Origin of the sequence: Streptomyces sp. NPDC041068, from assembly GCF_040647455.1 — a bacterium.
In the GTDB taxonomy this organism is placed as follows: domain Bacteria; phylum Actinomycetota; class Actinomycetes; order Streptomycetales; family Streptomycetaceae; genus Streptomyces.
In genome coordinates this window covers 1-114,238 of sequence record NZ_JBEZCG010000006.1, presented here as the reverse complement: position 1 = coordinate 114,238, position 114,238 = coordinate 1, and the positions used below count along the sequence as shown (strand labels likewise).

The 114,238-nt window shown below is 72.5% G+C and carries 92 protein-coding genes, 3 tRNA genes and 1 pseudogene; 55 read left to right on the top strand and 41 right to left on the bottom strand.

Annotation, left to right across the window (positions count from 1 at the left end; genetic code table 11):
- Positions 1–110: 110 nt before the first annotated feature.
- Both AB0B50_RS15275 and AB0B50_RS15270 read left to right on the top strand, forming a co-directional pair.
- Positions 111–2,717 carry a M14 family zinc carboxypeptidase gene (locus AB0B50_RS15275; protein ID WP_362330686.1) on the top strand — a complete coding sequence of 869 codons (2,607 nt, stop codon included), beginning with the start codon at positions 111–113 and terminating at the stop codon, positions 2,715–2,717.
- Between the two features lie 127 nt (positions 2,718–2,844).
- Entirely contained in the window at positions 2,845–4,005 is a 1,161-nt protein-coding gene (locus AB0B50_RS15270) for a serine hydrolase domain-containing protein (RefSeq protein WP_362330683.1), read from the top strand.
- 104 nt (positions 4,006–4,109) lie between these two features.
- Here AB0B50_RS15270 and AB0B50_RS15265 read toward each other — a convergent pair whose 3' ends face one another.
- Entirely contained in the window at positions 4,110–4,538 is a 429-nt protein-coding gene (locus tag AB0B50_RS15265) for an organic hydroperoxide resistance protein (RefSeq protein ID WP_362330681.1), read from the bottom strand.
- Between the two features lie 99 nt (positions 4,539–4,637).
- Complete coding sequence (locus AB0B50_RS15260) at positions 4,638–5,669, bottom strand: NADP-dependent oxidoreductase (RefSeq protein ID WP_362330678.1); 1,032 nt, start codon at positions 5,667–5,669, stop codon at positions 4,638–4,640.
- 98 nt (positions 5,670–5,767) lie between these two features.
- Between AB0B50_RS15260 and AB0B50_RS15255 the strand changes: the two genes are divergently transcribed.
- Positions 5,768–6,193 (top strand): MarR family transcriptional regulator, encoded by a 426-nt coding sequence (locus tag AB0B50_RS15255; protein ID WP_362330675.1) that lies wholly within the window; start codon positions 5,768–5,770, stop codon positions 6,191–6,193.
- 138 nt (positions 6,194–6,331) lie between these two features.
- On the opposite strand, the gene AB0B50_RS15250 is transcribed toward AB0B50_RS15255, so the two are convergent.
- The gene (locus AB0B50_RS15250; protein WP_362330673.1) at positions 6,332–7,063 is read right to left on the bottom strand and encodes a hypothetical protein; all 732 of its coding nucleotides are present in this window, start codon (positions 7,061–7,063) and stop codon (positions 6,332–6,334) included.
- Between the two features lie 152 nt (positions 7,064–7,215).
- Between AB0B50_RS15250 and AB0B50_RS15245 the strand changes: the two genes are divergently transcribed.
- Positions 7,216–8,082, top strand: a complete 867-nt coding sequence (locus AB0B50_RS15245) for a YwqG family protein (RefSeq protein WP_362330670.1) — start codon at positions 7,216–7,218, stop codon at positions 8,080–8,082.
- Between the two features lie 36 nt (positions 8,083–8,118).
- Here the strand turns inward: AB0B50_RS15245 and AB0B50_RS15240 are convergent, their stop codons facing one another.
- Together AB0B50_RS15240 and AB0B50_RS15235 are read right to left on the bottom strand one after the other, a co-directional pair.
- Positions 8,119–9,417 (bottom strand): helix-turn-helix domain-containing protein, encoded by a 1,299-nt coding sequence (locus tag AB0B50_RS15240; protein ID WP_362331592.1) that lies wholly within the window; start codon positions 9,415–9,417, stop codon positions 8,119–8,121.
- 180 nt (positions 9,418–9,597) lie between these two features.
- Positions 9,598–9,750, bottom strand: a complete 153-nt coding sequence (locus tag AB0B50_RS15235; protein WP_362330667.1) for a hypothetical protein — start codon at positions 9,748–9,750, stop codon at positions 9,598–9,600.
- Between the two features lie 231 nt (positions 9,751–9,981).
- Between AB0B50_RS15235 and AB0B50_RS15230 the strand changes: the two genes are divergently transcribed.
- The 10 genes from AB0B50_RS15230 (at position 9,982) to AB0B50_RS15185 (ending at position 22,280) form a co-directional block, all read left to right on the top strand.
- A complete protein-coding gene (locus AB0B50_RS15230; RefSeq protein ID WP_362330664.1) occupies positions 9,982–11,016 on the top strand; it encodes a DUF3068 domain-containing protein in 1,035 nt (344 codons plus the stop codon).
- Positions 11,017–11,200: 184 nt separating this feature from the next.
- A complete protein-coding gene (locus AB0B50_RS15225; RefSeq protein ID WP_362330661.1) occupies positions 11,201–12,400 on the top strand; it encodes a glycosyltransferase family 4 protein in 1,200 nt (399 codons plus the stop codon).
- A complete protein-coding gene (locus AB0B50_RS15220; RefSeq protein WP_362330659.1) occupies positions 12,397–13,116 on the top strand; it encodes a class I SAM-dependent methyltransferase in 720 nt (239 codons plus the stop codon). The genes AB0B50_RS15225 and AB0B50_RS15220 overlap by 4 nt, the downstream gene beginning before the upstream one ends.
- Positions 13,113–17,546, top strand: coding sequence for an alpha-(1->3)-arabinofuranosyltransferase (locus AB0B50_RS15215; RefSeq protein ID WP_362330656.1), 4,434 nt, complete (start codon positions 13,113–13,115; stop codon positions 17,544–17,546). Before AB0B50_RS15220 ends, AB0B50_RS15215 begins: the two co-directional genes overlap by 4 nt.
- Positions 17,543–18,973: a condensation protein gene (locus tag AB0B50_RS15210; protein ID WP_362330653.1), complete on the top strand. Its 1,431-nt coding sequence runs from the start codon at positions 17,543–17,545 to the stop codon at positions 18,971–18,973. Before AB0B50_RS15215 ends, AB0B50_RS15210 begins: the two co-directional genes overlap by 4 nt.
- The gene (locus AB0B50_RS15205; RefSeq protein WP_362330650.1) at positions 18,970–19,713 is read left to right on the top strand and encodes a class I SAM-dependent methyltransferase; all 744 of its coding nucleotides are present in this window, start codon (positions 18,970–18,972) and stop codon (positions 19,711–19,713) included. Before AB0B50_RS15210 ends, AB0B50_RS15205 begins: the two co-directional genes overlap by 4 nt.
- A gap of 17 nt (positions 19,714–19,730) precedes the next feature.
- Positions 19,731–20,639, top strand: coding sequence for a hypothetical protein (locus AB0B50_RS15200; protein WP_362331589.1), 909 nt, complete (start codon positions 19,731–19,733; stop codon positions 20,637–20,639).
- Positions 20,636–20,863, top strand: coding sequence for a Trm112 family protein (locus tag AB0B50_RS15195; RefSeq protein ID WP_362330647.1), 228 nt, complete (start codon positions 20,636–20,638; stop codon positions 20,861–20,863). The genes AB0B50_RS15200 and AB0B50_RS15195 overlap by 4 nt, the downstream gene beginning before the upstream one ends.
- A 12-nt stretch (positions 20,864–20,875) precedes the next feature.
- Entirely contained in the window at positions 20,876–21,679 is an 804-nt protein-coding gene (locus tag AB0B50_RS15190; protein WP_362330644.1) for an FkbM family methyltransferase, read from the top strand.
- Positions 21,660–22,280 carry a hypothetical protein gene (locus AB0B50_RS15185; RefSeq protein WP_362330641.1) on the top strand — a complete coding sequence of 207 codons (621 nt, stop codon included), beginning with the start codon at positions 21,660–21,662 and terminating at the stop codon, positions 22,278–22,280. Before AB0B50_RS15190 ends, AB0B50_RS15185 begins: the two co-directional genes overlap by 20 nt.
- A gap of 141 nt (positions 22,281–22,421) precedes the next feature.
- Here the strand turns inward: AB0B50_RS15185 and AB0B50_RS15180 are convergent, their stop codons facing one another.
- Positions 22,422–22,712: a hypothetical protein gene (locus AB0B50_RS15180; protein WP_362330638.1), complete on the bottom strand. Its 291-nt coding sequence runs from the start codon at positions 22,710–22,712 to the stop codon at positions 22,422–22,424.
- 233 nt (positions 22,713–22,945) lie between these two features.
- On the opposite strand from AB0B50_RS15180, the gene AB0B50_RS15175 reads away from it, so the two are divergent.
- The 6 genes from AB0B50_RS15175 to AB0B50_RS15150 all read left to right on the top strand — a co-directional run bounded on the left by AB0B50_RS15175 (position 22,946) and on the right by AB0B50_RS15150 (position 29,038).
- The gene (locus AB0B50_RS15175) at positions 22,946–24,688 is read left to right on the top strand and encodes a protein kinase (RefSeq protein WP_362330635.1); all 1,743 of its coding nucleotides are present in this window, start codon (positions 22,946–22,948) and stop codon (positions 24,686–24,688) included.
- Complete coding sequence (locus AB0B50_RS15170; RefSeq protein ID WP_362330632.1) at positions 24,685–24,987, top strand: S1 RNA-binding domain-containing protein; 303 nt, start codon at positions 24,685–24,687, stop codon at positions 24,985–24,987. The genes AB0B50_RS15175 and AB0B50_RS15170 overlap by 4 nt, the downstream gene beginning before the upstream one ends.
- Before the next feature lie 117 nt (positions 24,988–25,104).
- Positions 25,105–26,010, top strand: a complete 906-nt coding sequence (locus AB0B50_RS15165) for a LysR family transcriptional regulator (protein WP_362330629.1) — start codon at positions 25,105–25,107, stop codon at positions 26,008–26,010.
- Positions 26,011–26,134: 124 nt separating this feature from the next.
- A complete protein-coding gene (locus tag AB0B50_RS15160; protein ID WP_362330626.1) occupies positions 26,135–26,704 on the top strand; it encodes a cysteine dioxygenase family protein in 570 nt (189 codons plus the stop codon).
- Positions 26,704–27,783, top strand: coding sequence for a putative sulfate exporter family transporter (locus AB0B50_RS15155; RefSeq protein ID WP_362330623.1), 1,080 nt, complete (start codon positions 26,704–26,706; stop codon positions 27,781–27,783). The genes AB0B50_RS15160 and AB0B50_RS15155 overlap by 1 nt, the downstream gene beginning before the upstream one ends.
- A 124-nt stretch (positions 27,784–27,907) precedes the next feature.
- Positions 27,908–29,038 carry an epoxide hydrolase family protein gene (locus AB0B50_RS15150; protein WP_362330620.1) on the top strand — a complete coding sequence of 377 codons (1,131 nt, stop codon included), beginning with the start codon at positions 27,908–27,910 and terminating at the stop codon, positions 29,036–29,038.
- Positions 29,039–29,050: 12 nt separating this feature from the next.
- On the opposite strand, the gene AB0B50_RS15145 is transcribed toward AB0B50_RS15150, so the two are convergent.
- From AB0B50_RS15145 to AB0B50_RS15135, 3 genes are all read right to left on the bottom strand, one after another.
- The gene (locus tag AB0B50_RS15145) at positions 29,051–30,112 is read right to left on the bottom strand and encodes an esterase-like activity of phytase family protein (RefSeq protein WP_362330617.1); all 1,062 of its coding nucleotides are present in this window, start codon (positions 30,110–30,112) and stop codon (positions 29,051–29,053) included.
- A 415-nt stretch (positions 30,113–30,527) separates the two neighbouring features.
- Positions 30,528–31,772, bottom strand: a complete 1,245-nt coding sequence (locus AB0B50_RS15140) for an acyltransferase (protein ID WP_362330614.1) — start codon at positions 31,770–31,772, stop codon at positions 30,528–30,530.
- Entirely contained in the window at positions 31,769–34,123 is a 2,355-nt protein-coding gene (locus tag AB0B50_RS15135; RefSeq protein ID WP_362330611.1) for a glycosyltransferase, read from the bottom strand. The genes AB0B50_RS15140 and AB0B50_RS15135 overlap by 4 nt, the downstream gene beginning before the upstream one ends.
- Before the next feature lie 267 nt (positions 34,124–34,390).
- On the opposite strand from AB0B50_RS15135, the gene AB0B50_RS15130 reads away from it, so the two are divergent.
- Entirely contained in the window at positions 34,391–35,860 is a 1,470-nt protein-coding gene (locus AB0B50_RS15130) for an acyl-CoA synthetase (protein ID WP_362330608.1), read from the top strand.
- Between the two features lie 395 nt (positions 35,861–36,255).
- Here the strand turns inward: AB0B50_RS15130 and AB0B50_RS15125 are convergent, their stop codons facing one another.
- A complete protein-coding gene (locus AB0B50_RS15125) occupies positions 36,256–39,942 on the bottom strand; it encodes a S8 family serine peptidase (protein ID WP_362330605.1) in 3,687 nt (1,228 codons plus the stop codon).
- A 245-nt stretch (positions 39,943–40,187) separates the two neighbouring features.
- Between AB0B50_RS15125 and AB0B50_RS15120 the strand changes: the two genes are divergently transcribed.
- From AB0B50_RS15120 to AB0B50_RS15085, 8 genes and pseudogenes are all read left to right on the top strand, one after another.
- Positions 40,188–40,562 carry a CU044_2847 family protein gene (locus AB0B50_RS15120; RefSeq protein WP_362330602.1) on the top strand — a complete coding sequence of 125 codons (375 nt, stop codon included), beginning with the start codon at positions 40,188–40,190 and terminating at the stop codon, positions 40,560–40,562.
- On the top strand, positions 40,559–42,256 hold the full coding sequence (locus tag AB0B50_RS15115) for a trypsin-like peptidase domain-containing protein (RefSeq protein WP_362330599.1): 1,698 nt from the start codon (positions 40,559–40,561) through the stop codon (positions 42,254–42,256). The genes AB0B50_RS15120 and AB0B50_RS15115 overlap by 4 nt, the downstream gene beginning before the upstream one ends.
- A 25-nt stretch (positions 42,257–42,281) precedes the next feature.
- The gene (locus tag AB0B50_RS15110) at positions 42,282–43,298 is read left to right on the top strand and encodes a MoxR family ATPase (RefSeq protein WP_362330596.1); all 1,017 of its coding nucleotides are present in this window, start codon (positions 42,282–42,284) and stop codon (positions 43,296–43,298) included.
- Positions 43,288–47,442, top strand: coding sequence for an SAV_2336 N-terminal domain-related protein (locus AB0B50_RS15105; RefSeq protein ID WP_362330593.1), 4,155 nt, complete (start codon positions 43,288–43,290; stop codon positions 47,440–47,442). Before AB0B50_RS15110 ends, AB0B50_RS15105 begins: the two co-directional genes overlap by 11 nt.
- Before the next feature lie 268 nt (positions 47,443–47,710).
- Entirely contained in the window at positions 47,711–48,748 is a 1,038-nt protein-coding gene (locus AB0B50_RS15100; RefSeq protein ID WP_362330590.1) for a rod shape-determining protein, read from the top strand.
- A gap of 38 nt (positions 48,749–48,786) precedes the next feature.
- Positions 48,787–49,176 (top strand): annotated as a pseudogene (locus tag AB0B50_RS15095) (GAF domain-containing protein); the annotation flags it as partial.
- Between the two features lie 233 nt (positions 49,177–49,409).
- On the top strand, positions 49,410–49,541 hold the full coding sequence (locus AB0B50_RS15090) for a pentapeptide repeat-containing protein (protein ID WP_362331586.1): 132 nt from the start codon (positions 49,410–49,412) through the stop codon (positions 49,539–49,541).
- Positions 49,534–50,436 (top strand): histidine kinase, encoded by a 903-nt coding sequence (locus tag AB0B50_RS15085; RefSeq protein ID WP_362331583.1) that lies wholly within the window; start codon positions 49,534–49,536, stop codon positions 50,434–50,436. Before AB0B50_RS15090 ends, AB0B50_RS15085 begins: the two co-directional genes overlap by 8 nt.
- Positions 50,437–50,551: 115 nt before the next feature.
- Here the strand turns inward: AB0B50_RS15085 and AB0B50_RS15080 are convergent, their stop codons facing one another.
- From AB0B50_RS15080 to AB0B50_RS15055, 6 genes are all read right to left on the bottom strand, one after another.
- The gene (locus AB0B50_RS15080; RefSeq protein WP_362330587.1) at positions 50,552–52,495 is read right to left on the bottom strand and encodes an ABC transporter permease; all 1,944 of its coding nucleotides are present in this window, start codon (positions 52,493–52,495) and stop codon (positions 50,552–50,554) included.
- A gap of 86 nt (positions 52,496–52,581) precedes the next feature.
- Entirely contained in the window at positions 52,582–53,379 is a 798-nt protein-coding gene (gene modA / locus AB0B50_RS15075) for a molybdate ABC transporter substrate-binding protein (protein WP_362330584.1), read from the bottom strand.
- 66 nt (positions 53,380–53,445) lie between these two features.
- Positions 53,446–53,844, bottom strand: coding sequence for a helix-turn-helix transcriptional regulator (locus AB0B50_RS15070; RefSeq protein ID WP_362330582.1), 399 nt, complete (start codon positions 53,842–53,844; stop codon positions 53,446–53,448).
- 255 nt (positions 53,845–54,099) lie between these two features.
- Positions 54,100–54,699 (bottom strand): DUF3618 domain-containing protein, encoded by a 600-nt coding sequence (locus AB0B50_RS15065; protein ID WP_362330579.1) that lies wholly within the window; start codon positions 54,697–54,699, stop codon positions 54,100–54,102.
- Positions 54,675–55,115: a phage holin family protein gene (locus AB0B50_RS15060; RefSeq protein ID WP_362330576.1), complete on the bottom strand. Its 441-nt coding sequence runs from the start codon at positions 55,113–55,115 to the stop codon at positions 54,675–54,677. The genes AB0B50_RS15065 and AB0B50_RS15060 overlap by 25 nt, the downstream gene beginning before the upstream one ends.
- Entirely contained in the window at positions 55,112–55,825 is a 714-nt protein-coding gene (locus AB0B50_RS15055; protein WP_362330574.1) for a hypothetical protein, read from the bottom strand. The genes AB0B50_RS15060 and AB0B50_RS15055 overlap by 4 nt, the downstream gene beginning before the upstream one ends.
- Positions 55,826–56,004: 179 nt before the next feature.
- On the opposite strand from AB0B50_RS15055, the gene AB0B50_RS15050 reads away from it, so the two are divergent.
- The 3 genes from AB0B50_RS15050 (at position 56,005) to AB0B50_RS15040 (ending at position 58,908) form a co-directional block, all read left to right on the top strand.
- Positions 56,005–57,078, top strand: a complete 1,074-nt coding sequence (locus AB0B50_RS15050) for a YihY/virulence factor BrkB family protein (protein ID WP_362330572.1) — start codon at positions 56,005–56,007, stop codon at positions 57,076–57,078.
- The gene (locus AB0B50_RS15045; protein WP_362330569.1) at positions 57,075–58,283 is read left to right on the top strand and encodes a hypothetical protein; all 1,209 of its coding nucleotides are present in this window, start codon (positions 57,075–57,077) and stop codon (positions 58,281–58,283) included. Before AB0B50_RS15050 ends, AB0B50_RS15045 begins: the two co-directional genes overlap by 4 nt.
- A 100-nt stretch (positions 58,284–58,383) precedes the next feature.
- Positions 58,384–58,908 (top strand): hemerythrin domain-containing protein, encoded by a 525-nt coding sequence (locus tag AB0B50_RS15040; RefSeq protein WP_362331580.1) that lies wholly within the window; start codon positions 58,384–58,386, stop codon positions 58,906–58,908.
- A gap of 153 nt (positions 58,909–59,061) precedes the next feature.
- Here the strand turns inward: AB0B50_RS15040 and AB0B50_RS15035 are convergent.
- The 3 genes from AB0B50_RS15035 to AB0B50_RS15025 all read right to left on the bottom strand — a co-directional run bounded on the left by AB0B50_RS15035 (position 59,062) and on the right by AB0B50_RS15025 (position 59,465).
- Positions 59,062–59,138 (bottom strand) — tRNA-Ile (locus AB0B50_RS15035).
- Between the two features lie 176 nt (positions 59,139–59,314).
- Positions 59,315–59,387 (bottom strand) — tRNA-Asn (locus AB0B50_RS15030).
- 5 nt (positions 59,388–59,392) lie between these two features.
- A tRNA-Asn gene (locus AB0B50_RS15025) sits at positions 59,393–59,465 on the bottom strand.
- Between the two features lie 182 nt (positions 59,466–59,647).
- On the opposite strand from AB0B50_RS15025, the gene AB0B50_RS15020 reads away from it, so the two are divergent.
- The 4 genes from AB0B50_RS15020 (at position 59,648) to AB0B50_RS15005 (ending at position 65,287) form a co-directional block, all read left to right on the top strand.
- Complete coding sequence (locus AB0B50_RS15020) at positions 59,648–59,950, top strand: YtxH domain-containing protein (RefSeq protein WP_362330566.1); 303 nt, start codon at positions 59,648–59,650, stop codon at positions 59,948–59,950.
- 75 nt (positions 59,951–60,025) lie between these two features.
- Positions 60,026–61,450: an FGGY family carbohydrate kinase gene (locus tag AB0B50_RS15015; RefSeq protein ID WP_362330563.1), complete on the top strand. Its 1,425-nt coding sequence runs from the start codon at positions 60,026–60,028 to the stop codon at positions 61,448–61,450.
- A 184-nt stretch (positions 61,451–61,634) separates the two neighbouring features.
- Complete coding sequence (locus AB0B50_RS15010; protein WP_362330560.1) at positions 61,635–63,368, top strand: ABC transporter ATP-binding protein; 1,734 nt, start codon at positions 61,635–61,637, stop codon at positions 63,366–63,368.
- Positions 63,368–65,287 (top strand): ABC transporter ATP-binding protein, encoded by a 1,920-nt coding sequence (locus AB0B50_RS15005; RefSeq protein WP_362330557.1) that lies wholly within the window; start codon positions 63,368–63,370, stop codon positions 65,285–65,287. The genes AB0B50_RS15010 and AB0B50_RS15005 overlap by 1 nt, the downstream gene beginning before the upstream one ends.
- A gap of 101 nt (positions 65,288–65,388) precedes the next feature.
- Here AB0B50_RS15005 and AB0B50_RS15000 read toward each other — a convergent pair whose 3' ends face one another.
- From AB0B50_RS15000 to AB0B50_RS14980, 5 genes are all read right to left on the bottom strand, one after another.
- A complete protein-coding gene (locus tag AB0B50_RS15000; protein WP_362330554.1) occupies positions 65,389–66,708 on the bottom strand; it encodes an RNA polymerase sigma factor in 1,320 nt (439 codons plus the stop codon).
- 139 nt (positions 66,709–66,847) lie between these two features.
- Positions 66,848–68,746, bottom strand: a complete 1,899-nt coding sequence (dnaG, locus tag AB0B50_RS14995) for a DNA primase (protein WP_362330551.1) — start codon at positions 68,744–68,746, stop codon at positions 66,848–66,850.
- 43 nt (positions 68,747–68,789) lie between these two features.
- A complete protein-coding gene (locus tag AB0B50_RS14990) occupies positions 68,790–70,052 on the bottom strand; it encodes an FAD-dependent oxidoreductase (protein WP_362330548.1) in 1,263 nt (420 codons plus the stop codon).
- Positions 70,053–70,232: 180 nt separating this feature from the next.
- Positions 70,233–71,543: a deoxyguanosinetriphosphate triphosphohydrolase gene (locus AB0B50_RS14985; protein WP_362330545.1), complete on the bottom strand. Its 1,311-nt coding sequence runs from the start codon at positions 71,541–71,543 to the stop codon at positions 70,233–70,235.
- A 116-nt stretch (positions 71,544–71,659) separates the two neighbouring features.
- The gene (locus tag AB0B50_RS14980; RefSeq protein ID WP_362330542.1) at positions 71,660–72,565 is read right to left on the bottom strand and encodes a sirohydrochlorin chelatase; all 906 of its coding nucleotides are present in this window, start codon (positions 72,563–72,565) and stop codon (positions 71,660–71,662) included.
- 192 nt (positions 72,566–72,757) lie between these two features.
- Between AB0B50_RS14980 and AB0B50_RS14975 the strand changes: the two genes are divergently transcribed.
- Together AB0B50_RS14975 and AB0B50_RS14970 are read left to right on the top strand one after the other, a co-directional pair.
- Entirely contained in the window at positions 72,758–73,501 is a 744-nt protein-coding gene (locus AB0B50_RS14975) for an ElyC/SanA/YdcF family protein (protein WP_362330539.1), read from the top strand.
- A 200-nt stretch (positions 73,502–73,701) separates the two neighbouring features.
- Entirely contained in the window at positions 73,702–75,861 is a 2,160-nt protein-coding gene (locus AB0B50_RS14970; RefSeq protein WP_362330536.1) for a molybdopterin oxidoreductase family protein, read from the top strand.
- Positions 75,862–75,976: 115 nt separating this feature from the next.
- On the opposite strand, the gene AB0B50_RS14965 is transcribed toward AB0B50_RS14970, so the two are convergent.
- Both AB0B50_RS14965 and cutA read right to left on the bottom strand, forming a co-directional pair.
- Positions 75,977–76,435 carry a gamma-glutamylcyclotransferase family protein gene (locus AB0B50_RS14965; protein ID WP_362330533.1) on the bottom strand — a complete coding sequence of 153 codons (459 nt, stop codon included), beginning with the start codon at positions 76,433–76,435 and terminating at the stop codon, positions 75,977–75,979.
- Positions 76,432–76,788, bottom strand: a complete 357-nt coding sequence (gene cutA / locus AB0B50_RS14960) for a divalent-cation tolerance protein CutA (RefSeq protein WP_362330530.1) — start codon at positions 76,786–76,788, stop codon at positions 76,432–76,434. The genes AB0B50_RS14965 and cutA overlap by 4 nt, the downstream gene beginning before the upstream one ends.
- Before the next feature lie 295 nt (positions 76,789–77,083).
- Between cutA and AB0B50_RS14955 the strand changes: the two genes are divergently transcribed.
- Positions 77,084–77,785, top strand: a complete 702-nt coding sequence (locus AB0B50_RS14955; RefSeq protein ID WP_362330527.1) for a hypothetical protein — start codon at positions 77,084–77,086, stop codon at positions 77,783–77,785.
- Positions 77,785–79,125 carry a HAMP domain-containing sensor histidine kinase gene (locus AB0B50_RS14950; protein ID WP_362330524.1) on the top strand — a complete coding sequence of 447 codons (1,341 nt, stop codon included), beginning with the start codon at positions 77,785–77,787 and terminating at the stop codon, positions 79,123–79,125. The genes AB0B50_RS14955 and AB0B50_RS14950 overlap by 1 nt, the downstream gene beginning before the upstream one ends.
- A 34-nt stretch (positions 79,126–79,159) precedes the next feature.
- Here the strand turns inward: AB0B50_RS14950 and AB0B50_RS14945 are convergent, their stop codons facing one another.
- Positions 79,160–79,825 carry an NAD(P)H-dependent oxidoreductase gene (locus tag AB0B50_RS14945; protein WP_362330521.1) on the bottom strand — a complete coding sequence of 222 codons (666 nt, stop codon included), beginning with the start codon at positions 79,823–79,825 and terminating at the stop codon, positions 79,160–79,162.
- A gap of 63 nt (positions 79,826–79,888) precedes the next feature.
- Here AB0B50_RS14945 and soxR point away from each other — a divergent pair, with 63 nt between their 5' ends.
- The 3 genes from soxR (at position 79,889) to AB0B50_RS14930 (ending at position 82,041) form a co-directional block, all read left to right on the top strand.
- On the top strand, positions 79,889–80,491 hold the full coding sequence (gene soxR, locus AB0B50_RS14940) for a redox-sensitive transcriptional activator SoxR (protein WP_362330518.1): 603 nt from the start codon (positions 79,889–79,891) through the stop codon (positions 80,489–80,491).
- Positions 80,492–80,673: 182 nt separating this feature from the next.
- A complete protein-coding gene (locus tag AB0B50_RS14935; RefSeq protein ID WP_362330515.1) occupies positions 80,674–81,225 on the top strand; it encodes a hypothetical protein in 552 nt (183 codons plus the stop codon).
- Between the two features lie 126 nt (positions 81,226–81,351).
- A complete protein-coding gene (locus AB0B50_RS14930) occupies positions 81,352–82,041 on the top strand; it encodes a class F sortase (protein WP_362331577.1) in 690 nt (229 codons plus the stop codon).
- A 19-nt stretch (positions 82,042–82,060) separates the two neighbouring features.
- Here the strand turns inward: AB0B50_RS14930 and AB0B50_RS14925 are convergent, their stop codons facing one another.
- The 3 genes from AB0B50_RS14925 to AB0B50_RS14915 all read right to left on the bottom strand — a co-directional run bounded on the left by AB0B50_RS14925 (position 82,061) and on the right by AB0B50_RS14915 (position 84,775).
- Positions 82,061–82,843, bottom strand: a complete 783-nt coding sequence (locus AB0B50_RS14925; protein WP_362330512.1) for a TSUP family transporter — start codon at positions 82,841–82,843, stop codon at positions 82,061–82,063.
- Positions 82,844–82,926: 83 nt separating this feature from the next.
- Positions 82,927–83,118, bottom strand: coding sequence for a hypothetical protein (locus AB0B50_RS14920; protein ID WP_362330509.1), 192 nt, complete (start codon positions 83,116–83,118; stop codon positions 82,927–82,929).
- A gap of 52 nt (positions 83,119–83,170) precedes the next feature.
- The gene (locus tag AB0B50_RS14915) at positions 83,171–84,775 is read right to left on the bottom strand and encodes a ferredoxin reductase family protein (protein WP_362330507.1); all 1,605 of its coding nucleotides are present in this window, start codon (positions 84,773–84,775) and stop codon (positions 83,171–83,173) included.
- A gap of 281 nt (positions 84,776–85,056) precedes the next feature.
- Between AB0B50_RS14915 and AB0B50_RS14910 the strand changes: the two genes are divergently transcribed.
- From AB0B50_RS14910 to AB0B50_RS14885, 6 genes are all read left to right on the top strand, one after another.
- A complete protein-coding gene (locus tag AB0B50_RS14910; RefSeq protein WP_362330504.1) occupies positions 85,057–86,301 on the top strand; it encodes an FAD-dependent oxidoreductase in 1,245 nt (414 codons plus the stop codon).
- Between the two features lies 1 nt (position 86,302).
- Positions 86,303–88,906: a nitrite reductase large subunit NirB gene (nirB, locus tag AB0B50_RS14905; RefSeq protein ID WP_362330501.1), complete on the top strand. Its 2,604-nt coding sequence runs from the start codon at positions 86,303–86,305 to the stop codon at positions 88,904–88,906.
- Positions 88,903–89,244: a nitrite reductase small subunit NirD gene (gene nirD / locus AB0B50_RS14900; protein WP_362330499.1), complete on the top strand. Its 342-nt coding sequence runs from the start codon at positions 88,903–88,905 to the stop codon at positions 89,242–89,244. Before nirB ends, nirD begins: the two co-directional genes overlap by 4 nt.
- Positions 89,245–89,309: 65 nt before the next feature.
- Positions 89,310–89,894 carry a TetR/AcrR family transcriptional regulator gene (locus AB0B50_RS14895; RefSeq protein WP_362330497.1) on the top strand — a complete coding sequence of 195 codons (585 nt, stop codon included), beginning with the start codon at positions 89,310–89,312 and terminating at the stop codon, positions 89,892–89,894.
- A 162-nt stretch (positions 89,895–90,056) separates the two neighbouring features.
- Positions 90,057–90,836: a glucose 1-dehydrogenase gene (locus AB0B50_RS14890; protein WP_362330495.1), complete on the top strand. Its 780-nt coding sequence runs from the start codon at positions 90,057–90,059 to the stop codon at positions 90,834–90,836.
- 78 nt (positions 90,837–90,914) lie between these two features.
- On the top strand, positions 90,915–91,841 hold the full coding sequence (locus AB0B50_RS14885) for an oxidoreductase (protein ID WP_362330492.1): 927 nt from the start codon (positions 90,915–90,917) through the stop codon (positions 91,839–91,841).
- 117 nt (positions 91,842–91,958) lie between these two features.
- Here AB0B50_RS14885 and AB0B50_RS14880 read toward each other — a convergent pair whose 3' ends face one another.
- Together AB0B50_RS14880 and AB0B50_RS14875 are read right to left on the bottom strand one after the other, a co-directional pair.
- Positions 91,959–92,396: a group III truncated hemoglobin gene (locus AB0B50_RS14880; RefSeq protein ID WP_362330489.1), complete on the bottom strand. Its 438-nt coding sequence runs from the start codon at positions 92,394–92,396 to the stop codon at positions 91,959–91,961.
- 160 nt (positions 92,397–92,556) lie between these two features.
- Entirely contained in the window at positions 92,557–93,204 is a 648-nt protein-coding gene (locus AB0B50_RS14875) for a hypothetical protein (protein ID WP_362330486.1), read from the bottom strand.
- A gap of 236 nt (positions 93,205–93,440) precedes the next feature.
- On the opposite strand from AB0B50_RS14875, the gene AB0B50_RS14870 reads away from it, so the two are divergent.
- Genes AB0B50_RS14870 through AB0B50_RS14860 form a run of 3 tightly spaced genes read left to right on the top strand, consistent with a single transcriptional unit; the run spans position 93,441 to position 96,525 of the window.
- Entirely contained in the window at positions 93,441–94,694 is a 1,254-nt protein-coding gene (locus AB0B50_RS14870; protein ID WP_362330483.1) for a sugar ABC transporter substrate-binding protein, read from the top strand.
- Between the two features lie 8 nt (positions 94,695–94,702).
- Positions 94,703–95,635: a sugar ABC transporter permease gene (locus tag AB0B50_RS14865; protein ID WP_362331574.1), complete on the top strand. Its 933-nt coding sequence runs from the start codon at positions 94,703–94,705 to the stop codon at positions 95,633–95,635.
- 53 nt (positions 95,636–95,688) lie between these two features.
- Entirely contained in the window at positions 95,689–96,525 is an 837-nt protein-coding gene (locus AB0B50_RS14860) for a carbohydrate ABC transporter permease (RefSeq protein ID WP_362331571.1), read from the top strand.
- 15 nt (positions 96,526–96,540) lie between these two features.
- On the opposite strand, the gene AB0B50_RS14855 is transcribed toward AB0B50_RS14860, so the two are convergent.
- The 3 genes from AB0B50_RS14855 to AB0B50_RS14845 are packed head-to-tail and all read right to left on the bottom strand — an operon-like array spanning position 96,541 to position 102,594.
- Complete coding sequence (locus AB0B50_RS14855) at positions 96,541–98,940, bottom strand: discoidin domain-containing protein (RefSeq protein ID WP_362330480.1); 2,400 nt, start codon at positions 98,938–98,940, stop codon at positions 96,541–96,543.
- Positions 98,941–98,992: 52 nt separating this feature from the next.
- A complete protein-coding gene (locus AB0B50_RS14850) occupies positions 98,993–101,014 on the bottom strand; it encodes a glycogen debranching N-terminal domain-containing protein (RefSeq protein ID WP_362330477.1) in 2,022 nt (673 codons plus the stop codon).
- Entirely contained in the window at positions 101,011–102,594 is a 1,584-nt protein-coding gene (locus AB0B50_RS14845) for a hypothetical protein (RefSeq protein WP_362331568.1), read from the bottom strand. The genes AB0B50_RS14850 and AB0B50_RS14845 overlap by 4 nt, the downstream gene beginning before the upstream one ends.
- 290 nt (positions 102,595–102,884) lie before the next feature.
- Here AB0B50_RS14845 and AB0B50_RS14840 point away from each other — a divergent pair, with 290 nt between their 5' ends.
- A complete protein-coding gene (locus AB0B50_RS14840; RefSeq protein ID WP_362330474.1) occupies positions 102,885–104,183 on the top strand; it encodes an ROK family protein in 1,299 nt (432 codons plus the stop codon).
- Positions 104,184–104,610: 427 nt separating this feature from the next.
- Positions 104,611–107,346 carry a pyruvate, phosphate dikinase gene (gene ppdK / locus AB0B50_RS14835; protein WP_362330471.1) on the top strand — a complete coding sequence of 912 codons (2,736 nt, stop codon included), beginning with the start codon at positions 104,611–104,613 and terminating at the stop codon, positions 107,344–107,346.
- 156 nt (positions 107,347–107,502) lie between these two features.
- On the opposite strand, the gene AB0B50_RS14830 is transcribed toward ppdK, so the two are convergent.
- The 6 genes from AB0B50_RS14830 to AB0B50_RS14805 all read right to left on the bottom strand — a co-directional run bounded on the left by AB0B50_RS14830 (position 107,503) and on the right by AB0B50_RS14805 (position 113,269).
- On the bottom strand, positions 107,503–108,057 hold the full coding sequence (locus AB0B50_RS14830; protein ID WP_362330468.1) for a hypothetical protein: 555 nt from the start codon (positions 108,055–108,057) through the stop codon (positions 107,503–107,505).
- A gap of 450 nt (positions 108,058–108,507) precedes the next feature.
- Positions 108,508–109,728, bottom strand: coding sequence for an FAD/NAD(P)-binding oxidoreductase (locus AB0B50_RS14825; RefSeq protein WP_362330465.1), 1,221 nt, complete (start codon positions 109,726–109,728; stop codon positions 108,508–108,510).
- Positions 109,729–109,731: 3 nt separating this feature from the next.
- Complete coding sequence (locus AB0B50_RS14820) at positions 109,732–109,920, bottom strand: ferredoxin (protein ID WP_362331565.1); 189 nt, start codon at positions 109,918–109,920, stop codon at positions 109,732–109,734.
- A 31-nt stretch (positions 109,921–109,951) separates the two neighbouring features.
- A complete protein-coding gene (locus AB0B50_RS14815) occupies positions 109,952–110,809 on the bottom strand; it encodes a fumarylacetoacetate hydrolase family protein (protein WP_362331563.1) in 858 nt (285 codons plus the stop codon).
- Between the two features lie 5 nt (positions 110,810–110,814).
- Complete coding sequence (locus tag AB0B50_RS14810) at positions 110,815–111,741, bottom strand: 3,4-dihydroxyphenylacetate 2,3-dioxygenase (protein WP_362330462.1); 927 nt, start codon at positions 111,739–111,741, stop codon at positions 110,815–110,817.
- On the bottom strand, positions 111,734–113,269 hold the full coding sequence (locus tag AB0B50_RS14805) for an aldehyde dehydrogenase (RefSeq protein ID WP_362330459.1): 1,536 nt from the start codon (positions 113,267–113,269) through the stop codon (positions 111,734–111,736). The genes AB0B50_RS14810 and AB0B50_RS14805 overlap by 8 nt, the downstream gene beginning before the upstream one ends.
- A gap of 156 nt (positions 113,270–113,425) precedes the next feature.
- Between AB0B50_RS14805 and AB0B50_RS14800 the strand changes: the two genes are divergently transcribed.
- Positions 113,426–114,154 (top strand): gamma-glutamyl-gamma-aminobutyrate hydrolase family protein, encoded by a 729-nt coding sequence (locus AB0B50_RS14800; RefSeq protein WP_362330456.1) that lies wholly within the window; start codon positions 113,426–113,428, stop codon positions 114,152–114,154.
- Positions 114,155–114,238: the final 84 nt, after the last annotated feature.

The window sequence follows — 114,238 nt, the reverse complement described above, 5'->3', positions numbered from 1 at the left end:
GACTGTCACAGGTGGCGTGCGCCGGGACGGCACAGGAGGGAAGCAAGGCCCTCTTGTTGAACGGGAGTTGAACCGGTAAGACCTCGCTTACCGATCTTCCGGAGGTACGTATGGGTATATCCCGGCCGAAAAGGCCCGTTCCGCACAGACCCGTTCTGCTCACCGCCACCGCCACGGTCGGCGCGCTGGTCCTCACCGCGCTCGCCCCGGGCAGCGCGACCGCGGACCCGACGCCCCGTCCGGTCACCCGCGAGGGCTCGCCGCTCGGCGCCGACCGGGCCGCCAAGACGCCACAGGCGGCCGCCGAGCGCGCCCTCGGCGACGCGCGGTCCACGGCCCCGGGGCTCGGCGGTGACAAGGGCCGCGGGTACCCGCGCGAGCAGCAGCTCGACGTGCCCCCGGAGAATCCGGCCGACAAGTCGATCAAGCTGGGGCTCACGCCGTACCACGGCATAGCCCCGAAGCTGAACGCCCTGCAGCGCGTCGGCGACCGCGTGAGCGTGGAGATCGCGGGCCGTTCCGCGGGCGGGCACCAGCTCTACCTCGTGACCGTCACCGCCCCCGAGTCCGCGCGCGAGACGGCCCGGCAGACGCGGATGCGGGAGCGAATAGAGAACGACCCCGCGGGAGCCGCGAAGGACGGGGCGATCAAGTCCTCGTACAAGACACCCGTCTTCATCAACAACAACATCCACGGCAACGAGTGGGAGGGCACCGACGCGGCCCTGAAGCTCATCGAGAAGCTGGCGAGCGCGAAGGACGCGAAGAGCAAGGACCTCCTCGCGCACAACCGCCTCTACTTCAACATCACCACCAATCCCGACGGACGCATCGCGGGCACCCGCGCCAACGCCAACGGCTTCGACCTCAACCGCGACTTCATCACCGCCTCGCAGCCCGAGGTCCGCGCCGTCCGGCAGATCGCCATCGCCAAGCAGCCCGCGGTCATGATCGACCTGCACGGCTATGTGAACGGCACGCTGATCGAGCCGACCACTCCCCCGCACGGCGAGAACTACGAGTACGACCTCTTCCTGAAGAACTCCTACGCCAACGCGCTCGGCATGGAGGCCGCCGTCAACGGCCTCGGGTACACGGAGGAGAAGGACGGCGTGAAGCCCGCCGTCATCCCCTTCCGTGACCAGGAGGAGGGCTGGGACGACTGGCCGCCGATCTTCACCCCGCAGTACATGCCCTTCCACGGCGCGGTCGCCACGCACACCATCGAGTTCCCGATGCAGGTGAACAACGACGAGTACGAGTCGCAGCCGGTCGCGGAGCTGCGCCGCAGGGCCAGGATCAACACGGACATCGCGGGCGCCGCGATGCGCGCCACCCTCGACTACACCGACCGTCATCGCACCTCGGTGATCGCCGACCAGATCGAGGTGTTCCGGCGGGGCGCGACCGGCGCGAAGCAGGTGCCGGTGTCGGAGGAGACCGTGCCCGGCGTGCCCGGGATCGGTCCCGAGGACGTGTACACGACCGAGTTCCCGCGTGCGTACGTGATTCCGGCGGGCGGCGCCAAGGGCAGCGGTCGCGACCAGCGCTCGGCGACGGCCGCGGCGCGGCTCGTGGACCATCTGATCGCGGGCGACGTCCGCGTGGAGCGGGCGAGCCACGCCTTCCGGCTCGGCGGGCGGACGTACGCGAAGGGCTCGTACGTCGTCGACATGCACCAGCCCAAGCGGGGCCTGGCCAATGTGATGCTGGCCGACGGGCGCGACATCAGCGACAAGGTGTCGACCATGTACGACATCTCGGGCTGGAGCCTCGGACGGCTGTGGGGCGCGAGCGTGGACGCCGTGAAGGGCGGCGACCTGTCGGGCGTCCACGCGCGTCCGGTGCGGGCCGCCTCTCATGTGGGGTACGTGGCGCCGCGCGGCAATCTGCGGCTGCGGCTCGACGACCCGCGCGAGATCGCCGCGCTCAACTCCCTGCTCGCGGACGGGATCTCGGTACGCCGTGACCGTGACGGCAGCGCGATCGTGCCGTCGTCCGCGCGCCGTGCCGCGGCGAAGGCGGCGAAGAGGTACGACGTCTCCTTCGACGCCACGAAGGCCAAGGGGGGCGCCGCGCTGCACCGCACGCGGGTCGCCGCGGCCGTCACGCCCGGCGAGCTGTTCGCGCTGCGGGAGATGCACTTCGACGTGGTGCCCGTGTCGACCGCGACGCTCAACTCCGGCTTCGACTGGAAGAAGGCGGACGTACTCTTCGTCTCCGCGGGCCTCGACTACACCGAGCTCAACGCCTCGGCGAAGGCCGGCCTCGACCGCTTCCTCGCCGAGGACGGCGGCCTGGTCGGCCGCGGCGCGGGCGGCGCCGCGCTGAACTCCGACGCGAAGCTGATCGCCGCCGAGCCCGTCGAGGGCAACGGCGACGCCAACGGCGTGGTCCGCGTGACCGGTTCGGGCGGCACGATCACCGGCGGCGCCCCGGACCACAGCTTCGTCTACAGCCCCGTGTGGTTCACCGGCCTCGGCTCGGGTGTGCGCGTGGAGCAGCGGTACGGCACCGGCAACCCGCTGGTGTCCGGGCACTGGAGGGCCGCGCAGGACGGCAGCGGCGGGCCGAAGGACGCCGCGGGACAGGCCGCGGTCGTCAGCGGCACGGCCAAGGGCACGGACGTCGTCCTGTTCGGCACCGAGCCGCTCTTCCGCGACCACCCGAAGGGGGTGTTCCCGCAGGTCGGGCGGGCGCTGCTGAGCGTCGGCTGAGGCCGCGCCCGGCATCCCGTCCCGGGCGGGGCGGGATGCCGGGCCGGGGCAGGGCGGGAATGCCGGGCCGGGGTGGGGCGGTTGACCGGAGCACGATCGTCCCGTCGCGCCCTGGAGGCTGTTCAGCATGACCCGTGAGATCCGAGTGCAGGGCACCGTCGTCGAGGGATTCGAGGCGGTGCGCGACGAGTTCACCGCTGTCCTCGCCGGTGAGGAGCCCCACTACGCGGGACAGCTGGCCGCGTACGTCAAGGGCCGCAGGGTCGTCGACCTGTGGGTGGGGCCCGACACCGGGGCCGACACGCTGTACGGCGTGTACTCGTCCACGAAGGGCGCCGCCCACCTCGTCGTCGCCCTGCTCGTCCAGGACGGCGTGCTCGACCTGGACCGTGAAGTCGCCCACTACTGGCCGGAGTTCGCCGCCGAGGGCAAGGGCGCGGTGACCCTGCGCGAGCTGCTCGCACACCGCGCGGGCGTCTCCGGCGCCGACTCCGGCTTCTCCCCCGAGGAACTCGCCGACGACCGGGCGGTCGCCGCGCGCCTGGCGGCACAGCGCCCGTACTGGCGGCCCGGCACCACCTTCGGCTACCACGCCCTGTCCATCGGGGCGCTCGCGGGCGAGGTGGTGTTCCGGGCCACCGGGCGGACGCTTCAGGAGCTGTACGAGGAGCGGGTGCGCGCCCCGTTCGGGCTCGACTTCTACCTCGGCCTGCCCGAGGAGCACGAAGGACGGTTCCACTCGGTCCTGCCGATGGCCCCTACGCCGGAGCAGCAGGCGCTCCTCGCGGCCCTGCCGACCGGGCCGCACACCCTCACCTCCATCGCCTTCAACCGCAACGGAGCACAGCCCACCGACCTGGAGGCGCTGCCCAACTCCCGCCTCGTACGCGCCAAGGGGCCCGCGTCGGTGGGCGGCGTGGCCTCGGCGCGCGGCCTCGCGGGGATGTACGCCGCCGCGACCACCGGGATCGAAGGACGCGAGGCGCTCCTGAAGCCCGACACCCTCGCCGAGTTCGGGCAGATCCAGTCGATCGGGCACGACCTGGTGGCGCGGGCCCACAAGGTGTTCGCGGTCGGCTTCCAGGCCACCGCCGAGGCCTGGTACCCGTTCCTCGGCGCGGGCGCCATCGGGCACAGCGGCGCGGGCGGCTCGCAGGCGTTCGCCGATCCGCGCAGCGGTCTCGCGTACGGGTACGCGCGGCGGCGGTTCGCTTTCCCCGGCGGCCCCGCGGCGGAGAACGAGCGGCTCGCACGGGTGGTGCACGAGGCGGCGCTCGCGACGGGCTGACGTACGGCGCCTTCCACCGACGTACGTCGCCTTGCGACGCGTACGACGAAGGGCCGCACCCCCGCTTCGGGGTGCGGCCCTCGCGTACGCGGAGGCGGGCCGGGTCAGGCGACCGCGAGCTCGACCTTGATGTTGCCGCGCGTGGCGTTCGAGTAGGGGCACACCTGGTGGGCCTTCTCGATCAGGGACTGCGCGGTGGCCGCGTCCACATTCGGGATGGAGGCGGTGATCTCGACCTCCAGGCCGAAGCCACCGGCCTCGTTCTGGCCGATGCCGACCTTGGCGGTCACCGTCGAGCCGGAGATGTCGGCGTTCTCCTTGCGGGCGACGACGCCGAGGGCGCCCTGGAAGCAAGCGCTGTAGCCGGCCGCGAAGAGCTGCTCCGGGTTGGTGCCCGCGCCGCTGCCGCCCATCTCCTTCGGGGGGTTCACGACGACGTCGAGCTTGCCGTCGTCGCTGGCCACGCGGCCGTCGCGGCCGTTCTCGGCGGTGGCGACGGCGGTGTACTTGACGTCGATCTTCTGGATGGACATAACTGCCGGTTCCTCCTGAGATGTGACGTGGCGCGCGCCCACAACCACGAATTGTGGAATCAGGTTATCGGATGCCGGAAGATCGACGACAGGGCCGTCTCAGGCGAGGGAGACGATCATCTTTCCCGTGTTCTCGCCGCGGAGCATGCCGAGGAATGCCTCGACGCCGTTCTCGACGCCCTCGACGACCGTCTCGCGGTACTTGAGCTCGCCGGAGCGCACCCAGGCGCCGACCTCGCGCACGAACTCGGGCTGCAGCGCCTCGTGGTCGCCCACGAGCATGCCCTGCAGCCGCAGGCGCTTGCCGATGACCATGGCGAGGTTGGTCGGGCCCGGGGTCGGCTCGGTGTCGTTGTAGCCGGCGATCATGCCGCAGATGGTGGCGCGGCCGTGCACGTTCATGCGGCTGATGGCGGCCTCCAGGTGCTCACCGCCGACGTTGTCGAAGTAGACGTCGATGCCGCCGGGCGCGGCCTCCTTGAGCTGCTCGACGACGGGCTTCGCGTCCTTGTAGTTGAAGGCCGCGTCGAAGCCGTACTCCTCGACGAGCAGCTTCACCTTGTCGTCCGAGCCCGCCGAGCCGACGACGCGCGAGGCGCCCTTCAGCTTCGCGATCTGGCCGACCTGGCTGCCGACGGCACCGGCCGCACCGGAGACGAAGACGGAGTCGCCCTCCTTGAAGGAGGCCACCTCGAGCAGTCCCGCGTACGCCGTGAGGCCCGTCATGCCGAGCACGCCGAGGTAGGCGGAGAGGGGCGCGGCCTGCGGGTCCACCTTCGTGGCCTGCCGGGCGGGGACGGTGGCGTACTCGCGCCAGCCCCCGAAGTGCAGGACGTGGTCGCCCACCGCGAAGCCCTCGGCGTTCGACGCGACGACCTCGCCGACCGCGCCGCCGTCCATGGGGTTCTCGAGCTGGAACGGCGGGATGTACGACTTCACGTCGTTCATCCGGCCCCGCATGTACGGGTCCACGGAGAAGTGGAGGTTGCGGACCAGGACGTGCCGCTCGGCCGGGGCGGTGACGGGAACCTCGCGCAGGGCGAAGTCCTCCGGGACCGGCCAGCCTTCCGGGCGCCGCACGAGGTGCCATTCACGGCTGACGGAGGGGAGCTGCTCGGGGGTGACGGACATAGGGGCGTCCTCCTGGTGCCTCAGAAATACTTCAGGTTCTGAAACAACCATGCTCCTCAATATTTAAGAATGTCAAGTAAATGGGTAGCCTGGTGACCATGACGAACATCGATCCGCTGACTCTCGAAGTCGTCGAGCTCATCGGCACGGTCGTGGGGCGCTACCACGAGGAGTACGAGGAGGCGGCCGCCGAGCACGCGCTGACCGGGGCGCAGGCCCGTGTCCTCGGGCTGCTCTCGCTCGAACCGATGCCGATGCGGCTCGTGGCGCGGAAGATGAAGTGCGAGCCGTCGAACATCACGGGCATCGTCGACCGCCTGGAGGCGCGCGGCCTCGTCGAGCGGCGGCCCGACCCCGCCGACCGGCGCGTGAAGCTGGCGGCGCCCACGGCCGAGGGCGTCCGGGTCGCCCGGAGCCTGCGGGAATCGCTGAACTTCGCGCGGGAGCCGCTGGCGGAGCTGTCGCGCGAGGAGAGGCTGTCCCTGCGAGGGCTGCTGCGCAGGATGCTGGGTGAGGTGGAGTAGGGGCGGGGCGGTAGAGGCGGGGGGGGGAAGCTCCTTGCCGGCATTCCGTCCGCGGGTACTTCGTGGCTGGTCGCGCAGTTCCCCGCGCCCCTTCGGGACGCGGCCCGACCGTGCGTTACGTGCACCGCCAACCGTCCGTTACGTGCACCACCACAGGAAGCGGTCGCACGTCTCGGTCGGGGACGGCTCGGGAGGCCGGGTCGGCTGTGGCTTCTCCGAGGCGGGTGGGGGTGACGTGGGGCGGGACGGGCCTGGCGAGTCGCCCTGCGGGGCCGACTCGGTGGGGGACGAGGGGCCGGGCCTTTCGTCCGACTCCCCCTCGCCGCCCGCCTCTTCGCTCTCCCGCGCCTTCTTCCCCTCGCGCCCCTTCTCCTTGCCGTCTTTGTCCTTGCCCTTGACCTTGCCCTTGTCCTCGGCCTCGGCCTCGGCCTGCGTCGCGGAGGCCGACGCGGCCGCCTGCTCCGCGGCCGCCGTGCCGTCGGAGGTGCCGCCCTCCGGGTCCTGCGCCTCCTGCGCGGACGGAGTCCGGGCCGCGTCGCCGTCCGGCGCGGCGGCGGCCGTCGGCTCCTCCGACGGGCCCTCCGTGCCCAGTTCGGCGAGGCTCAGGCCGCCCGCCGCGAGCGCGAGGCCCGCGGTGACGAGCAGGATCCTGCGGCGCTTGCGGCGGTGCGCCCTGCGGCCGCGCTCCCTGCGGCGGGAGCGGCCACCGGTGCGCGGGGACTCGTCCTCGTACGCGTCGTCGTACCCGTCGGGCTCCTCCCGCGCGGCGACGGACTGCGCGTACTCCCGGCAGGCTTCGGCCGGGGTACCGCACCCCGGGCAGGCGAGGGCGCCGTTGAGGTGCCTGCGGCACGGGTGGCAGTAGTCCATGAGGCATGGAGGCTAGGTGCACCGCCGGTAACAGCGGAAGCCGCCGCTGTGAAAGTTGTGTGCGGAATCAAAAGCTCCGGCGCGGCGGGCGTTGTCCGTGGCGAAGGGCGTGCACGGCGGGAGTTGTCAGTGGCAGGAGGCATGATCGGGGCATGACGCAGAACCTCTCGGGCGCGCTGCACGCCCTTGCCCACGCCCACCTTCCCTCCGACGCGGCCGAGCAGTGGCTGGGGCTGCTGCGGCCCGGCATCCGGCTCGCCGGGGCCGGCGGAGACGACGCGGTGGTGGGGCAGTTGGGCGGCGAGCCCCGGCTCCCCGCGGACGTGGAATGGCCGGTGTGGGAGGGGTTCGGCCCGCTGTCGTTCGTCGCCTCGGTCGACTGCGCGGCGCTGCCCGCGGACGCGCTGGACATACCGTTCCCCACGAGCGGCACACTGGCCTTCTTCCACTTCGACGGCCAACTGGACGACGGGGACGCCCTGGTGGACGTCGGCGACCCCGAGACATGGGACGGCGCCCGTGTCGTCCACGTGCCCGCGGGGGTTCCCGTCACCGAGCGGGCCACGCCTGCGGGCCTCGACCCCTACCCGCATGTGCCGCTCGCCGCGCGCGTGATCCTGACGGTGGCGGAACCCACGCATCCGCAGATCCAGCGGGTGGTCGCGCCGGAGGGCGAGCTCCTGGAGGAGTACGAACACCCGCTGTGCTCCGCCGAGTTCGCCGACGCCCTGCTCGACTACGACGACGCGGCGGGGCACCAGCTCGGCGGCACCCCGCAGTCCGTGCAGGGCCCGGTCGAACTGGAGGTGGCACGCGCGGCGCTCGGCCCCGGGACGGACTGGCACGATCCCCGCCTCGGGGACGAGATGGACCAGTGGGTGCAGCTGGCCCAGTTCGAGTCGGACGACACGGCGGACATGATGTGGGGCGACACGGGCTGCCTGTACTGGCTGATACGCCCGGCCGACCTGGCCGAACTCCGCTTCGAGCGTGCGCTGTTCACCTGGCAGTGCTACTGACCCGCACCCCCTGGGGGGGGAACGGGCCGGGCCCTGCTACGCCCTGCCCAGCTGCCCCCTCAACCGCCGTGCCCTGAGCACCAGTTCCAGCTCGAAGCGGCGGTCGGGGTCGTCTATCTCGTCGCCCCAGAGATCCCTGATCTGGCGGAGGCGGTAACGGACGGTCTGGGGGTGCACCCCGAGGCGGGCGGCCACCTCGGGGGCGCCGCCGCGCGTCTCCAGCCAGGCCAGGAGGGTCTCGGCGAGGCGGCGCCCGTGGGCGGGGCCGCAGTGGTCCAGGGGCGCGAGGCAGCGGCGGGACAGGTCCTCGATGAGCTCCTCGGGCTGCAGGAGCACCAGGGCCTCGGTGTGCTCGGTGCAGTGCAGCACTTCACCGGAGGGCAGCAGACCGCGCTCCATCAGGCGCACCGCGGCCTCGGCCCAGCGCAGCGACTTGGCGGCGTCGGCGAGGGGCACGGGCGGTCCGATGGCTCCCGACCATCCCGCCATGGCACGGCGCAGGAGCTCGGGGCGTCCGGCCGCGTCGGGGTCGGGCACGACCATGCGGGGCTGTTCGGCCTCCATGTCGAGCAGCACGCCCTGCCCCACGGCCGGGGCGACGGACTCCCTGGCGGGGCGCAACAGGACGCCCACGGCGACGCGTTCGGGCAGCTGCCAGCCGACCCGGGCGGCGCGCTCGCCGAGTCCGTTGCCGAGGGCCCCGGATCCGGAACCGGAGCCGGACGACGATCCCGAGCCGGGCCCTGACGCTGCCGGGCCGCCGCTGCCGGTGTCGGGGCGGCGGTCCGTGAGCAGCAGCTCCATCAACTTCCGCTGCAACCGCAGCCGTTCGCCCGCCTCACGGGCCGCGGCCTCCGCGTATCCGCGTACGGACTGGTCGACGAGCCCGTCCAGGTACTCGAAGCCCGACTCGGCGAGTTCGTACATGGCAGGCGGCGGGATCTCGATCTGCTGGCCGATCTCGGCGAGGCGGCGCCAGGCGAGACGTACCCCGAGGCGGTAGATCGCCTGGAGCGAGTCGAGGCTGCGCCCGTGCAGACCCTCGCCGCGGCCGAACTCCTGGAAGACCTCCAGGTGATAGCGCGGCCGCCCCTCCTGGGACGCCAGTTGCTGGACGAACCCCTCCAGGGCGCGGCGGATCCCGATCAACGCCATCGGCTCGCCCGAGTCGTCGAGCACGACGGGCAGCCCGGGGTACTCGGCGCGGATCTCCCGCAGGATGTCCTGCGCGAGCGCGGGGACCTCCTCCAGGGCGAGGGCGGCGAACTGCCGTACCTGGTGCGGGGGGACGTCGCGCCAGGCGGAGCGGTGGTCGGAGGTCCGGTCGTCGGACATCGCCCGGTCACCAGCCGTCAGGTCGTCGGACATGCGGTCATCAGAAGTCCGGTCGTCGGACAACTGGTCCTCAGACAACCGGCCCTCGGACAACTGGTCCTCGGACAACCGGTCGTCCGACAACCGGTCGTCCGACATCCAGTCGTCAGAGGCCTGCGTACGCGTGGCAGCCACAGTCACTCACTGCCCCCGCGCAGGCGTCTCGTAATGCACCAGCGGTGTATTCGGCTGGTCGGGCGTGGCGTTGAGGAGGGCGACGATGCCGAGCGACGCGCCCACGGCGAGGAGCGCCCCGGCGGCGACGGTGAGTGATGCGGCGAGCAGTCGGTGCATTGCGAGGGTCAGCCTCTCTGTCGGAGGTCGTCCCCACCCCGGTCACGCGGTCCCTGGTCATGGTCGAGCGGCTCTCGCCATGAAGTCGCTGGTCGCACAGTCCACGCCGGCCCCGTCCGGCGAGTGCCCAGTGTCGGCAATGCATTGACACCTCGTCAAGGGTGCGCCTACGGTTCCCGGCCCATACGGCTCGGTAACACTTCTCCCGCCCTCAGCCCAGGAGTGACCCCCATGCGCCGCACGGCTTCTCCGCTCTCGCTGATCCTTCTCGGTCTTGGCGCGTTTCTTCTGGTCCTCGCACCGATGCTGGCCTGGTACGTCGAGCCACGCGCGAAACGCACGCCCGTCGATATCGACATCACCACCGTCTTCAAGGGCAAGGGAAGTTATTTCGACACCGAGAAGATCAAGACGGTCCGCGACCAGAACCTCACCGTCACCCGGCAGGTGCGCGGCGACGTGGCCGACAGCGAGGACAGCGGGCGCGCGGTCTGGGACGTGTCCACGTCCATCGACCCGGACAAGTCGCTGCCCGCGGCCGACCCGCACGACTCGCTCCAGTGGACCCTCGAGCGCTGGGTCACCGACCGGGAGACGAACGCGCCGGTGCACTGCTGCGGCGAGGAGCCGTACTTCGAGGGCGAGGCCTATCTGAAGTTTCCCTTCGACGTGGAGAAGCGGTCCTACCGCTGGTGGGACCCCACGCTGGGCGCCACCGTGCCGCTGACCTACCGGGGCACGAAGAAGATCCAGGGGTACGAGGGACTCCGCTTCACCGGCACCGTGAAGGCGACCAGGACGGGCACGCGTCAGGTGCCGGGACGGCTCGTCGGGCAGCCGAGGAAGAGCCAGGTGATGGCCGACGAGTACTACGCCAACCACGGCGTCGAGCTGGTCGCCGACCAGCGCACCGGCCGGATCATCTACGCCGCGATCGGCCCCCGCAAGACGCTGCGCGCGCCGGGCTCGGACAAGGACGCGACGGTGCTGCTCGACAGCGAGCGGATCGCGTTCACCCCGGCCACGCAGAAGGCCCAGGTCAAGCTCGCAAAGGACGACAACAGCCGTCTGGAACTGGTCGGCGAGACGCTTCCGGTCGGTGCGGCCGCGCTGGGCGGGGTACTCGCGGTGGCGGGAATCGTGCTCGTCGTACGAGGGCGTCGTGACGACGGGGCGAACGGGCGGGGACGGCGCGATGAATCGGCGGAGCCGGGCAGTCCGAATCCTGATACGTCACCGACGGCCCTGCAGCCCACCACGATGTGATGAGACGTCAGCTCCGGAAAGCCCGGAAATTGTCACTTCGGTGAGTAGCCGCGCGGTTCCGGGCGGCGAAAACTGTCCAGCCCCACCCCCGCACAGTCCTCGCACCGCCCCCGCACAGGCCGAGCACAGCACCTCCGCAAGCCAGCCCCCACAGTTCCGCACCCTGAGACGAGTTGGAGCACGCATGCCCCAGCACGTACCGTCCTCGCTGCGCGCGGCCGCCCCACGGCGCGCGGAGCGGCTTCCGGCGCCTCCCCCACAGCCGCGCCGGATCGTCTTCCTCGCCCACCGCGACCTCGGCAATCCGGCCGCGGGCGGCTCCGAACTCCTCGTCGACCGACTCGCCGACGGGCTCAGCAAGCTGGGCCACCAGGTCACTCTGCTGTGCGGAGGACCGGCCGCGTACCGCGACTACCGCGTGGTGTCCGCGGGCGGCGACCTGGGCCACTACCTGCGGGCGCGCTCCGCGTTCGCGCGGCAGGTCGGTGACTGCGACCTGCTCGTCGAGGTCTGCAACGGCATGCCGTACCTGGCGCCGCTGTGGCACCGCGGGCCCACCCTCTGTCTGGTCAACCACGTCCACACCGATCTGTGGGGGATGCGCTTCCAGGGCGCGCTCGCCCCCGCGGCCCGGCTCGGCCGAAGACTTGAGCACTGGGCCCTCTCGGGCGCCCAGCGCGGCAATCTGCTCGTGGCCGTCTCGCCGTCGACGGCCACGGCGCTGCGGGCGATCGGCGTCGAGCGCGAGCGCATCCGGATCGTGCACAACGGCGTCGAGGAGCCGGGCCCGCTGCACCCCCGCTCGGACGAGCCCCTGTTCCTCGCGATGGGCCGGCTCGTCGAGTACAAGCGGATCGATCTGCTGCTGCGGCTGTGGGAGCGCGTCAGACCCGTCACGGGCGGCCGGCTCGTGATCGTGGGCGACGGGCCGGAGCGGCAGCGCCTGGAGCAACTGGCAGGCCCTGGCGTCGAGTTCAGAGGTCATGTCTCCGAGGCCGAGAAGCACCGGCTGCTCTGCGAGGCCTGGATGCTGCTGCATCCGTCGGCCGTGGAGGGCTGGGGGCTCGTCATCACGGAGGCGGCGACGCGTTCGACGCCCTCGATCGGCTTCGACGTCCCCGGCGTCCGTGACTCCATCGAGGACGGCGCGACCGGGCTCCTGGCCCGGGGCGAGAGCTCCTTCGCCGCCGCCTGGTGCACCCTGGCGCTGAGCGCCGAGCGCCGCAGGGCCCTCGGCAAGGCCGCGGGCGAACGGGCCGCGCAGTTCCGCTGGGCCAACACCGTGCGGCAGTTCCAGGCGGTGGCCGCGGAGGCGGTGGCGGCCGAGGCGGTCGCCGCTCACCACGCGCCCCTCGGGGACCCGATGTCCCAGGGGTCTGTGTGAAGGACCCGTCGCTGCGCCGTTCCGCCACCCTCTTCCGGGCCTTCCTGCGCGAGCAGCGGGAGCCCGAGCGCTGCTACACCCTCCTCGCCCGGGACGCCGCCGACCAGGTCGAGGCGTACGTACCGGTGAAGGGCCGCGTCGTCGTCGACATCGGCGGCGGGGGCGGCTACTTCACCGAGGAGTTCCGGCGGCGCGGGGCGCAGAGCTTCCTCTTCGAGCCGGACCCGGCCGAGCTGGGGGCGGGGCCCCCGCAGGGCTCGGTCGTGGCCGACGGCTATCTGCTGCCCCTGGCGGACGGCGTCGCCGACGTCACGTTCTCCTCGAACGTCCTGGAGCACGTGGACGATCCCCAGACGTTCCTGAGCGAGATGGTCCGGGTCACCAGGCCCGGCGGGCTGATGTATGTCTCGTTCACCAACTGGCTCTCCCCCTGGGGCGGTCACGAGTGGGCGCCCTGGCACTACCTGGGCGCCGAGCGCGGCCGCGCCCGCTATGAACGACGTACCGGAAGGGCCGCGAAGCACACGCTCGGCGAGAACCTCTTCGCGCACCACGTCGGGACGACCCTGCGCCAGGTGCGGGCCCGCGACGACGTGACCGTCGTGTCGGCCCGCTCGCGCTACTGGCCGTTTTGGGCCGGGGCGATCACCAAGGTGCCGGGTGTGCGCGAGTTCGCGACCTGGAATCTCCTCCTCATCCTCAGGCGGTGTCCATGACCACGGTCCAGGCCCCACCCCCGGCGGCCGTACGGCCCACGACCGAAGCCCCTGAACCCTCGCGGGGGCCGCGTTCGCGGCGCTGGCTGCTGGGGTTCTGGGCCGTGGTGTTCGTGCTGTTCTGCGCGGTGAAACCGGGGCGGATGACGTTCGACACCAAGCTCGGTGTCGCCGTCGATCCCTGGCAGTTCCTCTCCGACCTGGGCCAGTTGTGGCACGACAGGGGCGGTTTCGGCGGAATCCAGGACCAGTACGTCGGCTATGCGTTCCCGATGCTGCCGTTCTACGGCCTGGCCAAGCTGGTGCAGCTGCCGGTGTGGCTGGCCGAGCGGCTGTGGTTCTCGCTGATCGTGGCGGCGGCCTTCTGGGGCGCCCTGCGCCTGGCCGAGCGCCTGGGCATCGGCAGCCGTCCCAGCCGGCTGCTCGGCGCGGTGGTGTACGCGCTGTGGCCGACGTTCACCGTGGTCGTCGGGTCGACGTCGGCGGCGGCGCTGCCCGGCGCGGTCCTGCCGTGGGTGCTGCTGCCGCTTCTGAACGAGCGGATCAGCGCGCGCCTGGCCGCCTGCCGTTCGGCGCTGATCATTCCGTTCATGGGCGGGGTGAACGCGGCGTCGACGCTGGCCTCACTGCTTCCGGTGGCCCTGTATCTGCTGTCGCGCCCGAACGGCCCGCGCAAGCGGAAGCTGCTCATGTGGTGGGTGCCGGGCGTGATCCTGGCGACCGCGTGGTGGGTCGTACCGCTGCTGATGCTCGGCTTCTACGGCGAGAACTTCCTTCCGTACGTGGAGAATTCGGCCACCACCACCGGCACGATGTCGGCCACCGAGACCTTGCGCGGCGCCGGGAACTGGGTGGCGTACCTGAACTTCGGTGAGGCGTGGCTGCCCGCGGGCTGGACGGTGGCGACGGCCGTCGTGACGATCGTGTGTTCCGCGCTGGCCGCGGGGCTCGGTCTCGCGGGTCTGGCGCGCCGGGACCTGCCGGAGCGGCGCTGGCTGGTGCTCACCGTGCTGTCGGTCGTACTGATCACGCTCGCCGGGTACGGCGGCGCGTTCGGGGCACCCTTCCACGAGACGGTGCAGTCCTGGCTGAACGGCTGGCTCGTGCCGTTCCGCAACATCTACAAGTTCCAGGCGGGGCTCGCCCTCGCGCTGGTATTCGGTCTGATGCACCTGGTGGGCGTGGCGGCGCAGGCGCGCGGCGCGCGGCCGGTGCGCGGCCGCAGGTACGCGCCGCTGATCGCGGCGGTCCTGGTGCTCCCCGGTCTGCTCTGGCCGTATCTCAACGGCTCGATCCTGCAGCCGGGTTCGTTCCAGAAGCTGCCGACGTACTGGCAGACGACGGCCGACTGGCTGGAGAAGTACTCCCCCGACTCGCGCGCCCTGGTCGTCCCCGCGACCGCGCACGGCATCTACACCTGGGGCTCGCCCATCGACCAGCCCCTCGACGTGCTCGCCGACTCGCGGTGGGCGCAGCGCGATTACGTGCCGTTCGGCACGCCGGGCAACCGCCGCGCGATGGACGCGGTGGAGCAGGCACTGATGACCGGCGGTGAAGTGCCGGGCCTGCGGGACTACTTGACGCGTGCGGGGCTCTACTACGTCGTCGTACGCAATGACCTCGACCCGGATCAGGTGGGCCACGTCCCCTCCGCGACCGTGAAGCGCACCCTGGAGGAGTCCGGCTTCCGCCGCGTGACGGGCTTCGGTCCGACGACGACCGACGGGAAGATCCCGAACGACACGCCCATCCAGGTCGAGGGCCTCTACCCGCGCCAGCGCGCGGTGGAGATCTACGCCCCCGGCGAAGGCGCCGAGCGTCCCGGCCAGGCGGGTCTGAAGCCGGTGTCGAACACGGCGGTCGTCAGCGGCGGCCCCGAGTCGCTGCTCCCGCTCTCCGCCGACCCGGCGATGCGGGACCGGCCGACCGTCCTGACGGGCGACAACCACCCGGGCGTCGGGACGCCGGGCCTGGAGGCGGTCGGTGACGGCCTGCGCCGCGCGGACACCCGCTTCGGCCTGGTCAACTCCAATACGTCGTACACGTACGGGCGCGACGAGCGCAACGCCGAGGACGCGCTCCAGGAGCCCGGCAAGAAGCCGCACCAGATCCTGCCGACCAAGGGCGTCGAGCACCAGACGACGGCGGAGCTGCGCGGCGCCAAGAAGGTGTCCGCGTCCTCCTACGGCAACTGGCTCTTCCATCTGCCGCAGTACGACCCGGTGAACGCCTTCGACGGCAACCCGGCGACGGCCTGGGCCGAGGGCAACGCCGGTTCCGCGGACGGCGAGTGGATCAAGGCGGAGTTCAACTCGAAGGTGACGGTGCCCGCCTCCTTCCGTGTCACGCCGCTGCCGCAGGACGGCGTGCGTTCCGCGCCCACGAAGGTGCGCGTGGAGACGGAGCGGGGCGGGGTCACCAGCGATCTGCAGCCGAACGGCATGACGCAGCGGATCAAGGCCCGTGCGGGCGCGTCGAGTTGGATCAAGATCACGATTCTGGACACCCAGACGGCCAAGCCCGGCCTGACGGGTGCGGGCTTCTCGGAGATCAGCATCCCGGACGTACGGATCACCAAGCTCCTCCAGCTGCCGACGGACGCCGAGAAGACCACGGACGCCGAGGCGACCACCTACTCCCTGCACCGCTCCTCCGACCCGAGCGCCCTCTCGCCGGTGAACGCCGAGTCCGGGCTGCACCGCCGCTTCACGACGACGGCCGACGGCGAGTACCAGGTCAAGGCGAGCGCGGTGGCCGTGCCGGGCGCCGAACTGGACGAGCTGCTCTACGAGGTGGCGCCCGAGCAGAGGCAGCAGATCGTGGCGACGGCGGACTCCACGGCCAAGCTGGGCATCGGTCTGTCGCCGCGCAATCTCACGGACGGCGATCTGACGACGGCCTGGATCGCGGGCACCGACAACCGTCCGGTGATCCACCTCAAGTGGCCGGACAAGCAGCCGGTCGGCGAGATCGTGCTGCCGGCGGCGGGCGGCCTTTCCACCCGCCCGGTGAAGATCGAGATCAGCTCGCCGGACGGCGCCGCGACCGCGGGCGTCGACGAGAACGGCAACGCGCGCTTCGCCCCGATCACCACCGACGAGATGGACATCACCATCACGGAGACCGCTCCGCTGACCGTCCACAACCCGGTGGCGGACGACGACCTCCAACTCCCCGTGGGCCTGACCGAGGTCTACGTACCGGCCCTCGACAAGTACCGCACGCCGCGGCCCGACCCCTCGGACCGCTTCTCGCTCCCCTGCGGCCAGGGCCCGACGATGTCGATCGACGGCGAGCTGTACGAGACGAGCGCCAAGGGCAGGGTCCAGGACCTCACCGACCGGCGCCCGATCGAGATCACACTCTGCCAACAGGGCTCGAAGGACACCGCGGTGCGGCTCGACGCGGGCGCGCACAGCGTGGAGACCGGCGACGCGGGCCCGCTCGCCGTCATGGACGCCTCGCTCACCCGCGGCACCCCGGCCGCGCTCGACAGGACCTCGCGCGAGATGGAGATCAAGGACTGGCTGGGCGACCGCCGCGAGGTGACGGTCGGCGCGGGAGCGGCCTCGTACCTGACGACGTACGAGAACGTGAACGACGGCTGGAAGGCGACGCTGAACGGCAAGGAGCTGACCTCGCTGCGGCTCGACGGCTGGCAGCAGGGCTGGCTCGTGCCCAAGGGCGAGGGCGGCACGGTCAAGCTGACCTACGAGCCGTCGCAGATCTACGAGATCGGCCTGATCCTGGCCGGTGTCGGCGTCCTCGCCCTGGTCGGTCTCGTCCTCTTCCGGCGCCGTGAGCCCAACCCGGACGCGGCCGCCCCCGCGCCGCCCGCGCCGGGCCCGGTCCTCGGCACGGTGGCGCTCACGCTGGTGGCGGCGGCCGTCGCGGGCCCGTTCGCTCTCCTGGTTCCCGCCCTCGCCCTGCTGGCCTGGCGCCGCCACGCGCTCCTCGTGCCGATCGCGTTCCTCGCGATGGCGGGAGCGGGCATCGCCGCGGCGACGGGCGCGGGCGGGTCCTTCGAGTCGGACGAGGGGGCGTTCGGTCACACGGCTCAACTCCTCGCCCTGATCGCCCTGTTCGCGGCACTGGTGACGGTGCGGGAGACACCGCCGCGCACCGCGGCTACGTTGGACGACGGCTCGGGCAACCCGCCGCCGCAGCCACCGGCGCAGCCCGCTCCCGACCCCGCGACGCCGTCCCTCGGCCCGGACCGCGACCCGGGCGGCCAGGCGCCCCCGCTGCCGCGCCGCAACCGCGGCGAGAACGGCCCGCCGGGCGCCGCGCCGGAGGCGGGTCACGCGGGCCCGACCGTCTCGGCCCGGGGGCCCGCGGCGGCCCAGCCGGAGCCCGCGCCACCGGGCAGGACCACGGTCCGCTTCCGCCGCAGGCGGACGTTCACGACAGGAGAAGGCACCCAGCGATGACCGCACTGGAACATCCGGCACGGCGCGCGGAAGGACCCGGAAGGCCGCCTGCGCGCGTGCCGTTCCCCGTCGTCGACGAGGTCTCCCGGCACTGCCTCCAGGAGGAGGAGCCGGAGACCGTGCACATCGAGGTGCACCTGCCGGGCACCCCCGACCGGGACCGTCTGAGGGCAGCGTTCACCGAGGCCCTGCGCCGCCACCCCCGCATCCTGATGCGGGAGGCGCGGGGGCCCTGGTACCGGCGCCGCTACGAGTGGGAGCTGACCGAGGACCCGGACGTCGAGGTGGTGACGTTCCCGGCCCCGGAACCGGACGCGCTCAAGCGGGCCCGCGAACGGGCCCTGGCCGAGGCGCCGCCGCTCACGTCCTCGCCGCCGATCCGCCTGGAGGTGGTGGCGGCCGAGACCGCGGCGGCGGATCAGGGCGACGGCAGCGGAAGCGGAAATGGAAGCGGCAAAGGAAGCGGAAGCGGCAGTGTCCTCTTCCTCACCATCAACCACACCGCCCTCGACGGCCCCGCCTGTCTCCGTGTCCTCGCGACCGCGGCCGAGCTGTACGGCGGGAAGGACAACTCCCCCGCCGCGCCCCCGACCCGTACGCCGAGCACACCGAGCACTCCCGGCAAGGGCGCGCAGGAGCCGCCCCCGACCGACGTCCCCTCCGGCTGGTCACCCCCGGCCCGGGTCGCCAAGGGCACCCCTGAACCCTCCCCCGGCAACGGCATGCTGGTCGCGGAGCTGCCCGTGCCGCGCCGCCCCAAGGGCTCCCCGTTCACCGTGAACGACCAACTCATGGTCGCCACCGCGCTGATGATCGCCCACTGGAACCGCGAGCACGGCGCGCGCCCGCGGCCCTTCCGCATCACGATGCCCGTCGACGACCGCCCCCGCGACGCCACCATGCCCATCGGCAACGGCACGCGCCTGGTCGAAGTCCCCTTCGGGGCGGATGAGTTGACGCGCGAGGAATGGACTCCGGAAGCGACCCGTGACCTCCTTCGCCGCACCTCCGACCGCACCCGCGCCCTGAAGTCCCTGGCCAGGCCCCAACTGGGCCACGGAGCAACCTTGTTGACCGCCCCCGTCCTGCCGGTCACCCTCCGCGCGGCCGTCACCCGCGGGCTGCGCAGGGCCGCCGCGCCCTGGACGTCGACGACGCTCCTGAGCAACATCGGCCGTGTCCCGTACGCCCTGGACTTCGGCGAGGCGGGCCGCGCGCACGCGGTGTGGTTCTCCGCGCCCGCCCGGCTCCCGCGCGGTCTGACCGTGACCACGGCGTCGACGGCGGGCCGCCTCCACCTGGCCCTGCGCTGGTCGAAGACGCTGCTCAGCCACGGCGACGGGGCCCACCTGCGCGATCTGTTCGAGCACTACCTGCACGCGACGGAGCACACCGAACCCCACGAAACCCACGAGGGGCCCAAGTGACCACCGCGACGACCACACCCAAGCGACCCACGGGCCTGCGCGACTTCTACGAGGACCCGGCCGTCCCCGTCGCGTCCGGCGACGCCCGCAGCCTGCGCCAGGCCCGCATCCTCGCGGCCGCGCTCGGCCCCGCCACCGCCCGAACCGCGACCGTCCTGGACATCGGCTGCGGCGACGGCACGGCGGCGGCGACCGCGGCCCCGCTCCTCGCGGGCCACCGCGTGATCGGCGTGGACTGGTCGCAGGACGCCCTCAAGCGCGCCCACGCCCGGCTTCCGTACGTCGTACGGGGCGAACTCACCGACGGCGGCCTGCCGTTCGCGGACGGCGCGGCCGACGCCGTGCTGTTCAGCGAGGTCATCGAGCACCTCGTCGACCCGGACAGCGCGCTCGACGAACTCAGAAGGGTCCTCAGGCCAGGGGGGCACCTGATGCTCTCCACGCCCAACCTCGCCGCCTGGTACAACCGCGGCCTGCTCCTGGCCGGCGTGCAGCCCGTCTTCTCCGAGGTGAGCCTGCGCGGCATCCACGGCCGCCCCGGCAAGGAGGTCGTGGGCCATCTGCGGCTCTACACGGCCCGCGCCCTGCGGGAGTTCGTCACGGCCTGCGGCTTCGACGTCGTCCGTCTGTCCGGCGCGCCCTTCCACGGCGTGCCGCGCCCGCTGCGCGCCCTGGACCGGCTGGCCTGCGCCGTGCCGGGCGCGGCCTCGATCCTCCTGCTGCACGCCCGAAGGTCTTGAGCCCCATGTGGTGGGGTGTGGCCGCGGCGCTGGTCGCGAACCTGCTCTACAGCACCGGGTTCGTCCTGGAGAAGCGGGCGTTGACGGCCATGCCGTCGGTGAGCGTCCGCAGCCCCGCGCGGCTGCTGCGGCAGGTGCTCGGCAGCCCGCTGTGGATCGGCGGATCGCTGGCGCTGGCGGGGGGCTTCGCCGCGCAGCTCGTGGTGTACCGCACGCTGCCGATCGCCGCGGCGCAGGGCATCTTCGTGTCGGGCCTGGTCCTCCTGCTGCTCCTGTCCTCGGTGCTGCTCGGTGAGCGGACCTCGGGCCGCGAGCGGTACGCGGTCGGCGCGATCCTGCTCGCGCTGCTCATGGTGGTCCTTTCGCTGAGCGAGGAGAGCGACACGGTCGGCCGCCACGCGCCCGTGGCGCTGGTCCTCGCGGTCTGCCTGCCCTCGCTCGCGGCCGGTGTCTGGCTGTACGGCTCCGCGGAACGCCGCGCGCGGCACCGGCACCGCATGCCGACGGCGGGCGTGGAGTACGGCGTCGCGGTGGGCCTGCTGTACGGGGTGAGCTCGCTGGCGATCAAGGGCGTCTCCAGCCATCTGACGACCGGGGACCTCGGCGGCGCGCTCGTGGACCTGCTGCGCTCGCCGTACCCGTACCTGCTGCTGTTCACGGGCGTGTTCGGCCTGATCATGTCGCAGGCGGCCCTGCAGCGCTGCCGGGCGTCCCTGATCGTCCCGGTGTGCACGACGGTTACCGCGCTGTTCACCGCGGTACTCGGCACGCTGGCGTTCGGCGAGGCGCTGCCGCACGACCCGGTCCGCCTCGCGCTGCGGATCGCGGGCACGCTGCTCGCCGTGTCCGTGCTGCTCGCCATGCCCAAGCATGACGCGAGCGCCCCACAACCACCTTCCCCCACCAAGGAGTTGACGAGCGGATGAACCACGACGACCCGCTGCTGAAGATCCTCGCCTGCCCGCTGGACAAGGGCCCGCTGCACCTGCTGACCCCCGAGGAGCCCTTCGTACCGGAGGAGGCGCTCTACAACCCCCGTCTGCGGCGCCGCTATCCGATCGTCGACGGCATCCCGCAGCTGCTGCCCTCCTCCGGTGAGCAGGTCCCGGAGGACGAGCACGAGCAGTTGCTCAAGCGCATCTCCCCGTGAGAGGGGGCGCGTATGACTTTCGCCGCCCGCGTGGCGCCCTACGTCCCCGACCGTCTGATCGCCACCCTGGCCCGCCTGGTGTATCCGCGCTTCGAGTTGGAGCTCGCGCGCCTCGCCGACCTCTGCCCGCCGGGCTGCGCCACCGCCGTGGACGTCGGCGGCTGGTACGGGCCGTGGTCGCGCCGCCTCGCCTCGCGCGCGCACCGCGTGGTGACCGTCGAGCCGGTGCCGCACCTGGCGCGGCTGCTCGCCTCCAGCACCCCCGGCAACGTACGCGTGATCCAGGCCGCGGCGACGGACCGGCCAGGGACCGCCCGGCTCTGGCTGCCGCCCGGTGACCGCGGGGAGCGGGGCGTCTCCTCGCTGATCCGCCGCGACATCCACGACACGGCCGTCGACGTGCCGTGTCTGACCCTGGACGGGCTCGGCCTGCGGGACGTCCACTTCGTCAAGATCGACGTGGACGGCAACGAACTGCCGGTGCTGCGCGGCGCCGAGGAGCTGATCGGCCGCGACCGCCCGGCGATCTTCATCGAGCTGGAGTCCCGCATCCAGCCGATCGCCCCGATCGTGGAGCTCCTGACCGACCACCACGGCTACCGGGGCTGGGTCCTGCCGTACGACATGTGGCTGCCGCTCGACGCCTTCGACCTGGAGGCGCACCAGGCCTCTGCGGCGTACGTGGTGTCGCAGGGCCTGTTGCGCCGGGTCCTCACGCCGAGACATCCGCGCTACGTCAACTCGGTCCTCTTCCTTCCCGAAGGGCGCCGTCCGGGAGCGTTCGCGGTGCGGGACGATGGGGCGCATGCCCGCTAGTTCCTCCCGTGGCTCCGGCCCGTTCACCGCGCTGGACTTCCAGCTCGTACTGCTGCGCCGGATGGCCGACCACAACCCCGACCTGGTGGAGAACGCCCGTCACGAACTGGGGGTGTCCACCGCCGAGATGCGCGAGTCCAATCGCCGCTGGCAGGCGATGAGCCGCGGGGCCGGGTCCCGGGGCGCCGCCTCCCGCTACCGCTCGGTCCTCGGCACGCCCGAGGTGAGCGAGCGCCGCCCGATCGGCGACCTGGAGTGCGAGGCGCTGCTGTGGCCCGTGCCGCTCTGGCCCGATCTGCGCTTCGAGGTGCTGCTCGCGCCGAACGGCGCCGTGTGGAACGAGTGGCTGGTGCGGGCGCCGGGGGTGCCCGGCCCCGCGCTGCGCACGCTCGACGACCTCACGCCGTGGTCGTGCACGGTGGACGAGGCGGCGCGCGCCTTCGCCCCTGCCCGCCCCATGGAGGGGACGGCACCGACGCGGTGGGGCCTCACGTTCGAGGCTCCGGACGCGGACGGTGAACGGCGGCGCTGCGTCGCGGAGTTCACGTGGGGGCTGTTGCAGCGGGTGGCGTTCCCCGGCGCCGGGGCCACGCCGCACTGAGCGTCGTGGGCCCCGGCGCCTACGGACCTCGGCCTCCACGTCACCGAGGCCCGCGCGGGGTGGGCTGTGCCGCGGGAGCTCCTCTTGCGTACGCCGCCGACTGCGTACGCTCGCCGGGGCGCACGCGGCTTCGGCTCGGGGTCAGAGGATGAAGACGCTCTGCGCGGTCTCCGTGTGGTAGGTCTCGCCGGGGTAGACGAGCCATTCGACCGGGCCCGAGCAGTCCGGGCCCGAGTGGACCTCGGCGATGGCGTCGGTGTGGTTGCCCACCGAGCTCGGGAACCAGTCGACGCTGTAGCAGCCGCTGGGGTTCTCGTAGGCCTGGCCGTTGATGACGAGGACCCCCTCCGCCGCGTACGCCGAGCCCGGCACGGCGAGTGCCAGTGCCGCGGCCGCCGCGAACGCCCCGAGCGCCTTGGCCGTCCTGGTCATGCTGAGTCGCCTCATATGCGTTCCCCTCCACCACGCGGACCGCCCCGTCGCGATCCGCTGAAGTGACCCAAAGTAGCCGATCAGGCACGACACGTGACCAGCGCGCGGAGGCAACTGTCGCACGGTCGCGCGCTGTTCACACTCCCCTCACACTCCCCCCGGATCCGACAGGTCCCCGTGACCTCGATCGGCCCAACTTCGGCGCGGGACAAGGGAGTTCGTATGATGCGGCCATGGCAAGCACGGGGGAACTGATAGCCGGCCGCTACCGCATCGCGGCGCGGCTGGGGCGCGGCGGCATGGGCACGGTGTGGCGGGCGCAGGACGAGCTGCTCGGGCGGGACGTCGCCGTCAAGGAGCTGAACGTCGACGCCGGGCTCTCGCAGCTCGACGCCGAGCGGCAGCGGGAGCGGACGCTGCGCGAGGCACGGTCGGTCGCGCAGGTGAAGCACCCCGGAATCCTCGTGCTGCACGACGTCGTCCGGCACGAGGAGCGGCCCTGGCTGGTGATGGAGCTGATCGACGGCTGCTCGCTCGCCGACCGGATCGCCGCGCGGGGACCGCTGCCGCCCGCGGAGGCGGCCCGGATCGGTCTCGCCCTGCTGGCCGCGCTGCGCGCCGCGCACACCGCCGGGGTGCTGCACCGTGACCTCAAGCCCGCGAACGTACTCCTGGAGTCGGGGACGGACCGGGTGGTGCTCTCCGACTTCGGCATCGCGCAGGTCGCGGGGCAGACCACGCTCACACAGACCGGGGCGTTCGTGGGCTCGCCCGAGTACACCGCGCCCGAGCGGATGTCGGGGCGGCACACGGGTCCCGAGTCCGATCTGTGGTCCCTCGGCGTGCTGCTCTGCGCGGCCGTGGAGGGCGAGTCGCCGTTCCACCGGGACTCGGTGGCCGGGGTGCTGCACGCGGTGGTCGTCGACGAGATCCGCCCGCCTCAGTCCGCGGGACCGCTGCTGCCGGTCGTACGGGGTCTCCTCGAGCGGGATCCGGAGCGGAGGTTCGGCGCGGACGAGGCGGAGCGGGCTCTGCGGGGCTTCCTGGAGGAGGAGCGGCTGCCGACGGTGGCGCACACGCCCTCGCCGCCGGCCGCGGCGCCGCCGCGCGCCGGGCGCGGGTCCGGCGGCGCGGACGACACGGGTGACCCGGTGGTGCTCGGCGCCGCGCCCCGGGCCGGGCGCCGGGAGTCCCGGATGCGGGTGTCCCTGCTCGGCGGTGTCCTCGTCGCGGTGCTCGCGGCGGGCGGGGTGGGCGGCGGGGTGTGGGCGCTGACGCGGGGCGACGGCGGCACGGAGCGGGAGGCGGGCGGCGGGGGTCCGGCGCAGGAGGTGCGGGAGGAGTCGCGCTCGCCCGAGCCGGAGAAGAGCGAGCCGTCCAAGAGCGCGAAGCCGAAGCCACCCAAGGGCAAGGAGAAGGGCGGCACTCCTCCTGCCGAGCGGGGAGACGGCAAGGGCGGCGCGGACGGAACCGACCCCGACGCGGGCAGGACCGCGCCCGCCGACCCCTCGGGCCCCCCGGATTCCGACGGCGGCACGACCCCCACCGGCTACCGCACGGTCACCGACCCGGCGGGCTTCTCCCTTGCCGTCCCCAACGGCTTCACCCGCTCCCCCGAACCGCCCCGCGTCTACTACTACTCGGCGGGCAAACAGTTCCGCGTCGGCATCCACCCCCAGGCCCAGGACCCGGACGGGCCGCTCGCGGTGATGCGGCAGGCACACGAGGACGGCCCGTCGGACTACCCCGGCTACCGCGGCGGCTCGGTCCGCGAGACCACGCACAACGGCAACCCCGCGGCCCTGTGGACCTTCACGTGGGACGGCACGGCGGCGGACGGCGGCCCCCGGGTCACCTACGACCTGAGCTGGAACGAAGGCGGCAAGATGTACGACCTGTGGATCTCGGCCCCCGCCCCCCAACAGACCACGGCGAAACGCCACTTCGACAAGGCACTGGAGTCCTTCACACCGTGACACGCCCGTACGACCTGCCGCACCCGCACGCCGACGACGGCCCCGAGCCCACCCTGGGCGGCCTGACGCGGGGCGACGTCTGCCGCGGCGCCGTGACGGCGCTCACGCACTTCGGGGCCTTCGTGGACGTGAACGGCGCCCAGGGTCTCGTACGCCTCCCCGAGATCTCCCGGAAGCACATCGACCACCCCGGCGAAGTCCTGTGCGTGGGCCAGGAGATCACCGCGAGGGTCCTGCTGGTCGACGCGGACCGGGGGCAGCTCATCCTGTCCCTCAAAGAGTGGGCCCCTTCCCCTTGAGGGACAGGATGAGCTGCCCCAAGAAGAGCTTCTCTCCGAAACGCGGAGCCCAGCCCCTCACAAAAGCCCGACCCCCTCCCTTGTTCGGTCCTCCCAACATCTGCTTATGATTCAGCGGTGTTCGATTCACGGCACATCAAGACCTTCCACGAAGTGGTCCGGGCCGGGTCGTACTCGGCGGCCGCCCGCTCGCTCGGGTATACGCAGCCCGCGATCACCCAGCAGATGAAGGCGCTCGAACGGTCCGTCGGCACCCCGCTGTTCACCCGCGTCGGGCGCCGGATGCGGCTGACGGAGGCCGGCGAGGCGCTGTCGCGGCACGCGGGGATCATCCTCGACGACATCTCCACCGCCCAGCAGCAGATGAACGCGATCACCCGGCTGCGGTCGGGCCGGGTGCGGCTCTGCGCCTTCCCCAGCGCCAACGCCACCCTCATCCCGGAGGCCCTGGCCAAGCTCGCGTCGGGGCATCCGGGGGTGCGCGTGGAGCTCCTGGAGGACGAGCCGCCCGAGTCGCTGCGCCGCGTGGTGCGCGGCGAGTGCGACATCACGCTCGCCTTCACCTACCCCGGCCTGCACGAGGAGGTGCCGGACGAGCTGGTGGAGATCCCGCTCATGGAGGACCAGCTGACCGTGCTCATGCCCTCCGGGCACCCCATGGCGCGCCGCCGCTCGGTCAAGCTCGCCGAGCTGGCGGAGGAGCGGTGGATCGCGGGCTGCCCCCGCTGCCGCGCCAACTTCCTGCACGAGTGCGCCGAGTTGGGCTTCGCGCCGGACATCGCGTTCACCACCGACGACAACCTGGTGGTGCAGAGCCTGGTCGCCGAGGGGCTCGGCGTCGCGATGATGCCGGGCCTCGTCCTGAACTTCCTGTGCCACCGCAAGGTGACAGGACGCGCCCTGGATCCCGCCTCGCGGCGCCAGGTCTCCGCGTACGTCCTCAAGGACCACCTGCGCATACCGGCGACCGCCCTGGTCCTGGACGAACTGAGGACCGTGGCCGCCAACCGCGTCGGCTGCTGACCTCCCTCCGGGAGGGAAGCGGCCCATTCCGGCCACACCCACGCGCCATCCATAAGCAAAAGTTGCGGGGATGCCAAACAACTGTCGTTGGACGTGATGGATCGGGCGGCGCGACGCTGCCGGTATGAGCACTACGACCGCGTACCGGGCCGCCCGGACCACAGAGCGCCTCGACACCCTCGTCGCCGACGTGCGCGAGGCCGTCGGGCGCGGCCTGCCTCCCGACCTGACCGCGTACCTGGTCGGCGAGCGGCTCTCGCCCCACCTGGGCGCCGCCGATCTGCTCACCGCCGAACAGCAGGAGGGCGACCCCGAGCGCTACCGCCAGCACGTCCTGCACGCCGAGGGCGACGGCTCGTTCTCCATCGTGGCGCTGGTCTGGCTGCCGGGGCAGCGGACCTCCGTCCACGACCACGTGTCCTGGTGCGTCACGGGCGTGCACGAGGGCGAGGAGCAGGAGCGGCGCTACCGTCTCGTACCCGCCGCCGAGACCGGCGGAACGGCGCGCCTGATCGCCACCGAGGACGTCGTCAACCCGCAGGGCGCGGTCTGCGGCTTCGCGCCGCCCGGCGACATCCACCGGGTGTGGAACGCCTGCGGGACGCGCGCGATATCCCTCCACATCTACGGCGCGGACATCGCCCGCCTGGGCAGCAGCGTCCGCCGGGTGTACGAGCTGCCGGCCGACCGGTAATGGCGCTGCTCGGAGAACGCGCCAAGTCCCGTACACAGGACATCACTTCGGCGGTCGCGCCGCGCCGCCCCTCGGGCAAGCTGCCGGGCCTCGCGCTCGCCGTCCTCGGTGTCGGCGTCGCCTGGTGCGTGCACCGGCTCGTGCCCGGCGTCCCGATGCTCACGGCCGCCGTGGTGCTCGGCATCGTCGCGGCCCATCTGCCGGGCGCGGCGCACGCGTTCGTGCGGGGTCCCGGCAAGGCGGGCCTGACGTTCGCGGGCAAGCGCCTCATGCGGGTCGGCGTCGTGCTGCTCGGCCTGAAGCTGAGCCTGGACGACGTGCTCGGGCTCGGCTGGGCCTCGGTCGTGATGGTGCTCTGCGTGGTCGCGGTGACCTTCTTCGGCACCTGGTGGCTGGGCCGCCGCATGGGGCTGCGCGGCGACCAGCCGCTGCTCATCGCCACCGGCTACTCGATCTGCGGGGCCTCCGCGATCGGCGCGGTCGGCGAGGTGTCCGAGAGCGACGAGCGGGACACCGCCACCTCGGTGGCCCTGGTGACGCTGTGCGGCACCCTCGCCATCGCCGTACTGCCGCTGCTGCAGGGCCCGTTGGGGCTCAGCGACGCGGAGTTCGGGCGCTGGGTCGGGGCGAGCGTGCACGACGTGGGGCAGGTCGTGGCGACCGCGCAGACCGCGGGCGCGGGGGCGCTCGGCGACGCGGTCCTGGTCAAGCTGATGCGGGTCGCGCTGCTCGCGCCGCTGGTCGCCGCGGTGGCCCTGTCGGTCAGGGCGCGGGCGAGGTCGAGGTCCGGCGCGGGGCGGGCCGCCAGGAGCGCCAAGCGGCCGCCGCTCGTACCGCTGTTCGTCGTCGGCTTCATCGCCATGGTCGCGCTGCGCACCACGGGCTGGCTGCCGGGCGGGGCGATCGACGTGGCGCAGACCGCGCAGGAACTCCTGCTTGCCGCCGCCCTGTTCGGCCTCGGCAGCGCGGTCGACCTGCCGTCCCTGACGCGCACGGGCGGCCGGGTCGCGGCGCTCGGGCTCGTCTCGTGGGTGGTGATCGCGGGCGTCTCGTACGCGGGTGTGCTGCTGACGTATTGAGCGCCCGGCCCACTGAAGCCCCCGGACGGCACTTTCCGACCCGGAGGCCCGGAGACCCGGAGCCCTTGAGCCCTTGAGCCCTTGAGGACACAACCTGTCCTCAAGGGCTCCTACTGTTCAGGGCATGGAGCCGAACACGGACGCCACCGCCGAGACCCACCCCTTCCACCTCGCCGTCCCCCAGGCCGAGTTGGACGACCTCAGGGACCGCCTGGCCCGCACCCGCTGGCCCTCGGAGATCCCGGGCCAGGACTGGAGCCGCGGCACCCCGGTCGCGTACCTGAAGGAGCTGGCGGACCACTGGGCCGACGGCTACGACTGGCGCGCCTGGGAGGCACGGCTGAACGCGCACCCGCAGTTCACCACCGAGATCGACGGCCAGAACATCCACTTCCTGCACGTACGGTCCACGGCTCCCGACGCGCTGCCGCTGCTCCTGACGCACGGCTGGCCCGGCTCGGTCGTGGAGTTCCTGGAGCTGATCGGCCCGCTGTCCCGCGACTTCCACCTGGCGATCCCCTCCCTGCCCGGCTTCGGCTTCTCGGGCCCGACGGCCGAGGCCGGCTGGAACACCACGCGGATCGCCCGCGCGTGGGCGGAGCTGATGCGCAGGCTCGGCTACGACCGGTACGGCGCACAGGGCGGCGACTTCGGCAGCGGCATCACCCGCGCGCTCGGCGCCGTCGACCCGGAACACGTGGTGGCCCTGCACGTGAACGGCGGCACCACCTACCCGAGCGCGACCGAGGACGACCCGACGCTCACCGACCGCGAGCGGGCCAGGGTGCGGCGCAGATACGAGTTCATGCAGGCCGCGGGTGGCTACATCGCGATCCAGTCGACCAGGCCGCAGACCCTCGCGTACGGCCTGACCGACTCCCCCGTGGGTCAACTCGCCTGGATCGTCGACAAGTTCAAGGACATGACGAACCTGGAGAAGGAGGTTCCGCACGAGGCCGTCGACCGTGACGTCCTGCTCACGAACGTCACGATCTACTGGCTGACCGGCACCGCGGGCTCCTCCGCCGCCCTGTACTACGAGGAGGCACAGGCCTGGGGCGAGCAGGAGCCCACCCACGTACCGCTGGGCATCGCCCAGTTCACGGTGCAGGACATCGCGCTGCGGCGCGACGAGGAGAAGACCAACAACGTGGTGCGCTGGCGGGACTACGACCGGGGCGGCCACTTCGCCGCCCTGGAGGTGCCCGACCTGATGCTCACCGAGATCAGGGAGTTCTTCGCGGAGTACCGGTGACGGTCATGCGGGTCACCTGCGCGGCAGCGCGACCCTGAGGTCGTACAGGCGCGTGATCTGCTGCGGGAGTTCGTTGTCGTCGCTCACCAGGAGCAGACGCAGGCGCCCCCGCGCACCGCCGCCCACCACCGCCATCCCCTCGATGTTGTCGATCAGCGGGTTGTTCCCGGGCGGCAGCTTCGAGGGGGCGCCGAGGTCGGGGCAGTCGGAGAGGTCGGCGAGCAGGGTCTTGCGCATCGCGCGCGTTCCCGCGCCGAGGTTCTCCACCGCGCTCACATCCTCGGCGCCGCGCGCGTCGGCCACGTACAGGCGTACGTCGATGAGGAAGTCCGGGGTGAACTGCCGCTCCAGGACGAGGAACCGCCCGTCCCCGGTCGGCGCGAGCTCGACGAGGCCCCTGCCCGGGTCGACCGGGTAGGCGTACTGCCACCCGAGCGTGAACTCACCGCCCCGCGCCCCGCGTTGCCAGGTCTGTACGCGGTTCAGGGGCCGCCCCGCCGCGTCCGTGCCGTCACCCGCCAGCGCCCCCTCCATGCCGGCGACGAGGGTGCGCCCGCCCGGCTGCAGGGCGAGGCTCTCGAAGGTCTGGTTGACCCGGGCGCGCCCGGCGGGGGCGACCCGCAGCGGCTGCGGCACCGGCAGCCGTCCGAGCAGGGCGTTGTCCCGGCCGTATCCGAGAACGGCGGGGCCACGTTCGTCGGTGATCAGGCGGCTGCCGTCGCGGTCGAGGACGAGGCCCTCCGAGTCGAGCGCCGCGCCCGCCTCGTCGGCGAGCGGCACGAACCCGGTGGCGCGCGGCTCCTTGCCGCGTACGTCGATCCGGAAGAGGGCGGCGCGGTCGGACACGGCGCTCACCGAGCCGTCCCGTTCGACGGCGAGCGCGGAGAGGCCGCCCACGAGCCGGCCGTCGACCCGCGTCTTGTCCAGCGCGTCCGAGTAGCGGTCGACGGACACGCGTGGCGAGCAGGCGCCGCCCCCGGAGACCCCCGAGTCCCGCGCGGCGGCCGCCGCGGTCATGCCCGAGGCCAGCAGCGCGGCGCTCGCGGCGATGCTCACAGTTGCCCGAAATGCCATGGCACACCCCCAGGTTGATGGGGCGTCAGTACAGCAGGACAGGGTGAAGATGCGAACAACGAATGCGAACGACTGGGCAGTTGTTCCCTGGAACAGGTGATCGTCGCGCCAGGAATTGCGCGAGGCCCCCGCGATTGACGATGCTTACGGTGCGCAAGCGACGGGCTGCAGACCGTGACTGCGCTCCCGGCCCATGTCCCATACAGGTCCGGGCAGTTGGGCCCGCATGTCGCCGGGTTCCGACCTTCCTGAAAGTCCCACAAGGAGAAGCACCACCATGAACCTCATCACTGACGTCGTCGCCGGTCTCGCCCACTTCCTGGGCTGGCTGGTCTGACGTCCAGGACGTCACCGGCAGCACACAGCGACGCCGTCTCTCCCCGTCCCACGGAGAGGCGGCGTCGCCGTGTCGTGCTCAGCCCGGGTAGAAGTCGCGCGCCTTCCCCTTGCCGTCCTTCGCCCTGCCGAGCAGGCCCGCCGGGTACTCCACGAACCAGTAGCTCGCCGTGCCGACCGCCAGGGCCACCAGGAGCACGACGAGCACCGCGACCGGGAAGCCCGCCTGCGACGACGGCAGCAGCCCCGACGCGTCGAGCCACAGCATCACCGGCTCGTGCCAGATGTAGAGGCTGTAGCTGATCAGCCCCACGGCCGTGACCCAGCGGGCCCTCAACAGGCCGTGCAGGCGCGTCTGTCGGCGCTCCTCGCGCCGGATGCGCAGCGTCGCGTACAGCAGCGCGAACCACAGCACGGCGGCGATCGGGTGGTAGAAGGTGTGCGCGAAGTTCTCCGGATCGGAGGACAGGGACAGCGCGAACAGGCCGCCCAGCGCCGAAGCCGACAAGGCGGTCGCCCACCGCGCCCGCAACCGGCCACGGTCCTCGCCGAGCGCCGTGAGCAGGACCGCGAGGCCCATGCCCGCCGCGAAGCCGCCGAAGCGGGCCTGCGGCCCGAAGTACACCGGCCAGTTCGTGTGCGGCACGCCGAGGACGTAGTGCGCGTACGCGATCCACGCGAGCGGCGCCGCGAAGAGGACCGCACAGCCCGACGCGCACAGGGCGGCCCTCGCCCGGCGTGTGCGCAGCCCGCGGCAGGCACGCACCGCGAGCGGCCCGAGCGCCACGAGCACCAGATAGAAGGCGACCTCCAAGGAGAGCGACCAGGTCGGGCCGAGGGTGTAGAAGATCCGCTCACGGTCGAAGACGTGCGTGAACGTGAGGTGCTCGACCAGGTCGCGCCAGTCCCCCGGCAGCGTCGGGTTCCGCGTCGACCAGACGACCACGACCGCGAGGAAGTACAGCGGCAGGATGCGGATCGCCCGCCGAAAGAGGAACACCTTTCCCGGCCTGACCGCGCCCTCCTTGCCGTCGATGGCCGCGCGCGCGTACGACAGCGTGAGCAGGTACGCCGACATCACGAAGAACAGGTCGATCACTTCGAGGGAGATCAGCGCGCCGACGTAGGGATGGTCGATCGGTGGGTGCGAGCCCGCCGCGTCGTAGGTGCAGTACTGCTGCCAGACGTGGAAGACGACCGTGCTGAGCGCGGCCAGGCCGCGCAGTCCCTGGAGTTCCGGGGCGCGGCCGCGGGCCTGCGGCTGCTCGCGGGCTGCCGGGGCGCGGGGCGGCGCCGTGGTCCCGGGGGCGACGAGCGAGGTCACGAACTCCTCCCGGCACCGGTCGGCCCGGCGGTGGCCGCGCGCGGCGTCACCCGCCACTGGCGGTCACCGAGCACCTCTTTCAGATGGGCGGCCCTTGCCACCATGTTCTTGAAGTGCGTGTAAAAGAACGTCGTCACGAACAGGTAGCGCCAGAACCAGCCCTTGCGCAGGCGCAGTTCGGGCACGGCGAGCCGCCACGCGAACGCCGCCTGCACCAGGCCCGCCGACAGCGTGAGCGCCGCGGCGACGAGGCAGACGGGGACCGCCCAGTCGAGCCGGTCCGCACCGCCTGCCCGCAGGGCGGCGTGCAGCAGGATCGGCAGGATCTGCAGCGTCAGCCACGGCTGGACCTCGCGCCAGCCGAGCAGCACGAACAGGCCCGTCTTCTGGCGGCGCGTGAAGACCGGCGAACGCAGGCCCCGCCACAGGTGCTTGAGGGAGACCTGGAGCCAGCCCTGTGCCCAGCGCGAGCGCTGGTTCCACAGCGGCTTCAGCATCGTGGGGGCGAGCTCGCGCGAGATGAGCGTGCGGTCCATGGCGATGCGGGCACCCTCGTTCAGGGCGCGCATCGTGGAGTCGATGTCCTCGGTGAGCATCGAGCCGTGCATGCGCGTGCGCGCGAGCAGATCGGTGCGCCAGAAGCCGTTGGAGCCGCCGAACACCCCGAAGCCGTACATCCGGGTGCGGCCCGGGTGGCTGACCGCGTAGATCGCCTCGAACTCGACGGCGACCAGACGCGCGACCCACGAGCTCTCGCCGTTGCGGATGACGCAGTGGCCCTGCACCACGTCGTAGCCGTTGGACAGCCAGTCCCAGGCGTGCCGGAAGGCGTCGGGTGCCGGGTGGTGGTCGGCGTCGAAGATGCCGACGAACTCACCGCGCACCCGCGTCACCGCCGCGTTCAGGTTCTGCGCCTTGGAGGTGCTGCCGGCCACGGGAAGGAGCACGAGCCGCGGATCGCGCCGGGCGATGTCCCGCAGGGTCTCCTCGACGGGCAGCGGGTGCGGGGTGTTGTAGGCGAGGACGATCTCCAGGTCGCCCGGGTAGTCCAGGCACAGGAACGACTCGACGGTGTCGACGATCGTCGCCGCCTCGTTCGGCAGGTACGCCGCGATGACCGCGCTCGCCGCCGGGTACGGCGCTCCCGGCGCGGCCGGGCGCTGCTTCGCGTCCAGCGAGTAGAGGCATTCGAGGACGATGAGCAGGGCGGAGGTCACCAGGCCCGCGACGACCACCCAGTAGGCGACCGCGGCCGCGTCCCAGCTCGCCTCGTACGCCTGTTGGTAGAGCAGGAACGGCACGCCCACGCCGAGCGCCAGCATCAGGACCGGGGAGAGCAGCGGCGTCACGGCGGCGAGCAGGGCGCGCGGGCCCGGTCGAGCCCTGCGGTGGCCGTGCGCGGCGGCGGCCCGCATCCACGGCTCGTAGCGCACGGGCCGCAGGTCGCGGTGGCGCAGGGCCTCGTCGGCGGCGTCGCGGGCCTGCTCGGCGGCCTGCGCGGCCGCGCCCCTGCCGGTGCGGGCGGGCAGCGGGGTCCAGCCGACCGCCGGGGTGAGCCGGACGTTCTCGTCGGCCACGACGAACCGCGTGCCGGCCACGGAGGCCGCGAACTCCCGCAGGCTCTTTGCCGCCGCCTCCTCGTCGACGCCGGGCATCAGGACGAGCAGGCGCCCCTCCTCGTCCCAGCCGAGCCGGTCGCAGACATTGCCCGAACGCTCGCCGACCTGGGCGAGCCGCTCGGCGACCTCGCGCCGCACGCGCGGCCCGAGGCGGGTCTCCAAAGCCTCGGCCTCGGCGACGCGGACCACGGCGAGGATGCCGCCGCGCCGTGCCGCGGCGGGGCGTTGGAGTTCGCGGTCGAGCTCGGCCATGAAGTGGGGCGCCGAGTACAGGCCGGTGCGCGGGTCCAGGAGCAGTTGCTCGACGGGGACCGGCACGCGGTGCAGCTTGGCCGCGATGCGGGCGGACAGCTCGTCCGGGTCGGACGCCTGATTCACGCAGTCGTCGGCGCCGTGCCGCAGGAGTTCGGCGACGGTGGCGGGGGCACGCCCGGCGGTGACCATGACCAGCGGCAGGGCCTGGCCCGCCGGGTCGGCGCGGACCTCGCGTATGACGTCGCGGCCGCGGCTGCACCCGTCGGGGCCGTCGTCCAGGGCGACGATCGCATCGGGGGTGGCCTGCCTGACCTGGCGGCGCACGTCGCCGGGGACGGCGTGCGTGACCTCGTGGCCGGTGCGGCGGAGGATGCGGGTGAGCTGTTCCCTGCCGGGGCCCGGGGCGCCGACCGCGAGCACGTGAGGGTGGCCCGTCGACGCGGGGGCGGAGGTGGTGAACTGGTGCGGTACGAGCACCTGTGGAGGGTGGGGCGAGTGGGTCGAGGCATCGGGACGCCTCAGGACATCGGACATGAAGGTGGTCCCATCCTGTTCGGATCGTGGGGGGGAGGACCGGATTACTGGTGTTCAGCTGGGCAATTGATGACCACATCAGCCTCAGCGATCACTGTGACACCGCACCTTCGGCGGCGTAACACTCTCATTACGCACCGGTGCAGAGACTGCACAGGCTGTGCACCGACCGAGCAGACAACACCGAGCAGACAACGAGGAGTACGAGACGTGGAACCCCTCTTCCCGGCCCTGGACGCCGCGCACGGCGAGGCCCTGCGGTTCGGCGACCGTTCGCTGACCTACCCGGAACTGGCCTCGATCGCGGGCTCGTTGGCGGAGCGGCTGCGTGACGCGGGCCGGGTCGCCGTCTGGGCCACGCCGTCCCTGGAGACGGCTGTCGGCGTGGTCGCCGCGCTGCTCGCCGGCGTACCGGCCGTGCCGCTCAACCCGAAGTCGGGCGACTCCGAGCTCACTCACATCCTGCGCGACAGCGCGCCCTCCCTGGTGCTCGTCGAGCCCGGCGCCCAACTGCCGCCCGCACTGGTCGGCTTGGAGCGGCACGAGGTCGACGTACGACAGGACGGCGTCCTGCGCCAGGACGGCGGGGACCACCCCACCGGCACCCCCGGCGAACCGGACCCCGAAACCCCCGCCCTGATCGTCTACACCTCCGGCACCACGGGCCCGCCCAAGGGCGCCGTCGTCCCGCGTCGCGCGATCGCCGCCACGTTGGACGCCCTGGAGGACGCCTGGCAGTGGACCGCCGACGACGTCCTCGTGCACGGCCTGCCGCTCTTCCACGTGCACGGCCTGATCCTCGGCACGCTCGGCCCGCTGCGGCGCGGCGGCTCCGTGCGCCACCTCGGGCGGTTCAGCACCGAAGGCGTGGCCCGCGAGCTCGGCTCCGGGGCGACCATGCTGTTCGGGGTGCCGACGATGTACCACCGGATCGCCGAAGCCCTGCCCGGCGAACCGGAGTTGGCGAAGGCGCTGGCCGGGGCACGGCTCCTGGTCTCCGGCTCGGCGGCGCTGCCGGTCCACGACCACGAGCGCATCGCGGCGGCCACGGGGCGCCGCGTCGTCGAGCGGTACGGCATGACGGAGACGCTCATGAACACCAGCGTGCGGGCGGACGGCGAGGCCCGCGCGGGCACGGTCGGGGTGCCGCTGCCGGGTGTCGACCTGCGCCTGGTCGACGAGGCGGGCACGGAGATCACTGAGCGCGGCCCCGAGGCGGTCGGCGAGATCCAGGTGCGCGGCCCCAACCTCTTCACCCAGTACCTGAACCGCCCCGACGCCACCGCCGAGGCCTTCGCGCCGGGCGGCTGGTTCCGCACCGGCGACATGGCGGTGCGGGACCCCGACGGCTACGTACGCATCGTCGGCCGCAAGGCCACGGACCTCATCAAGAGCGGCGGCTACAAGATCGGCGCGGGCGAGATCGAGAACGCGCTGCTCTCGCACTCCGGGGTACGGGAGGCCGCCGTCACCGGGGAGCCGGACCCCGACCTCGGCGAACGGATCGTGGCATGGATCGTTCCCGCGGACGCCGATGCCCCGCCGCCCGCGGAGGACTTGGCGAACCACGTGGCATCCGCTCTCGCCCCGCACAAGAGGCCGCGGGTGGTGCGGTATCTGGAGGCGCTGCCGCGCAACGACATGGGGAAGATCATGAAACGGGCACTTCCCACAGGCTGAGCCCGACCGAACCACACCTGCCCACTCCGCCCGGCCACCACACAGCCGCCCGACACGGCCACCCGGCCACCCGGCCGCCCGGCCGCCCGGCCGCGGCCTCCGGGCCTGCCCGGCGCGGTTTCCCAGCCCGCCCCGGCGCGGCCTCTCAGCCGTCACGCGGCGCTCTTCAGCCGTGCCGGGCGGACTGCCCTCCAACCCGCCCGACACGACCTCTCGACCCACTCAGCGCGACCTCCCGGCGCGGCCTCCCAGCCCACCCGGCGCTGCCTCTCAACCCATCCGGCGCCATCTCTCAGCCCGTCCGGCGTCTGAGGACATCTTGGTCTTGTCGGGGGTCCAGGGGGCGGAGCCCCCTGGTTCCGGGAAGGGGTGGGATCGGGGAAGAACCCGCAGGCCTACCTCACCCCCACCGCCCTGACGATCTCCTGCGAGACGACCCCGCCCCGGTCATCACTCGCCGAAGCCCGCAGCGACACAGACTTCGCATCGCCCGGCACCTTCAACTCCCCCTCCCAGGCCGCCTTCCTGCCGTCCCGTTCCAGAGCGACCGCCTTCCACGTCTTCCCCTCGTCATACGAGACGGACAACTTCCCGCCCCCGATGACCCCCGTGTCGGGCGCCCCCTTCACATACTCGGAGAAGATCCCGACGTCGACCGTCCGACCACCTCGCACATCACCGGCAAGCGACGTCTCCACATCGAACCCGAGGTTCAGCAACGGCAGGAACGTCTTCTTGTCCTCCGGCGTCTCCTTGGACCGGAAGGTCCACTCCGCGTGCCCCTTGGTCGCGAGCGACCACCGCTCCGCGTCGAGCGTCGTATCCGTCACGACCTTGTACGTCCGCTCCGCGGAATCCGCGTCCCACACGTACACACCCGAACTCTTGCGCCGATCGACGCTCACCCCGTCCACGAAGACCTCGCTGACCTGCGTCATCGAGTCCTCGTTCCAGACGTCGCCGAAGCCCGTGTGATCGGGCCCCGAGTCGCCCCACCCGGGCACGTTGAACTCCAGGTCGTTGCCCCTGCGCTGCTGCCCCCAGCCGAGGCCGGTGCCGAGCCACGGGTGCAGGACCGGCTTGAACCAGTCGAGGTCGGTGTGCCTGCCGCCCTTGTAGGCGACGAGGCCGCTGCGCTCCTCCAGCGCCCCGGGCCCGGTGGACACGGACTCGTGCCACAGCTGACCGGCCCCCGTGGAGACGTACTCCGTGCGCTCGGCCGGGTAGTCGACCTTCTCCTGGAAGCCGATGCCGACGGGGAAGGCGTCGGTGATCGAGTAGCGGTACTCTCCGCCCTTCGCGGGCTTCACCGCATGGAACTTGCTGTCCACCACGGCCAGTTCACGCTTGGAGGGCTCGTACGTGAGGTCCTTGGGCACGGCACCCTTGTGCCCCTCGGAGAGGTCGTACACGTAGGGAGTGTTGAGGGTGCCGGTACTCTCGACCTTCTTCCCTGCCTTCGCCGCCGCGATGAGCCCGGCCCCGTCGGCGGCGTCGACGGTGGCGATCTGCAGCGGCCTCTCGCCGTTGTCGTCCGTGCCGAACCAGGCGTTGAGACGCCCGGCCTGATTGTCCGTCACGAACAGCGCCGCGGCGCCCGCGTCCTGCGCGGCCTGTCCGAGCCGCGCCGGGCTGGCCGCGTCCGTGCGGCGCACCACGACGGCCTTGCCGCGCACGTCCTTGCCCTCGTACGCGCCCGGCGTGCCGTCACCGGCGTCCACCAGCGCCCACTTGTGCCGCCCCTCGGCGATCGTCCCGCCGGGCTGGGCGACGGCCTCGCGCAGGCCCTTCACGTCCACCAGCGGCTTGCCGAGGCGCCACACCGTGCGGTACTCGAAGCTGCCGTCGGTGACCTTCGCGGTGGGCGCGGCGAAGATGCTGTCGTATTTCACGGGGACCTGGACGGCGCCCATCAGATCGGCGCCGCCCGCCTTCCTGTCGTACTCCATGAGGAGCTGCCGGGTCTCGGTGCGCCGGCCGACGTCGGCCTTGATCTCGCGCAGCTTCCGCCCGTCGAGGGTGATCTCGCGGTCCCGGTCGAGCGTGATCTGCGGGTCGGCGAGGAAGCCGAGGCCGAGGGAGTCCTCGCCCTTGCCGCCGCGCACGTCGAGGAAGGTCGACAGGGTGTACGTGCCCGGCTTCATGCGGAGCTTCAGGGTGCCGGAGTCGCCGACCGCGGCAGGGAACGGCTCGGTGCCCTCGGCGAGTTGCTGCACCACGAGGTCGGCGGGGGTCGCCGCGCCGTCCCGGTCCTTCACGCGGACGGTGAGCGTGTACCGCTCCTCCTCCTTGACCAGGCCGAAGGCGGTGTGCGCCACCTTCTTGCCGCCGGCGCTCGCGACGACCGCGCCGCTGGTGTTCCCGACGGGCGCCTTCGCCCCGTCGCCGGTGACGGTGGTCGACGCGGTGCCGTGCGCCGGGACGGTGAGCTCGGCGTCGGCGAGCTTCACGACGCCGTCCGCGCCGCCCTGCGCCGCGAGGCTCAACTTCACGTCCTCATCGGAGGAGTTGGTGTACGTGAGGGTCTTGGTGACCGGCTTGTTGTCGTCGTACGGCCAGCCGTAGAACCCGAGGTCGACGCTGCCGCTCGCGGTGACCTTCGCGTCGATGACATCCGGCACGCCGAGTCGCCCCGCGCCCACCTCATAGGCAGAGGCGTCGAGTTGCTTCGAGCCGGACATCAGGGCGTCCTTGAGCCGGGCGCCGCTCCAGTCGGGGTGCTTCTCGGCGAGCAGCGCGGCGACGCCCGCGACGTGCGGGGTCGCCATCGACGTACCGCTCATCTCGGTGTAGAAGCCCTCGCCGCCGACGAGCCCTGAGCGTGCCGCGAGGATGTCGACGCCGGGCGCCGACAGGTCGGGCTTGAGGGCGTTGTCGCCCGCGCGCGGTCCCCGGCTGGTGAAGTAGGCGGCCTCGTCGGCGGAGTCGACGGCGCCGATCGTCAGCGCGGAGTCGGCGGCGCCGGGCGAGCCGATGGAGGAGGGCGCGCCGGTGTTGCCCGCCGCGACGACGAAGAGGGCGCCGGTCTCCTTGGAGAGGGAGTTCACGGCGGCGGCCATCGGGTCGGTTCCGTCGCTCGCCTCCTGCGAACCGAGGCTCATCGACACGATCTTGGCGTCGATGTCCTTGGCGGCCCACTCCATACCCGCGATGATCTCCGACTCGCTGCCGAAGCCCTCGTCGCTGAGCACCTTGCCGACGGCGAGGGAGGCGCCGGGGGCGACACCCTTCTCCTTCTTCCCCTCCGAGGCGGCGCCGCTGCCGCCGACGGTGGAGGCGACATGGGTGCCGTGGCCGTTGCGGTCGGCGACCTCCTCACCGGGGATGAAGCTCTTGCTCTCGCCGACACGCCCCTTGAGGTCCGGGTGTTCGGCGTCCACGCCGGTGTCGAGGACGGCGACCTTGACGCCCTTGCCGGTGAGCCCGGCCTCCCAGGCCCTGGGGGTGCCGATCTGTTCGTTGCTCTGCGCCATGTCGGCCTCGACGCGCCCGTCGAGCCACACCTTGTCGACGCCGGACCCCTCGTCCTTCACGGACCGCCACAGCGCGCCCGGCTTCTCGGCGGTGACGGCGACGCCGTCGACGCTCTCCAGGGAGCGCACCTTCTCCACGCCGCGGGGCAGCTGCCGCGCGCCCCGGGCCTTCGTGTCGTACGTGACGATGAGAGGAAGCCCGGCCACCGCCCCCCGCTCGCCGTGACCGTGGTCCCCGTAGCCCTGCCTGAGCAGCTCCGTCACGTCGAACAGCCGCTCGTCGAGGGCCCCGGAGCGCAGAAGGGGCCGCGCCTCGTCGGGTACGACGGTGACGTGTCCGCCCGACATCGAGGTCCGCACGGCTCCGCTCGCCCCGGCGGGCCGGTCCACGGTGACGGTCCTGCGGCCGCCGGGGAGCGGGGTGAGCGTGACCTTGTCCCCGGTGATGAGCGTGACGGTACGGGCTGCGTCGGCAGTGCGGGAGGGCGTCTTGTCAGGGGCGGGGGCGGCGGCGGTGGCGGTGGCGCCCTGCCCGGCGGGAAGCAGGGCGAACGCGAGACCGGCGGCGGCCACGAGCGGGGCTCTTCGCCGCGCGGGGGCTCTGGTCATGGAGCTGCCTCTCTTCGTCGGACCCGGGCGGGGGTGTTGCCCGAGTGCTGCGAAGAGTGTCAGGGGCCTTGAGTTGCGGGGGTGTTGACGGGAGGTGGCGGAAAGCCGCCAGGGCACGTATCCGCCAGGAGTCGATGCCGCACCGTGTGGCCGATGGGGCACGGGTACGGATGACATCCCCAAGTACCTTCGGCAACAATGCCGTTGGCAGATGCACGGGATCGACACAGCTCAACGGGGGCGTCATGGATGGCTTGGTGGAGTTCACGACCGACGACGGAGCGCGCGTCGTCGTCGCCGATGTGGACGAAGGCTCCGGCTCCCGCCTCGTCTCCCGCGGCGACGAACCCGCCCTGGCGGCCCGCACGTTCGAGGCGTCCCTCGACGGCGCGCGGGCGGCCGCCGAGTCCGCGCTGCGTGTGTTCCGCGAGGGCAGCCTCCGCCCCGACTCGGTGGAGATCGAGTTCGGGGTGCGGATGTCCGCGGAGGCGGGCGCCGTGATCGTGAAGGGGCAGGCCGAGGGGCACCTCGTGGTGCGTCTCTCCTGGTCGCCCGGCGGTTCGGCCGCCTCCGCCGACCGGCAGGCGCAGTCGAACGGCGCCACCCCGCCCCCCGCATGAGCGGAGCGTCCTGGCACGCCCGCATCGCGTGCGGCCGCGAGATCGGCGCCGGCTTCCTGGTGTCCGAGCGCCAACTCCTCACCTGTGCGCACGTGGTGAAGGACAGCGGCGACACGGCGGTCAGCGTGTCCTTCCCCCACCACAGGGACCTCGGCGCCATCCGGGCCCACGTGCGCGCCCACGGCGGCTGGGGCGAGCGGGACGACGACTCCGGCGACCTCGCCGTGCTGGAGCTGGAGCGGGCCGTTCCGATAGCCCCGGCCCGGTTCGCCGCGCCCGACGACGCCTACGGTCAGCCACGGCCCCGGCTGCTCGCCTACGGCTTCCCCCGGGGATACGACGAGGGGACGCTCGCCGAATACCGTTCCACGGCCGACCAGTTGATCGCCGACGAATGGATTCAACTGGAGGCGTGGAACGCCCACGGCCAGGCCCTGGCCCCGGGGTTCAGCGGCGCCGCGGTGACCCACGCCGACAGCGGCCGGGTCGTGGGCATGGTCGCGGCGGCAGCGGGCGCGTCCGGCGTACGCAACGGGCGGATGCTGCCCCTGTCCGTCATGGCCCGCTACTGGCCGCGGCTGGGTGAGCTGATCCCCACGCCGGGACACCCGGCCACGGCCAAGGAACGGCTGCGCGAACTCGTGGAGAAGGCGGCCGACACCGACCTGGCCCACGAGGCGGAGCGGCTCTATCTCGACGCCGCGGGCCCCTTCGGGCCGCCCGTCCCGCCCCGGGGATTCTCGTCCCTGTGGTCCGCGGCCTGGTACGTGCTCTGGGAGGTCGACGACCCGCGTGCCGTGGCCCGCTTCACCGACCGGCTCGCCGCTCTCCTCGACGCCTCGGCCGCACCACAGGCGCCCACCGCGACAGGTCCGGCCTGGTCCCCCATCCTCGTCGAGATCGACCACAGCGGCGCCGGAAGCGATCAGGTCCTCGTCACGGTGTCCGCGTACCGGGAAGGGCACCGCCATCCCGTCGGCTCGCGCACGCTCCGGCGGGACCAGGTACGGGAGTACGTGCAGCGGCGCATCGACGAGGCCTTCTGGCACCTCGACTTCGATGCACAGGAGTTGGTCGCGTTCGCGCTGCCCCGGGACTGGCTGAACGAACCCGTGGCCCACTGGCAGCGCAGCACCGACGACCCCACCCCGCTCGGCTGCTCCTACCCCCTGGTCGTCACCGACCGGTCCCGGCGCACCGGCGGACTGCGGCACCAGCTCTCCCGCACCTGGCAGAAACTGGACGGGCTGAACCGGACGGCACTGCACCGTGTCGAGTGCGGGACCGGCGAGAAGCCGAGCAGCCTCAGGTTCCGGCTGCGACAGGACGGGGCCCATCTGGCGGGCTTCACGGCACCGCCGAAGGCCGGCCATGTCAGACCCCACTTCGAGGCGTCCCTGAACGCCCCTGTCCCCGTACTGATGTGGCCGCGCACCGGCTGCGACGGAGCCGTCGGCAAGGCAGCGGCCGACCACCGCGACCACTGCACGGGCACCGCGTTCCTGGACGCGCTCGACGCCCACCTCGCCACGCTGCCGCCCGCCGAACTGCCCCGCCACGTCCTGACCCTGCGCGAGATGGCCGACGCGGCGGACGAGCCGGACAAGCACTGGGCCAGGGACGTACAACTCCTGTGGGACGATCCCCGCTGCTTCCCCGACACGGCAGCCCACCTGCACTCCCCCGTCGCCTGAGCGCCGCACCTTACGGAGAGAACGCATGTCCTTGTGGCCCGTCTACACCGGAAACAGCGAGCCTCACGACGGCATCGCCGAACTCCCGCCGCCCCCGCCGTGGCGCGCCTTCGACGGCGGACCCGAACTGGCCACCCCCGCGGACGACGACGCGACCACGTCGCCGGACCGGGCGCACCGCGCGCTGACCTACCGCCCCACCGACCAGAGCGTCCAACTGGTGAACGCCGCCCTGTATTTGAGGCGGCCGCTCCTGGTGACGGGACCGCCGGGCAGCGGCAAGTCGAGCCTCGCGTACGCGGTCGCCCGAGAGCTCGGGCTCGGCCCCGTCCTGCGCTGGAACATCACCAGCCGCAGCACCCTGCACGACGGCCTCTACCAGTACGACCCGCTGTCCCGTCTGTACGCCGCGAGAGGCAGCGCGGGCGGGGCCGAGCCGCGGGACCGGTCGGGCGTGGAGGACCACCTCCGTCTGGGCCCCCTGGGTACCGCCCTGCTGCCCTATGCGCGCCCCCGCGCCCTGCTGATCGACGAGATCGACAAGAGCGACCTGGACCTGCCCAACGACCTCCTGAACATTCTGGAGGAGGGCCAGTACGAGATCCCCGAACTGGTCCGCGTCGCCCGGCACACCCCGACGGCGGAGCTGCCGGCAGACGGCTCGGACGAGCCGGTCACCATCACGCGCGGCCGGGTGCGCTGCCGCGCCTTCCCCTTCGTCGTCCTCACCAGCAACGGCGAACGCGAGTTCCCGCCCGCCTTCCTGCGCCGCTGCGTCACCCTCCAGCTGCGCCAGCCCCAGGGCGACCACCTGGAGGACATCGTGCGCGCGCACCTCGGCGAGCCCGACGCCTACGCGCGCGGCCTGATCACCCGGTTCCTGGAGCGCGGCAGCGGTGGCGAGCTCGCCACCGACCAGCTGCTCAACGCCATCTATCTGACCGGCGCCGCGGGCATCGACGCCACCTCGCGCGACGAACTGGCCCACCAGCTCATGCCCTACCTGACCCAGCTGAGAGATCCGGGCCACGATGCGCTCTGATCCCACGCGGCCCGGGCGGCCGGCCGAGGCGCTGGCCCGCGTCCTGGCCGAGGCAGCGGGCGGTGAGCGCCTCTCCGCCGCCGAGGTGGCCGAACTGCTGTGGCTGGCCGGGCACATGGCCACGCCTTCGGCCCCGGGCCCGCCCGTCGACGTACGGCGGCCGGCCGCACCCGAGGCGCCCGACGCACCCGAGCACGGGGCACCGGATCCGGGCCGGCCCGCGCCATCCGCCGACGAGGCCCTCGCCGACGGCCGTGTCCCGCTCCATCTGGCCACCGAGGCGTCCGAGCCCTCGCCCTGGCAGACGAACGCGGCCTCGCCCACCGGCACGTCCGCCCCCGCACGGCCGTCACCGCCCCCGACCGACGACGGCACCCGCCTCCTGCGCGTTCCTGTCCCCCCGATGGTGCGGCACCCGCTCGCACTGCAGCGCGCCCTGCGCCCGCTCAAGCGGCGAGTGCCCTCACCGAGCGGCCAGGTCCTCGACGAGGAGGCGACGGCCCACCGCATCGCCCGCCTGGGCGCCCGGCCGGACGGTTGGCTGCCGGTCATGCGGCCGGCCCGGGAGCGCTGGCTGCGGCTGTGTCTCGTGTACGACACCGGAACCACGATGCCCATGTGGCGGCCGCTGGTCCACGAACTGCACACGGCCTTCGCCCAGTCCGGCGTCTTCCGCACCGTCGAGCTCCACGGGGCGCACCCGGACGGCACGGTCCCGCCCCAGGCCGCATCGCCTCCTGCCGACGGCCGCACCGTGACCCTGCTCATCAGCGACTGCATGGGACCGCAGTGGCGGGAAGGGGCTCCGGGCGAGCGCTGGTACCGCACGCTGCGCCGCTGGGCGGAGCGCATGCCGCTGGCCGTCGTACAGCCGCTGCCCGAACGCCTGTGGCGCACCACCGCCCTGCCCACGGAACCGGGCCTGCTGTGCGCGCCGCGCGCCGGCGCCCCCGCGAGCGCGCTCCGCTTCACGCCGTACGACGCCGGACGGCGTCCGGGGGCCGATGCCGTGCCGCTGCCCGTACTGGAGCCCACCGCGACCTGGCTTTCGCACTGGGCGTCCCTCGTGGCGGATCCTGGAGGAGCCCGACTACCAGGAGCAGTCGCATGGCTGGGGCACACCCCGACCCCCGTCGATCCGGCGGAGCGTGAGGACGTGGCCCTGCTCTCCGCGGAGGAGATCGTGCTGCGCTTCCGCTCCACGGCCTCCCCCGAAGCCTTCCGCCTCGCCGGCCACCTGGCCATGGGGACACCGCATCTGCCGGTCATGCGCCTGGTCCACGCCGCCGTCGAGGAGCGCCCGCGGCCACAGCACCTGGCCGAGGTGATCCTCAGCGGCATGCTCAGCGGCACACCGGAAGGGCCACCGGGCGCGTACGCGTTCCGTGACGGCGTACGCGACGTCCTGCTGCGCAGCCTGCCCCGCACCGCGCGCGGCCGCACCCGCCAATTCCTGGCACAGGTGGGCGGATTGATCGACGACAGGGCGGGGGCCGCACCGGGAGAACTGCGGGCGGGGGCCCGCGCGGTCGGCGGCCCGCACCGCGCGGTCGGGACGGACGAACCGGCCCTGGAGGCCGAGCCGTTCGCGACGGTCAGCCAGGAGAGCGTACGGCGGCTCGGTGGCGCCTCCGGGCTGCTCGCCGGCCGCTACCGCCTCGACAGGCAGGTGGGGCCGGATTCCTCGCGGTGGCTCGCGCGGGACAGCTGGCAGGACGACGAGAGCGTACTCGTACAGACCTACCCACAGCCGACGCAGTGGCCGAAGGTGACCTTCACCGGCATCGCGCACCGGCTCACCCAGGTGCGCCATCCGCATGTCGCCGCCGTCCGCGACTACGGCATCGAGGGCGAAACCCCCTATCTCGTCAGTGACTTCGTCGACGGACGGACCCTGGACCGGCTGATCGGCCGCTCACCGGACCGTCTCCCCGACGCCCAACTCCTTTCCCTCATCGCCCCGCTGGCCGCCGCGGTGACCGCCCTGCACGAGGACGGCATCGCCCACGGCGCCGTACACACCTCGAACGTCGTCGTCACCCCGCTCGGCCCGCTGCTGACCGGCGTCGGCATCAAGGCCTTCGGCGCCACGAGCCGCGAGGAGGACCTCCGCGACCTCGGACATCTCATCCGCGAAATGTACGGAGGGACCTGGTACCCCTCGTCGCGTCAGCTCTCCCTGCCCTCGGGGGACCTCGGCCTCCCCGGCGAGCTGCGGTGGACCCTGCGGGACGCCATCGGCGACCTCGTGTCCGACGACCCCGACGCCCAACTGCGCGGCGCGGAGCGCCTCTCCCGCCTCGACCCCGAGCCGGACTACGAGCGCCGCTACTCCCTGCTCGGCCCTCTCGCCGTCCGCCATGACGGGCGCCCGCTGGCCACCGGCTCCCGACAGGAGCAGGCGCTGCTGTGCATGCTCCTGCTCCGGGAGCGCGGAGTGACGTACAACGAACTGATCGACGGCCTGTGGGGCCCCGACGCGCCGAAGGACGCACGCCGCCTCATCGGCACCTACGCCTCCCGGCTGCGCAACGCGCTGGGCCCCGACTCGGTGAGGGCGGCGGGATCGCACGCGCTGCTCCTCCGGTCCGATCCGGACGACGTGGATCTGTTCCGGTGCCGGAGGCTGGCCGCCCATGCGGAGGAGGCACGCCGCGACGGCGATACCGAGAACGCGTTCCATCTCGTCCAGTCCGCCCTCGACCTCTGGTACGGCGACCCACTGGAGAACGTCCCGGGCCCCGCGGCGGAGGCGGCCCGCGCGGACATCCGGTCCCTGCACCAGTCCTTGGTGCGCCTGCAGCGCGAACTCGCCCAGAACCAGGCCGGGTCCGAACCCGTGCCCGCCGAACTCGACGAACTGCTCCAAGAGTTCCCCCACGCCGACGACGAGGTCCTCGCCCCGCACGAGACCCTCCAGGCGGTCGACCTGGCCTCGCTCGACACGGAGCAGGGCCAGTCCGAGGCCTCGACGCCCACGAGGACCGGGCTCACCTTCGACTTCACGACACGCCCCGTACCGGACTCCGCCCTGCGGAACCTGGGCGAGGTGGTCTCACGCTTCCTGGTCCGGGGCGGCATCGGCCCCGACCGGTTCACCCTGTCCCCACGTCTCCACGGCTGGGACGTGGCCGTCGCCGCCGAGGTCCACCCCCTGCAGGCACTGACCGTCGTACTGCACCAACTCCCCCACATGCTCGGGGAGTTGACACCGCTGGGCCTCGGCGTCACCGTCACCCCCGATCCGGACCGGGCGGCACCCGTCGCGGCGTTCCCCGCCGAGCGCCGACGCCTGCTCAGCGGCACGAGCACCCGACAGGCCGTCGTGATCATCCCCGACGACCTCCACGACGACCTCGTCCGCTCCGGCCGCCTCCCCACCGCCCGCTTCGAGCAGGTCCCCCAGTCCGACGACTGGTACCACGCGATCGCGGCGCCCACCCCACGCCTCACCTCGTGGAACGCCGTGATCCTCGGCTTCGACGGCACTCTCGCCCACCTCTACCCGGGCCACGCCGCGCGCGACGCCGCCCGCTCCCTCGCCGCCGTGATCGCCGAGCAGCGCAGCCCCGCATCGGCCGAGGCGGGCGAGCCCCTCCTGCCCGGCGGCGGCCACGCCGGCCTCGCGGACGGCCGGATCCACCCCCTGGACGTCCTGCGCGCCTTCGCGCGCCACCCCTCTCTGCCCCAGGAGCTGCACACGCACCTCGAACGCATCGAGGTGAAGGCCGCGCCGACCGCACGGCCGCCCGGCTCCGTCGCGAACGTCCTGCGCGCCCTGACCGAGAACAACCCCCACGTCGCCATCGCGACCGATGTCTCGCCGGGCGCCGTGACGACGTATCTGCGAGCGAGGGGGATCCCCTTCCCCGAGACCGCCGTCCACGGCCGCACCGCCGACCTGACCCGCCTCATGCCCGACCCCGACTGCCTGCGCCGGGCGCTGGACCGGCTGGGCTCGCCTGCGGACCGCTGCGTCATGATCGGCTCGTCCTCGGTGGAGGCGGACGCCGCGCGGAGCCTGGACATGGCGTTCATCGGGATCGCCCCCGACAGCAGGTCCCGCGAGCGCCTGCTCGCCGCCGGGGCCCGCTCCACATGCGGACTCCTCTCGGACGTGCCCGGCGCACTGCGCAACGCGTGAGCCCCCTGGGCCCGGGGACACAAAGACGCCAGATCGGCGCGTATGCGCCTTTTCGGTAGCCGACCCTCCGGGTCCACTGGAACAACCGCACTGCTTCACTGCTTCACACGGAACCGCCGCACGGCCTGCGACGCCCCGAACACCACCCATGCGGCGGCACCCCGCCCGGCTCAGCTCAACGCGCGCGCCGCCCGCGCCCGCCGCACGATGCGAGACAGGACCGCCGTCCGACGGTCCGTAACGGTCTGCGCTCTCGGGAGGATCTGCCATGACCGTCAGTCTGGAGCAGTTGCGCCGCTGCCATATCGCCGTCGACCTGGGGGCCGCGCGGACCCGGGTGTTCGTGAAGGGCGCGGGCCTCGTCGTCGACGAGCCGAGCGCCGCCGCCGTGAACACCCGGACCGGCGCGCTCATCGCGGTCGGCCAGTTCGCCGAGCAGATGACGGGACGCACCCCCGGTTACATCCGGGTCGTCCGGCCCGTCTCCGGCGGCACCGTCGTCGACATCGAGATGGCCCAGCGGATGCTCCGTCACCTGCTCGGCGAGAAGCTCCGCCGCACCCTGCGCCGCAAGCCCCGCCTGCGCGCCGCCGCCTGCACCCCGCACGACGCGGACCCGCTGGCGCAGCGGGCGGCCGTCGAGACGATGGTCGGGCTCGGGGCCCGCCGGGTGGAGCTGGTGGACACCCTCATCGCGGCGGCGGTCGGCTGCGGGCTGCCCGTGGAGCGCCCCGAGGCGACGATGATCCTGGTCTGCGGCGCCGCCACGACCCAGGTGGCGGTGCTCTCCCTCGGTTCGATCGTGACGGCCGAACGCATTCCCGTGGGCGGCGAGGCCATCGACCACGCGATCGTCCAACACCTGCGCCACCAGCACGAGTTGATGCTCCCCTCGCAGTCCGTACGCCCCCTTCAGCTCGCCCTGAGCGGCAACGGCCTGACCCCGCACGGGCCGGAGTCGACGGAGATCCACGGCAGGGACGTGGCGACGGGCCTGGCCCGCTCGGTCCAGGTCGACACCGCCGCCGTCCGCGACGCGATCCACACCCCGCTCACCGCCGTGCTCGACGGCATCGGCAAGGTGCTGCGGGACTGCCCGCCGGATCTGGTGGCCGACCTCGCGGACCGCGGAATCATGATGGTCGGCGGCAGCGCGCTCCTGCCCGGCCTCGACCAGATGCTGCGGGACGCGACCGGAATGCCCGTACATATCGCGGAACGGCCTGATGTGTGCGCTGTGCTCGGACTCGGTGCGATGCTTGAGGGCAAGATCCAGCCGCTGGCCCTGGCCCCGCTGGCCGGCTGAGCCCGCGGCATCCCCTCGACACGGAGTACGTCACAGAAATGCCCGAAGGAGCGGACGCGCCACTGCCCTCGATGCCCCTGCTCGAAGCCGTCCTGAGCGTCGGCACGGACCTGGAACTCCGGGCCACGCTCCAGCACATCGTGGACAGCGCGGCCCGGCTGACCGGGGCGGGGTACGGCTCGCTCACCGCCCACGCCCCCGGGCACGAGGGACCGGCCGAGCTGTTCGTGGCGGGCGGCCCCGGACGCCTGGCCGACGGTGCGCCGCCCGCGTACACCGAGGGGGACGGCGACGGCGCCGTCATCGTCGTACCGATCCGCGTGCACGACGAGGCGTTCGGCGACCTGCTGCTCGCCGAGAAGACGGAGGGCGCCTTCTCCGACGACGACCGGCAGCTGCTGCGGGTCCTGGCGAGCCAGGCGGGCATCGCGATCGGCAACGCCCGCCTGTTCGAGGCGGCCCGGCAGCGTGAGCGCTGGATCGAGGGCGCGGCGGCGGTCACCACGGCACTGCTCACGGGCGAGGAGGCGGCCGACGCGCTGATGACCGTCGCGGACCGGGCGAGGATCCTCGCGGGCGCGGCGGCGGGCGTGATCCTGCAGCCCACGGAGGCGGGCGGCATGAGCATCGTCGCGGCGGCGACGGATGGGGCGCCGCACGGGTGGGGGACGTCGGCGGGGGGCTTGGGGGTGCAGCTCTCAGACAAGCAGCCCTCAGGCAAGCAGACGCCACACAGGCAGACCTCAGACAGGCGGACGTCAGACAAGCAGACGCCCGCACGGCACATGTCTGACATCCGGACGTCCGACAACCGCACCCCCGACAACCGCACCTCCGACAACCACAACGACCTCATCGGCACCACCATCGAGCCCGGCAGCGCCGTCCTGACCCAACTCCTCGGCGGCGAACCGGTGTTCATCGAGGACTCGGCGACCGACCCCCGCATGACGACGCACGTACGCGCCCGCTTCGGCCCCAGCATGATGCTGCCGCTGCAGGCCGGCGGCCGACTCATCGGCACGCTCGCCCTGCCCCGCAGGCGCGGCGCGCCCGCCTACACCGCGGCCGAACGTCTGCTCGCCACCCAGTTCGCCTCGCAGGCCGCCCTCGCGCTCGTCCTCGCCGACGCCCAGCAGAGCAGGCAGCGCCTCGCCGTCTTCGAGGACCGCGACCGCATCGCCCGCGACCTGCACGACCTCGTGGTCCAGCGGCTCTTCGCGACCGGCATGATGCTGGAGTCGACCCGCCGCAGGGCGCAGTCGGCCAAGGTGGAGTCCACCCTCGACCACGCCGTCGACGAGCTGGAGTCCACCATCCAGGAGGTCCGCACGGCCATCTTCGCGCTCCAGCAGCCGCCGGCCGACGCCCCGGCCACCTTCCGCGGCAAGGTCCTGCGCGAGACGGCGGGCGCCTCCGCGGTCCTCGGCATCCAGCCGTCGGTGCACTTCGCGGGCCCGGTCGACGCCCGTGTCACGGACCCGGCAGCGGGCCACCTCCTGGCCGCCCTGCGCCGCGCCTTGGCCACCACGTCCCGCCGCACGTCCGTCACCCGCGTCGACGTCACGGTCGACGCCAGGGCGACCCTGCCGGACGGCCGGGAAGGCGTGCGCCTGACGGTGTACGACGACGGGGTCACGGACGGCGTGGAGGCGGGCACGACGGCGACGTGGCAGGCACCGCTCTGAGGAGCGGTTGCCTGTGGACCGGATGCCTGAGGACCAGTTGTCTGAGGACCAGTTGTCTGAGGACCGATTGCCTGAGGACCGGATGCCTGAGGACCGGATGCCTGAGGACCGGTCCTCAGAGCTCCACCACCGACACCTCCGTCGCCTTCACGCTCGTCCACACCTCGACCCCGTCCGTGAGCCCCAGTTCGAGCGCCGCCTGCGGGGTGATCTCCGCGACCAGGTCCGGCGCCGCGTCCGAGGTGATCAGGACCCGCAGTCTGCTGCCTGCGGTGGTGATCTCCCGTACCGTGCCCGGCCATACGTTGCGCGGGCTGCCCTCCGGCTTCTCGCGGTGCACGGAGACGGCCTCCGGCGCGATGACGGCGAGCGCCCGCGTCCCCGCGCCGAGCGGGTCCGCGACGACGAGCCGTCCATCGCCCGCGAGTTCGATGCCCCCGTCGGCATCGGCCGTGCCGGGCCAGGCGTTGCGGCCGAGCATCCGCGCCACCCAGGGCGAGCGCGGGTGCCTGGCGACCTCGGAGGGAGGCGCGTCCTGCAACGTACGCCCTTCGTCGAGTACGAGGACCCGGTCGGCCAGTGAGACGGCCTCCACGGGATCGTGCGTGACGATCAGGCAGACGCCGCCGAAGCCGTCGAGGTGGCGGCGCAGGGTGTGCCGGACGTGGGCGCGGGTGGTCTGGTCGAGGGCGGCGAGCGGTTCGTCCAGGAGCAGCAGCCGGGGCCTGGCCGCCAACGCCCTGGCGAGGGCGACCCGCTGGGCCTGCCCGCCGGACAGCTGCGCGGGCCTGCGGTGCGCGAGGTGCCCGACGCCGAGCCGGTCGAGCCACGCCTGCGCGGTGCGGCGGGCCTCGGCACGGCGCACCCCCTGCGCGGACAGCCCGTAGGCCGTGTTGCCGAGCGCGGTCAAGTGCGGGAAGAGCGCGCCCTCCTGGGGCACCCAGGCGACCCCGCGCCGGTGCGGCGGCAACGCGGTGACGTCGAGCTCGCCGAGCCGCAGCTCCGCCCTGGCGCGCGGTGTCAGACCGAGCAGGGCGCGCAGCAGGGTCGTCTTGCCCGCGCCGTTGGGCCCGACGACGGCGATGGTGGTGCCGGGTTCGGCGTCGAGCGTCAGTTCGTTGTAGCCGGTGACGGTGGCGCTCAGCGCCCACTTCTCCGTCGGCTGCCCGGCCTTGACGACCCGGTGGGGCGGCTCGGCGAGTGCCGCGTCGTCGTCCGCGGCGGCGGGCCCGTCGGTCCGCACCCGCACCGAGGCCCCCGCCGTCCACCGCCCGCGCAGCGCGATCAGGACCGCCATCGCGATGGCGAGCAGCAGCAGCGACAGCGAGGTCGCGGCCTCCGGCGAATCCTGGAGCAGCAGATACACCTGGAGCGGCAGCGTCTGCGTCGTCCCTGGCAGATTGCCCGCGAAGGTGATCGTGGCGCCGAACTCGCCGAGTGCCCGCGCCCAGGTCAGCGCGGCACCCGCGGCGAGGCCGGGGGCGACCATCGGCAGCGTGACGGTGAGGAACACCCGTACCGGAGAGGCCCCGAGCGAGGCCGCCGTCTCCTCGAAGCCGGGCCGCAGCCCGCCGAGCGCCCCCTCCAGGCTGATCACGAGGAACGGCATGGCCACGAACGTCGCGGCGATCACCGCGCCGGAGGTGTGGAAGGGCAGCACGATCCCGAAGGTGTTCTCCAGCCAGGGCCCGAGCAGCCCGCGCCGCCCGAACCCGAGCAGCAGCGCGACGCCGCCGACGGTCGGCGGAAGGACCATCGGCAGCAGGACGAGGGAGCGTACGAGCGCCTTGCCCCGGAACTCCACCCGCGCCAGCAGCCAGGCCAGCGGCACCCCGAGCAGCAGGGAGAGCCCGAGCGCCCAGAAGGAAACGGCCAGCGAGAGCTTCAGGGCCTGGGTGACGCCGGGCGTGGTCAGATGCGCCCCGAGGTCGCCCCACTCGGTCCTGGCGAGGATGCCGACGAGCGGCAGCAGCAGGAACGCGACGGCGAGCAGGGCGGGCAGCGCGAGGGCGACGGGCGCCCTGGTGCGGCCGGGGGTGCGGGGGCGGAGGCGGCTCATCGGAGGTCCCGGTATCGGTGGTGGTGACGCGTACGACCGGGCGCCCGCTGCGGGGAGGCGTCGGGCGCCCGGTGGTCAGGGGGCGGCTACGGCTTCTGGAAGCCCGCGTCCCGCAGGATCTTCTGCGCCTCGGGGGTGCTGAGCCACTTCACGAACGCGGCCGCGGCCTCGGTGTTCTTGGAGCCCTTGAGGGTGGCGGCCGGGTAGGAGGCGACGGCGTTCTGCGCGTCGGGGATCTCCACGGCGTCGACCTTGTCGGTCGCGGTGGCGGCGTCCGTCTTGTAGACGATGCCCGCGTCGGCCTCGCCGAGCTCGACCTTGCTGAGCACGGAGCGGACGTTCGCCTCCTTGGAGACGGGCTTGACCGTGACGTCCTGCTTGTCGAGGACCTGCTTGCTGTAGCGGCCGACCGGCACGGTGTCGTCGGCGAGGACGACCTTCAGCTTGCTGTTCGAGAGGTCCTCGAGCCCCTTGACCTTGTCGGGGTTGCCCTCGCGGGTGGCGATCACGAGCCGGTTCTTGGCGATGACGGTGGGGGTGCCGGTCTCCTCTTCGAGCCCGTCCATGGTCTTGGTGTCGGCGGTGACGAGCACGTCGGCGGGCGAGCCCTGCCTGACCTGCGCGGCGAGCTCCTGCGACCCTGCCGGGGAGATCGTGAGCTCCGTGCCCGGGTGGTCCTTCTCGTACGCCTTCTTGGCGGTGGCGAAGACGTCGGTGAGGGAGGAGGCGGCGAGGACGGTGAGGTTCGCGTTCTTGCCGCCGCCGTCCTTCTTGCTCTCGTTGTCGTCGTCGCTGCCGCAGGCGGCGAGCGGGACGAGCAGCGCGGCGGTCACGGCCGCGGCGGCGGCGCGGCGGGCGGTGAGTGCGGGGAACGTGTGGGACATGGGGCGGGGCTCCTGGCGAAAGGCGGACGACGCGAGGCGGAGAGCGAAGGGGACGACGACGCAGCGCTAGGCGCGGTCGATGTGCACGCTCGTGGACTTCACACGGGCGGTGGCCTGCATCCCGACCTCCAGGCCGAGTTCCTCCACCGCCTCCCTGGTCAGCAGCGAGACGAGGCGGTGCGGGCCCGCCTGGATCTCCACCTGGGCGGCCACGTCGCCGAGCTTCACGGCGGTGACGATGCCGGGAAAGGCATTGCGCGCGGAGGTGTAGGAGACGTCCTCGTCGCCCGTGCCGCCGTTCTGCGCGATCTCGACGGAGAAGGCGGCCAGATCCCGGCCGTCGATGAGCCGCCGCCCGCCCTCGTCGCGGTGCGTGGCGACCCGTCCCGCGTCCGCCCAGCGGCGGGCGGTGTCGGGGCTGACCCCGAGCAGACGCGCGGCCTGCCCAATTGTGTAGGACTGCATGTGCGACAAGATATGCGTGATCGCCTCGCATTTGTAAAAGTTGAGTCGGACATCCATGGCAGATGCGTTTCGCCGCCACGCACTCTGGAGGAACCTCCAAGCCCGGCCCGTGCGGCCACCGCCCCGGCCGGCCCCCTCCCCCGGACACGACGCGGCACCGACCGGTCACAGGACGCCTTCGTACCGGCGTCCCGGCCGGCCGGTGCCGAACCGAGGCCGAAGGGGCCGCGGCCCACCGGGCCGCTCACCGCCGCGCTACGCGTCGCCGGGCCGCCCCTTGATCTGCCGGGCTCCCTCGCCACCGGCCCTGCGCGCCTCCTCCCCGGTGGACCTGGCGGCGTCCTGCGCCGTGCCCTTGACCGACTCCGCCGCTTCCCTGACCGGCTCGCGCATCTCCTCCTTGACGCCCTCGGCGGCTTCGCGCACCGTCTCCTTCACCGGCCCGGCCAGCTCTTCGGAGCGTTCCCTGAGCCGCTGTCCGGCGCGCTCCTCCGCCTCGCTCGCGGGGAACAGCCCGCCCAGCAGCACCCCTGTCCCGAAGGCGACGAGCCCGGCGGCGAGCGGGGTGCCCCGAGCCTGCGACCTGATGGCTTCGGGAGCCTCCCTGACCTGCTGCCCCAGCCGTTCGGACGCGGCGGCCGTCTCGTGCGTCCGTGCGCTCAGCCGGTCCCTGCCGGTCCCGGCCGTTCCCATGACCCTGTCCTTGACGGTGCCGAGCCGCTGCCGCGCGGCCCTGCTCCGGCGGCGGACCACCCGCTGCGGGCTCACCTTCTCCGCGAGCCGGTCCGCCGTCTGCGCCAGGTGGGCGCGGGTGGTGTCTGCGTCCTGCCTCAGTTCGTCGGGTGTCGCGCCCATTTCGCGTCCTCCTTCAGTGAGTCGACCGCCCTCTCGGGCTTGGGCCGCACGGTCCTCATCCGCGTGCGTCCCGTGGCGTAGAGGACCGCGCCGATCACGGCCCACACCGCCGTCATGACCAGCGCGGCCCAGGCGATGTCCATCACGTGCCGGAGCCCGAAGACCGCCGCGAGGCTGGCCAGCAGCACCGCGAGGCCGACGGCGTATCCGGCGCCCCCGTACATCCCGGCCGCCTTGCCCGCCTTCGCCGCCTCCTCCTTGAGCTCGGCCTTGGCCAGTTCCACCTCGTCGCGGAAGAGCCGGGCGAGGTCGCCGGTGAGGTCCCCGATCAGCTCGCCGACCGAGGCGTCGTCACGGGCGTGCACAGGGCCGGGCTGTGCGTGCTCCGCGCGGCGTTCGACGTGCGGAGCGCTCACGGCCGCCACCCCTGACCGGGCGCGGTGGGCGGCTGTGTGCCGGGCCGGGTCTGCGGCGGGGCGCCCGGCGCCGGCGGCAGGGGCGGGGTGGGCGGGGCACCCGAGGCCGGTGGCGCTTCTCCGGCGGGGGGCAGCGCGGTCTTTGGCGTGTAGCCGGGGGCGGCGGGCGGGAGCTGCGCCGCCCGTTCGCCTTCCTCCGCCTCGGGTCCGCCCCGCGCGCCCGCGGTGCCGACGCCCCGGCTCAGGCGCGCGGCCGCGATCCCCGCGAGCGCCGCGCCCGCCAGGAAGATCCCCGGCCTGCGGCGTGCGAACTCCCGCACGTCGTCGAGCAGTTCACCGGGCCGCTGCCGGTCGAGCCGGTCGGCGAGCAGCCGCCCGCGGTCCGCCACCTCGTGCACCATCGAGGCGGCGGGCGAGTCGGGCTTGGCGCTCTCGCTCATGTGCCGCAGGTCCTCCGCCAGATGGCGCAGGTTCGTGGCGAGCCGCTGCACCTGCCCCTCGGCCTCGCCCGCGGCCCGCTCCTTGACCTGCTCGTACAGGTCCTTGCTGCGGGCCGTGGCCTCCTGGATCACCGCGCCGGCGTTGTCCCGTGCGGCGCCCGCGACGTCCTGTCCCTTCTCCCATGCCGTGCCTGCGGCCTCCTGTCCCTTGCCCCGGGCCTCCCACCCGGTGTCACGGGCGGAGCGATCGGGTCCGCCACTCTGCGTCATGGTTCCTCCTCCGGAGTTGTCCGTGACTCCCCCGATTGCGCCGCCGGGTACCCGGCGGTCCGGCCGGAACACCGCACGGAGCCCCGTCCGCCGGGACGACCAGGCACGATGGCCAAAAGGACACGTACAACGACACGTCCGCGCGCATACGCCGCCCGAACCGGTCGACTCGTCCGTGCATGGCACTCTTCGGCAGGCACAAGCACGAGCACGAGCACGAGGGCGATCAGGACCGCGGACGTGCCGAGGACAGGGACGGGCCGGCCACCGACGCCGGCCCGCCCCCCGAGGTGGAACGGGCCGCTCCGGACGAACCCACCGAACTGCCCGCGCGCTCCTGGTGGGCGGTCCTGCGGCGCACCGGCAAGGAGTTCCTGGACGACGACCTGCCCGACCGGGCCGCTGCCCTGACGTACTACGGCGTCCTCTCGCTCTTCCCCGCGCTCCTGGTCCTGGTCTCGCTCCTGGGCGTGATCGGCGAGTCGGCGACCCGCGCGGTTCTCGACAACCTCCAGAAGCTGACGCCGGGCCCGGTGCGCGACCTGCTCGGCGAGGCGGTGCGGCAGCTGCGGGACAGCGGCGGCACCAGCGGCGTGATGGCGATCGTGGGCCTGGTGCTCGCGGTCTGGTCGGCCTCCGGGTACGTGGCTGCTTTCATCCGCACCTCCAACGCCGTCTACGACCTCCCCGAGGGCCGCCCGGTGTGGAAGCTGACGCCGCTGCGGATCGTCCTCACCGTGGTCCTGATGGTCCTGCTCGCGGTCAGTGCCCTGATCGTGGTGTTCACGGGACCGCTCGCGGAACGCGCGGGCGACGCCATCGGCTTGGGCGACGCGGCGGTCATGGCCTGGTCCATCGCCAAGTGGCCCGTCCTGCTGGTCCTCGTGGTCCTGATGATCGCCCTGCTCTTCTGGCGCGCGCCCAACGTCCGCGGCCCCGGCTTCCGCTGGCTGAGCCCGGGCAGCGCCCTCGCGGTCCTGCTGTGGCTGATCGCCTCCGGCGGCTTCGCGCTGTACGTCGCGAACTTCGCCTCGTACAACAAGACGTACGGGACCCTGGCCGGCGTCATCGTCTTCCTGATCTGGCTGTGGCTCTCGAATCTGGCCATCCTGCTCGGCCTGGAGTTCGACGCGGAGCTCGCCCGCCAGCGCGCGATCAGCGGCGGTCTGCCGGAGGAGGAAGAGCCCTACGTGGAGCCGCGCGACACCCGCAAGTGGCCCCGCTCTCCCACCCGACCCAAGGAGTCAGGATGACCTTCGACCCCCTGGAACAACGCGGAATCCCGCTGGACCGCCAGCTGCGCAACTGGCGCGAGCTCGACGTCGAGCCGATCGACCCCGACCACTGCGATCCGTACACCCGCTGCCGCGTCATCACGATGAACGGCATCGAGGTCGAAGCGGTGATGTTCAGCCATCAGTTCGCCAGGCACTGCCCCGACCCCGAGGTCAAGAGGCGGCTCGCGGAGGTCCGCTACATCGAGCAGCAACAGCAGAAGGCCGTCAACTGGCTGCTGCCCGGCCTCGCTTCGGTCCTGGAGACCACCATCGCGTACGAGCAGGTGGCCGTGGACCTCACCGCCTGGGTCGCCCGCTCCGAGCCCTCCGCGCGCCTGAAACAGGCCTATCAGTTCGGCGTCCTGGAGGACTTCGACCATCTGTACCGGTACGCGAACCTCTACGAGATGGTCGAGCACCGCAAGGCGGACGCCGTCGTCGAGGGCCTGACCGAGGTGATGCCGGGCCGGCCGACCAAGTTCCACCACCGGCACCCCCACGACAACGTACGCGACCCGTACGACCGCACGACGGCGGATCCGCTGTCCAAGCTGCACGCCCTGACCGTGATGTCGGCGGAGCAGCAGACGATGAACTTCTACATGAACGTCGGCCCGCAGTACATGGAGCCGATCGCGCGGCAGCTCTACCAGGAGATCGCCCTCATCGAGGAGGAGCACGTCACCCACTACGAGTCACTCGTCGACCCGGGCGAGACGTGGTGGGAGCAGCTCGTGAACCACGAGTACAACGAGTGCTACCTGTACCACTCCTTCATGGAGCAGGAGCCCGATCCCAAGGTGAGGGCGATCTGGGAGCTGCACCTGAACATGGAGCTGGAGCACCTGCGGATCGCCTGCGACCTGATGAGGCGGCACGACGGACGCGACCCCCGGGAAGTCGTCGCACCGCGGCTGCCGCGGGTCCTCACCTTCGAGCCCAACAAGGAGTACGTGCGCGGCCTCCTGGACACCCAGATGGACCTGACGACGCTCGGGGCCGGCTACGTGCGCGAGGCGCACGAGCGTTTCGCGCGGCTCCAGGAGCGGATCCACGGCGGCGAGGAGCCGCCCAGTGAGCGGGTCATGGCGCAGCACAGGGACCTCTTCGGGCGCGAGTACCGCTCGCAGCCCGGGGGCGAGCACCCGGACATGGCCTCGCGTGAGAAGACCGAGGAGTGAGATGCGCGACAAGGACACCGCACGGGTCGAGGGCGTGACGAGGGCCGGTGTCGCCAAGGAGCCCGCCCCGCGTGCGGACGCCGACGTGGTGACGCTGCTCATGCGCCAGCACGGAGACATCCGCAACCTCTTCGACGAGGTCGAGCAGGCCACCGGAGCCGCCCGCAAGGACGCCTTCCGCCGCCTGGTGCGGCTCCTCGCCGTGCACGAGACCGCCGAGGAGGAGGTCGTACACCCCTTCGTCCGGCGTTCCCTGCCCGGCGGCGAGGGCGTCGTGGAGGACCGCCTGGCCGAGGAGAGGGCGGCGAAGGAACTGCTCGCCCGGCTCGACGACGCGGACACGGACGACCCGAAGTTCCGGTCCGAGCTCGCCGGGCTCCGCGCCGACGTCATGGCCCATGCGCGCGCGGAGGAACGGTACGAGTTCATCCACATCCGTCGCACGGCCGCGCCCGAGCGTCTCACCTCCCTCGCCCGCGCCGTCGAGGCCGCCGAGGCCATGGCGCCCACGCGGCCGCACCCCGGCACGGAGTCCGCCGCGAAGAACCTGGCCCTGGGCCCGGTCACCGCGCTGGTCGACCGCACCAGGGACGCCGTCCGCAGGGCCATGGGCAAGGAGGGCTGAGCCCGGACGCCTGCGCGCGCATCCGCGCGCCCCTCGGCCCACGGCCGGGTCCCCCGATCGTGACGCAGGAGTGAAAAAGGGCCGCCACGGTTTACGTGGCGGCCCTCTCGGATACGTTCGCGCAGGTCAGAACGATTCTGCACGGACCCGCTGTGGTGGGGCGGGTGGGACTCGAACCCACGGCCGACGGATTATGAGTCCGCTGCTCTAACCGGCTGAGCTACCGCCCCTAACGGCGCGTCGCGCACATTTGTGCGCGCCGTCTGCCGCAGCATAGCCGCTCATACGATCTCCTGCTTCGGATGGTCGGCATCGCATGACCATGAGGACCGCAGCGCTGCCCAGTTGGTTCCACCGGACACGAAAAAGGACCCCCGAGAGGCATCTCAGGGGTCCTTCGTCACAGCTCTCCCGACTGGACTCGAACCAGTAACCTGCCGGTTAACAGCCGGCTGCTCTGCCAATTGAGCTACAGGAGATCGAGCTCCCCCGACTGGACTCGAACCAGTAACCTGCCGGTTAACAGCCGGCTGCTCTGCCAATTGAGCTACAGGGGATCGTCTCGTTGCATCGAACGCACCTAGCTGGGAACTCTCCGGGCGGCGGGCGCTCGCTGCGACACATACATTAGCGCAAGCAGGGGGGTGCTCCGCCAATCGGTATCCCCTCGGCCGATCAGCAGGCGAGTGGCAGACGTGCGACAGACAGGCGAAGCCGACGCAAGGGAAGGGTGGCAGCCATGCGGTACCGGCTCACATTCGTGGCGGGACTGGCTCTCGGGTACGTGCTCGGGACCCGGGCCGGACGCGAGCGCTACGAGCAGCTGAAGAAGTCCGCCCGCGAGATCGCGCAGAACCCCGCCGTGCGCAACACCGTGGAGTCCGCGACGCAGCAGGGGCGCGAGGCGGCGGGCAAGGCCTTCCACTCGGTCTCCGAGAAGGTCGGCGACAAGATGCCCGACTCGGTGGCCGACCGGGTGCGGTCCCTGCGTGAGCGGGGGCAGGGCGACACCGAGGACGACTGGGGCACGAGCAACACCTAGCCGTCCGGCGGGCGCCGGGCACGGGTGGGGAACAGGGGTACGGGACACGTCTCGCGGTGCGGCAGAATTCCTGGCATGGGGATAGTCGCAGGGTTGGACAGTTCGCCCGATTTCACGCGCATTGTGGTCTGTGACACGGACACGGGCGCCGTACTCAAGCAGGGCTATGCCCCGCATCCGCTGGAGAGCGCCGACGGCAGGCCCTCCGACGTCGATCCGCAGGCATGGCTGCTCTCCCTCGGCGAGGCCGCGGGCGGCGGGCTCCTGGAGGGTGTGCAGGCCATCGGCGTCTCCGCCCAGCAGAACGCGCTCGTGCCGCTCGACCAGCACGGCAACACCGTGCGGCCCGCGCTCGTCGGCAACGACCGGCGGGCGCAGGTCGCCGCCGTCGACCTGATCGACGGGCTCGGCAGCCGCGAGGCCTGGGCGCAGGCCGTGGGCTGCGTGCCGCAGTCCGCCCACCCGGTGACGAAGCTGCGCTGGCTGGCGAAGACCGAGCCGGAGGCGGCCCGGCGCGTGGCCGCCCTCATGCAGGCGCCCGACTGGCTGGTGTGGCAGCTCCTCGGCCGGCCCGCCCGGCGCACGACCGACCGCGGCGGTGCCTCCGGCACCGGCTACTGGTCGGCGGCGACGGGGACGTACCGCCCGGACCTCGTCGAACTCGCCCTGGGGCACCAGGCGATGCTGCCCGAGGTGATCGGTCCCGCCGAGGCCGCGGGGACGACGCCCGAGGGGCTGCTGATATCCGCGGGCACCGGCGAGACGATGGCGGCGGCCTTCGGGCTCGGGGTGCAGCAGGGCGATGCCGTGGTCTCGCTCGGGGCCTCGGGATCGGTGATGGCCGTGCACCACGAGGCGCTCGCCGACGCGGGCGGGATGATCACCTCGCTCGCGGACGCCACCGGGATGCATCTGCCGGTGGTCCACACGATGAACGCCGTGCGGGTGCTGCGCGGCACCGCGGAGATGCTCGGGGTCGCCGACCTGGAGGAGCTGTCCGCGCTCGCCATGAAGTCGACGCCGGGGGCGCACGGCCTGGTGCTTCTGCCCTATCTGGAGGGCGAGAAGACGCCCAACCTGCCGCACGCCGCGGGGACGTTGACCGGGCTGCGGCGCGAGTCGATGAAGCCGGAGCACCTGGCGCGGGCCGCCTTCGAGGGCATGCTGTGCGGGCTCGGGGACGCGCTCGACGTGCTGCGCGGGCGGGGCGTGGAGGTGCGGCGGGTGTTCCTGCTCGGTGCCGCAGCCGAGCTGCCGGCCGTGCAGACCGCGGCGCCGATGCTGTTCGGTACGCAGGTCGTGGTGCCGCAGCCCGCGGACTACGCCGCGATCGGTGCCGCGCGGCAGGCCGCGTGGGCGCTGAGCGGGCAGCTGCCGCTCTGGCAGGGGGCCGCGGCTCAGGTCTTCGAGCCGGGCGAGGAGCTCGCGGTGGGGCAGGCGGTGCGCCAGCAGTACGCGACGGTGCGGGAGCAGTCGCACCCCGGAGCCTTCGCCTCCTGACCGGCGGATCTCCGGAGCGGATCATGACCCGGCCAGATCCTTGAGTGGCTCCACTTCTTTACCCGGACTGAAACTTGACCGGGTCATGGGTTAATCGGTTGCACGCCCACGGGTCGGGTGTCGCAGGATTGGGGGCGACCTCGCCCAGAACCTTGCCGACACCCGACTCCTCGAGAGACCGAGCGTGCTCATACGACTCCTGCGGACACACCTGCGTCCGTACAAGAAACCCATCGCCTTGCTGGTGCTCCTGCAGTTCCTGCAGACGTGCGCCTCGCTCTATCTGCCCACCCTGAACGCCGACATCATTGACAACGGTGTCGTCGAGGGCGACACGGGCTACATCCTCACCTTCGGCGGCATCATGATCGCCGTCACGATCGTGCAGATGGTCTGCAACATCGGCGCCGTCTTCTACGGCGCGCGGACCTCGTCCGCACTCGGCCGCGACGTGCGGGCCGCCGTCTTCGACCGCGTGCAGTCCTTCTCCGCGCGCGAGGTGGGCCAGTTCGGCGCCCCCTCGCTGATCACGCGGACCACCAATGACGTCCAGCAGGTGCAGATGCTGGTCCTGATGACGTTCACGCTGATGGTGTCCGCGCCCATCATGTGCGTCGGCGGCATCGTGATGGCGCTCGGCCAGGACGTGCCGCTCTCCGGTGTCCTGGTCGCCGTCGTGCCCGTGCTCGGCATCAGCGTGAGCCTGATCGTGCGGCGGCTGCGGCCGCTGTTCCGCAGCATGCAGGAGCGGCTCGACACCGTGAACCGGGTCCTGCGCGAGCAGATCACCGGCAACCGCGTCATCCGTGCCTTCGTCCGTGACACGTACGAGAAGGAGCGCTTCCGCGAGGCCAACGCCGATCTGACCGAGGTCTCGGTCGGCACCGGCAAGCTGCTCGCGCTGATGTTCCCGATCGTGATGACCGTCGTGAACATCTCCTCGATCGCGGTGGTGTGGTTCGGCGCCCACCGCATCGACGGCGGCGACATGCAGATCGGCGCGCTCACCGCGTTCCTCGCCTATCTGATGCAGATCGTGATGTCCGTGATGATGGCCACCTTCATGTTCATGATGGTGCCGCGCGCGGAGGTCTGTGCCGAGCGCATCGAGGAGGTCCTGGACACCGAGTCCAGCGTGGTGCCCCCGACCGCCCCGGTGCGCGAACTGCGCAGCCACGGCCACCTGGAGATCCGGGACGTGGGCTTCCGCTACCCCGGTGCCGAGGAGCCCGTCCTCAAGGCCGTCGACCTGGTCGCGCGGCCCGGTGAGACGACCGCCGTCATCGGCTCGACCGGCAGCGGGAAGTCGACGCTCCTGAGCCTCGTGCCGCGGCTGATCGACGCGACCGAGGGGCAGGTGCTCGTCGGTGGCGTGGACGTGGGCACCGTCGACCCCGCGCTGCTCGCCCGCACCGTGAGCCTCGTACCGCAGAAGCCGTATCTGTTCGCGGGGACCGTGGCGACCAACCTGCGGTACGGCAATCCCGAGGCCACCGACGAGGAGCTCTGGCACGCCCTCGATGTGGCGCAGGCCAAGGAGTTCGTGGAGGGCCTGGAGGAGGGCCTGAACGCGCCGATCTCGCAGGGCGGCACGAACGTCTCCGGCGGCCAGCGCCAGCGGCTGTCCATCGCACGCACGCTGGTGCAGCGCCCGGAGATCTACCTCTTCGACGACTCCTTCTCCGCCCTCGACTACGCGACGGACGCGGCGCTGCGCGGCGCCCTGTCCCGCGAGACCGCCGAGGCGACCGTCGTCATCGTCGCCCAGCGCGTCTCCACCATCCGCGACGCCGACCGCATCGTCGTCCTCGACGAGGGCCGCGTCGTGGGCACGGGCCGCCATCACGAGCTGATGGAGAGCAATGAGACCTACCGGGAGATCGTGCTCTCCCAGCTGACGGAAGCGGAGGCCGCGTAATGGCTGGTCCAGGCGGACGGATGATGGGCCCCGACTCCCGGTCGATGGACTTCAAGGGTTCCGGCAAGCGGCTCCTCGCACAGTTCAAGCCGGAGCGCGCCACGCTGTACGGGATGCTCGCGGCCGTGGTCGTGAGCGTCGCGCTCTCCGTGCTCGGCCCGAAGATCCTCGGCCGCGCGACCGACCTGCTCTTCGCGGGCATCGTCGGCCGTGACATGCCCGACGGCGTGACGAAGGAGCAGGCCATCGAGGGCCTGCGCGACAAGGGCGACGGCGGCATGGCCGACATGCTCTCCGGCGTCGACTTCACGCCGGGCAAGGGCATCGACTTCGGCGCGGTGGGCGAAGTCCTGCTGCTCGCACTCGGCACGTTCCTGGTCGCGGGGCTGCTGATGGCCGTGGCCACCCGGCTCTCGAACCGCGCCATCAACGCGACCGTCTTCCGGATGCGCGGCGACGTCCAGGCGAAGCTGTCGCGGCTTCCGCTGTCGTACTTCGACAAGCGGCAGCGCGGCGAGGTCCTGAGCCGTGTCACGAACGACATCGACAACATCAACCAGACGCTGCAGCAGACGATGGGCCAGCTCATCAACTCGCTGCTGACGATCGTCGGCGTCCTTGTGATGATGTTCTGGGTGTCCCCGCTGCTCGCCCTGGTGGCGCTGGTCACCGTGCCGCTGTCGTTCCTCGTCGCGACGAAGGTCGGCAAGCGGTCGCAGCCGCAGTTCGTGCAGCAGTGGCGGACGACCGGCGCGCTCAACGCCCATGTCGAGGAGATGTACACCGGGCACACCCTGGTGAAGGTGTTCGGCCGGCAGGACGAGTCGGCGAAGGCGTTCGCCGAGCAGAACGAGCAGCTGTACGAGGCCGGGTTCAAGGCCCAGTTCAACAGCGGTGTCATGCAGCCGCTGATGTTCTTCATCTCGAACCTGAACTATGTGCTCGTCGCCGTGGTCGGCGGCCTGCGGGTGGCCTCCGGGTCGCTGTCCATCGGTGATGTGCAGGCCTTCATCCAGTACTCGCGGCAGTTCTCGATGCCGCTCACGCAGGTCGCCTCGATGGCGAACCTCGTGCAGTCCGGTGTCGCCTCCGCCGAGCGGATCTTCGAGATCCTCGACGCCGAGGAGCAGGAGGCCGACCCGGTGCCGGGCGAGCGTCCCGACCGGCTGAGCGGGCGGGTCGAGATGGAGCACGTCTCCTTCCGCTACGACGAGGACAAGCCGCTCATCGAGGACCTCTCGCTGGTGGTGGAGCCGGGTCACACGGTCGCCATCGTCGGGCCGACGGGCGCGGGCAAGACGACGCTCGTCAATCTGCTCATGCGGTTCTACGACGTGACGGGCGGGCGCATCGCCCTGGACGGCGTCGACGTCGCGAAGATGTCGCGGGACGAACTGCGGGCCGGGATCGGCATGGTGCTCCAGGACACCTGGCTGTTCGGCGGCACCATCGCGGAGAACATCGCGTACGGCGCCGCGAAGGACGTCACGCGCGAACAGGTCGAGGAGGCGGCGCGCGCCGCCCACGCGGACCGGTTCGTGCGGACGCTCCCCGACGGGTACGACACCGTGATCGACGACGACGGCACGGGCGTCAGCGCGGGCGAGAAGCAGCTGATCACCATCGCGCGGGCGTTCCTGTCCGACCCGGTGATCCTGGTGCTCGACGAGGCGACGAGCTCGGTCGACACGAGGACGGAGGTGCTCATCCAGAAGGCGATGGCCCGCCTCGCGCATGGGCGTACGTCGTTCGTCATCGCGCACCGGCTGTCCACGATCCGTGACGCGGACACGATTTTGGTCATGGAGAACGGGTCGATCGTGGAGCAAGGAACGCACGATGCCTTGCTGGCGGCCGATGGCGCCTATGCGCGGCTGTATGCGGCGCAGTTCGCGCAGGCCGTGGCTGAAGTCGACTAGCGCCGTCGGGGCTTTGGGGTTCTGCGCGTGCCGGTCCGATGCGGCTGGTCGCGCGGTTCCCCGCGCCCCTTCGGGCGCGTCCCCTGCGGGGCGCGCCCTCCTCAGTCCAAGTAGCCCCTCAGTTGGTCCGCGAACGCGTGGTCGCGCAGTTTGTTGAGGGTCTTGGATTCGATCTGGCGGATGCGTTCGCGCGTGACGCCGAAGATGCGGCCGATCTCCTCCAGGGTGCGGGGCCTGCCGTCCGCGAGGCCGTAGCGGAGCTGGACGACCTTGCGTTCGCGTTCGCCGAGCGTGGAGAGGACCGCCTCCAGGTGCTCGCGGAGCAGCAGGAATGCCGCCGATTCCACGGGAGAGGTCGCGTCGCCGTCCTCGATGAGGTCGCCGAGCGCGACGTCGTCCTCCTCACCGACGGGCGCGTGCAGCGACACCGGTTCCTGTGCCAGGCGCAGGACTTCGCTGACGCGCTCGTGCGGCAGGTCCAGGTGGGCCGCCACTTCCTCGGGCGTGGGTTCGTACCCCCGCTCCTGGAGCATGCGGCGCTGGACGCGTACGACGCGGTTGATGAGCTCCACGACGTGCACGGGCACGCGGATCGTGCGGGCCTGGTCGGCGAGGGCCCGCGACATGGCCTGGCGGATCCACCAGGTCGCGTACGTCGAGAACTTGTAGCCCCGGGCGTAGTCGAACTTCTCGACGGCTCGGATCAGGCCGAGGTTTCCCTCCTGGACCAGGTCGAGCATGGTGAGCCCGCGGCCCACGTACCGCTTGGCGACGGAGACGACCAGGCGGAGGTTCGCCTCGATGAGGCGACGCTTGGCCATCCGGCCCATGACCACCAACTTGTCGAGGTCAAGGGCGAGTTGGCTGTCCAGGTCGGGGGTGCCCGCCAGTTTCTCCTCGGCGAAGAGGCCGGCCTCGACGGCGCGGGCCAGCTCCACCTCCTCGGCCGCGGTGAGCAGGGGTATCCGGCCGATCTCGCGCAGGTACTGGCGGAACAGGTCGGACGAGGGGCCGCCGGTCTCGGTGCGGCTGCGGGGGGCGGGCAGGTCGAGGGTCTCCGGTTCGAGGGCCTCGGGGGTCTCGGGGGCTTCGGGGGTCTCGGGGCCCTCTTGCGGGGGCTGGGCCGTCTGCGCCGACTGTGCTTCCGGGGCGCCCTGCGCCTCCGGGTGGTGGGCGGCGCGGCTCTGCGGTGGGACCGCCTCCAGGACGTCCGTATCCGCATCCGTGTGCGCGGCGGTGTCGGTCTGGGCGAGGGTCTGGGTCTGCACGGGGGCGACCTCCAGGATGATCGCTGCTGAGGCGTGCGGCAACGGGAGAGAGACGGCGGCCTCGCCGCTGTCCGTCCCGAACACGATGTGTGGAACCGCGGGGGTGTCGGACCCGCTGTCTGCGGGTCGGCCGCGCTCCGAGGACTCAGGCACCGGAACCCAGTGTGGGGTACGACACACGGCCGCCACGAGGGGCGTGCGGTGACTTTTTGAGTCCGGTCCGTGACCGACCGGTTACCCGTCGGGTAACCCTTGGCCTTAGGACGAACCCCGGAGGGGGCCTCCGGGCGCCTCAGAGGGCGTCGGCGCCCCGCTCGCGCAGCGCCTGGCCGTACTGCTGGAGGACCCACAACTCGTTCTGGACAGCGGTCAGATGCTGTGGGTCGCCGCCCGCGCCGAGCCGGGCGAGGCTGCCCTGGACGTCCCGGATGCGGCGGTCCACGGCGCGCAGACGGACCTGGACGAGCTGGATGCCCGCGTACACCTCGTCGACCGTCTTGCGCAGGATCGCCTCGACGGCGAGCTCGGTGACCATGGAGCGGACCGCGTCGTCCGGCGCGGCGTCACGGACACGGACCAGGTACTCCTGCGGGTCCTGTGCGCCGAGCTCGGCGCCGCCGGCCTCCTCGACGGCGCGGCGCACCGCGGCGTAGGGCGGGGCGGTGAACTCGTCGACGCCGTACGCGTCGAAGGCCGGGGAGACCAACTCGGGGCGCTGCAGGGCCAGTTTGAGCAGCTCGCGCTCGGTGCGGTGGGCGGGGCTGCGCAGGGTGAGGGCGGGGCCGCTGAAGCCCTGCGGGCCGTTCTCGTACGAGGGTGAGGTGCGCTGGGGGGCCGGGGCGGGGCCCTTGCCGCCGCGGTCGCGGGCCCAACGGGCCAGCTGGGCGACGCGCTTGACCACGAACTGGGTGTCGAGGATGCCGAGCATGCCGGCGAGCTGGACGGCGACCTCGTGCTGCGCGCCGCTGTTCTTGATGCGGGCCACGACGGGCGCGGCCTCGTCCAGGGCGGCGGCGCGGCCCGCGGGGGTCTCCAGGTCGTACCGGGCGACGATCTGGCGCAGGGCGAACTCGAAGAGCGGCGTGCGGGGTTCGACCAGGTCGGCGACCGCGGCGTCGCCCTTGGCCAGGCGCAGCTCGCAGGGGTCCATGCCGTCAGGGGCGATGGCGATGTAGGTCTCGGCGGCGAACTTCTGGTCGTCCTCGAAGGCGCGCAGGGCGGCCTTCTGGCCCGCCGCGTCGCCGTCGAAGGTGAAGATCACTCGGGCCGAGCCGTTGTCCATCAGGAGGCGGCGGAGGATCTTGATGTGGTCGCCGCCGAAGGCGGTGCCACAGGTCGCGATGGCGGTGGTGATGCCCGCGAGGTGGCAGGCCATCACGTCGGTGTAGCCCTCGACGACGACGGCGCGGCTGGACTTGGCGATCTCCTTCTTGGCCAGGTCGATGCCGTACAGGACCTGGGACTTCTTGTAGATCGCCGTCTCGGGGGTGTTCAGGTACTTCGGGCCGTTGTCGTCGTCGCGGAGCTTGCGGGCGCCGAAGCCGACCACATCGCCCCCGATGTCGCGGATGGGCCACATCAGGCGGCCGCGGAAGCGGTCGATGGGGCCGCGGCGGCCCTCCTGGGAGAGGCCGGAGAGGGTCAGCTCCTTGTCGGTGAAGCCCTTGCCGCGCAGATAGCGGGTGAGGTGGTCCCAGCCCGCCGGGCTGTAGCCCACGCCGAAGTGCGCGGCGGCGGCCTGGTCGAAGCCTCGCTCGGCGAGGAACGTGCGGCCGATCTCGGCCTCGGCGCTCTCCAGCTGCTCCACGTAGAACTGCGCGGCGATCTTGTGGGCCTCGACCAGGCGGATGCGCTCTCCGCGCTGGTGGGCGGGGTTGTACCCGCCCTCCTCGTACCGCAGCGTGATGCCTGCCTGGGCGGCGAGGCGCTCGACCGTCTCCGAGAAGGTGAGGTGGTCGATCTTCATCACGAAGGCGATCGTGTCGCCGCCTTCCTGGCAGCCGAAGCAGTGGAAGAGACCCTTGCTCGGGCTGACCTGGAAGGACGGGGACTTCTCGTCGTGGAAGGGGCACAGGCCCTTGAGGTTTCCGCCTCCTGCGTTGCGCAGCTGGAGGTAGTCGGAGACCACGGCGTCGATCGGGACCGCGTCCCGAACCGCCTTCACGTCTTCGTCATTGATCCTGCCTGCCACGTAGGAATACTACGGCGCCCCTGTGACACTCACGCCCGGCCCGTCACGACAGCAGCGACGCCAGAGGGATCGAGGGGTCCGCGAGGGCGTCCGGGTCGGGGCGCTCGCCCTGTCGGATCAGCTGCTGGATGGGTTCAGTGACGTCCCACACATTCACGTTCATGCCCGCGAGGACCTGCCCGTCGCGCAGCCAGAAGGCGATGAACTCCCGCTTTCCCGCGTCGCCTCGGACCACCACCTGGTCGTACGTCCCCGGGGGCGCCCAGCCCGAGTACTCCAGGCCCACGTCGTACTGGTCGGAGAAGAAGTAGGGCACGCGGTCGTAACGGACGTCCTGGCCGAGCATGGCGCGGGCGGCGGCGGGGCCGCCGTTGAGGGCGTTCGCCCAGTGCTCCACGCGCAGCCGGATGTCGAAGAGCGGGTGGTGGACGGCGGCCACGTCGCCCGCCGCGTAGATGTCGGGGTCCGAGGTGCGCAGGGACGCGTCCACGGCGATGCCGCCGCCGTGCGCGCGGTCGACCAGGGCGAGCCCGGCGGACTCGGCGAGGGCGGTGCGCGGGGCCGCGCCGATCGCGGCGAGCACGTCGTGCGCGGGGTGCTCCTCGCCGTCGTCGGTGTGGACGGCGAGGACCATGCCGTCCTGCCCGGTGATCTCGGTGAGCCGCGCGCCGAAGTGGAAGCGGACGCCGTGCTCGGCGTGCAGGTCGGCGAACATCTGGCCGACCTCGGGGCCGAGGACGGCGTGCAGCGGGGTGGCCTCGGGCTCGACGACGGTGACCTCCGCGCCGTACTCCCTGGCGGCCGCGGCGACCTCGAGGCCGATCCAGCCCGCGCCGGCGATCACCAGGTGGCCGTTGTCCCTGCCGAGGGCGGCGAGCACGTGGCGGAGGCGGTCGGCGTGCGCGAGGCGGCGCAGGTGGTGGACGCCGGCGAGGCCGGTGCCGGGGACGTCGAGGCGGCGGGGCTCCGCGCCGGTGACGAGCAGCAGCTTGTCGTAGTGGATGACGGTGCCCTCGCCCAGGCGCACGGCCTTGGCGGCGCGGTCGACGGCGACGACGGTCTGGCCGAGGTGGAGTTCGACGTCGGCCTGCGCGTACCACCCCGGTTCGTGGACGAAGACGCTGTCGCGGTCCTCCTTGCCCAGGAGGTAGCCCTTGGACAGGGGCGGGCGCTCGTAGGGGTGGTCCCGCTCGTCACCGATGAGGATCACCCTGCCGGTGAAGCCCTCGGAACGGAGGGTCTCGGCCGCCTTGGCGCCGGCCAGACCTCCTCCGACAATGACGAACGTCTGATCCGCGTCGACCACTTGATGCCTCCTTGCCAGGGGGTACCGGGGGCATACCCCGGAAGAACACAGCGTTGCCACATGCCTTGCCGCCACAGGGAGCGTCCCGCACGGAGCGTGATGGGGGAAGGGGGCGTGGCTCCAACTGGCCACATCTCGTCACGCCCTGTGGTCACTCCATGGTCACTTACCGTCGTTTCACTAGGGCCTCGCCGTCAGTCGGGTGTGCAGGGCGCGGGCCGCGGCGTCCGTGAGGGACGCGATCTGGTCGACCACGACGCGCTGGGCCGCGCGGTCGTCGGACGCCGCGTCGTACAGCGCGCGGAACTGCGGGTCGAGGCCGTCGGGGGCGCGGGCGGTGAGCGCCTCGGCGAGCTCGGCGACGACGATGCGCTGGTCCGCGCGGAGCCGCTCCTGCGCGGGGCGCTGCATCACATAGCGGTCGGCGACGGCCTTGAGCACCGCGCACTCGTGCCGCGCCTCGCGGGGGACGACGAGCTCGGCGGCGTACCGCGTGAGGCGGCCCTTGCCGTACCGCGCGCGGGTGGCGGTCTCCGCGGCCAGACAGAAGCGGCCGATGAGCTGGCTGGTGGCGTCCTTCAGCCGGGCCTGGGCGACGGCCGAGCCGTCGTACCCGTGCGGCCACCACTCCTGGTCCAGGAGGCGGTCGAGGGCCTGGGCGAGTTCTTCGGGGGCGGTGTCCTCGGGTACGTAGCGTCCGATGGCGACCGCGTAGATGTCGCGGCGCTCGGGCTCCGCGTGCAGGGCGTTCGGGTCGATGTGCCCGGCGTGCAGGCCGTCCTCGAAGTCGTGGACGGAGTACGCGACGTCGTCCGACCAGTCCATGATCTGCGCCTCGAAGCAGGTGCGCTGGCCGGGGGCCTCCTTGCGGACCCAGTCGAACACGGGCCGGTCGTCCTCGTAGACACCGAACTTGGGTGAATCGGGGGCGGTGGGGTGCGCGCCGCGCGGCCAGGGGTACTTGGTGGCGGCGTCGAGGGCGGCGCGGGTGAGGTTGAGGCCGACGCTGACGAGTTCGTCGGTGGACTCGGAGCGGACGAAGCGCTTGGGCTCGATGCGGGTGAGGAGCCTGAGCGACTGGGCGTTGCCCTCGAAGCCGCCGCAGTCGCGGGCCACTTCGTTCAGCGCCTGTTCGCCGTTGTGCCCGAACGGCGGGTGGCCCAGGTCGTGGGAGAGGCAGGCCGTCTCCACCAGGTCGGGGTCGCAGCCGAGGGCCGCGCCCAGCTCGCGGCCCACCTGGGCGCATTCCAGGGAGTGCGTCAGGCGGGTGCGGGCGCTGGCGTCCCAGGCCTGGCTCCGGGTGCCGGGCGTGACCACCTGGGTCTTTCCCGCGAGGCGGCGCAGCGCCGCGGAGTGCAGGACGCGCGCGCGGTCGCGCTGGAACGCCGTACGCCCCGGCCTCTTGTCGGGCTCGGTGGCCCATCGCTCGACGGCGGCCTCGTCATAGGCGCCGTAGGCGTCGTATCGCGCGTTCGGTGCTGTGCCTTCCATGCACCGACAGTAGACGCAAGGAGTGACAAAGGGGACTCCGGGCCCTCGGGTTCCGGCCGCGCGGAGCGACCGCCCGGTCGCGGCCGCCGAAGTCCGTTCGCGGACCTGGCCCTTCGTCAGACCGCCGTGAGACGGCGCTGTTCGGCGCGGGGCGGCGCGGCGCGCGTCTGGTCGTAGCGGTGCAGGACCAGGCGCGCGAGGGTGGGGTGGGCGCCGAGGGGGGCCGACGCGACCCAGGGGGCCGCCTGTGCGCTCTGGGTGGCGAAGCGGCCCGGCGCGGTGAAGTACGCGGCGACGGCGGCGCGGTGGCGGCCCTGGTCGGCCAGCTCGGCGAGGGCGTCCGGCACGGAGCGGGGGCAGGCCGCGGTGGGCGCCGCGTAGGCGGGGACGACGGGGACGCCCAGGCGTGCGGCGAGCAGTTCGGCGGCGGACTCGGTGTCGGCGGCGGACTCCGGGGCGCGGGAGCCGGCGGCGGCGAGGACCACGGCGTGCCGGCGGCGCGCGGCCGGGCGCAGGGTGCGCGCGGGCCAGCCCGCCTCGACGAGCCGGGAGTGCAGCGCCTTTGCGAGCAGCGGGTGGGGGCCGAGCGGGGCGGCGACGCGGGTGTCGATGTGGGGTGCGCCCGCGGCGGCCGCGGGTATGTCGCGCTTGACGTGCCGGCCTCGGCCGAAGAGCAGCGGCACGAGGACGGCACGGCCGCCGGGGTGCGCGGCGAGGGTGTCGGTGAGCAGCGGCTCGTTCAGCTCGATGTGGCCCAGGCGGACGGCGAGGCCGGGCCGCAGCTCGCGGATCCGTTCGGCGAGTGCCGTGACGGTGGCGAGGGCGCGCGGGTCGCGGCTGCCGTGGGCGACCAGGACGAGGGCGGGGCGGGGGTCGGGGCGGGAGCCGGGGCGGTGTCTGCCGCCGGGCGACACGAGGCCGAGCTGGGTGCCGAGCTGGCTGGTGATGCGGTCCATGAGTTGCGCCGTACTGTCGAGGTGAGTGCTGCCGGACTCGTCGTGCGGAGGGTTCGACGGCGTCATGGACCGAGGATGGCCGGGGCGTGTTGCGGGGGCGTTGCGCGGCGGTGACGGCTGTTTTCCCAGGTCTCACGGCTCGGCACGGCGCGTTGTCAGTGGAGTCGCTGCTCGGCACGGCGCGTTGTCAGTGGAGTCGCTTACGGTTGTGGCAGTGATCGGACCGGGGGAGGTCCGGTGGGGCACGGGGGCGATGGCATGGAACGCACGGGGTGGGCAAGGCGGTTGAGGCCGTCGGCACAGTGGCTGCGGGCGCCGTGGCTTCGGCGGGTGCGGTCGGTCCGGCTGCCGCGGACGACGAAGGGGCGGCGCCGGGCCGTGCAGGCGGTGATGGTGCTGTGTGTGCTCGCGCTGACGCCCGCGACCTGGCTGTTCGTGTCGACGGACGACCGGATCGGGACGGTCGACGACGCGCCGCGCACCCGCGTCGCGATGGTGTTCGGGGCCGGGCTGTGGAAGGGCGAGCCGTCGCCGTATCTCGCCCACCGCCTCGACGCGGCGGCCGCGTTGTACCGCGAGGGCCGGATAGAGGTCGTCCTGGTCACGGGCGACAACAGCCGTGCGGACTACGACGAACCCGACGCCATGCGCGCCTATCTGAAGAAGCACGGCGTGCCGGGGCAGCGCATCGTGAGCGATTACGCCGGGTTCGACACCTGGGACTCCTGCGTCCGCGCCAAGAAGATCTTCGGCGTCGACCGGGCGGTCCTGATCAGCCAGGGCTTCCACATACGCAGGGCGGTCGCGCTGTGCGACGCGGCGGGCGTCTCGTCGTACGGCGTCGGGGTGGACGCCGTGCACGACGCGACCTGGTACTACGGCGGCGCGCGGGAGGTGTTCGCCGCGGGCAAGGCGGCGCTGGACGCGGTGTTCCGGCCGGATCCGCACTTCCTCGGGCCCCGGGAGCGTGGGGTGGACCGGGCGCTGGCCGCACCCCGCTGAGGCATGGCCCGGGGCCCGCAGCGAGGTTGCGTCTGCCTCGTCCTTTGTCCGCCGGGTGCGGGTCGTGGTCCGTCCTCGCGCAGTTCCCCGTGCCCCTGAAGGGGCTCACAGCGGGGTACGGGGCTCGCTGAGGTCGGCTTACCCCGCGCGTAACGCGATCGCGCAGGGGCACGTAACACGCGCGGCGGAGCCTGAACGGCATGCACACCACGGCGACTGCGACCCACTGTCCGTACTGCGCGCTGCAATGCGGGATGGGCCTGACCACGGGCCCTCAGGGCGTGGAAGTCGTGGAGCGCTCCGGGTTCCCCGTCAACAAAGGGGCCCTGTGCGGCAAGGGCCGCACAGCACCCGCCGTGCTCTCCTCCCGGGTGCGCCTGACGGAGCCACTCGTCCGATCCCACGCCACGGGCAGGCTCGCGTCGGCCACCTGGGAGGAGGCCCTCGACCGGATTGCCGACGGTCTCTCCCGCACGCGTACGGAACATGGCGCGGACGCGTGCGGGGTGTTCGGCGGGGGCGGTCTGACCAACGAGAAGGCGTATGCGCTGGGGAAGTTCGCGCGGGTGGTGCTCGGCACGTCGCAGATCGACTACAACGGACGGTTCTGCATGTCGTCGGCCGCGGCGGCCGGGCAGCGGGCGTTCGGGCTCGACCGGGGGCTGCCGTTCCCGCTGGAGGACATTCCGCGGACCGGCTGCGTGATCCTCGTCGGGTCGAACCTCGCCGAGACGATGCCGCCCGCCCTGCGGTACCTCACGGAACTCCGGGAGAACGGCGGGACGTCGATCGTCGTGGACCCCCGGCGGACGCGGACCGCCGAGCAGGCCGACCTGCATCTGGCGCCGCGCCCCGGCACGGACCTGGCGCTCGCGCTCGGCCTGCTGCACCTGGTCGTGGCGGAGGGGCGCACGGACGAGGCGTTCATCGAGGCGCGGACCAGCGGCTGGGGCCAGGCGCGGGCGGCGGCGATGGCGCACTGGCCCGAGCACGTCGAGCGGATCACCGGCGTGCCGGTGCCCCAACTGCGCGATGCCGTACGTCTGTTCTGCGACGCCGAGGCCGCGATGGTGCTCACCGCGCGGGGGCCGGAGCAGCAGTCGAAGGGCACGGACACCGTCGGGGCATGGATCAATCTGTGCCTCGCCACGGGGAACGCCGGACGGCCCCTGTCCGGGTACGGCTGTCTCACCGGGCAGGGCAATGGGCAGGGCGGGCGCGAACACGGCCAGAAGGCCGACCAGTTGCCGGGCTACCGCAAGCTGACGGACCCCGCGGCGCGGGCGCACGTGGCGGGGGTCTGGGGCGTGGACCCCGATGCGCTGCCGGGGCCCGGCAGGTCGGCGTACGAACTGCTCGACGCGCTCGGCGGGGACGTCAAGGCGCTGCTCCTGATGGGCTCCAACCCGGTGGTGTCGGCGCCGCGGGCCGCGCACGTGGAGGAGCGGCTGCGCTCCCTCGACTTCCTCGCGGTGGCGGACGTGGTGCTGTCGGAGACGGCCCGACTGGCGGACGTGGTGCTGCCGGTGACGCAGTGGGCCGAGGAGACGGGAACGGTGACGAACCTGGAGGGCCGCGTACTCCTGCGCCGCCGGGCGGTGTCCCCGCCCCCGGGGGTCCGCAGCGACCTGGACGTCCTGCACGGCCTGGCGTCCCGCCTCGGCCACGGCAAGGGATTCCCCACGGACCCGGAGGAGACCTTCGAGGAGCTGCGCCGGGCGAGCGCGGGCGGGGCGGCGGACTACTCGGGCATCTCGTACGAGCGCCTGAGGGAGCGGGACGGGGAGGGGGTGTTCTGGCCTTGCCCCGACATCGAGGGCGGTGAGGTGGCTGGGGCTGCCGAGGACAGTGAAGCGGTCGGGGCCGTCGAGGAGGTGCGGCATCCCGGAACCCCGCGGCTGTTCCTCGACCGGTTCGCCACACAGGACGGGCGGGCCCGCTTCGTGCCCGTCACCCACCGGGCCGCCGCCGAGGAGACGGATGCCGAGTATCCCGTGCTGCTCACCACCGGGCGGGTGCTCGCGCAGTACCAGTCGGGGGCCCAGACGCGGCGCGTGGCCGAGCTCAACGCGGCGGCTCCGGGGCCGTTCGTGGAACTGCATCCGCGGCTCGCCGCGCGGCTGGGGGTCACCGAGGGCGAGGCGGTCGCCGTCGTGTCGCGGCGCGGCCGGGCCGTGGCTCCGGCGCGGGTCACCTCGGCGATCCGCTCGGACACCGTGTTCATGCCGTTCCACTGGCCGGGCGAGGGACGCGCCAACTCCCTGACGCACCCCGCCCTCGACCCCGTGTCGCGGATGCCGGAGTTCAAGGTGTGCGCGGTGCGGCTGGAGCGGGAGGACGGGGAGCGGGCCCGGGGCTGAGACCCACCCCGGGCGAACTCGCTTCGCGTACGCGGGCGTTTGAGCTGCGGATTCAGCTTCGTGGGGCGGGAGTTGAACCCCGCGGCACGGGATACCCAACGCGTCACCCGGCGGGTCATTCACCGAGCCGGTGCGACGCCCAGTCGCCTCCCCCGATCACCACCCCGGACGCCCGGAGCCCGGCCGCGACGTGCGGGGCCGCCACATAGACCCAGGCGCGCACCGCTCCCCCGCCCCCGCCCCTACCCCCGTCCGGACGGACCACGTAGCGCACGACGCGCTCGTAGAGGTTGCGGGGGCCGCCGGGGACGTACTCCTCCAGGAGGTCGAGGGCGACGAGGAGACGGTCGTACGCGGCGGGCAGAGCGGTCACCAACTCGCCCCGCACCGGGCCACCTTGGGGGTCCTCGACGACGTACGGATAGCCGGGCCCCTCGTACAGGACCGCGCCCGGCAGCAGCGCGGGCTCCTCCTCCGCGGTCCTGCCGGTCAGGTACGCGGCGTGGTTCGGCTCCCCCGGGCGCAGCGTGCCGTACACGAAGAACGGCAGCCGGGCCGTGCCGCGCTCGGTCACTCGGCGGTCTCCTCCTCGGCCCCGGACCGCCCGACCTCCTGCTCCACCCAGGCCAGATAGGCCGCGCTCCCCCGCACCACCGGCGTCGCGATGATCTCCGGGGTGTCGTAGTCGTGGGCGTCGGTGAGCCAGGCCTCCAGGGCGGCGTAGCGCTCCGGCGTCGTCTTGAGCAGCACCTGCCATTCGCCGGCGGTCTCGATGTCACCCTCCCACCGGTACACGGAGGTGACGGGCCCCGAGATCTGCGCGCAGGCCGCGACCCGTTCCCGGACCGCTCCGTGGGCGAGGTCACGCGCCTTGTGTTCGGTGTCCGTCGTGGTCAGTACGGTCAGCGCCGCGGGTTCAACGTCCATACGGCGATTGTGCACAGCCGCGTCCAGGGGCATGTCCAGGGGCGAGCGCCCAGGCCCAAGGTCCCGAATCCTCATCTTTCATCAGCTTTACTCGCAGCTGTTACACAATCTCCCGTTTTCTGTGATGCGCGGTTCCTACCGTCGGGAGCGGTGGCCGGCCCTCTGCCGAATCCCCAGTGCAGTCCCTGGGCCGGCCACCGCCAGCCCTCCCCCTCACCTCCACCCCCGCCTCCACCTCCACCTCCACCTCCACCTCCACCTCCACCTCCACCTCCACCTCGACAGTCAGTCACCCATGAACCCGTTCCTCCGCCGCCTGCTCCTCCTGGGCGCCGCCCCCTTCGCCGCCCTCGCGGTCCTCGCGCTCACCGGCTGCGGCAGCACGAACGGGCTCGGCCCCGGCGAGGCCGCGCCGTCCGTCTCCATGCAGCCGCACCCCGAGGCGGTCTGGCCCGCGTGGTCGGGCACGTCGCGGGCGCCCGGCGCCGAGGCCGGCACGCGCCAGCCGCCCCCGCAGCCGTTGAAGGGGCTGCCGAAGGTCGGCTCGGGCGGGCTCGCCGCGATGGACGTCCACGCGATCCTGCGGGCCGATCCGCGCACCAGGCCGCTCGCCGACCGCGGGCTGATCGACCGCCCGGGGCGGGCCGGGCTGCGTCCGCCGATGTTCGTGGATCTGACCGGCGACAAGAAGCCCGAGTTGCTCGTGGCCGCCGACACGGAGAGCGGACGGAACGTGCTGGCCGTCTACACCGAGCGCGACGGCAAGGTCTATCCGATCCTGTTCACCTCCGGCAGGAACCTGAGCGTGGAGACGATCGGCCCCGACCTGCTGGTGCGCACGCCCTGCGCGGAGGGCGGCGAACAGGCCGTGCGCTTCCACTGGGACGGCGCGCGGATGTCGACCGTCAGCGACGTCAAGAGCTACAAGAAACAGCCGGATCCGACCAAGACGTCGGAGCCCACGCCCGCCAAGTCACCGGCCCCAGGAGGCCCGTGATGCCGCGCGTTCCCGGCGCCGGGTCCGGACCCGAAGCCGGACGCGGAGCCGGAGCCGTTGCCGGGTTCCGTGCCGCGCTCAACAGCCTCGGGCTGCGCTGGAAGATCGCCGCGCTGCTCGCCACGGGCTGCGCGGTGGTCGCCGTCGCCATCGGGTTCCTCGTCCACCACGCCCGCCTCGACCAGGTCTCCGAGAACGCCCGTTCAGGGGCCGTGGCGCAGCTCGTCCGCGTGCGCCAGCTGTACGAGCTGACGGGGCAGGTCGACGGGGACGACACGGGTGCCGCCCTCGACGACCCCGGCCTTCCCGCGCCGCTGCGGAAGGCCGCGCTCGCCGGGGAGCGCACGACGTACCTCGACATGGCGTCGGACGACCCGTGTGTCTGGGCGGCGCGGCCGGTCGGTGACAACCCCCGCCATGTGCTGTCCGTCCGTGAGTCGCTGCGCGAACAGGCCGACGAGATGGCCGAGTTCGACCGCCAGCTGCTGGTTTCGGGCGCCGCGGTCGTCGGCCTCGCCGCGCTGGGCGGCGCGGGCCTGTCCAGCAGGCTCAGCCGCGAGCTGCGCACCGCGGCGGCCATCGCGCGCCGCATCAGCCAGGGCGACCTGGACGCCCGCATCGACCACCCGCGCCCGCCCGGCGTGCGGCACGGCAGGGACGAGGTCGCCGAACTGGCCACCGCCGTCGACACGATGGCCGCGTCCCTGCAGCAGCGCCTGGAGGCCGAGCAGCGCTTCACCGCGGACGTGGCGCACGAGCTGCGCACCCCGCTGACCGGCCTGCACACGGCGGCCGAGCTGCTGCCGCCGAGCCGTCCGACCGAGCTGGTGCGCGACCGGGTCTGCGCCCTGCGCACCCTCACGGAGGACCTGCTCGAAGTGGCGCGCCTGGACGCGGAGGTGGAGAAGCCCGACCTGGACGTGCACCCGCTGGGGCGGCTCGTCGAGACGATCGCGGAGCGGGCGGGCGACTCCACGGCCGGGTTCACGGCGCGGGGTGCGGACGCCGCGTACGACACGTTCGTACGCACCGACGCGCGCCGCCTGGAGCGGATTCTGGCCAATCTCGTCGGCAACGCCCGCAAGCACGGCGAGGGGCCTGTCGAGGTGCGGGTCGACGGCGCCGACGTCACGGTCCGCGACCACGGGCCCGGCTTCCCCGAGCACCTCCTCAAGGACGGCCCGCAGCGCTTCCAGACGGGCGTGGCCGAGCGCGGCCAGGGCACGGGCCTCGGCCTGACCATCGCGCTCGGCCAGGCCCAGGTGATCGGCGCCCGCGTGGACCTCGCCAACGCGGACGACGGCGGGGCGGTGGCGGTCGTACGGCTGCCGAGGGCGTGACCGCGCCGCGCCGCTCCACTCCACCTGCCGGGCCCTAACTCCCGTACGCCCGGACCGCCTTGGCCGCCCGCAGGGCCCAGCCCCACCACGTCAGCTGGTCGAGCATGACCTTCGCCGCGGCGTCCGCGCCCGCCGGGTCGCGGTGGTTGCCTTCGTCGTCGAAGAGGGCGCCCGCGTTGTGGAAGGAGACGGTGTCGCGGATGGTCACGGTGTGCAGCTCGGCGAAGACCGGGCGCAGGTGCTCGACGGCGCGCAGGCCGCCGGAGAGCCCGCCGTAGGAGACGAAGGCGACGGGCTTGGCCTGCCATTCGGCGTGGTGCCAGTCGATGAGGCTCTTCAGGGACGCCGGGTAGGAGTGGTTGTACTCGGGCGTGAGGACGACGAACGCGTCGGCGGCGGCCAGCTTCGGGGTGACCTTGCCGAGCTCGGCGGCCACGGCGTCGGACGGGCTGAAGGAGAGGGCGGTGGGCAGGTCGGAATCGGCGAGGTCCACGACGTCGAGTTCGAGGTCGGACCGCTCGCGGACCCTGGCGTACAGCCACTCGGCGACGATCGGCCCGAAGCGGCCCTCGCGGTTGCTGCCGACGACGACGGCGACGCGGAGGGGGACGTCGTCGCCGGGGACGTCGGCGAGGGCGAACGGCGTCGACGAAGTCGATGAAGTCGATGAAGCGGACAGGGGTGACGTGGTCTCAGTCATGCGCCAAGGCTGATAGCTCAACCATGGTTCAGGTCAAGCGGTGTCCGTGGATACGCTGACGGAATGACCGCCTCTCTCGATCCGCACGCGAAGGAAATCACGGTCGGCGAGCTCGCCACGCGCAGCGGAGTCGCAGCCTCCGCCCTGCGGTTCTACGAGCGCGAGGGACTCATCTCCGCCCGCCGCACCTCGGGCAACCAGCGCCGCTACAACCGCGACACCCTGCGCCGGGTCGCTTTCATCCGCACCTCGCAACGGCTCGGCATCCCGCTCGCCACGATCCGCGAGGTCCTCGGACTGCTCCCGGAGGACCGCACGCCGACCCGCGAGGACTGGGCCAGGATCTCCGAGTGGTGGCGCGAGGACCTCGACACCCGCATCCGCACCCTCCAACGACTGCGCGACGACCTCGACGACTGCATCGGCTGCGGCTGCCTCTCCCTCGCCAAGTGCGCCCTGTCCAACCCCTGGGACGAACTGGGCTCACGCGGCCCGGGGGCGCGGCGCCTGGTGGAGAAGCAGGACCCGTGCGCCGAGGGCGAGGGCACGACGGAGGACGGGGGCCAGGCGGCGCCGAACAGCGCCCCGGCGGCACAGGGCGCCGACGTCACCCATTCACAGCCCCCACGCGCACCCTTCGGCCCAGCCCCCTCCGCACGGCGATGACCTGCTGGAACGCGCCCGCCACCGCATCGCGGGGCGCTCGTTCCGCAGGTTTCTGATGGTCTATCAGGAGGCGTGCTCCGGCGAGTGCCACTTACCTCGGTAGGGCGGGGCGCGACCGACGCAGCGGCACTTGGGGGTGCCGCGGGCCGTGCCTTCGCGAAGGCCCTCGGAGGAACGAGCACATGCGCATTGCCCGCCTGCTGACCGGTACCGCTCTCGCCGTGGCCGCGGCGGGCGCCCTGGCCGCCCCCGCGTCCGCCGCGTCCGCCGGAGGACTCGAGGTCTATCCGGCCACGGTCACCCCGGGCTCCACCGTCACCGTGAACACCACCGCCTGCGGCTCCGGCGGGACCGCGACGGGTGACGCGAGCGCGGTGGGCGCGGGCACGTTCACGCTGGTGCCGAGCACGCACCAGGAGGACGCGATCGGGCAGTTCAAGGTGCCGCCGTCCGCGCAGCCGGGAACGTACGAGATCGTCGCGAAGTGCTCGGGCGCAAGCGAATCGGGCACGAAGAACAAGCAGGTCGCGGGCGATCTGATGGTCACGGTCACCTCCACCGCGGCCGCCGGGGAACGGCAGCAGCCGCACCCCAAGGGACATGTGAAGACGGGGGTCGGCGGCGCGCTCGGTCCCGACCCCGTGCAGACCGCGGCGGGAGTGGCGGCCCTGGCCGTCGCCGCCGCGGGCGGTACCTGGCTCCTGCACCGCCGGGCGAGAGGCGACAGGATCTGACGGACATCCTCCGCTGTCCACCGGTACCGCCACCCCTGCCCCCTCCCGGCCCGTGTCCCCTCGCGGTCCAGGAGGGGGACGAGGGGGAGGAACGCCCGATCCCGAGGGGGACGCCGTATGCGCCGTATGCGCGGTGTACGCAGGAAGAGCGGTGCGCGCGGGAAAACCGGTGCGCGCGGGAAGACCGGCAACGCCGTCATAGGAGCCGTCACCGCCGTGGCGCTGTGCTCCGGCGCGTGGCTGCTGCGGAGCGGCACCGAGGAGCACCCGCCGCCCCAGCCCTCCGCCGCGCAGGCCGCGTCGGCCGCCCCCGGCACCCATGACCACGGCCCCGGTGCCCACCGCGACCCCGCGCCGCTCCCCCCGTCCCCGCCCGACCGCGTGAGGATCCCCGCGATCGGCGTCGACACCCCCCTGATGGGGCTCGGTCTGACCCCGCAGGGCAGCCTCGACGTACCGCCGCCCGAGCGCGAGAACCTCGCGGGCTGGTACGAGGCGGGCACCACGCCCGGTGAGCGCGGGACCGCCGTCGTCGCGGGCCACGTCGACAACAAGGAGGGCCCCGCCGTCTTCTACGAGCTGGGCGCGCTGCACAAGGGCCGCACGATCGAGGTCGAGCGCAGGGACGGCAGCGTGGCCGTCTTCACGGTCGACGCGAACGAGGTGTACGACGCGAAGGACTTCCCCGACGAGAAGGTGTACGGGGCCGCGTCGCGCCCCGAGCTGCGGGTGATCACCTGCGGCGGCACGTACTCGAAGAAGACCGGCTACCAGGGCAATGTGGTGGTCTTCGCGCACCTGACCGCCGTGCGCTGACGCCCCGGACGCCGATGTCCTAGGCCACCCACTGCTCGTACGCCATCTTCACCACGAGCCCGAAGACGGTGGTCAGCAGCACGATCCGGACGAAGCCGCTGCCCTTCTTGAGCGCCGTGCGCGCGCCGAACATGCCGCCCGCGAGGTTGAAGAGGGCCATGAGCCCGGCCAGCTGCCACAGGACCGCGCCCTGCCAGGCGAACATCGCGAGGGCGCCCGCGTTGGTGCAGCAGTTGACGATCTTCGCGGTGGCGGAGGCCGAGACCAGGTCGAGATGGAGCACGGCGGTCAGGGCGAGGACGAGGAACGTGCCGGTGCCGGGTCCGATGAGGCCGTCGTAGAAGCCGATGCCGAGACCTGCGAGGCCGATCGCGGCGAGGATCCGCTTCGGGGACGCGGGCTCGGCGGAGGGTGCGGTGCCGAAGGCGGGCCTGAGGATCACGAAGGCGGCGACGGCGAGCAGCACCACCATGATCACGGGCTTGAGCACCTCCGTGCTCATCCCTGCCGCGAAGAAGGCGCCGCCCATCGACCCGGCGAGCGCGGCGAGGCCGATGCGAACGGCGGTCCGCACGTCGACGGGTGTCTTCCTGACGTACGTCACCGCCGCGCCCGTCGTACCGACGATCGCGACGGCTTTGTTGGTGCCGAGGGCGTGTGCGGCGGGGGTGGATCCGGGCAGACCGAGCAGTAGGGCGGGGAGCAGCAGCAGTCCGCCGCCGCCGACCACGGCGTCGATCCAGCCGGCCGCGAGGGCGGCGAGGCAGAGGACGACGACCGTGGTCAGGGATATGTCAGGCATGATCGCGACCTTATGCGGTGATCGCGGCATGCAGGGAAGCGGGGAGAGTCGAGGGGCTGCTGGGCTTGGCGCGTACCGCTTGGTCAGGGCGCCGCCTGGGGTTCGGGAGCCGTGGTCGGGGCGCGGTCGGGGGCCGGGGGCGCCGCCGGGTCGACGGTGAGGGCGAGGGCGGTGGCGACGAGCGCGCTCGCTCCGGCGAGGCCCGCCGCCAGTCTGCGGCGGGCCTCGCGGGTGGGGCCCCGGTCGGGGGCGACGGGTCTGCGGTGGCGTCCCATGATCAGTCGATGTCCTCGGATGCTCGTGCCGTTCGGAACGTGACGTGCGGGGTCAGAACGTGAAGCACTCGGCGTGGATGCGCTCCTCGGGAACGCCCGCTCGCACCAGCGCCGTGGTCGCCGCCGCGGACATGCCCGGCGGGCCGCACAGGTAGACGTCGTGGTCGGCGAGGTCGGGGATCAGGTTGCGCAGGGCCTGCACCGCGAGGGGGTCGAAGGCGGCGTCGGAGCGGCCGAGCAGATAGTGCAGGCCTGCGCCCCGGCTCGCCGCGATGGCCTCCAGCTCCTCCCGCAGGACGAGTTGCTCGGCGCTGCTCGCGCGGTAGAGGAGGGTGACGTCGCCGGGGCCGCCGGGCAGCGTCTCGAAGAGGGCCCGCATCGGCGTGATGCCGACGCCCCCCGCGAGGAGCAGCACCTTGCGGCGGGTGCGCCGGTGGGCGGTGAGCGCGCCGAAGGGGCCGGTGGCGAGGACGCGCGTACCGGGCCGCAGGCGCCGCATCCGCCGGGTGTGGTCGCCGGCCGCCTTGACGGTGATGCGGAGGGTGTCGTCGCGTACGGGCGCGGAGAGCGAGAACGGCAGCGCGGTGTGCCAGAGCCTGCGCTGCAGGAAGCGCCAGCGGAAGAACTGCCCGGGTTCGGCCCGCAGCCGGTCGAGCCCGATGCCCTGCACGACCACGGAGACGACGCCGGGCCCTTCACTGCGTACGTCGATGACGCGCAGGCTGTGCCTCAGTGCCTGCCGGACGGGGACGACGACGCGGTACCAGCCGAGGAGGACGGCGACGGTGGCGTGCAGCAGGGACCAGAGCCAGAGGCTGAGGACGCTGCCCGCGACGTCGGGCCCCGCGAGCTGGTGCGCGAAGGCGAGGGCGGCGCCGAGGTAGGTGAGCAGGTGCACGGCCCGCCAGGTCTCGTGCGGGACGCGGCGGCGCACGGCGCGGGCGGAGGTGGCGCCGACGGCGGCGAGCAGGGCGGTGCCGACGGTGGCCGCGGCGAGGCCGGGATAGCCGAGCAGGTCGAGGGTGGCGTGCCAGAGGTCGGTGTCGGCGTGGGCGGCGTATCCGCACAGGGCGAGGAGGGCGTGGGCGCCGCACAGGCTCAGCACGTACCGGCCGCCGAGCGCGTGCCGCCGCGCGAGCCGGTCGGCGCCGACGCCGTGCTCGACGGCCGGGACGCGGGCCATCAGGAACAGCATGACGAGGATCCCGTACCCGGCGAGCAGGCCCGTGAGATGCGCCCCGGTGGCGAACAGCCCGTCGAGCCGAGCGGACGGCTCGACCTGCACGGCCCACAGGGCGGTGACCGCACCGCCCCCGCCGAGCACTCCCGTGCGCAGGGCGCGCGGGGAGAGGCGGATCGGGGGGACGGGGGTGGCGGGCCGGGCGCGACCCGGCTGCCCCGGCGTGCGCGTGCGTTCGTCGCGATGAACTTCATGAACCGGGCGATCACGACGGGGCCGGGCGGCACGCGCGCGTGCCGGGCGTGGCGCGGCGGGCTCGCGGGTCCGGCGCTGTGGGCCCACCGGCTGCCCGGTCCCCGCCGGGTGTGGTGGCATCGGCGGTGTCGACACGTCCAGGGGCGGCTGTTCCGTCCGGTTCAGGTAGGCGGAGAGTGCCGGGTACGCGTCGAGTCGGGGGTCGGCTGCCTCGGTGGTCACGGCGGCACACTAGGCGCCGGAGGGCTCGGCAATCGGCTGGTCAGCGGCGTATCGGAGATCCTTAAGGCGGCCTTGAGGAAGGGCTCAACAGCCGTTAAGCATGGGGGTCCTACGGCAGGGATTCTCTGTGCGGTGAACGGGCGGGCGGGTGGGAGCGGATCCGCCGCTCAGCGGCGGGACAGGGCCCTCACAGGGGCGGGCGCCCAGCGCTGAGGGCAGCGTTCCCTGCGGGAAACAGAAGCGATCCTGCCGAGTAACACCCGCCCCGCACGCTTCGAAGCATGACTTCACCGGCAGTGGTGATCGGCGCGGGCCTGGCCGGCACCCGCACAGCGCAGCGGCTCGGCGGCGACACCGTCCTGATCGGCGAGGAGGACCACGCCCCCTACAACCGCGTCCTGCTCGCCGAGGTCCTCGCGGGCCGCTACGGCCCCGAGGTCATCGCCCTGCCGACCCCGCCCGGCAGAGCACTCCGCACCCGCGCGGTCCGCGTCGACCGCGCCGAGCGCCGCGTGCACTGCGCGGACGGCACCGTCGTCCCGTACTCCACCCTCGTCCTCGCGACGGGCTCGAACCCGGTCCTGCCTCCCCTGCGGGGCCTGTTCGCGCCCGGCGCCCGTGAACTCCCCCGCGGCGTGCACGCGTTCCGGACGATGGACGACTGCCTCGCCCTGTCCGCGGCCGTCACGCCGGGCGTGCGCGCGGTCGTCATCGGCGGCGGCCTCCTCGGCGTGTCCGCGGCCCGCGCCCTGGCCCGGCGCGGTGCCCAGGTCGTCCTGACCCAGCAGGCCGAGCGGCTCATGGAGCGTCAACTCGACCCGGAGTCATCTGAGTTGGTGCGCAGGCACCTGACGGACCTGGGCGTGGAGGTGCACACCGAGTGCCGGGTGCGCGGCGTCGGCGTCGAGGACGGCGCGGTCCGCCACGTCGAGCTCGCCGACGGCTACGCCCTTGCCACCGATCTGACCGTCCTGGCCTGCGGCGTGCGCCCCCGCACCGGTCTGGCGCAGGCCGCGGGACTCGACGTGCACAAGGGCATCGTCGTGGACGACCTGCTGCGGACGTCGGACCCGCACATCCGGGCCGTCGGCGACTGCGCGGAGCACGCGGGCCGCGTCTACGGCCTCGCGACGCCCGCCGTCGAACAGGCCGACGCCCTCGCCGACGCGCTGCTGGCCAAGGAGGCGGGAGCGGAGGAAGGGGCCGACGGCCGGGGCGCACGGCCCTACACCGGCTCCCGCACCCTGACCCGCCTCACCCTGTCCGGGCCAGGACCCGGCTCCCTCGATCTCGCCGCCTTCGGCGAGATCGAGCCCCGCCCCGACGACGACGTCATCCGGCTCGCCGACGCCACCCGCGGCACCTACCGCAAGGTCGTCGTCCGCGGCGACCGGCTCGTCGGCGGCGTACTGCTCGGCGAGCTCGGCTCGGTCGGCGCCCTGGCCCGCGCCTGGGAGGCCGAGGAGCCGCTGCCCGACGACGCAAGCCCCCTGCTCCACCTGCTCACCCCCGACGGAGGCCGCTGACATGCCGAAGCCCGAACAGACCGCGCGACCGCACCGCCCCACGCTCGTCCTCGTGGGCCACGGCATGGTCGGCCAGCGCTTCCTGGAGGCCGCCGCCGAGCACGGCCTGACGGAGAGCCACCGCGTGGTGGTCCTGTGCGAGGAGCCGCGGCCCGCCTATGACCGGGTCCAGCTCACCTCGTACTTCTCGGGCCGCACGCCCGACGAACTCTCCCTCACCGACCGGGAGTTCATCGACCGGCACGGCATCGAGCTGTACGTCGGCGAGCCCGCCGAGCACATCGACAGGCAGGCGCGGACGGTCACCGCGCGCTCGGGGCGGACCTTCGCCTACGACACGCTCGTGCTCGCGACGGGCTCGTACCCGTTCGTGCCGCCGGTGCCCGGCAAGGACGCGACGGGCTGTTTCGTCTACCGCACCGTCGAGGACCTGCTCGCCATCGAGGAGTACGCGAAGACGCACGCGACGACCGGCGCCGTCGTCGGCGGCGGCCTCCTCGGCCTGGAGGCGGCGGGCGCGCTGCGCGGCCTCGGACTGACCACGCACATCGTGGAGTTCGCACCCCGGCTGATGCCCGTACAGGTCGACGAGGGCGGCGGCGCTGCGCTCCTGCGCACCATCACCGGCATGGGCCTGACCGTGCACACGGGCACCGGCACGCAGGAGATCGTGACGGACGGGGAGGGCGCGGTCACCGCCATGAAGCTGTCCGACGGCGGTGAACTCGCCACGGATCTGGTGGTGTTCTCCGCCGGGGTGCGACCACGTGACCAACTCGCCCGCGACATGGGCCTCCTGGTGGGCGAGCGCGGCGGCGTCGCCGTCGACGAGCGGTGCCGCACCAGCGACCCGGACGTGTACGCGATCGGCGAGTGCGCGCAGGCGGTGGACGGCCGCGTGTACGGCCTCGTCGCGCCCGGCTACGAGATGGCACAGACGGCGGCGGCCGCCATCGCCGACCGGGAGGGCGGCTTCACCGGCGCCGACCTGTCCACCAAGCTGAAGCTCCTCGGCGTCGACGTGGCCTCCTTCGGCGACGCGCACGGCACGGCGGAGGGCTGCCTCGACGTCGTGTACGCCGACTCGCGCTCGGGGACGTACAAGAAGCTGGTGATCGGCGCGGACGGCACGCTGCTCGGCGGCATCCTCGTCGGCGACGCGGAGGCGTACGGCACCCTGCGCCCGCTCACCGGCTCCGTGCCGCCGATCGCGCCCGAGCAGCTGGTCCTGCCGGCCGGCGCGGACGGCCCGGTGGCGCTCGGCCCCTCCGCGCTGCCCGACTCGGCCGTCATCTGCTCCTGCCACAACGTCACCAAGGGCACGATCCGGGGCGCCGTCACCGAGCACGGCTGCACAACGGTGCCCGAGGTCAAGAAGTGCACCAAGGCCGGTACCGGCTGCGGCAGTTGCGTGAAGATCCTCGGGCAGCTCGTGAACGAGGATCTGGAGGCGTCGGGCGTCGAGGTCGACAAGGGCCTGTGCGGCTGCTTCGGGCAGACCCGCCAGGAGCTGTACGAGATCGTGCGCGCCCTCCGCCTGACCTCCTTCGGCGAGCTGCTCGACGCGCACGGCCGCGAGGGGGCGCGCGGCGGCGAGGGCTGCGAGGTCTGCAGGCCGACCGTGGGCTCGATCATCGCCTCGCTGGCCCCGACGATCGGCGCCGACGGCTACGTCCTGGCCGGTGAGCAGGCCGCGCTGCAGGACACCAACGACCACTTCCTTGCCAACCTCCAGAAGAACGGCTCCTATTCGGTGGTGCCGCGGATCCCCGGCGGCGAGATCACCCCGGAGAAGCTCATCGTCATCGGCGAGGTGGCGCGGGACTTCGGGCTCTACACGAAGATCACCGGCGGTCAGCGCATCGACATGTTCGGCGCCCGCGTCGAGCAACTCCCCATGATCTGGATGCGGTTGGTGGACGCGGGCTTCGAGTCGGGCCACGCGTACGGCAAGGCGCTGCGCACGGTGAAGTCGTGCGTCGGGCAGACCTGGTGCCGCTACGGCGTACAGGACTCCGTACGCATGGCGATCGACCTGGAGCTGCGCTACCGAGGCCTGCGGGCACCGCACAAGCTGAAGTCGGCGGTGTCCGGCTGCGCCCGCGAGTGCGCGGAGGCCCAGTCCAAGGACTTCGGCGTGATCGCCACGTCGAACGGCTGGAACCTCTACGTGGGCGGCAACGGCGGCGCGACGCCCCGCCACGCGGACCTGCTCGCGCAGGACCTGAGCGACGCCGAACTGGTGCGCCTGATCGACCGGTTCCTGATGTTCTACATCCGCACCGCCGACCGCCTGGAGCGCACGGCGGCGTGGCTGGAGCGGATCGAGGGCGGCCTGGAACACGTGCGGGACGTGGTGGTGCGCGACTCGCTGGGCATCTGCGCCGACCTGGAGTCCCTGATGGCCGACCACGTCGCGCACTACCGCGACGAGTGGGCGACGACCCTGGACGACCCGGACCGGCTCGCCCGCTTCGTGTCGTTCGTGAACGCGCCGGGCACGCCGGACCCGACCGTGAGCTTCGTACCGGAGCGGGATCAGATCAAACCGGATCTGCCCCTCCTGTCGATCGGCACCCGCCCCCTGGAAGGAGCCTCCCGATGAGTGTGCATACGGCATCGAGCGTCCAACTCCGCCTCGACGACGGCTGGTTCGAGATCTGCGACCCCACGCGGCTCACCCCGGGGCGCGGCATCGCCGCCCTGCTCCCCGACGGCCGCCAGGCCGCGCTGTTCCTCGACCGCGAGGGCCGCGCGTACGCCATCGACAACCGCGACCCGTTCACGGGCGCGGCGGTCCTCTCGCGCGGGCTCATCGGCTCCGCCCAGGGGCGCCCGTTCGTCGCCTCGCCGCTCCTGAAGCAGCGGTTCGACCTGGAGACGGGGCGATGCCTTGACGACGAGGCGGTCGCGGTGGAGACGCACCCCGTACGCATCGCCTGACCGCGCGCCGCCCCGCCCGGCCATTACCTTGACCGATCGTTCCAGATAGCCGTAGAGTCCTCGACGTGGCAAGGACCAAGGAATTCGATCCGGACGCCGCGCTGCAGTCAGCCCTGGAGCTGTTCTGGCGGCGCGGCTACGAGGCGACGTCGATGGCGGACCTCGTCGAGGAGCTCGGTATCGGCCGCGCCAGCATGTACGCGACCTTCGGCAACAAGCACGAGCTGTACATGAAGGCCCTGGAGCGGTACGGCGAGACCCAGAAGCCACTGCTGCTCTCCGAGCTGGCACAGCCGGGCCCCGCACTGCCGGCCGTGCGCGCGGTGGTGCGCCGCTTCGGCATGGAGTCCTCGGCCGACGAACGCCGCCTGAACGGCTGTTTCATCACCAACACGGCGGCGGAGCTGGCCCCGCACGACGAGGCGGCCGCCCGCACCGTCGAGCGCAGCTGGGACGGCATCGAGACCCTGCTGCACTCCGCCCTCGTCCGGGCACAGGCCCAGGGCGAGCTGCCCGAGGACCGCGATCCGCTGACGCTCGCCCGCATGCTGCTCGTCCTGATGCAGGGGCTGCGGGTGGTCGGCAAGGCGACCAGGGACCCGGCGCGGATCCGGGACGCGGTGGAGCAGGCACTGACCCTGCTCGACTGACCCGCCCCTCCCGCCCCCTTCCCGCTTGCCCCACCCACCTCACCTGCCTCACCTGCCTCACCTGCCTCACCCACCGCACCTGCCCCTTTCTTTCGTATGCCTTCTGCACGTCCTTTCGCACGCCTTAATACTGAACCGATCGGTCAAGAAAAGAGCTCTGTCATGACTGCAGTCACCACCCGCTCCCGCTTCTCCGGCCGCACCGCCCTCGTCACCGGTGGCGGCTCCGGGCTCGGCCGGGCCATGGCGCTCGCGTTCGCCGCCGAGGGCGCGAACGTCGTCGTCGCCGGGCGGACCGAGGGCCCGCTCAAGGAGACCGTGGCGCTCATCGAGGGCGCGGGCGGCACGGCCCTCGCCGTCACCGCCGACGTCTCCCGCTCGGCCGATCTCGCCGCGCTCGTCGCCGCCGCCGTGGACCGCTTCGGCTCCCTGGACGTGGCCGTCAACAACGCGGGCATCCTGCGCGCCGGGCAGCCGGTCGCCGAGCTCCCCGAGGAGGACTGGCGCACCATGCTCGACATCAACGTCACCGGCGTGCTGCTCGCCCTGCAGGCCGAGGTCAAGCAGATGCGCACACAGTCCACGGGCGGCGCGATCGTCAACATCGGCTCGACGCTCGGCGCGCACATCAGCGTGCGGGGCACGGCCGCGTACGGGGCGACCAAGGCCGCCGTCTCCGCGCTGAGCCGCGCGGCCGCCGCCGAGCACATCCGTGACGGCGTCCGCATCAACACCGTCAGCCCCGGCTCCTCCGACACCACCATGTCGCTGCGCCCCGGCGAGACCGAGGCCGAGCGCGCGGTGCGCATGAAGGAGTCGACGCCGCTGGGCCGCGTCTCGACGACCGAGGAGATCGCGGCGGCGGTGCTGTACCTGGCCTCCGACGAGTCCGGCTCGGTGGTCGGCGCCGACCTGGTGATCGACGGCGGCGCCGCTGCCTGAGCGGCCGCCCTGCCGTAGGCTCCCTCCACCACTGCGACTTACCCTGGAGTAAGTTGCCGAAGCGGAGGGAGCACTGCCATGGCGGCGTGGACCGCGAGCGACATTCCCGACCAGAGCGGCCGTACGGCCGTGGTAACCGGAGCCAACAGCGGCATCGGCCATGTGACCGCGCGCGAGCTGGCCCGTCGCGGCGCGCGGGTGGTGCTCGCCTGCCGCAGCGAGGAGCGCGGGGGCGACGCGGTGGCCCGGCTGCTCTCCGAAGCGCCTGGCGCCCACGTGGAGTTCAGGCGGCTCGACCTCGGGGACCTGTCGTCCATACGGAGCTTCGCGGCGACGTACGGGAGCGAGCGCCTCGATCTGCTGATCAACAACGCGGGCGTGATGGCGCTCCCCTACCGCCGTACCGCGGACGGCTTCGAGACGCAGTTCGGCGTCAACCACCTGGGGCACTTCGCGCTCACCGGGCTGCTGCTGCCCCGCCTCCTGGAGACGCCGGGGGCCCGGGTCGTCACCGTGTCCAGCGGCCTTCACGCGCTCGCCAACATCGACATCGGCGACCTCAACAGCGAGGCGCGCTACCGCCGTTGGATCGCCTACGCCCGCTCCAAGACGGCCAACCTCCTCTTCACCCACGAGCTGGCGCGCCGCCTGGCCGCGACCGGCTCCGACGTCGTCGCGGCCGCCGCCCACCCCGGCTACGCCTCGACGAACCTGCAGGGCGCGGGCGCCAGGATGGAGGGCCGCAAGGGGATGGAGCGCTTCATGGCGCTCGGCAACCTCGTGGTCGCGCAGTCCGCCGACGCGGGCGCGCTGCCCACGCTGTACGCGGCGACGGCGCCCGGGGTGCGGCCCGACTCGTTCACGGGCCCAGGACCGCTCGGCTACCGCGGGGCGCCCGCGCGGTCCTGGCGGGCGAAGTGGACGCGGAACGACGTGGCCGGGGAGCGGCTGTGGGCGGCGTCGGAGGGGCTGACGGGGGTGCGGTACGAGGCCTTGAAGGGCTGAGGCTCCGGGTCGGCGGAGGGCCGCCCGCCGCGCTCACCCCGCACGGATCACGCCGCGGGGATCACGCCGCGGGGATCACGCCGCGGGGATCACGCCGCCGAGCTCACCCCGCGCGGATCACGCCGCCGCGCGCAGCCGTACCGCCGCGAGCGGGATGAACCCGGGGCCCTCGCCCTCGGTCGACGCGTCCTTGCCGCCGAGGCGCCGCAGCATGGCGAGCGCGATCCTCTCCCCCTGTGCCTTGGCGCGGTCCGCGTGGGGGCCGCGGTGCAGTCCGTCGACCGTGGCGTGCCACAGCTGCACCCAGCGGCCGAAGTGCTCGGCGGTGAGCGGGCGCGCGGCGTGCAGCGCGGCGTGCGGGGCGAAGGCGTTGCGGCGGTAGTCGGCGGTGCGGAAGAGCGCGCGCTCCCAGAAGTCGGTGATGCGCGGCAGATGCACGTCCAGGTCGGTGCCGGCGATCTCCGTGAAGAAGGGACCGATCAGCGGGTCGTCGAAAGCGGCGGTGTAGAAACGGCGGAGCAGCGCGTCGAGGTCGGCGCGGGATGCGATGTCCACACGTACAACTGTGACAGGGGCAGTGGGTGGGGTGCCCGCCGGACGCGGGATGTGCCGGGCTTGCATACCTCCACGGTCCGCCCGCGCCCCGCCCTCTCCCAGGGCCGAAGGTCCCGCTCGGCACGGGCCGGACGCCTCGACGAGCGGCGCGGGGAGCGCCTCAGCGCAGGTCCGACGCCTCGAAGACCGCCCGCGCCGCCGCCCCGTCCACCCGTGCCGTCAGTCGTTGCAGTTCCACGCAGCCCGTCCTCAGCAGGCCCGCGTCCCGTGCGGCACGGGCGCCCGTGTCGAGGCGGTGCAGGAGCAGGGGGTTGGCCACGAGGATCTGCGGGTCCAGCTCGACGCGGTTGCCGAGCGAGTCGCACAGGACCAGGCGCGCGGCGACGCCCTCGCTGTGCCGTACGGCGGTCAGCAGCCCGGTGCAGACGTGCTTGCGGCGGCCGAGGCCCTGCACGGCGAGCCAGCCGGGGCCCGCGGTCACGCGCGTGGGGTGCAGCACCAGGTACAGGAGCGCGGAGAGCCCGGCCCACAGGCACGCGCGGACCGCGTCGAGGGTGCCGCCCGCCCAGTCGACGAGCAGGACGAGCCCGAAGAGCGCGAGCGAGCAGAAGACGGCGGCCCGCACATCGGCCGCCCAGTCGCGGTCCGCGGTGACCACGCCCGAGGCCCCGTCCGGGCCCGCCGCCCCCGACGCCCCGGCCTCGCCCGCCGTCAGCGCCGTCAGCGCCGTCATCGCCCCGCCGAAGAGGCCGTCGTCCCGCGCCCTGCCCCGGCGTGCGGCGCGCCGTGTCGTCCTGTTGTGTCCCATGTGCGGCACCGTAGGACGGCCGCGCCGCCACGTCATCGCCGTTGACGTGGTGCATACACGCTTCGGGGACACCTTGACGAGCCACTGACGCGACACGCCGGGCGCCCCGAGGGGCGACACTCGTCCGCAACACCCCTGTCGTAATTCCCCCGCATGGTTGATCGTTGGGCCGGGCACACAAGGCCACGCCACGGAGAACGCCACCGAGTACGACATCACTCAGGGGGACGACCAGCATGACCATCAGCCGCAGGACACTGCTCGGGACCGGCGCCGCGCTCGGGCTGCTCACCGCGTGCGGGTCCAACACCGGGCGCGACGGCGGCGGTTCGGGCGAGGGACCGGAGCTCGCGCAGTGGTACCACCAGTACGGCGAGGCGGGCACCGAGCAGGCCGTGAAGCGGTACGCCGCCGCGTACGAGAAGGCGGACGTCAGCGTGCAGTGGCGGCCCGGAAACTACGACGAGCAGACCGCCGCGGCCCTGCTCACCGACTCCGGCCCCGACGTCTTCGAGGTCAACGGCCCCTCCCTGGACCAGATCCGGCGCGGCCAGGTCGTCGACCTCACCGACCTCTTCGACGGGGTGAAGGACGACTTCAACCCCTCGGCGCTCGCCCCGAAGACGTACGACGGAAAGATCTGGGCGATTCCGCAGGTCATCGACATGCACCTGCTCTACTACCGCAAGAGCCTCCTCGCCGACGCGGGCGTCGAGCCGCCGAAGTCCCTGGACGAGCTGGTCGACGCGGCGAAGGCGCTGACCACCAAGAAGGTGAAGGGCCTCTTCCTCGGCAACGACGGCGGCGCGGGCGCGCTCGGCATCACCCCCCTGTACGCGGCGGGCCTGTCCTCGGTCACCGACGACGGCGAGGTCGGCTTCGACGACCCGGCGGCCGCCCGCACCCTCGGCAAGCTCCACCGGCTCTACGCCGACAAGTCGCTGCTGCTCGGCGCCCCCGCCGACTGGTCGGACCCTTCGGCGTTCGTGCAGGAGCTGGCCGCCATGCAGTGGTGCGGCCTGTGGGCGCTGCCCGCGGTGAAGAAGGAGCTCGGCGACGACTTCGGCGTGCTCGCGCTGCCCGCCGACGGGGCGAGTGGCAAGCCCGCGCTGCCCGTTGGAGCGTACGGAGCGGCGGTGAGCGCCCGCAGCGACCACAAGAAGGAGGCCAAGGACTTCCTGAAGTGGCTGTGGATCGACAAGACCGAGTACCAGGAGGACTTCGCGCTCTCCTACGGCTTCCACATCCCGGCCAGGCTCTCCCTCGCGAAGAAGGCCGACAAGCTGAAGGAGGGCCCGGCGGCGGACGCCGTGCGCTACTCCACCGAGTACGGCTACGCCGAGCCGCTGCTGTGGACCCCGGCCAGCCGCACCGCGTACCAGGACGCGCTGAGCCGGATCATCAAGTCCGGCGCGAACCCCGAGAGCGAGCTCAAGTCCGTCGTGCGCACGGTGCGGGCGGAGCTGGACCGGGTCAAGAAGAAGTCGTGAAGCGTCAGTTGACGACAGCGACCACAGGGCGCTCCCGTTTCCTCGGCCCCCAGAACCGCACCCTGTGGTTCTGGGTCTTCGTCGGGCCCTTCGCGCTCGGCCTCGCCCTGTTCACCTACGTACCGCTCCTGTGGAGCGTGTACTTGAGCTTCTTCGACGCCCACAACACGGTCTCGCCGACCGACTTCATCGGCTTCGACAACTACACGTCGATGCTGAAGAACGACGCGTTCACCGACAGCCTGGTGACCTTCGCCGTCTTCTCGGCGTTCATCGTGCCCACCACCTTCGTCCTGTCGCTCGCGCTCGCGCTGATGGTGAACCGCCTGCGTCGCGCGCAGGCCTTCTTCCGGTCGGTCTTCTTCCTTCCCGCGGCGTGCAGTTACGTCGTGGCGGCCCTGGTCTGGAAGTTGTCGATCTTCAACGGGGTGCGGTTCGGGCTCGCCAACACCGTGCTCGGCTGGTTCGGCGCCGACCAGATCGCCTGGCTCTCGACCACCGAACCGCCCTGGTACTGGCTGGTCATCGTCACCGTACGGCTCTGGCTGCAGGCCGGCTTCTACATGATCCTGTTCCTGGCAGGGCTGCAGCGCATCTCACCCACCCTCTACGAGGCGGCGGCGGTGGACGGGGCGCGGCCCGGCTGGCAGGTCCTGCGGCACATCACGCTGCCGCAGCTGCGCGCGACGTCGATCGCCGTGACCCTGCTCCTGGTGATCAACGCCTTCCAGGCCTTCGACGAGTTCTACAACCTGCTCTCGGACTCCCAGGGCTATCCGCCCTACGCCAGGCCCCCGCTCGTCTACCTCTACTACACGGCCCTCGGCCAGGAGCAGAACCTCGGCTTCGGCAGCGCGGGCGCGGTGATCCTCGCGCTGATCATCGCGGTGGTGACGGTCGGCCAGGCTCGCTGGTTCGGCCTCGGCGGGAAGGAGGACTGAGGACCGTGACCACACCTGCGAAGAGGACCGTGACCGCACCTGCGAAGAGGCCCATGGACGACGCCCTGGTCAGGACGGGCCGCGCGCTGCGCCTCGTCCTCCTGATCGCCCTCGCGCTGCTCTTCCTGATCCCCTTCTACCTCCTCGTACGCAACGGCCTGGCGTCCGAGGACGACATCACCTCGCCCGACTGGACGTTCTTCCCCTCGACGCTGCACTGGTCGAACCTGTCGGAGCTCTTCGACGACCCGACCGTGCCGATGGCGCGCGCCCTGCTCAACTCGTCGCTGATCGCGGTCGCGACGACGCTGGGCACGCTCGTCCTCGCCTCCCTCGCCGGGTACGGCCTCGCGCGCATCCCCTACCGCTACGCGAACCAGGTCTTCTACGCGATCCTCGGCACGATGATGGTCCCCGCGGCCGTCACGTTCGTGCCGAGCTTCGTCCTCGTCTCCTCGCTGGGCTGGGTCTCGACCCTGCGCGGCCTGATCGTCCCGACGCTGTTCTCGGCCTTCGCGTGCTTCATCTTCCGGCAGTACTTCCTCGGCTTCCCACGGGAGTTGGAGGACGCGGCGCGCGTGGACGGGCTCGGCTACTGGCGTACGTACTGGCGCGTGGTCGTCCCCAACTCCCGTCCCGTCTTCGCGGCCGTCGGCACGATCGTGTTCATCGGCGCCTGGAACTCCTTCCTGTGGCCGCTGGTCATCGGCCAGGACCGGGACGCGTGGACGGTCCAGGTGGCGCTCGCCACCTTCACGACGTCCCAAGTCATCAGGCTGCACACGCTGTTCGTCGCGGCGGCGGTGTCGATCGTGCCGCTGCTTGTGGTGTTCCTGTTCTTCCAGCGGTGGATCGTGGCGGGGGTGGAGAGGTCGGGGATCGACGACTGAGAGGCGCCTTTGCTCTCAGCCCCGCACCTCGAAGCGGTGGAGCGAATAGCCGTACGTCGTCTGCCGCTCGATGCCCCGCATCCGCACATGGCGGGCCGTGACCGGCTCGGCGAGGGCCACCGTGTCGACGCCCGCCGTCGTCCTGCCGCGCCGCTCGGCGACGGTGCGCCAGCCGGTCGTGCCGCCGGCGTCCTCGGTGACCTCGATGTCGTAGTCCCGCCCGGCCGCCGCCTCCCAGTCGAGGACCACGCGGCGCACCGACCGTGCCTCGCCGAGGTCGACGGCGAGCCACTCGGCGTCCGTGTAGCGGGAGGCCCAGCGGGTGCCGGGGTCGCCGTCGACGGCGTTCTCCGGGCCGAGCGATGCGGTCTCCTGCGAGGAGGCGGTGGCCTTGCGGCCGCGCGCGAGGTCCGGGGCGTCGAAGAGCTGCACGGACCACAGGCCCCAGCGCGCCCGCCCGCGCTCACGCCCCCGTATGCGCAGGTGGCGGGCGGTGGCGGCGGGGAACTCCAGCTGGTCCCAGCCGGGCCGGTCGAGATCCCTGCGTTCGGCGACCTTGCGCCAGGTGCCGTCCTGGCCCGCGATCTCGACGTCGTACGCCCGCCCGTGCTCGGCACCCCACTCCAGGCGCACCCGCGCCACGTCGCGCGCCTCGCCGAGGTCGACGCGCAGCCAGGGACCGCCGCGTTCGGCGGTGCTGGTCCAGCGGGTGGTGGGGTTGCCGTCGGTGGCGTACGAGGGGTGCGCTCCGGAGGACGCGGTGGCGGGGGCCGCGCAGGCGATCTGGTCGGGTTCGGCGAGGGTCGGCGTGACGGTGGTGAGGCCGGGGCCGAGCGCGCCGCGCCGCAGCAGCGCGGTGAAGTCGCCGTACGCAAGGCCCTGTGCGGCGCCGCTCCACATCTTCTGCGCGAGCACGCCGTACGTCTTCTCGACCAGGGCGTGTGCGTCCTGCTGGGTGTACGGGGTGCGCACCAGGTCGTTCCATACGGCGGACATGGCGCCGCGCAGCTGGGGGTCGCGGGGCGGCAGGCTCTCCTGGCCGGGGAAGACGTGCGGCTCCCAACTGTCGTACAGATAGCGGCCGTCGAGGCCGTGACCGTGGTAGTAGTCGGCGAACGGGACGATGTAGAGGGTCGCGTCGTTGGTGTTGACGATCTCGTAGCCGTCGGCCTTGGCGGCGCGCGGACCGTACCAGCCGTTGTTCCAGCTGTGGATGGTGACGTCCCGGTCGTACCCGTCGGCGGACCCGGCCATCTCGGTCAGGCTGCCCCACGCGCGCGGGCGCTTGCCGAGGGTGCGCAGATGGGCCGCCATGTCGTTGAAGTAGGCGCGGTACTGGGCCTCGGGACCGGTGTACTCGTCGGCGCCGTAGTGGACTTCGGGGCTGCGGAACCACGGCACGAACTCGTCGAAGACCTTCTTCATGAAGGCGGTCGTCTCGGGCTCGGCGAGGTCGAGGTGGTCGGAGTTGCCGCCGTCGAGCCCGAGCGAGGGCCTCAGACGCACGAAGGAGCGCGCGTGCGCCGGGGCGTCGATCTCGGGCGTGAGCTGGACGGCGTGCAGGGCCGCGGTGTCCTCGAAGGAGTCCCAGTCCTCGCGCGAGTACGCGCCGTCGGGCGCCGCGAGCCCGTCCCACTCGGCCCTGTCGCTGCGCAGCCGAAAGGCGTCGTAGGCCTTGCTCCAGTCGCCGCCGGGCGCCTTGATCTCGTTGTCGTTGAGGTGCAGTTGCAGGTCATTGAGCTTGAACCAGCCCATGATCCGCAGATAGTCGCGGACGAAGCCGGGCGTGAAGAACCGCCGCCCGGTGTCCAGCATGAAGCCGCGCAGCCGGTAGTTGGGCCAGTCGCGTGCGGTGCCGACGGGGACACGGCAGCGCAGTTCGTCGCGGAGCAGGATCTGCAGCAGGGACCGGGTGCCGTAGTAGACGCCGCTGTAGGCGGGCGCGGTCACGGTGACGGTCCGCTCGGCGACGTCGAGGGCGTACCCCTCCTCGCGGTAGCGCTCGCCGCCCTCGGGGTGCCGGGCTTCGGGGTCGAGCCGCAGCAGGATCTCCCCCACCGCGGGCCGCGCGCGCCCTGTCCGCGCGCGGGGCGCGGCGATCGCGATGCCGGTGACGTCGGCGAGGTCACGCGTCAACTGCCGCGCCAGCGGCAGGAGTTCCCCGGCGTCCCGCTCGGGGACGACGACGCGCGATTCCCCGGTCAGTCGGTACCTCCCCGCGCCGCCCTCCCACTCCTGGAGGGCGGGGACGACGATGGGCCGGGCGTTGCCGCGGTGGCCGCCGGGCCCGGAGCCTGTCGCGGAGCCCGGCACGGAGGCCGCCGCCACGGGCAGCGGGAGGGTGACGGCCGCGGCCGCGACGGCGGTCGCGGTGATCAGCGCGCGACGGGAGATACGACCGTGGAGATGCGTCATGGAAGTGGACTACACCACTCAACTCACCATGGTCACAAGGGAATCAACGCAATCAAACAGAACCCGGTGCCCCCGCCGTCGCCGTGAGCAACGCCAGCGGGGCCGCCGCCGAGCGCGACTCCAGGACGCACGAGTGCGGGTAGGGGACCGGGGCCGGGTGGGCCGCCCTGTCGTAGCCCGCGAGGACCTCCGGGAGGCGGCCGTCCGCGGTGGCGGCCGCGGCGACCAGGCCCCCCGCCACGGTGCGGGCCTCGTCGTGCAGGCCGTAGCGGGCCAGGCCGAGGGCGATCAGGGCGTTGTCGTGCGGCCACACCGAACCCCGGTGGTAGGAGAGGGGATGGAAGGCCGCCTGGCCCGACGCGACCGTCCGCACCCCCCAGCCCGAGAAGAAGTCGGGCTCCAGGAGGCGCCGGCCCACCGTCTCGCCGTACTCCTTGTCGAGCAGCCCGGACCACAGCAGGTGGCCCGCGTCCGAGGCGAGGGCGTCGACCTGGTGCCCTTCGCCGTCCAGGGCGAGCGCGGGGAAGCCCTGTCCGGGCATCCAGAAGTCCCGCTGGAAGCGCCTGCGCAGGTCGGCGGCCGTCTGCGCGAGGAGATCGCCGTAGACCTTGTCGTCCCAGACGGTCCACGCGAGCCATGCGGTGCGGCGCAGGGCGTCGTACGCGTACCCCTGCGCGCCCGCCGCCATGACGGGCCCCGTCGCCCCGCTGCCGTCGGCGGAGCAGATCGCGCCGGGCGAGTCCTTCCAGTTCTGGTTGGCGAGGCCGCCCTCGTCCGCGCGGTAGACGAGATAGCCGCGCGAGGTGAGGCCGCCGTGGTCGAGCATCCAGCCGACGGCGGCGCGCGCGGCCCCCTCCAGCCGGCGGGCGGTCGCCGTGTCCCCCGTCTGTTCCGTGTACGCGCCGAGCAGCACCAGGAAGAGCGGGGTCGCGTCGACCGAGCCGTAGTAGCGGCCGAACGGCACCTGCCCGAAGTGTGCGAGCTCGCCGCGCCGCACCTCGTGGACGATCTTGCCGGGCTGGGCGACCGCACCCTCGACGGCCTCGGTGGCCTGCGTCGCGGCGAGCGCGGGCAGCGTCGCCGCGGCCAGGCGCGGCAGATAGGGCAGGGCGAAAAGCGAGGTCAGCAGGGCGTCGCGGCCGAGCAGCGTGAGGAACCACGGCACGCCCGCGCCGGGCACGCTCAGCTCCTCCCCGTCCGGCCCCTTCGCGGGCACCTGCAGGACGGCGAGGTCGGCGAGGCCGCGCGCGCAGGCGGCGGCGAGATCGGGCCAGCGGGTGGGCAGCGTGACCCCGGACGCGAAGTCCTCCTCGATGGCCGCGAGTTGGCTCATCGCCTCACCGGGCGAGGCCGGCACGGCGACCGCGGGCTCTCCGTGCGGATGCGCGGCGACACTCAGTGCCACCTGGGCGGTGCCGTGCGCGTCGAGTTCGAGGACCCAGACGAGGCGGCGCGCGCCGGCCCCGGTCTCCTCGACGGCGTCCGGCGCGGGGTCGGCCGTGACCGTCGTACGCGAACACCATTCGCCCCGCCGGTAGACGAACTCGACCCCGACGACGCCGACACTGTCGCCTTCGCCCTCGCCGCCACGTTCGCCCTCGTCGGCCTCCAGCGGCCGTCGGGACCTGACGGCTCCCGACTTCGCGTACGTACGGTGGTCGGCGCGCAGCTCGAACTGGTCGGTGAAGTCGGCGTCCACGGTCAGCGCGAGCAGCACCCGGGTCGGCACGGCGCGGTTGCTGACGACCCGTAACGACTCCACGAACGCGCCCTCGGCGACGGCCTGTTCACGGAAGACGGTGTACGCGGGCGGCTCCTGACGGCCACCGCGCGGCACCAGGACACAGCGTGCCGCCTCGGTGGCGGCGCCCGAGGTGTCCACGGGCGTGAGGACTTCGGGCACGGCTCCGTCGACGGTCAGCTGCCAGCGGCTCAGGTGCCGCGCGTCCCGCACGAAGAGGCCGTCCGGGCCCGCGCCGCCGCCCCGCACCCCGCCGACGCCGCTGATGTCGCCGCCCGTGCCGACGGCCACGAACGTCCGTCCCCGGACCAGGAGTCGATGCCGATCACTCATGCCCACACCTCGTTTTCACTGAGCCCGCCCCGCTCGTCTTCCTCGTCCCGCCCGCCGCCGCGCCCGCCCTCTTCTTCTTCGGCGAGCAGGTCCAGCGTGAGCGCCGCCGTCCAGCCGAAGCCGCGTGCGCCGCGGCCCCTGCCGGTGTACGGATCCACGTACTCGGCGAAGTCGGACGCTCCCGCCACGTCGAGCATCTCCTCGCGCAGCGCGTCCGCCCGCGCCCGCTCGCCGTGCAGTCGCAGCCCTTTCTCCACAAGCCAGTTGGTGTTGAACCACGCGGGTCCGCGCCAGTATCGGTGCGCGTCGAAGGCGGGCGCCGTGAGGTCGTGGCTCGGCACGAGCCGCGCCGGTCCACCGAGCCCGAAGTGCGGCCCACGGGCGGTGCGCACCAGGGCCGTGGCGACCTCGCGCGGCAGCGCGGGCAGCACGAGCGGGACCAGGCCCGTGACACCGCGCTCGGGGATGAGCCGGCCGGTGCCGCTGGTACTGCCGGTGCCGCCAGTGCTGCCGGTGCTGCCGGTGCGCAGGTCGCGGCAGAGGAAGATCTCCCGGGCGGGGTCCCACAGTCGGTCCACGAGCGTGCGGGTCAGGGCATCGGCGCGGGCTCGGCGGGCCTGGGCGGTGTCGGGGGTGGGCGGTCCGTCGTCAGACAACCGCTCCTCAGACAACCGCCTATCAGGCAACCGGCTCTCAGACGACCACCCCTCAGACAACCGGTCCTCAGACAACCGGCCTTCAGACAACCGGCCTTCAGACAACCGGTCCTCAGACAACCGGCCTTCAGACAACCGCCCCTCCGACAACTCCCCCTCAATCAACGCCAACGCACACTCCGACACGATCAGCAGCGCGTTGAAGGAGGGATCCTCGACGCGGAATCCGCCGGAACCTGCGGGTTCGTCCGCGTACCCCCGATCGCGGTACTCCGCCGCGAGCCGCACGTATCTGCCGTAGTCCAGGTCGGTCGGCCGGTCCTCACAGGCGCCGTGGTCCAGGTCGGCCCGGCGATAGGCACCCCGCTCCGCGGGGTGGACGCGGCTCAACGGGGCGTCCCAGCAAGGGCTGTTGTCCATGCCCTGCTCCCAGGGGTGCACCACGGCGGCGAGCCCCGCCCCGCCCGCGTCCCTGGCCCTCAGCAGATAGCGGTGCCAGGCGGCCAGGCGCGGCCGGATGCGGGCGAGGAAGGAGCGGGCCCTGGAGAGGCCGGGGTCGGCGCGGTGCACCAGCCAGGCGGCGAGCGCGTGCACCGGCGGCTGCACGATCCCGGAGGTCTGCACACCGCCGGGGGCTCCCGCCGGGCGACCGGCCGATGTGGAGCGCCAGAAGTCGGGGCTCGGGAAGTACGCGTCGAGGGGGACGGCGTCGTCGAAGACGATGTGCGGCACGCGGCCGTCGCCCCACTGCGCGGCAAGCAGCGTCTCCAGCTCCAACTGCGCCCGCAGCGGCGAGAGATGGCGCAGGCCGATCGCGATGAACGCGGAGTCCCAGGACCACTGGTGCGGATAGAGCGCCCGTGACGGCACGGTCGAGGTGCCCGTCCAGTTGGCCCACAGCACCTGGGCCGCCCGCTCCCGCAGCTCGCGCCGCGCCGCGGAGTTCGGGCGGGCACCCGGCTGCGCACGGGCGGTGGTCACGCTGCGGTCCACGCGGGTCTCCGATCTCCCCGAGGCACTGGACGGCCCGTCAGTTCGGTGCCATCCACCATAGAGTTACGTCCACTTAACACGCAAAACCCTGAGCGTAACGTGGAGTTGACGAACACAAGGGGTACGGATTCGGCGCGGACGGGAGAAGCTGGAGTGCACCGGGGGCCGGTTCCGGCCGTACGGTGTGCGGTGCCGGGTGCGGAGTCGAACGGGAGGGGCGCATGGGCGCGGGTGGGGCGACAGATGTCGGCACGGCGGGTTCCGCGACCGCGCGGGGCCTCGCGCGCGCGGAGCCGTCACGGTCCGCGAGGCACCCGGGCCCCGGAGACCTGCTCCACCTCGTCCGCAGTGGACGCGCCACCACGCGCGGCGCCCTGCAGCAGGTCACGGGCCTGTCCCGGGCCACGGTCGGCCAGCGCCTGGACCGGCTCTTCCGCGCGGGCTGGTTGCGGGAGGGCGCCGGGGACCCGGTGGAGTCGCCGCTCGGCGGGCGGCCCTCGATCCGCCTGGAGTTCGACGACGCGCACGCCGTCGTGCTCGCCGCCGATCTGGAGACACGGCACGCGAGGGCCGCCCTGCTCACCCTCGGCGGCGAGATCGTCGCCGAGCGCTCCTGGCCGCTGGCGATCGAGGACGGCCCCGACGCGGTCCTCGGCGACCTGGGCGCCCGCTTCGGCGAGCTGCTGCGCGAGTCAGGCCACCCGGCCGCTTCGGTCTGCGGCATCGGCCTGGCGGTGCCGGGCCCGGTCGACAGCGCGACGGGCCGCGTCGTGCAGCCGCCGATCATGCCGGGCTGGGACGGGTACGACATAAGGGGCCGCCTCGCGCGGGCCCTCGCCGAGGAGACCCGCACGGCGGCGGGTGCAGGCACCCCCGCCGACCTGCCCGTCCTCGTCGACAACGACGCCAACCTCATGGCGTACGGCGAACAGCGCACCCACTACCCGGCCTGCTCGGCCTTCGCCCTGGTCAAGGTCTCCACCGGCATCGGCGCGGGCGTCGTCGTGGACGGCGCGGTCTACCGGGGCATCGACGGCGGGGCCGGCGACATCGGCCACATACGGGTGCCCGAGGGCACCGACACCCTGTGCAAGTGCGGTTCCTACGGCTGCCTCGCCGCGGTGGCCAGCGGCCGCGCGGTGGCCCGTCGGCTCACGGAGGCGGGCGCGCCCGCCGCGTCCGGCTCGGATGTGCGGGCCCTCCTGGAGGCGGGCGACCCTCAGGCGGTGGGCCTTGCGCGCGAGGCCGGGCGGCACGTCGGCGAGGTCCTCGCGACCGTCGTGACGCTGCTGAACCCCGGCGTTCTCATGATCGCCGGAGATCTGGCCGGAACTCCCTTCCTGACCGGCGTGCGCGAGCTGCTCTACCAGCGGGCGCTGCCCCGCTCCACGGCCCATCTGGACGTGGTCACCTCGCGCCTGGGCGAGCGCGCGGCCCTGATCGGCGCGGCAACGCTCGTGGTCGAGCACCTGTACGCCCCGGAGCGGGTGGAGGAGCGGCTCGCGGCGCTCGGTGTGTAGCGGTGCCGGGACGTGCCCCCGGGGTGCGTCCGAACGTCTCGAAGTGGGTCCGGATGCTGACATCCGGCCCGTTCAAACAGCGTGATTCTCGCCACCCCTGATAGGCCTTGCGCTCAGATGAGCGCAATTTTGGCGACTGCACTTCTCCAAGGGGTGGCACTCAGTGCCAATGCTCGATCATTCATGAGGTGAACTCACATCTGAGTTCACTCCGCTCATGTGAGCAAATCCCAGGGTCTACGGGGGTTGCGAGTTCAAGACTTGAACACAAGCGCGCCGCCAGGGCTACCGTTCAGTCACTTTCGATCTAGCGGCGGACGGGTGGTTACGGCCGCATGACGCACAAGTGGACGTACCCAGGCGCCTTCGATCTGGGTATGTTCCTCGCCGTCAGGGCAGCCACCGAGCTCTCGAGGAGTCGAGACCCGTGTCGGAAAACAAAGATCCCCACGTAGCTCACACGAGTGAGAGCACGAAGTTCGTTTACGACTTCACCGAGGGCAACAGGGACCTCAAGGACCTTCTCGGCGGGAAGGGCGCGAACCTCGCCGAGATGACCAACCTCGGGCTGCCCGTCCCTCCGGGCTTCACCATCACCACCGAGGCGTGCAAGACGTACCTCGACAGCGGCGACGAGCCCGTCGAGCTGCGTGACGAGGTGAGTGCGCACCTCGACGCCCTCGAGAAGAAGATGGGCAAGAAGCTCGGCCAGGCCGACGACCCGCTGCTCGTCTCCGTGCGCTCGGGCGCCAAGTTCTCCATGCCCGGCATGATGGACACCGTCCTGAACATCGGGCTCTCCGACAAGTCCGTGACGGGCCTCGCCAAGCAGTCCGGCGACGACCGCTTCGCGTGGGACTCCTACCGTCGGCTCATCCAGATGTTCGGCAAGACCGTCCTCGACGTCGACGGCGACCTCTTCGAGGACGCGCTGGAGAAGGCCAAGGAGGCCAAGAAGGTCACGGTCGACACCGACCTGGAGGCGGGCGACCTCAAGAAGCTCGTCACCAAGTTCAAGAAGATCGTCAAGACCGAGGCCGGGCGGGACTTCCCGCAGGACCCGCGCGAGCAGATGGACCTCGCCATCAAGGCGGTCTTCGACTCGTGGAACGGCGAGCGCGCCAAGCTCTACCGCCGCCAGGAGCGCATCCCGCACGACCTGGGCACGGCCGTCAACGTCTGCTCGATGGTCTTCGGCAACCTCGGCCCCGACTCCGGCACGGGCGTCGCGTTCACCCGCGACCCGGCCTCGGGCCACCAGGGCGTGTACGGCGACTACCTGCAGAACGCGCAGGGCGAGGACGTGGTGGCGGGCATCCGCAACACCGTGCCGCTCGCCGATCTGGAGCAGATCGACAAGAAGTCGTACGACCAGCTCATGCAGATCATGGAGACCCTTGAGACGCACTACAAGGATCTCTGCGACATCGAGTTCACCATCGAGCGCGGCCAGCTGTGGATGCTGCAGACCCGCGTCGGCAAGCGCACCGCCGGTGCCGCCTTCCGCATCGCGACGCAGCTCGTGGACCAGGGCCTGATCGACGAGGCCGAGGCGCTGCAGCGCGTGAACGGCGCCCAGCTCGCGCAGCTGATGTTCCCCCGCTTCGACGAGGACGCGAAGGTCGAGCAGCTCGGCCGGGGCATCGCCGCGTCACCGGGTGCCGCGGTCGGCAAGGCGGTCTTCGACTCGTACACCGCGATCAAGTGGTCGCGCTCGGGCGAGAAGGTCATCCTGATCCGCCGCGAGACCAACCCCGACGACCTCGACGGCATGATCGCGGCCGAGGGCATCCTGACCTCGCGCGGCGGCAAGACCTCGCACGCCGCCGTCGTGGCGCGCGGCATGGGCAAGACCTGTGTCTGCGGCGCCGAGGACCTTGAGGTCGACACCAAGCGCCGCCGGATGACGGTGGGCGACACCGTCGTCGAGGAGGGCGACGTCGTCTCCATCGACGGCTCGACCGGGAAGGTGTACCTGGGCGAGGTGCCGGTGGTTCCCTCCCCCGTCGTCGAGTACTTCGAGGGCCGCATGCACGCGGGCGCCGACGACGCCGACGAGCTGGTCGCCGCCGTGCACCGGATCATGGCGTACGCGGACCGGGTACGGCGTCTGCGGGTCCGCGCCAACGCGGACAACGCGGAGGACGCCCTCCGCGCCCGTCGCTTCGGCGCGCAGGGCATCGGCCTGTGCCGCACCGAGCACATGTTCCTCGGTGAGCGCCGCGAGATGGTCGAGCGCCTGATCCTCGCCGACGCCGACGACGAGCGCGAGGACGCCCTGAAGGAGCTTCTGCCGCTGCAGAAGCAGGACTTCGTGGAGCTCTTCGAGGCGATGGACGGCCTTCCGGTCACCGTCCGTCTCCTGGACCCGCCGCTGCACGAGTTCCTGCCCGACATCACCGAGCTGTCGGTGCGCGTCGCGCTCGCGGAGTCCCGCAAGGACGCCAACGAGAACGACCTGCGCCTGCTGCAGGCCGTGCACCGCCTGCACGAGCAGAACCCGATGCTGGGTCTGCGCGGCGTGCGCCTGGGCCTCGTCATCCCCGGTCTGTTCACCATGCAGGTGCGGGCCATCGCGGAGGCCGCGGCCGAGCGCAAGAACGCCAAGGGCGACCCGCGCGCGGAGATCATGATCCCGCTCGTCGGCACGGTCCAGGAGCTGGAGATCGTCCGCGAGGAGGCCGAGCAGGTCATCGCGGAGGTCGTCGAGGCCACAGGCGTCGAGCTGAAGCTCGCGCTCGGCACGATGATCGAGCTGCCGCGCGCCGCGCTCACCGCGGACCAGATCGCGGAGGCCGCCGAGTTCTTCTCCTTCGGCACCAACGACCTGACGCAGACCGTCTGGGGCTTCTCCCGCGACGACGTGGAGGCGAGCTTCTTCACGGCGTACCTGGAGAAGGGCATCTTCGGGGTCTCGCCCTTCGAGACCATCGACAAGGACGGTGTCGGCAAGCTGGTCAAGGACGCCGTCAAGGCGGGCCGCGCCACGCGCCCCGACCTCAAGCTCGGCGTCTGCGGCGAGCACGGCGGTGACCCGGAGTCCGTGCACTTCTTCCACGAAGTGGGCCTGGACTACGTCTCCTGCTCGCCGTTCCGTATCCCGGTGGCCCGCCTGGAGGCCGGCCGCGCCGCCTCGCACTCCGCGGGCAGCGACCACCGGTAGCCAGACCCCGGGACCGTCGCCGTGTCCCCGACCCTCAGTACCGATGCGGCGGCGGTTCCGGTTCGCGATGGAGGGGCAGCACCCGTGCGGGGGTGCTGCCCCTCCGGCATGCCGCCGCCATGGCAGTCGGCGTGTCCGCCCATTGCCACTGCCGACTCATTCCGTTCTCAGCTCGCGGCTTCCGGCTCGGTTCTTCGCGATGTTTCGCGTCTTCTTGGTGTTGGCTGACTCGGCGACCAGGGCGAGTACCGCCGACGACGTCGAGTGCTCGGCGAGGAAGCGCTGCATCCAGTCCGTGGCCTCCGCCAACTCGGCCGGTGTCGGCACGTGACCGTCCTCGATGGACAGGTAGAACAGCCAGTCGTGGATGCGGCGGCGGATGAACTCGCCGTACGCCTCCGTCTTGAGCTGGGCGATCTCCGGCAGCAGTTCGGCCGACCACTGCCGGAACTCGGCAGGACCGGTCACCTTCCCCGCGATCTCGTCCACGAGGGCGACCACCGCCGTCTTGGACCCCATTTCATCGGGGTCGCGCAGGATCGTGGCCACGAGCGCGCGGTCTCGGTCGCGGCTCCGCGAGGAAGCGGTCACCGAGACGACGCGTAGGTACGCGGACGTTCGGACGTGGTCGTCCGCGACGGCTTCGTCGACGTCCACGTCGACGATGCCGGCCTCCGCCAGCAACTCGGCCACATCGGAATCCAATGTCATCGCTTCCCCCCCTTCCCGCAGGTCTTCTTGGCGGCCTCGAGTCGCTCTGCTTCTTCCTGCGCCGCCTTGTTCCGCCTGCCGAGCTTCCTGACGGCTGTCCTGATCTGCGGCTTGTAATGATCCACCGCTTGTTGCTGCTTGCGCGACAGCTCCGGTTGGCCCTTGATGGGTTTGCCGTTCGGCCCGATCCTGACCTCGCGGCCCCCCGCCACCGGTGACATGGGCGTGCGCCGGTTTGTGGACGTCGTACTCGTGCACGACGTCGTTCACGCCGTTCTTGTCGGCATCGAGGAGGGAAAGGCCGAGAGGGTCGATCCACATGAACGGGTTGGGAAGGCAACTGTGCGGCGCGAAGCCACCGCCGCTCGTTGGGACGAACGTCGATGGCCTGGCCGACTGGGGTCATCTGCGTGTTCCGGGCCCCGGTCCTGATCGCTTACGTGCGGTTCCTCAAGCGCACCGGAAGTCCGCCTCCGCCGCCGGCACGGGCAGCGCAAGCAGCTCCGCCCGGTGGCGGGAAGCGGCCGCCGCGGCTGCCGGGCCGCCCAGTGCGGCCACGCCGATCAGGCGCTCTCCCTGGTAATAGCCGTAGAGCAGGTCGCCGTCCGCGGAGTCCGGGTCGCCTTCGAGGAGACGGGTCCGGTCGGCGAGGGCGGGCAGGCCGAAGGACTGCAGGCGCATCGTGAACTGGTCGCTCCAGAAGGACGGCAGGGGTGCGCAGGGCGCCGGGTCCCGTGGGATGCCGGTCAGGCCGGCGAGCAGGGTGCGGGCCGCGTGGCGGGCGGTGTCGCCGGGGACCGACCAGTGCTCCACGCGGCGCGGCAGCGGGCCGTAGCGCGGGTTCGGGAAGCGGGCCACGTCGCCGACGGCGACCGCGTGCGGGAGGCCGCCGATGCGCAGGTGCGCGTCGCACAGGATGCCGTCGGCGAGGTCGATGCCCGCGGTCGCGGCCAGCCATTCGGTGTTGGGCAGGGAGCCGACCGCCTCGACGAGCACGTCGGCCCGTACCTCGGTGCCGTCGTCCAGCACGGCGCCGTGCGGGGTGAGTTCGGTGGCGAGGCGGCCCATCAGGAACCGCACGCCCCGCGCCTCGTGGCGTCTGCGCAGCGCCCGTGCGAGGTCCTCGCCGATCGAGAGGACCATCGGCTCGTTCTCCGGGGCGACGACGGTGACCGCGCAGCCCGCCGTGCGCGCGGTGGCCGCCACCTCGCAGCCGATGAAGCCGGAGCCGATCACCAGTACCCGGGGGCCCGCCGCCAGCCTGGCGGCCAGGGCCGCCGAGTCCTCCAGCGTGCGGACGACGTGCCGGGGCGGACCCCCGGACAGCGGGAGCCTGCGTGGCCGCACCCCCGTCGCGGCCACCAGACCCTCGTACTCGTACGCCGAACCGTCGGCCAGCGTGAGTGTGCACGCGGCGAGGTCGGCGGACGCGACCGCCGCGCCCAGACGCCATTCGACGTCCTCGACGCTGGAGCGGCGGCGCAATTGGGTGGCATCGGCGGGCACCTCGCCCGCCAGGAGCTCCTTCGACAACGGGGGCCTGTTGTAAGGGAGATGGGGTTCGTCGCCGAACATGGTGATCGTGTCGCGCCAGCCCGCCGCACGCAGCTGCTCCGCCGCGCGCAGACCGCCGAGCGAGGCCCCGACAACGGCGATGCCCGCCCCTTCCACGCCTCAGCCCTCGACCCGGATGGCCTGCAGCGGACACACGTCGGCGGCGTCCTCGGCGTCGGCGCGCAGCGATTCGTCCGGCGAGTCGACGTATGCGAGGTGGCCTTCCTCGTCGAGCCGGAAGATGTCCGGCGCGGCGAAGACGCACTGCCCGTGGTCCTGGCAGACGTCCAGGTCGACGATGACCCTGATCATTCTCGAACTCCCTTGCCGGTCGGGCGATTCAGCGGCGCGGCGGGCGGACGCCGCGGAACTCCCAGTCGCCGCCGAGTGCCGTGGACAGGACCTCCTCGGACTCGGTGGGCTGGGCCCCGACGTCCGTGCGGACGGCCGTCGGCCCGGTCACGATGCGGTTGGTGAGGCGGCCGAGGCCCTCGGCCTCGACCTCGACGACGTCGCCGGGCACGACGGGCCGGGAGCCCGCGGGCGTCCCGGAGAGCAGCACGTCGCCGGGTTCCAGGGTGATGGTGCGGGCGATGTCGGCGACGAGGTAGTGCATGTCCCAGCGCATCTCGTCGGTCGAACCGTCCTGGACGAGTTCGCCGTTGACGTACGTCCGCAGGCGCTTGCCGTGGAAGTCCCAGCCGGTGACCAGGCCGGGGCCGAGCGGGCAGAGCGTGTCGGAGCCCTTGACGCGGAGCATCGATCCCGCGTCGGTGTCGCGGAAGTCGTGCAGACCGAAGTCGTCGGCGACGGTGTAGCCCGCGATGTACGAACCGGCGTCCGCGGGCGCGATGTTGCGGCAGGTGCGGCCGATGACGATGCCGATCTCGCCTTCGTAGTTGAGGTACTTGCAGCCGTCGGGGCGCACGACGGCGCCGCCGTGGCTGTTGAGGGCGGAGACGGGCTTGTGGAAGTAGGTGGGCGCGGGCGGCAGCCGGACGCCGAACTCCTCCACTCTGCTGCGGTGGTTGAGGTGCACGGCGATCACCTTGGTGGGGATCACGGGAGGCAGGTGGTGCGCCTCGGCCGCCTTGACGCGGCGCCCGTCGGCGGCGACCAGCTCGTCGCCCTCGCGCACGACGCGGACGGCGGCGCCCTCCAGCAGGACGCGGCGGTACTCGATGGCGGTGGCCCTCATGCGGCTCATGCGGCTGCCTCGCTCGGGTCGGTGTCGGGGGCGGCGTCGCCGGTCCAGCCGTCGGCCGGGCGGTCGAACCACAGGTGCATCTGGCCGGTGCCGACGGAGTTCTCGTACGCGCTGTAGGCGCGGCCCGGGGCGGTGCAGCGCTCCTCGCCGAGGGCGCCGATCATCATCAGGTAGTGGCCGAAGCGGGCTTCGGGTTTGTGGTCGAGGAACTCCGGCATGGTGCGCAGGACTTGGGCGTGGTCGCCGCGCTCGAACCACTCGATGCGCTCCTCGTCGGCGGCGCGCGCCTCGGGGGTGCGGATGTGGGAGGGGTCACTGGACTCGTGGGCGCGCAGTTCGCGCAGCGGCCAGAAGGTGTGCGAGAGGGCGCCGGACGCGACGAGGAGGACCCTGCGTCCTGGCAGCGCCCTGATGCCGTCGGCGAGCGCACGGCCGAGCCGCAGGTGGTCCTCGGCGTCTCCGGTCTGGCAGACCCCGATCGAGACCCACTTCTTCTCGGGGAGGCCTTGGCCCAGGTACGTCCACAGGTTGATGGTGGCGTAGTACACGGGCAGGAAGGGGTCGTCGATCGGGGTGATCCAGGTGCCGTGCCGCTGCGCGAACCGGGCGACGGAGTGGGCGAGTTCGGGGTCGCCGGGGTAGTCGTACGGCATGCGGCACATGCCGCGCGGCAGCTCCTCGGAGGTGAAGAGCCCGGCACGACGGGGCTGTGCGGAGACCACGAACTCGACGGTGGTCGCCCAGTGCGAGTCGAGGACGACGACGGTGTCGTAGTCGAGCGTCTCGAAGACGTCGGCGCGCAGCTTGCGCAGGCCGGGGACGAGGCTGATCTCGCGGCCTTCGTTGAGTTCCTTGCGGGTCTCCTCGGGCAGCACGATGGTGGGCACGTGGGCGAGGAGCCCGGCGCCGACGACCTCACCCATGGCGAGCCTCCCGTCCTTCCCCACGCTCTCGGCCCCGCTCGACCAGGGGAGACCCCACTGGCGCGGTCACGGTGTTCTTCAGGTCGCAGTAGAAGTCGAAGGACCAGTCGCCGCCCTCGCGCCCGACGCCGGACTGGCGGGAGCCACCGAAAGGCGCGGAGAGGTCGCGTACGAAGAAGCAGTTGACCCAGACCGTGCCCGCGACGAGCCGTGCGGTGATCCGCCGGGCGCGCTCGCGGTCGCCGGTGGCGAGGGTGGCGGCGAGGCCGAAGCGGGTGCCGTTGGCGAGGCGGACGGCCTCGTCGTCGTCGCCGTCGGGGAAGGTCTGGAGGGTGAGGACGGGCCCGAATACCTCCTCCTGGACGATCTCGGAGTCCTGGGCGACGTCGGTGAGGAGGGTGGGGAGGTAGTAGTTCCCGCCCAGTGCGGTGTTGCGGCCGCCGCCGGTGACGGCCTTGGCGCCCGCTTCGAGGGCACGGCGCACGAAGCCGTCGACGCGCTCGATGTGCCGGGGGTGGATGTTGGGGCCGATGTCGGTGGCCTCGTCGCGGGGATCTCCCTGGGTCAACTTCGTCACCCGGTCGAGAAAGTGACCGAGGAATGCGTCGCGTACGGACTCCTCGACGAGGATGCGGGTGCCGGCGAGGCAGACCTGTCCCGCGTTGTCGTACTGCTCCACGGCGAGGTCGGCCGCGAGCTCCAGGTCGGCGTCGGCGAGGACGAGCAGCGGTGACTTGCCGCCGAGTTCGAAGCTGCAGGGCACGAGGTGCGCGGCCGCGGCCTCGGCGATGCGTCGGGCGGTCGGCACGGACCCGGTGAAGCTGATGCGGCGCACGTCGGGGTCGCCGGTCAGCGGCGCCCCGACTTCGTCCCCGTACCCCTGAACGACATTGAAGACGCCCGGCGGCAGCCCCGCCTCGTGCGCGATGTCGGCGAAGAGCGAGGCGGTCAGCGGCGTCCACTCGGCGGGCTTGAGCACGACGGTGGAGCCCGCGGCGAGGGCCGGGGCGATCTTCCAACTGGCCAGCATCAGCGGGGCGTTCCACGGCGTGATGAGCACGGCGGGCCCCGCCGGGTCCCAGCTGACGTGGTTGGTGTGTCCCCTGGTGTCGAAGTCGTCGTGGCCGAGGGCGAGGAGCCGGTCGGCGAAGTAGCGGAGGTTGTGGGCGACGCGGGGCATGACGCCGCGGCGGTGGGAGGCCAGCAGGGCGCCGTTGTCGGTGGTCTCGACGATCGCGAGGTCCTCGATGCGGGCCTCGACCCCGTCGGCGACGGCGTGCAGCAGCCGGGCGCGCTCGGCGGGCGGCGTCGCGGCCCAGCCGGGGAAGGCGTTGCGGGCGGCGACCACGGCGGCACGTGCCTCGCCGGGGCCGCCGCGTGCGATTTCGGCGAGCGGGGCGCCGTCGATGGGCGAGCGGTCGGTGAAGGTGGCCCGGGAGGCGGAGGCGACGCGGGCGCCGCCGATCCAGTGCCGGGTGTCGACGGTGACACCGGCGACGGTCGCGGTGCGGGTATCGGGGGGAGCCATCGCAGACCTCCGATTCGTTTGAACCCAAACAACATTATGAGCGGTGGGGTAAGGGGTCAACCCCTCGGTGAGGACGCTCTGTTGAGATATTGTTTGGGTTCAAATGAGATGTGGAGGCGCGTGCGCACGCGGCCCACGGTCCCCTTGGAGGCACCGATGCCGGAGCACCTCCCCCGCCCCCTGATCGCCCTCCCCCAGCGGTACGCCGCGACGACCTCCGCCCTGCGCTACGCCGCCGTGGTCACCGCGCGGGCCCTGGCGGACGCCGTGGTCCGCGCGGGCGGCGAGCCGTTCATGATGCACCCCGGCCCGCCGGACGAAGCCGCCGAACGCCTTGCGCGCTGCGCCGGGCTGCTGCTCCCGGGCGGCGGCGACCTCGCGCCGTGGCGGTACGCGCGGGGCGCCGACACCCACCGGTCCGTGTACGACGTCGACGACGCGCAGGACGCCTTCGACCTCGCCCTCGCGCGGTGCGCGCTGGAGCGGGGGGTGCCGACGCTTGCCGTGTGCCGGGGCATGCAGGTGGTGAACGTCGCGCTGGGCGGGACGCTGCGGCAGGACATGGGCGGGCCCGAGTCGGAGCATCGGCACAAGGTGCATCCGGTGCGGGTTTCCCCCGGCTCCGCCGTGGCTCGGGCTCTGGGCGCGGGCAAGGCGGAGGCATCCTGCTATCACCATCAGTGCGTGGACGGCCTCGGCCAGGGGCTCGTCGCGTCGGGGTGGGCGGAGGACGGGACGGTGGAGGCGGTCGAACTCGTGGGCGCGAAGAGGTGGTTCGCGGGGGTCCAGTGGCATCCGGAGGATACGGCCGGGGTGGATGAGGCTCAGCAGGGGTTGTTCGCGGGGCTCGTTCGGGCTGCCGAGGGGTTCGCGGGTTGTGCGTGAGGTGCGGGCCGGCCGGGGCTTGTCGGGGGGTGGGGGGGCGCGGGCGGCCGCGGGCGGGGGGCGGGGGGGGGGGGCGGGGGCGGC

What these genes read in the sequence shown, in the direction of transcription:
- AB0B50_RS15275 (WP_362330686.1), top strand. Translation starts at nt 111, where the DNA reads ATGGGTATATCCCGGCCGAAAAGGCCCGTTCCGCACAGACCCGTTCTG.
- AB0B50_RS15270 (WP_362330683.1), top strand. Translation starts at nt 2,845, where the DNA reads ATGACCCGTGAGATCCGAGTGCAGGGCACCGTCGTCGAGGGATTCGAG.
- AB0B50_RS15265 (WP_362330681.1), bottom strand. Translation starts at nt 4,538, where the DNA reads ATGTCCATCCAGAAGATCGACGTCAAGTACACCGCCGTCGCCACCGCC.
- AB0B50_RS15260 (WP_362330678.1), bottom strand. Translation starts at nt 5,669, where the DNA reads ATGTCCGTCACCCCCGAGCAGCTCCCCTCCGTCAGCCGTGAATGGCAC.
- AB0B50_RS15255 (WP_362330675.1), top strand. Translation starts at nt 5,768, where the DNA reads ATGACGAACATCGATCCGCTGACTCTCGAAGTCGTCGAGCTCATCGGC.
- AB0B50_RS15250 (WP_362330673.1), bottom strand. Translation starts at nt 7,063, where the DNA reads ATGGACTACTGCCACCCGTGCCGCAGGCACCTCAACGGCGCCCTCGCC.
- AB0B50_RS15245 (WP_362330670.1), top strand. Translation starts at nt 7,216, where the DNA reads ATGACGCAGAACCTCTCGGGCGCGCTGCACGCCCTTGCCCACGCCCAC.
- AB0B50_RS15240 (WP_362331592.1), bottom strand. Translation starts at nt 9,417, where the DNA reads ATGTCCGACGACCGGACCTCCGACCACCGCTCCGCCTGGCGCGACGTC.
- AB0B50_RS15235 (WP_362330667.1), bottom strand. Translation starts at nt 9,750, where the DNA reads ATGCACCGACTGCTCGCCGCATCACTCACCGTCGCCGCCGGGGCGCTC.
- AB0B50_RS15230 (WP_362330664.1), top strand. Translation starts at nt 9,982, where the DNA reads ATGCGCCGCACGGCTTCTCCGCTCTCGCTGATCCTTCTCGGTCTTGGC.
- AB0B50_RS15225 (WP_362330661.1), top strand. Translation starts at nt 11,201, where the DNA reads ATGCCCCAGCACGTACCGTCCTCGCTGCGCGCGGCCGCCCCACGGCGC.
- AB0B50_RS15215 (WP_362330656.1), top strand. Translation starts at nt 13,113, where the DNA reads ATGACCACGGTCCAGGCCCCACCCCCGGCGGCCGTACGGCCCACGACC.
- AB0B50_RS15210 (WP_362330653.1), top strand. Translation starts at nt 17,543, where the DNA reads ATGACCGCACTGGAACATCCGGCACGGCGCGCGGAAGGACCCGGAAGG.
- AB0B50_RS15195 (WP_362330647.1), top strand. Translation starts at nt 20,636, where the DNA reads ATGAACCACGACGACCCGCTGCTGAAGATCCTCGCCTGCCCGCTGGAC.
- AB0B50_RS15190 (WP_362330644.1), top strand. Translation starts at nt 20,876, where the DNA reads ATGACTTTCGCCGCCCGCGTGGCGCCCTACGTCCCCGACCGTCTGATC.
- AB0B50_RS15185 (WP_362330641.1), top strand. Translation starts at nt 21,660, where the DNA reads ATGGGGCGCATGCCCGCTAGTTCCTCCCGTGGCTCCGGCCCGTTCACC.
- AB0B50_RS15180 (WP_362330638.1), bottom strand. Translation starts at nt 22,712, where the DNA reads ATGACCAGGACGGCCAAGGCGCTCGGGGCGTTCGCGGCGGCCGCGGCA.
- AB0B50_RS15175 (WP_362330635.1), top strand. Translation starts at nt 22,946, where the DNA reads ATGGCAAGCACGGGGGAACTGATAGCCGGCCGCTACCGCATCGCGGCG.
- AB0B50_RS15160 (WP_362330626.1), top strand. Translation starts at nt 26,135, where the DNA reads ATGAGCACTACGACCGCGTACCGGGCCGCCCGGACCACAGAGCGCCTC.
- AB0B50_RS15155 (WP_362330623.1), top strand. Translation starts at nt 26,704, where the DNA reads ATGGCGCTGCTCGGAGAACGCGCCAAGTCCCGTACACAGGACATCACT.
- AB0B50_RS15150 (WP_362330620.1), top strand. Translation starts at nt 27,908, where the DNA reads ATGGAGCCGAACACGGACGCCACCGCCGAGACCCACCCCTTCCACCTC.
- AB0B50_RS15145 (WP_362330617.1), bottom strand. Translation starts at nt 30,112, where the DNA reads ATGGCATTTCGGGCAACTGTGAGCATCGCCGCGAGCGCCGCGCTGCTG.
- AB0B50_RS15125 (WP_362330605.1), bottom strand. Translation starts at nt 39,942, where the DNA reads ATGACCAGAGCCCCCGCGCGGCGAAGAGCCCCGCTCGTGGCCGCCGCC.
- AB0B50_RS15120 (WP_362330602.1), top strand. Translation starts at nt 40,188, where the DNA reads ATGGATGGCTTGGTGGAGTTCACGACCGACGACGGAGCGCGCGTCGTC.
- AB0B50_RS15115 (WP_362330599.1), top strand. Translation starts at nt 40,559, where the DNA reads ATGAGCGGAGCGTCCTGGCACGCCCGCATCGCGTGCGGCCGCGAGATC.
- AB0B50_RS15110 (WP_362330596.1), top strand. Translation starts at nt 42,282, where the DNA reads ATGTCCTTGTGGCCCGTCTACACCGGAAACAGCGAGCCTCACGACGGC.
- AB0B50_RS15105 (WP_362330593.1), top strand. Translation starts at nt 43,288, where the DNA reads ATGCGCTCTGATCCCACGCGGCCCGGGCGGCCGGCCGAGGCGCTGGCC.
- AB0B50_RS15100 (WP_362330590.1), top strand. Translation starts at nt 47,711, where the DNA reads ATGACCGTCAGTCTGGAGCAGTTGCGCCGCTGCCATATCGCCGTCGAC.
- AB0B50_RS15085 (WP_362331583.1), top strand. Translation starts at nt 49,534, where the DNA reads ATGTCTGACATCCGGACGTCCGACAACCGCACCCCCGACAACCGCACC.
- AB0B50_RS15080 (WP_362330587.1), bottom strand. Translation starts at nt 52,495, where the DNA reads ATGAGCCGCCTCCGCCCCCGCACCCCCGGCCGCACCAGGGCGCCCGTC.
- modA (WP_362330584.1), bottom strand. Translation starts at nt 53,379, where the DNA reads ATGTCCCACACGTTCCCCGCACTCACCGCCCGCCGCGCCGCCGCCGCG.
- AB0B50_RS15070 (WP_362330582.1), bottom strand. Translation starts at nt 53,844, where the DNA reads ATGCAGTCCTACACAATTGGGCAGGCCGCGCGTCTGCTCGGGGTCAGC.
- AB0B50_RS15065 (WP_362330579.1), bottom strand. Translation starts at nt 54,699, where the DNA reads ATGGGCGCGACACCCGACGAACTGAGGCAGGACGCAGACACCACCCGC.
- AB0B50_RS15055 (WP_362330574.1), bottom strand. Translation starts at nt 55,825, where the DNA reads ATGACGCAGAGTGGCGGACCCGATCGCTCCGCCCGTGACACCGGGTGG.
- AB0B50_RS15050 (WP_362330572.1), top strand. Translation starts at nt 56,005, where the DNA reads ATGGCACTCTTCGGCAGGCACAAGCACGAGCACGAGCACGAGGGCGAT.
- AB0B50_RS15045 (WP_362330569.1), top strand. Translation starts at nt 57,075, where the DNA reads ATGACCTTCGACCCCCTGGAACAACGCGGAATCCCGCTGGACCGCCAG.
- AB0B50_RS15040 (WP_362331580.1), top strand. Translation starts at nt 58,384, where the DNA reads ATGCGCCAGCACGGAGACATCCGCAACCTCTTCGACGAGGTCGAGCAG.
- AB0B50_RS15020 (WP_362330566.1), top strand. Translation starts at nt 59,648, where the DNA reads ATGCGGTACCGGCTCACATTCGTGGCGGGACTGGCTCTCGGGTACGTG.
- AB0B50_RS15015 (WP_362330563.1), top strand. Translation starts at nt 60,026, where the DNA reads ATGGGGATAGTCGCAGGGTTGGACAGTTCGCCCGATTTCACGCGCATT.
- AB0B50_RS15005 (WP_362330557.1), top strand. Translation starts at nt 63,368, where the DNA reads ATGGCTGGTCCAGGCGGACGGATGATGGGCCCCGACTCCCGGTCGATG.
- AB0B50_RS14985 (WP_362330545.1), bottom strand. Translation starts at nt 71,543, where the DNA reads ATGGAAGGCACAGCACCGAACGCGCGATACGACGCCTACGGCGCCTAT.
- AB0B50_RS14980 (WP_362330542.1), bottom strand. Translation starts at nt 72,565, where the DNA reads ATGACGCCGTCGAACCCTCCGCACGACGAGTCCGGCAGCACTCACCTC.
- AB0B50_RS14975 (WP_362330539.1), top strand. Translation starts at nt 72,758, where the DNA reads ATGGAACGCACGGGGTGGGCAAGGCGGTTGAGGCCGTCGGCACAGTGG.
- AB0B50_RS14970 (WP_362330536.1), top strand. Translation starts at nt 73,702, where the DNA reads ATGCACACCACGGCGACTGCGACCCACTGTCCGTACTGCGCGCTGCAA.
- cutA (WP_362330530.1), bottom strand. Translation starts at nt 76,788, where the DNA reads ATGGACGTTGAACCCGCGGCGCTGACCGTACTGACCACGACGGACACC.
- AB0B50_RS14955 (WP_362330527.1), top strand. Translation starts at nt 77,084, where the DNA reads ATGAACCCGTTCCTCCGCCGCCTGCTCCTCCTGGGCGCCGCCCCCTTC.
- AB0B50_RS14950 (WP_362330524.1), top strand. Translation starts at nt 77,785, where the DNA reads ATGCCGCGCGTTCCCGGCGCCGGGTCCGGACCCGAAGCCGGACGCGGA.
- AB0B50_RS14945 (WP_362330521.1), bottom strand. Translation starts at nt 79,825, where the DNA reads ATGACTGAGACCACGTCACCCCTGTCCGCTTCATCGACTTCATCGACT.
- soxR (WP_362330518.1), top strand. Translation starts at nt 79,889, where the DNA reads ATGACCGCCTCTCTCGATCCGCACGCGAAGGAAATCACGGTCGGCGAG.
- AB0B50_RS14935 (WP_362330515.1), top strand. Translation starts at nt 80,674, where the DNA reads ATGCGCATTGCCCGCCTGCTGACCGGTACCGCTCTCGCCGTGGCCGCG.
- AB0B50_RS14930 (WP_362331577.1), top strand. Translation starts at nt 81,352, where the DNA reads ATGCGCGGTGTACGCAGGAAGAGCGGTGCGCGCGGGAAAACCGGTGCG.
- AB0B50_RS14925 (WP_362330512.1), bottom strand. Translation starts at nt 82,843, where the DNA reads ATGCCTGACATATCCCTGACCACGGTCGTCGTCCTCTGCCTCGCCGCC.
- AB0B50_RS14920 (WP_362330509.1), bottom strand. Translation starts at nt 83,118, where the DNA reads ATGGGACGCCACCGCAGACCCGTCGCCCCCGACCGGGGCCCCACCCGC.
- AB0B50_RS14910 (WP_362330504.1), top strand. Translation starts at nt 85,057, where the DNA reads ATGACTTCACCGGCAGTGGTGATCGGCGCGGGCCTGGCCGGCACCCGC.
- nirB (WP_362330501.1), top strand. Translation starts at nt 86,303, where the DNA reads ATGCCGAAGCCCGAACAGACCGCGCGACCGCACCGCCCCACGCTCGTC.
- nirD (WP_362330499.1), top strand. Translation starts at nt 88,903, where the DNA reads ATGAGTGTGCATACGGCATCGAGCGTCCAACTCCGCCTCGACGACGGC.
- AB0B50_RS14890 (WP_362330495.1), top strand. Translation starts at nt 90,057, where the DNA reads ATGACTGCAGTCACCACCCGCTCCCGCTTCTCCGGCCGCACCGCCCTC.
- AB0B50_RS14885 (WP_362330492.1), top strand. Translation starts at nt 90,915, where the DNA reads ATGGCGGCGTGGACCGCGAGCGACATTCCCGACCAGAGCGGCCGTACG.
- AB0B50_RS14875 (WP_362330486.1), bottom strand. Translation starts at nt 93,204, where the DNA reads ATGGGACACAACAGGACGACACGGCGCGCCGCACGCCGGGGCAGGGCG.
- AB0B50_RS14870 (WP_362330483.1), top strand. Translation starts at nt 93,441, where the DNA reads ATGACCATCAGCCGCAGGACACTGCTCGGGACCGGCGCCGCGCTCGGG.
- AB0B50_RS14860 (WP_362331571.1), top strand. Translation starts at nt 95,689, where the DNA reads ATGGACGACGCCCTGGTCAGGACGGGCCGCGCGCTGCGCCTCGTCCTC.
- AB0B50_RS14855 (WP_362330480.1), bottom strand. Translation starts at nt 98,940, where the DNA reads ATGACGCATCTCCACGGTCGTATCTCCCGTCGCGCGCTGATCACCGCG.
- AB0B50_RS14850 (WP_362330477.1), bottom strand. Translation starts at nt 101,014, where the DNA reads ATGAGTGATCGGCATCGACTCCTGGTCCGGGGACGGACGTTCGTGGCC.
- AB0B50_RS14840 (WP_362330474.1), top strand. Translation starts at nt 102,885, where the DNA reads ATGGGCGCGGGTGGGGCGACAGATGTCGGCACGGCGGGTTCCGCGACC.
- AB0B50_RS14830 (WP_362330468.1), bottom strand. Translation starts at nt 108,057, where the DNA reads ATGACATTGGATTCCGATGTGGCCGAGTTGCTGGCGGAGGCCGGCATC.
- AB0B50_RS14815 (WP_362331563.1), bottom strand. Translation starts at nt 110,809, where the DNA reads ATGAGGGCCACCGCCATCGAGTACCGCCGCGTCCTGCTGGAGGGCGCC.
- AB0B50_RS14810 (WP_362330462.1), bottom strand. Translation starts at nt 111,741, where the DNA reads ATGGGTGAGGTCGTCGGCGCCGGGCTCCTCGCCCACGTGCCCACCATC.
- AB0B50_RS14805 (WP_362330459.1), bottom strand. Translation starts at nt 113,269, where the DNA reads ATGGCTCCCCCCGATACCCGCACCGCGACCGTCGCCGGTGTCACCGTC.
- AB0B50_RS14800 (WP_362330456.1), top strand. Translation starts at nt 113,426, where the DNA reads ATGCCGGAGCACCTCCCCCGCCCCCTGATCGCCCTCCCCCAGCGGTAC.